The organism is Herbaspirillum huttiense, from assembly GCF_047300815.1.
Taxonomy (GTDB): Bacteria; Pseudomonadota; Gammaproteobacteria; order Burkholderiales; family Burkholderiaceae_D; genus Herbaspirillum; species Herbaspirillum huttiense_A.
Genome location: NZ_CP178608.1, coordinates 965,331 through 1,080,107, shown reverse-complemented (window position 1 = coordinate 1,080,107; position 114,777 = coordinate 965,331). Strand labels below are relative to the sequence as shown.

100 protein-coding genes and 1 pseudogene (2 of these 101 running past the window's edge) are annotated in these 114,777 nt (G+C 63.8%); 35 read left to right on the top strand and 66 right to left on the bottom strand.

Annotated elements, in window-relative coordinates; translation table 11 throughout:
* The 4 genes from pgi to tal all read left to right on the top strand — a co-directional run.
* Positions 1-706, top strand: partial view of a glucose-6-phosphate isomerase gene (gene pgi, locus ACLRDN_RS04965; RefSeq protein WP_413459220.1) — the 3' portion only. Its footprint begins 965 nt before the window's first position; the window shows 706 of its 1,671 coding nt (coding positions 966-1,671); its start codon lies beyond the left edge, outside the window; the stop codon is at positions 704-706.
* 52 nt (positions 707-758) lie between these two features.
* Positions 759-2,225, top strand: a complete 1,467-nt coding sequence (gene zwf, locus ACLRDN_RS04960) for a glucose-6-phosphate dehydrogenase (protein WP_413459219.1) — start codon at positions 759-761, stop codon at positions 2,223-2,225.
* Positions 2,226-2,263: 38 nt separating this feature from the next.
* Complete coding sequence (locus ACLRDN_RS04955; protein ID WP_034310514.1) at positions 2,264-3,118, top strand: SIS domain-containing protein; 855 nt, start codon at positions 2,264-2,266, stop codon at positions 3,116-3,118.
* Between the two features lie 105 nt (positions 3,119-3,223).
* On the top strand, positions 3,224-4,159 hold the full coding sequence (tal, locus tag ACLRDN_RS04950) for a transaldolase (protein WP_413459218.1): 936 nt from the start codon (positions 3,224-3,226) through the stop codon (positions 4,157-4,159).
* Between the two features lie 67 nt (positions 4,160-4,226).
* Here the strand turns inward: tal and ACLRDN_RS04945 are convergent, their stop codons facing one another.
* From ACLRDN_RS04945 to ACLRDN_RS04920, 6 genes are all read right to left on the bottom strand, one after another.
* Positions 4,227-5,780 (bottom strand): methyl-accepting chemotaxis protein, encoded by a 1,554-nt coding sequence (locus ACLRDN_RS04945; RefSeq protein ID WP_413459217.1) that lies wholly within the window; start codon positions 5,778-5,780, stop codon positions 4,227-4,229.
* A 242-nt stretch (positions 5,781-6,022) separates the two neighbouring features.
* Positions 6,023-7,576, bottom strand: coding sequence for a methyl-accepting chemotaxis protein (locus tag ACLRDN_RS04940; RefSeq protein WP_413459216.1), 1,554 nt, complete (start codon positions 7,574-7,576; stop codon positions 6,023-6,025).
* Between the two features lie 229 nt (positions 7,577-7,805).
* Positions 7,806-8,843, bottom strand: coding sequence for an L-idonate 5-dehydrogenase (locus ACLRDN_RS04935; RefSeq protein WP_413459215.1), 1,038 nt, complete (start codon positions 8,841-8,843; stop codon positions 7,806-7,808).
* A gap of 27 nt (positions 8,844-8,870) precedes the next feature.
* Entirely contained in the window at positions 8,871-9,665 is a 795-nt protein-coding gene (locus tag ACLRDN_RS04930; RefSeq protein ID WP_413459214.1) for an SDR family NAD(P)-dependent oxidoreductase, read from the bottom strand.
* 71 nt (positions 9,666-9,736) lie between these two features.
* Complete coding sequence (gene gntK, locus ACLRDN_RS04925) at positions 9,737-11,290, bottom strand: gluconokinase (RefSeq protein ID WP_413459213.1); 1,554 nt, start codon at positions 11,288-11,290, stop codon at positions 9,737-9,739.
* A 60-nt stretch (positions 11,291-11,350) separates the two neighbouring features.
* Complete coding sequence (locus ACLRDN_RS04920) at positions 11,351-12,703, bottom strand: GntP family permease (RefSeq protein ID WP_034334060.1); 1,353 nt, start codon at positions 12,701-12,703, stop codon at positions 11,351-11,353.
* A 448-nt stretch (positions 12,704-13,151) separates the two neighbouring features.
* Here ACLRDN_RS04920 and ACLRDN_RS04915 point away from each other — a divergent pair, with 448 nt between their 5' ends.
* The 3 genes from ACLRDN_RS04915 to ACLRDN_RS04905 all read left to right on the top strand — a co-directional run bounded on the left by ACLRDN_RS04915 (position 13,152) and on the right by ACLRDN_RS04905 (position 18,354).
* Entirely contained in the window at positions 13,152-14,210 is a 1,059-nt protein-coding gene (locus ACLRDN_RS04915) for a LacI family DNA-binding transcriptional regulator (protein WP_121044251.1), read from the top strand.
* Between the two features lie 256 nt (positions 14,211-14,466).
* Entirely contained in the window at positions 14,467-16,227 is a 1,761-nt protein-coding gene (gene ggt, locus ACLRDN_RS04910; protein ID WP_413459212.1) for a gamma-glutamyltransferase, read from the top strand.
* Between the two features lie 639 nt (positions 16,228-16,866).
* Entirely contained in the window at positions 16,867-18,354 is a 1,488-nt protein-coding gene (locus ACLRDN_RS04905) for a helix-turn-helix domain-containing protein (protein ID WP_413459211.1), read from the top strand.
* Positions 18,355-18,496: 142 nt separating this feature from the next.
* On the opposite strand, the gene ACLRDN_RS04900 is transcribed toward ACLRDN_RS04905, so the two are convergent.
* A complete protein-coding gene (locus ACLRDN_RS04900; RefSeq protein WP_413459210.1) occupies positions 18,497-19,819 on the bottom strand; it encodes a hemolysin family protein in 1,323 nt (440 codons plus the stop codon).
* A gap of 164 nt (positions 19,820-19,983) precedes the next feature.
* Complete coding sequence (locus tag ACLRDN_RS04895) at positions 19,984-20,895, bottom strand: LysR family transcriptional regulator (RefSeq protein WP_413459209.1); 912 nt, start codon at positions 20,893-20,895, stop codon at positions 19,984-19,986.
* 134 nt (positions 20,896-21,029) lie between these two features.
* Between ACLRDN_RS04895 and ACLRDN_RS04890 the strand changes: the two genes are divergently transcribed.
* Together ACLRDN_RS04890 and ACLRDN_RS04885 are read left to right on the top strand one after the other, a co-directional pair.
* Positions 21,030-21,710: a type 1 glutamine amidotransferase domain-containing protein gene (locus tag ACLRDN_RS04890; RefSeq protein WP_413459208.1), complete on the top strand. Its 681-nt coding sequence runs from the start codon at positions 21,030-21,032 to the stop codon at positions 21,708-21,710.
* Positions 21,707-22,015, top strand: coding sequence for a putative quinol monooxygenase (locus ACLRDN_RS04885; RefSeq protein ID WP_413459207.1), 309 nt, complete (start codon positions 21,707-21,709; stop codon positions 22,013-22,015). Before ACLRDN_RS04890 ends, ACLRDN_RS04885 begins: the two co-directional genes overlap by 4 nt.
* A 40-nt stretch (positions 22,016-22,055) precedes the next feature.
* Here the strand turns inward: ACLRDN_RS04885 and ACLRDN_RS04880 are convergent, their stop codons facing one another.
* The gene (locus ACLRDN_RS04880; protein WP_413459206.1) at positions 22,056-23,057 is read right to left on the bottom strand and encodes a zinc-binding alcohol dehydrogenase family protein; all 1,002 of its coding nucleotides are present in this window, start codon (positions 23,055-23,057) and stop codon (positions 22,056-22,058) included.
* Positions 23,058-23,194: 137 nt separating this feature from the next.
* Positions 23,195-24,766 (bottom strand): PLP-dependent aminotransferase family protein, encoded by a 1,572-nt coding sequence (locus tag ACLRDN_RS04875; RefSeq protein ID WP_413459205.1) that lies wholly within the window; start codon positions 24,764-24,766, stop codon positions 23,195-23,197.
* A gap of 135 nt (positions 24,767-24,901) precedes the next feature.
* Here ACLRDN_RS04875 and ACLRDN_RS04870 point away from each other — a divergent pair, with 135 nt between their 5' ends.
* The 6 genes from ACLRDN_RS04870 to gabD all read left to right on the top strand — a co-directional run bounded on the left by ACLRDN_RS04870 (position 24,902) and on the right by gabD (position 32,333).
* Positions 24,902-26,182, top strand: a complete 1,281-nt coding sequence (locus tag ACLRDN_RS04870; protein ID WP_413459204.1) for a 4-aminobutyrate--2-oxoglutarate transaminase — start codon at positions 24,902-24,904, stop codon at positions 26,180-26,182.
* A 98-nt stretch (positions 26,183-26,280) separates the two neighbouring features.
* On the top strand, positions 26,281-27,405 hold the full coding sequence (locus ACLRDN_RS04865; RefSeq protein WP_413460345.1) for an ABC transporter ATP-binding protein: 1,125 nt from the start codon (positions 26,281-26,283) through the stop codon (positions 27,403-27,405).
* A 168-nt stretch (positions 27,406-27,573) separates the two neighbouring features.
* Positions 27,574-28,617, top strand: coding sequence for an ABC transporter substrate-binding protein (locus ACLRDN_RS04860; RefSeq protein ID WP_413459203.1), 1,044 nt, complete (start codon positions 27,574-27,576; stop codon positions 28,615-28,617).
* Positions 28,618-28,700: 83 nt separating this feature from the next.
* Entirely contained in the window at positions 28,701-29,984 is a 1,284-nt protein-coding gene (locus ACLRDN_RS04855) for an ABC transporter permease (protein ID WP_413459202.1), read from the top strand.
* 27 nt (positions 29,985-30,011) lie between these two features.
* Positions 30,012-30,845 (top strand): ABC transporter permease, encoded by an 834-nt coding sequence (locus ACLRDN_RS04850; RefSeq protein ID WP_034341087.1) that lies wholly within the window; start codon positions 30,012-30,014, stop codon positions 30,843-30,845.
* A 30-nt stretch (positions 30,846-30,875) separates the two neighbouring features.
* Positions 30,876-32,333 (top strand): NADP-dependent succinate-semialdehyde dehydrogenase, encoded by a 1,458-nt coding sequence (gene gabD, locus ACLRDN_RS04845; RefSeq protein WP_413459201.1) that lies wholly within the window; start codon positions 30,876-30,878, stop codon positions 32,331-32,333.
* A gap of 52 nt (positions 32,334-32,385) precedes the next feature.
* Here the strand turns inward: gabD and ACLRDN_RS04840 are convergent.
* Positions 32,386-32,484: pseudogene (locus tag ACLRDN_RS04840) on the bottom strand (VapC toxin family PIN domain ribonuclease); the annotation flags it as partial.
* Positions 32,485-32,635: 151 nt separating this feature from the next.
* Between ACLRDN_RS04840 and ACLRDN_RS04835 the strand changes: the two are divergent.
* Positions 32,636-33,373, top strand: a complete 738-nt coding sequence (locus tag ACLRDN_RS04835; RefSeq protein ID WP_413459200.1) for a type 1 glutamine amidotransferase — start codon at positions 32,636-32,638, stop codon at positions 33,371-33,373.
* Between the two features lie 12 nt (positions 33,374-33,385).
* Here the strand turns inward: ACLRDN_RS04835 and ACLRDN_RS04830 are convergent, their stop codons facing one another.
* The 4 genes from ACLRDN_RS04830 to ACLRDN_RS04815 form a co-directional block, all read right to left on the bottom strand.
* On the bottom strand, positions 33,386-34,276 hold the full coding sequence (locus ACLRDN_RS04830; protein ID WP_413459199.1) for a LysR family transcriptional regulator: 891 nt from the start codon (positions 34,274-34,276) through the stop codon (positions 33,386-33,388).
* Positions 34,277-34,367: 91 nt separating this feature from the next.
* A complete protein-coding gene (locus tag ACLRDN_RS04825) occupies positions 34,368-36,431 on the bottom strand; it encodes a pyridoxamine 5'-phosphate oxidase family protein (protein ID WP_413459198.1) in 2,064 nt (687 codons plus the stop codon).
* 67 nt (positions 36,432-36,498) lie between these two features.
* Positions 36,499-37,119, bottom strand: a complete 621-nt coding sequence (locus ACLRDN_RS04820; RefSeq protein WP_413459197.1) for a glutathione S-transferase family protein — start codon at positions 37,117-37,119, stop codon at positions 36,499-36,501.
* A 213-nt stretch (positions 37,120-37,332) separates the two neighbouring features.
* A complete protein-coding gene (locus ACLRDN_RS04815; RefSeq protein ID WP_413459196.1) occupies positions 37,333-38,601 on the bottom strand; it encodes an MFS transporter in 1,269 nt (422 codons plus the stop codon).
* A gap of 90 nt (positions 38,602-38,691) precedes the next feature.
* On the opposite strand from ACLRDN_RS04815, the gene ACLRDN_RS04810 reads away from it, so the two are divergent.
* Positions 38,692-39,693: an AraC family transcriptional regulator gene (locus tag ACLRDN_RS04810; protein ID WP_413459195.1), complete on the top strand. Its 1,002-nt coding sequence runs from the start codon at positions 38,692-38,694 to the stop codon at positions 39,691-39,693.
* Positions 39,694-39,865: 172 nt separating this feature from the next.
* Positions 39,866-41,026, top strand: a complete 1,161-nt coding sequence (locus ACLRDN_RS04805; protein ID WP_413459194.1) for a diguanylate cyclase domain-containing protein — start codon at positions 39,866-39,868, stop codon at positions 41,024-41,026.
* A 15-nt stretch (positions 41,027-41,041) separates the two neighbouring features.
* Here the strand turns inward: ACLRDN_RS04805 and ACLRDN_RS04800 are convergent, their stop codons facing one another.
* A complete protein-coding gene (locus tag ACLRDN_RS04800) occupies positions 41,042-41,788 on the bottom strand; it encodes a hypothetical protein (RefSeq protein ID WP_413459193.1) in 747 nt (248 codons plus the stop codon).
* A gap of 14 nt (positions 41,789-41,802) precedes the next feature.
* Positions 41,803-42,882, bottom strand: coding sequence for an alpha/beta fold hydrolase (locus tag ACLRDN_RS04795; protein ID WP_413459192.1), 1,080 nt, complete (start codon positions 42,880-42,882; stop codon positions 41,803-41,805).
* A 249-nt stretch (positions 42,883-43,131) separates the two neighbouring features.
* Here ACLRDN_RS04795 and ACLRDN_RS04790 point away from each other — a divergent pair, with 249 nt between their 5' ends.
* Complete coding sequence (locus ACLRDN_RS04790) at positions 43,132-43,347, top strand: glycine zipper 2TM domain-containing protein (protein ID WP_088755320.1); 216 nt, start codon at positions 43,132-43,134, stop codon at positions 43,345-43,347.
* 108 nt (positions 43,348-43,455) lie between these two features.
* Here ACLRDN_RS04790 and ACLRDN_RS04785 read toward each other — a convergent pair whose 3' ends face one another.
* From ACLRDN_RS04785 to ACLRDN_RS04750, 8 genes are all read right to left on the bottom strand, one after another.
* Entirely contained in the window at positions 43,456-44,181 is a 726-nt protein-coding gene (locus ACLRDN_RS04785) for an SDR family oxidoreductase (RefSeq protein WP_413459191.1), read from the bottom strand.
* A gap of 14 nt (positions 44,182-44,195) precedes the next feature.
* Positions 44,196-45,842, bottom strand: coding sequence for an FGGY-family carbohydrate kinase (locus tag ACLRDN_RS04780; RefSeq protein WP_413459190.1), 1,647 nt, complete (start codon positions 45,840-45,842; stop codon positions 44,196-44,198).
* Positions 45,843-45,888: 46 nt separating this feature from the next.
* Positions 45,889-46,620, bottom strand: coding sequence for an SDR family oxidoreductase (locus tag ACLRDN_RS04775; RefSeq protein ID WP_413459189.1), 732 nt, complete (start codon positions 46,618-46,620; stop codon positions 45,889-45,891).
* Positions 46,621-46,672: 52 nt separating this feature from the next.
* Positions 46,673-47,683, bottom strand: a complete 1,011-nt coding sequence (locus ACLRDN_RS04770) for an ABC transporter permease (RefSeq protein WP_413459188.1) — start codon at positions 47,681-47,683, stop codon at positions 46,673-46,675.
* Complete coding sequence (locus ACLRDN_RS04765) at positions 47,649-49,151, bottom strand: sugar ABC transporter ATP-binding protein (protein WP_413459187.1); 1,503 nt, start codon at positions 49,149-49,151, stop codon at positions 47,649-47,651. Before ACLRDN_RS04765 ends, ACLRDN_RS04770 begins: the two co-directional genes overlap by 35 nt.
* A 58-nt stretch (positions 49,152-49,209) precedes the next feature.
* The gene (locus ACLRDN_RS04760; protein ID WP_413459186.1) at positions 49,210-50,130 is read right to left on the bottom strand and encodes an ABC transporter substrate-binding protein; all 921 of its coding nucleotides are present in this window, start codon (positions 50,128-50,130) and stop codon (positions 49,210-49,212) included.
* 194 nt (positions 50,131-50,324) lie between these two features.
* Positions 50,325-51,209, bottom strand: a complete 885-nt coding sequence (locus ACLRDN_RS04755) for a helix-turn-helix domain-containing protein (RefSeq protein WP_413459185.1) — start codon at positions 51,207-51,209, stop codon at positions 50,325-50,327.
* 228 nt (positions 51,210-51,437) lie between these two features.
* Positions 51,438-52,139: an SDR family oxidoreductase gene (locus ACLRDN_RS04750; RefSeq protein ID WP_413459184.1), complete on the bottom strand. Its 702-nt coding sequence runs from the start codon at positions 52,137-52,139 to the stop codon at positions 51,438-51,440.
* 218 nt (positions 52,140-52,357) lie between these two features.
* Between ACLRDN_RS04750 and ACLRDN_RS04745 the strand changes: the two genes are divergently transcribed.
* Positions 52,358-53,074: an MgtC/SapB family protein gene (locus ACLRDN_RS04745; protein WP_413459183.1), complete on the top strand. Its 717-nt coding sequence runs from the start codon at positions 52,358-52,360 to the stop codon at positions 53,072-53,074.
* An 11-nt stretch (positions 53,075-53,085) separates the two neighbouring features.
* On the opposite strand, the gene ACLRDN_RS04740 is transcribed toward ACLRDN_RS04745, so the two are convergent.
* The 6 genes from ACLRDN_RS04740 to ACLRDN_RS04715 are packed head-to-tail and all read right to left on the bottom strand — an operon-like array spanning position 53,086 to position 58,310.
* A complete protein-coding gene (locus ACLRDN_RS04740) occupies positions 53,086-53,508 on the bottom strand; it encodes a nuclear transport factor 2 family protein (RefSeq protein WP_413459182.1) in 423 nt (140 codons plus the stop codon).
* 2 nt (positions 53,509-53,510) lie between these two features.
* Positions 53,511-54,371: an SDR family NAD(P)-dependent oxidoreductase gene (locus ACLRDN_RS04735; RefSeq protein ID WP_413459181.1), complete on the bottom strand. Its 861-nt coding sequence runs from the start codon at positions 54,369-54,371 to the stop codon at positions 53,511-53,513.
* Positions 54,368-54,937 carry a DUF3833 domain-containing protein gene (locus ACLRDN_RS04730; RefSeq protein ID WP_413459180.1) on the bottom strand — a complete coding sequence of 190 codons (570 nt, stop codon included), beginning with the start codon at positions 54,935-54,937 and terminating at the stop codon, positions 54,368-54,370. Before ACLRDN_RS04730 ends, ACLRDN_RS04735 begins: the two co-directional genes overlap by 4 nt.
* A gap of 3 nt (positions 54,938-54,940) precedes the next feature.
* The gene (locus tag ACLRDN_RS04725) at positions 54,941-56,152 is read right to left on the bottom strand and encodes a class I SAM-dependent methyltransferase (protein ID WP_413459179.1); all 1,212 of its coding nucleotides are present in this window, start codon (positions 56,150-56,152) and stop codon (positions 54,941-54,943) included.
* Positions 56,149-57,003, bottom strand: a complete 855-nt coding sequence (locus ACLRDN_RS04720) for a DUF1365 domain-containing protein (RefSeq protein ID WP_413459178.1) — start codon at positions 57,001-57,003, stop codon at positions 56,149-56,151. The genes ACLRDN_RS04725 and ACLRDN_RS04720 overlap by 4 nt, the downstream gene beginning before the upstream one ends.
* A complete protein-coding gene (locus ACLRDN_RS04715) occupies positions 57,000-58,310 on the bottom strand; it encodes an NAD(P)/FAD-dependent oxidoreductase (protein ID WP_413459177.1) in 1,311 nt (436 codons plus the stop codon). The genes ACLRDN_RS04720 and ACLRDN_RS04715 overlap by 4 nt, the downstream gene beginning before the upstream one ends.
* Positions 58,311-58,534: 224 nt before the next feature.
* Between ACLRDN_RS04715 and ACLRDN_RS04710 the strand changes: the two genes are divergently transcribed.
* Entirely contained in the window at positions 58,535-59,143 is a 609-nt protein-coding gene (locus ACLRDN_RS04710) for a TetR/AcrR family transcriptional regulator (RefSeq protein WP_413459176.1), read from the top strand.
* A 46-nt stretch (positions 59,144-59,189) separates the two neighbouring features.
* Here the strand turns inward: ACLRDN_RS04710 and ACLRDN_RS04705 are convergent, their stop codons facing one another.
* From ACLRDN_RS04705 to ACLRDN_RS04670, 8 genes are all read right to left on the bottom strand, one after another.
* Positions 59,190-60,056 carry an amidohydrolase family protein gene (locus ACLRDN_RS04705; RefSeq protein ID WP_413459175.1) on the bottom strand — a complete coding sequence of 289 codons (867 nt, stop codon included), beginning with the start codon at positions 60,054-60,056 and terminating at the stop codon, positions 59,190-59,192.
* Between the two features lie 142 nt (positions 60,057-60,198).
* Complete coding sequence (locus tag ACLRDN_RS04700) at positions 60,199-61,137, bottom strand: ABC transporter substrate-binding protein (RefSeq protein WP_413459174.1); 939 nt, start codon at positions 61,135-61,137, stop codon at positions 60,199-60,201.
* Positions 61,138-61,219: 82 nt separating this feature from the next.
* On the bottom strand, positions 61,220-62,260 hold the full coding sequence (locus ACLRDN_RS04695) for an ABC transporter permease (protein ID WP_413459173.1): 1,041 nt from the start codon (positions 62,258-62,260) through the stop codon (positions 61,220-61,222).
* 43 nt (positions 62,261-62,303) lie between these two features.
* Positions 62,304-63,860 carry a sugar ABC transporter ATP-binding protein gene (locus tag ACLRDN_RS04690; RefSeq protein ID WP_413459172.1) on the bottom strand — a complete coding sequence of 519 codons (1,557 nt, stop codon included), beginning with the start codon at positions 63,858-63,860 and terminating at the stop codon, positions 62,304-62,306.
* Positions 63,861-64,033: 173 nt separating this feature from the next.
* A complete protein-coding gene (locus tag ACLRDN_RS04685; protein ID WP_413459171.1) occupies positions 64,034-64,378 on the bottom strand; it encodes an L-rhamnose mutarotase in 345 nt (114 codons plus the stop codon).
* Positions 64,379-64,385: 7 nt separating this feature from the next.
* Positions 64,386-65,162: an SDR family oxidoreductase gene (locus ACLRDN_RS04680; protein ID WP_413459170.1), complete on the bottom strand. Its 777-nt coding sequence runs from the start codon at positions 65,160-65,162 to the stop codon at positions 64,386-64,388.
* A gap of 43 nt (positions 65,163-65,205) precedes the next feature.
* A complete protein-coding gene (locus tag ACLRDN_RS04675; protein WP_413459169.1) occupies positions 65,206-66,483 on the bottom strand; it encodes an L-fuconate dehydratase in 1,278 nt (425 codons plus the stop codon).
* A 111-nt stretch (positions 66,484-66,594) separates the two neighbouring features.
* The gene (locus ACLRDN_RS04670) at positions 66,595-66,846 is read right to left on the bottom strand and encodes a hypothetical protein (protein ID WP_413459168.1); all 252 of its coding nucleotides are present in this window, start codon (positions 66,844-66,846) and stop codon (positions 66,595-66,597) included.
* Here ACLRDN_RS04670 and ACLRDN_RS04665 point away from each other — a divergent pair.
* Entirely contained in the window at positions 66,845-67,696 is an 852-nt protein-coding gene (locus tag ACLRDN_RS04665; RefSeq protein ID WP_413459167.1) for an IclR family transcriptional regulator, read from the top strand. The genes ACLRDN_RS04670 and ACLRDN_RS04665 overlap by 2 nt on opposite strands.
* A gap of 68 nt (positions 67,697-67,764) precedes the next feature.
* On the opposite strand, the gene ACLRDN_RS04660 is transcribed toward ACLRDN_RS04665, so the two are convergent.
* Positions 67,765-68,646 carry an SMP-30/gluconolactonase/LRE family protein gene (locus ACLRDN_RS04660; protein ID WP_413459166.1) on the bottom strand — a complete coding sequence of 294 codons (882 nt, stop codon included), beginning with the start codon at positions 68,644-68,646 and terminating at the stop codon, positions 67,765-67,767.
* Positions 68,647-68,808: 162 nt separating this feature from the next.
* Positions 68,809-69,948 (bottom strand): porin, encoded by a 1,140-nt coding sequence (locus ACLRDN_RS04655; protein WP_413459165.1) that lies wholly within the window; start codon positions 69,946-69,948, stop codon positions 68,809-68,811.
* 322 nt (positions 69,949-70,270) lie between these two features.
* Between ACLRDN_RS04655 and ACLRDN_RS04650 the strand changes: the two genes are divergently transcribed.
* Complete coding sequence (locus ACLRDN_RS04650; protein WP_008326088.1) at positions 70,271-71,212, top strand: LysR family transcriptional regulator; 942 nt, start codon at positions 70,271-70,273, stop codon at positions 71,210-71,212.
* Positions 71,213-71,558: 346 nt separating this feature from the next.
* On the opposite strand, the gene ACLRDN_RS04645 is transcribed toward ACLRDN_RS04650, so the two are convergent.
* The 9 genes from ACLRDN_RS04645 to ACLRDN_RS04605 form a co-directional block, all read right to left on the bottom strand.
* Positions 71,559-72,344 carry an SDR family NAD(P)-dependent oxidoreductase gene (locus tag ACLRDN_RS04645; RefSeq protein WP_413459164.1) on the bottom strand — a complete coding sequence of 262 codons (786 nt, stop codon included), beginning with the start codon at positions 72,342-72,344 and terminating at the stop codon, positions 71,559-71,561.
* A 66-nt stretch (positions 72,345-72,410) separates the two neighbouring features.
* Positions 72,411-74,168 carry an IlvD/Edd family dehydratase gene (locus tag ACLRDN_RS04640; RefSeq protein ID WP_413459163.1) on the bottom strand — a complete coding sequence of 586 codons (1,758 nt, stop codon included), beginning with the start codon at positions 74,166-74,168 and terminating at the stop codon, positions 72,411-72,413.
* 96 nt (positions 74,169-74,264) lie between these two features.
* Positions 74,265-75,485 carry a multiple monosaccharide ABC transporter permease gene (gene mmsB, locus ACLRDN_RS04635; protein ID WP_413459162.1) on the bottom strand — a complete coding sequence of 407 codons (1,221 nt, stop codon included), beginning with the start codon at positions 75,483-75,485 and terminating at the stop codon, positions 74,265-74,267.
* An 83-nt stretch (positions 75,486-75,568) separates the two neighbouring features.
* Positions 75,569-77,125 carry a multiple monosaccharide ABC transporter ATP-binding protein gene (gene mmsA / locus ACLRDN_RS04630; RefSeq protein ID WP_413459161.1) on the bottom strand — a complete coding sequence of 519 codons (1,557 nt, stop codon included), beginning with the start codon at positions 77,123-77,125 and terminating at the stop codon, positions 75,569-75,571.
* A 225-nt stretch (positions 77,126-77,350) separates the two neighbouring features.
* On the bottom strand, positions 77,351-78,424 hold the full coding sequence (gene chvE / locus ACLRDN_RS04625) for a multiple monosaccharide ABC transporter substrate-binding protein (RefSeq protein WP_413459160.1): 1,074 nt from the start codon (positions 78,422-78,424) through the stop codon (positions 77,351-77,353).
* A gap of 221 nt (positions 78,425-78,645) precedes the next feature.
* On the bottom strand, positions 78,646-79,668 hold the full coding sequence (gene yjfF / locus ACLRDN_RS04620) for a galactofuranose ABC transporter, permease protein YjfF (RefSeq protein WP_413459159.1): 1,023 nt from the start codon (positions 79,666-79,668) through the stop codon (positions 78,646-78,648).
* Positions 79,665-80,744, bottom strand: coding sequence for an ABC transporter permease (locus ACLRDN_RS04615; RefSeq protein ID WP_039789111.1), 1,080 nt, complete (start codon positions 80,742-80,744; stop codon positions 79,665-79,667). The genes yjfF and ACLRDN_RS04615 overlap by 4 nt, the downstream gene beginning before the upstream one ends.
* Entirely contained in the window at positions 80,741-82,291 is a 1,551-nt protein-coding gene (locus ACLRDN_RS04610) for a sugar ABC transporter ATP-binding protein (protein WP_413459158.1), read from the bottom strand. The genes ACLRDN_RS04615 and ACLRDN_RS04610 overlap by 4 nt, the downstream gene beginning before the upstream one ends.
* A gap of 128 nt (positions 82,292-82,419) precedes the next feature.
* Positions 82,420-83,391, bottom strand: a complete 972-nt coding sequence (locus ACLRDN_RS04605; RefSeq protein ID WP_145605258.1) for an ABC transporter substrate-binding protein — start codon at positions 83,389-83,391, stop codon at positions 82,420-82,422.
* A gap of 531 nt (positions 83,392-83,922) precedes the next feature.
* Between ACLRDN_RS04605 and ACLRDN_RS04600 the strand changes: the two genes are divergently transcribed.
* The 6 genes from ACLRDN_RS04600 to ACLRDN_RS04575 all read left to right on the top strand — a co-directional run bounded on the left by ACLRDN_RS04600 (position 83,923) and on the right by ACLRDN_RS04575 (position 90,654).
* The gene (locus tag ACLRDN_RS04600) at positions 83,923-84,897 is read left to right on the top strand and encodes an aldose 1-epimerase (RefSeq protein WP_413459157.1); all 975 of its coding nucleotides are present in this window, start codon (positions 83,923-83,925) and stop codon (positions 84,895-84,897) included.
* Positions 84,898-84,915: 18 nt separating this feature from the next.
* The gene (locus tag ACLRDN_RS04595) at positions 84,916-85,875 is read left to right on the top strand and encodes a 2-dehydro-3-deoxygalactonokinase (protein ID WP_413460344.1); all 960 of its coding nucleotides are present in this window, start codon (positions 84,916-84,918) and stop codon (positions 85,873-85,875) included.
* Positions 85,876-85,925: 50 nt separating this feature from the next.
* Complete coding sequence (locus tag ACLRDN_RS04590) at positions 85,926-86,564, top strand: 2-dehydro-3-deoxy-6-phosphogalactonate aldolase (RefSeq protein WP_413459156.1); 639 nt, start codon at positions 85,926-85,928, stop codon at positions 86,562-86,564.
* 88 nt (positions 86,565-86,652) lie between these two features.
* Positions 86,653-87,801, top strand: coding sequence for a galactonate dehydratase (dgoD, locus tag ACLRDN_RS04585; RefSeq protein WP_039789119.1), 1,149 nt, complete (start codon positions 86,653-86,655; stop codon positions 87,799-87,801).
* Between the two features lie 319 nt (positions 87,802-88,120).
* A complete protein-coding gene (locus ACLRDN_RS04580) occupies positions 88,121-89,293 on the top strand; it encodes an MFS transporter (RefSeq protein WP_413459155.1) in 1,173 nt (390 codons plus the stop codon).
* 77 nt (positions 89,294-89,370) lie between these two features.
* Complete coding sequence (locus tag ACLRDN_RS04575; protein ID WP_413459154.1) at positions 89,371-90,654, top strand: glycosyltransferase; 1,284 nt, start codon at positions 89,371-89,373, stop codon at positions 90,652-90,654.
* Position 90,655: 1 nt separating this feature from the next.
* On the opposite strand, the gene ACLRDN_RS04570 is transcribed toward ACLRDN_RS04575, so the two are convergent.
* Entirely contained in the window at positions 90,656-91,567 is a 912-nt protein-coding gene (locus tag ACLRDN_RS04570) for a LysR family transcriptional regulator (protein WP_413459153.1), read from the bottom strand.
* A gap of 236 nt (positions 91,568-91,803) precedes the next feature.
* Here ACLRDN_RS04570 and map point away from each other — a divergent pair, with 236 nt between their 5' ends.
* From map to ACLRDN_RS04545, 5 genes are all read left to right on the top strand, one after another.
* Positions 91,804-92,601: a type I methionyl aminopeptidase gene (map, locus tag ACLRDN_RS04565; protein WP_413459152.1), complete on the top strand. Its 798-nt coding sequence runs from the start codon at positions 91,804-91,806 to the stop codon at positions 92,599-92,601.
* Positions 92,602-92,765: 164 nt separating this feature from the next.
* Positions 92,766-93,326, top strand: a complete 561-nt coding sequence (locus ACLRDN_RS04560) for a DUF3455 domain-containing protein (protein WP_413459151.1) — start codon at positions 92,766-92,768, stop codon at positions 93,324-93,326.
* Between the two features lie 89 nt (positions 93,327-93,415).
* Entirely contained in the window at positions 93,416-93,964 is a 549-nt protein-coding gene (locus ACLRDN_RS04555; RefSeq protein WP_413459150.1) for a sigma-70 family RNA polymerase sigma factor, read from the top strand.
* Positions 93,961-94,668: an anti-sigma factor domain-containing protein gene (locus tag ACLRDN_RS04550; RefSeq protein WP_413459149.1), complete on the top strand. Its 708-nt coding sequence runs from the start codon at positions 93,961-93,963 to the stop codon at positions 94,666-94,668. The genes ACLRDN_RS04555 and ACLRDN_RS04550 overlap by 4 nt, the downstream gene beginning before the upstream one ends.
* Before the next feature lie 295 nt (positions 94,669-94,963).
* The gene (locus ACLRDN_RS04545; RefSeq protein ID WP_413459148.1) at positions 94,964-96,457 is read left to right on the top strand and encodes an EAL domain-containing protein; all 1,494 of its coding nucleotides are present in this window, start codon (positions 94,964-94,966) and stop codon (positions 96,455-96,457) included.
* On the opposite strand, the gene ACLRDN_RS04540 is transcribed toward ACLRDN_RS04545, so the two are convergent.
* From ACLRDN_RS04540 to ACLRDN_RS04495, 10 genes are all read right to left on the bottom strand, one after another.
* Complete coding sequence (locus ACLRDN_RS04540; protein ID WP_413459147.1) at positions 96,424-97,422, bottom strand: NAD-dependent epimerase/dehydratase family protein; 999 nt, start codon at positions 97,420-97,422, stop codon at positions 96,424-96,426. The genes ACLRDN_RS04545 and ACLRDN_RS04540 overlap by 34 nt on opposite strands.
* A complete protein-coding gene (locus tag ACLRDN_RS04535) occupies positions 97,419-98,402 on the bottom strand; it encodes a fumarylacetoacetate hydrolase family protein (protein ID WP_413459146.1) in 984 nt (327 codons plus the stop codon). Before ACLRDN_RS04535 ends, ACLRDN_RS04540 begins: the two co-directional genes overlap by 4 nt.
* 3 nt (positions 98,403-98,405) lie before the next feature.
* Positions 98,406-98,987: a cupin domain-containing protein gene (locus tag ACLRDN_RS04530; RefSeq protein ID WP_413460343.1), complete on the bottom strand. Its 582-nt coding sequence runs from the start codon at positions 98,985-98,987 to the stop codon at positions 98,406-98,408.
* A gap of 76 nt (positions 98,988-99,063) precedes the next feature.
* Positions 99,064-99,879 (bottom strand): cyclase family protein, encoded by an 816-nt coding sequence (locus ACLRDN_RS04525; protein ID WP_413459145.1) that lies wholly within the window; start codon positions 99,877-99,879, stop codon positions 99,064-99,066.
* Positions 99,876-101,030 (bottom strand): MFS transporter, encoded by a 1,155-nt coding sequence (locus tag ACLRDN_RS04520; RefSeq protein WP_413459144.1) that lies wholly within the window; start codon positions 101,028-101,030, stop codon positions 99,876-99,878. Before ACLRDN_RS04520 ends, ACLRDN_RS04525 begins: the two co-directional genes overlap by 4 nt.
* A gap of 71 nt (positions 101,031-101,101) precedes the next feature.
* A complete protein-coding gene (locus ACLRDN_RS04515) occupies positions 101,102-102,232 on the bottom strand; it encodes an FAD-dependent oxidoreductase (RefSeq protein ID WP_413459143.1) in 1,131 nt (376 codons plus the stop codon).
* Positions 102,229-102,600: a Rieske (2Fe-2S) protein gene (locus ACLRDN_RS04510; protein WP_413459142.1), complete on the bottom strand. Its 372-nt coding sequence runs from the start codon at positions 102,598-102,600 to the stop codon at positions 102,229-102,231. Before ACLRDN_RS04510 ends, ACLRDN_RS04515 begins: the two co-directional genes overlap by 4 nt.
* A gap of 27 nt (positions 102,601-102,627) precedes the next feature.
* A complete protein-coding gene (locus tag ACLRDN_RS04505) occupies positions 102,628-103,554 on the bottom strand; it encodes a VOC family protein (protein ID WP_413459141.1) in 927 nt (308 codons plus the stop codon).
* A 49-nt stretch (positions 103,555-103,603) separates the two neighbouring features.
* Positions 103,604-104,764, bottom strand: coding sequence for an alpha/beta hydrolase family protein (locus ACLRDN_RS04500; protein ID WP_413459140.1), 1,161 nt, complete (start codon positions 104,762-104,764; stop codon positions 103,604-103,606).
* Between the two features lie 46 nt (positions 104,765-104,810).
* A complete protein-coding gene (locus ACLRDN_RS04495; protein ID WP_413460342.1) occupies positions 104,811-105,665 on the bottom strand; it encodes a transporter in 855 nt (284 codons plus the stop codon).
* A gap of 364 nt (positions 105,666-106,029) precedes the next feature.
* Between ACLRDN_RS04495 and ACLRDN_RS04490 the strand changes: the two genes are divergently transcribed.
* The gene (locus ACLRDN_RS04490; protein WP_413459139.1) at positions 106,030-106,950 is read left to right on the top strand and encodes a LysR family transcriptional regulator; all 921 of its coding nucleotides are present in this window, start codon (positions 106,030-106,032) and stop codon (positions 106,948-106,950) included.
* Positions 106,951-107,100: 150 nt separating this feature from the next.
* Here the strand turns inward: ACLRDN_RS04490 and ACLRDN_RS04485 are convergent, their stop codons facing one another.
* From ACLRDN_RS04485 to ACLRDN_RS04465, 5 genes are all read right to left on the bottom strand, one after another.
* Positions 107,101-109,485: a TonB-dependent siderophore receptor gene (locus ACLRDN_RS04485; protein WP_413459138.1), complete on the bottom strand. Its 2,385-nt coding sequence runs from the start codon at positions 109,483-109,485 to the stop codon at positions 107,101-107,103.
* A gap of 105 nt (positions 109,486-109,590) precedes the next feature.
* Positions 109,591-110,574, bottom strand: a complete 984-nt coding sequence (locus ACLRDN_RS04480; RefSeq protein WP_413459137.1) for a FecR domain-containing protein — start codon at positions 110,572-110,574, stop codon at positions 109,591-109,593.
* A complete protein-coding gene (locus ACLRDN_RS04475) occupies positions 110,564-111,076 on the bottom strand; it encodes a sigma-70 family RNA polymerase sigma factor (RefSeq protein WP_413459136.1) in 513 nt (170 codons plus the stop codon). The genes ACLRDN_RS04480 and ACLRDN_RS04475 overlap by 11 nt, the downstream gene beginning before the upstream one ends.
* A gap of 170 nt (positions 111,077-111,246) precedes the next feature.
* A complete protein-coding gene (locus tag ACLRDN_RS04470; RefSeq protein ID WP_413459135.1) occupies positions 111,247-112,392 on the bottom strand; it encodes a branched-chain amino acid ABC transporter substrate-binding protein in 1,146 nt (381 codons plus the stop codon).
* A gap of 628 nt (positions 112,393-113,020) precedes the next feature.
* On the bottom strand, positions 113,021-114,777 hold the 3' portion of the coding sequence (locus ACLRDN_RS04465; protein WP_413459134.1) for a TonB-dependent receptor family protein. It continues 355 nt past the right edge of the window; only the last 1,757 of its 2,112 coding nucleotides appear in the window; its start codon lies beyond the right edge, outside the window; it ends in the stop codon at positions 113,021-113,023.

Below are 114,777 nucleotides of genomic sequence, written 5' to 3'. Positions count from 1 at the left end.
CTGGAACCGCAACTTCCTCGACAGCGCCTCGCTCACCATCGCGCCCTATCACCAATGGCTGCGCTTCTTCCCGGCCTACCTGCAACAGCTGGACATGGAGAGCAACGGCAAGCGCATCACCCGTGACGGCACACCGGTCTCGGTACAGACCTGCCCGGCCATCTGGGGCGACGTCGGCACCAATGGCCAGCACGCCTATTTCCAGCTGCTGCACCAGGGCACGGACATCACGCCCATCGATTTCATCGCGGTCCTCAAGCCTTCACACGCCATTGCCGAGCATCAGGAAGCGCTGCTGGCCAACTGCTTCGCGCAGTCCGAAGCCTTCATGCGCGGCAAGGATGCCGACGAAGTGCGTGCCGACCTGCAGGCACAGGGCTTGCCCGAAGCGGAACTTGCGGCCCTGATCCCGCACAAAACCTTTGATGGCAATCGTCCCAGCAATACCCTGCTGCTGCCCGAACTGAGCCCGCATGCGCTGGGCGCGATGATTGCGCTCTATGAGCACAAGACCTTCGTGCAGGGCGCGATCTGGGGCATCAACAGCTTCGACCAGTGGGGCGTGGAACTGGGCAAGGTCCTGGCCAAGACCATCCTGGCCGAACTGAAGTCCGACACCGCACCGGATGCAGCGCGGCACGATGCCTCCACCAGCGCCCTGATCGCCCTGGCGCGCGAGGCAGCCCGCACCGGACAGCAAGGCTAGCAACCACGTAGCGCCCACCCGCTACTTCACGCACAAAGAGACAACACACACCATGGCTACTTCTGATTTCGATCTGGTTTTATTCGGCGGCACCGGCGACCTCTCGATGCGCAAGCTGCTGCCGGCGCTGTATGCCCGCGAACGCGCGCGCGACCTGCCGGCCGATGCCCGCATCATCTGCCTGGGCCGCGATGAAAAATCGCGCGAGGATTTCCTCAAGCTGGTGGAAAAGGATTCCAAACCCCACGTGCCGGCCGCCAACCTGGACGCCAGCGTCTGGGACCGCTTCACCAACCGCCTGCAATACGCCTCGGTCAATGCCAAGGAAGCCGACAGCTTCAGCCATCTGAAAGAAGCCCTGCGCGAAGTCGACGGCCTGGCCCGCGTGTTCTACCTGGCCACGCCGCCGAGCCTGTTCGCCTCCATCTGCGAGAACCTCTCCAAGGCTGGCCTGGTCACGCCAACCTCGCGCGTGGTGCTGGAAAAGCCGCTGGGCCGCGACCTCGAAAGCGCCCGCAACATCAACGCCCAAGTGGGCCGCTACTTCCAGGAATCGCAGATCTTCCGTATCGACCACTACCTCGGCAAAGAGGCGGTGCAGAACCTCTTGGCGCTGCGCTTCGGCAACGTGCTGTTCGAGCCGCTGTGGCGCCGTGAATGGATCTCCGACGTGCAAATCACCATCGCCGAAGAACTCGGCGTGGGCGGCCGCTTCGATTACTACGATACCTCCGGTGCGCTGCGCGACATGCTGCAGAACCATCTGCTGCAACTGCTCTGTATCGTGGCCATGGAACCGCCGGTGTCGAACTCGGCCGATGCCGTGCGCGATGAAAAACTGAAGGTGCTGCGCTCGCTCAAGCGCTTTACCCCGACCACGCTGGCCATGAACGTGGTGCGCGGCCAGTACCGCGCCGGTCACGTCGATGGCGTGGCCGTGCCCGGCTACCGCAAGGAAGCCGATGCCAATCCCGATTCGCGTACCGAGACCTATGTGGCGGTGAAGGCCGAGATCGATACCTGGCGCTGGGCTGGCGTCCCCTTCTACCTGCGCACCGGCAAGCGCATGGCCGATTCGCTGGCCGAGATCGTGGTGCGCTTCAAGAGCGTGCCGCACTCCATCTTCGCGCATCAGAACGACACGCCCAACTGCCTGGTCATCCGCCTGCAGCCCGACGAAGGCCTGCACATGAACCTGATGGCCAAGCAGCCCGGCGACGGCATGCGCCTGCGCCCGGTGGAACTGGAGCTGGACTTCCGCGAGAAATTCAAGACCCCGCGCATGGATGCCTACGAGCGCCTGCTGCTGGACGTGCTGCGCGGCCACCTGACACTGTTCATGCGCAGCGACGAACTGGAAGCCGCCTGGGAATGGGTCGAACCCATCCTCACCTACTGGGACCAGCAGGAAGCCGACCCCGTGCCCTACAACGCCGGCACCTGGGGCCCGGCTGCGGCGAGCGCACTGATCGGCCGCGATGGCCTGCAGTGGCGCGAAGAAGCGCTGCCCGAGGTCTGAGGCCACAGGCTTAGCGTCACCAGGCCACTGCCATGTCCATGCTGCTCGATTCCATTCGCACCCACATCAACTCCCTCTCCAAGTCGGAGAAGAAAGTGGCGGCCACCATTCTGGCCAACCCGCAGCTGGCCTTGGCGGAGAACCTGACGGCGCTGGCCAAGAATGCGGAAGTCTCGGAACCGACCGTGATCCGCTTCTGCCGCGCCATCGGTTACGAGGGCTGGCACGACTTCAAGTTGAAGCTGGCGCAGAGCCTGGCACTGGCCCTGCCGGGTGCCGATGAAACGCTGGCGCAGGACGACCTGGCCGCCGACCTGGTCAACAAGATCTGCAGCCGCTCCATCAACACCCTGCTGGACTTGCGCAATCACCTGAACCCGGATGCGATCCAGCTGGCGCTGGACGTGCTGGCACGCGCCAACAAGATCGAGTTCTACGGCCAGGGTACCTCCGGCATCGTGGCCAACGATGCCCAGCACAAGTTCTTCCGCTCGGGCGTGCCCACGGTGGCTTATTCCGACCCGCACATCCACAGCATCGCGGCTTCGCTGCTCAAGGCCGGCGACTGCGTGGTGGCGATCTCGCAGCGCGGCGGCAATGCCGCCCTGCTGCGCTCGATCCAGCTGGCCCGCAAGGGCGGTGCCGACATCATCGTGCTGGGACCGTCCGGCACTCCCCTGGCCGAATTGGCCACAGTGCTGGTGCCCATCGACCTGTCCTTCAACATCGACCCCTATACGCCCATCTCGGCGCGCCTGGCGCACCTGGTGGTGATCGACATCCTCGCCGTGGGCCTGGCCCTGCGGCGCGGACCGGAATTCCGCAAGAAGATGCAGAACGCCCAGAAATCGCTGCAGAAATTCGACATGCAATTCGATTCCTTCTTCCGTTGAGAGGACTGCGACGGATCAAGGATCAGTCATTGACCGACAGACAACGCAGCGCCCATGCGTACAATGCCGTTGTCCCCTTCATTCTCTTTAGCAACAGGACTTTCCATGAGCCAGCTTGACCAGTTGAAGCAGTACACCACCATCGTGGCCGATACCGGCGACTTCCAGGCGATGAAGGCCTTCGCGCCGCAGGACGCCACCACCAATCCCTCGCTGATCCTCAAGGCTGTGCAGAAGGCCGAGTACCAGCCGCTGCTGGAGTCGGTCGTCAAGGCCCACGCCGGCAAGAGCACCGATGAGATCATCGACCGCCTGCTCATCGCCTTCGGCCTGGAAATCCTGAAACTGATCCCCGGCCGCGTCTCCACCGAGACCGATGCGCGCCTGTCCTTCGATACCGAGGGCACGGTGGCCAAGGGCCGCGAACTGATCCGCCTGTACGAAGAGGCTGGCATTGCGCGCGAGCGCGTGTTGATCAAGATCGCCTCCACCTGGGAAGGCATCCGTGCCGCCGAGATCCTGGAGAAGGAGGGCATCCGCTGCAACCTGACGCTGCTGTTCTCGCTGCCGCAAGCCATTGCCTGCGCCGAAGCGCGTGTGCAGCTGATTTCGCCCTTCGTCGGCCGCATCTATGACTGGTACAAGAAGTCCACCGGCCAGGACTACACCGGTAGCGATGATCCGGGCGTGCAGTCGGTCAAGGCGGTCTACAACTACTACCGCAAGTTCGGCTACGCGACCGAAGTGATGGGCGCGAGCTTCCGCAATACCTCGCAGATCGTCGAGCTGGCCGGTTGCGACCTGCTCACCATCAGCCCGGACCTGCTGCAGAAGCTGGCCGAGTCCGACGCACCGGTCGAGCGCAAGCTGAGCAAGGAAGCGGCCGATGCCGCCGATATCGTGCGCATCTCGCTGGACGAAAAGGCCTTCCGCCTGGCCTTGAACGGCGACGCGATGGCCACCGAAAAACTGGCCGAAGGCATTCGCCAGTTCGCAGCCGATGCAGTGAAGCTGGAACAGATCGTGGACGGCCTGCGCTGAAATAACGCACACGCAAAAGCCGGAGCCCATCACAAGGCGAGCACCTCGGTGCTCGCCTTGCTGCACTCTAAGCCAGGCTGGCCCGCATGCCCCGCGCCAGCTGGCACTGGAAGAATCCCACTGACGTGCGCAAGGTAATAGCGCGGCGATTCAGTTCCTCCGAGGTCGCCGCCAGCTCTTCGGAACTGATCGAGTTCTGTTGCACCACATGGGCAAGCTGGCTGGCCGCAGCGCTGATCTGGCTCACCGCAGCCGATTGCTGCTCCGACGATTGCACGATGTCCTGCACCAGTGCAGAGGTGCGGGCAATGCCCGGGACCATGTCGCAGAGCTGCTGCTCAACCCGGCTGGCCAACATCGTATGCTCGCGCGCGACCTGGTCGATCTCTTCTGCCGCAGCCTGGCTGCGTTCGGCCAGGCGCCGCACCTCCCCCGCCACCACCGCAAACCCGGCTCCGAGTGGTCCTGCATGCGCAGCTTCGATGGCGGCGTTGAGTGCAAGCAGATTGGTCTGGTAGGCGATGTCATCGATGATGGCGATTTTTCCCGCGATCAATTGGATGGCAGCCACCATCTTTCCTACCGTATCGGCGCACTGGTGCGCCTGCCCCGCAGCAGCCGAAGCGATCTGGCCGGTCAGGCGTGCGTTGTCAGCCGTACTGTGGATGGCGTCATGCATCTGGACCAGGGCCGTGCTGGTCTGCTCGACACCGCTGGCCTGTTCGGTGGCAGCCGCTGCGAGCAATTGCGCAGTGGCGCTGACTTCGGCAGCGGTATCGGCCATGCCCTCGGCATTGCCACGTACTTCGGTCACCACCCGCGCCAAGCGTTCGACCATCGTGCGGATGGCGTGCATCATGCTATCGCGGCAGCCCGGCTTGAGCCTGACCTGCTGCAACAGGTCCCCGTCGCAGAGACGCTTCATCACCGTGACCACATCGCCTGGTTCGCCTCCCATCTGATTCAACAAGGTGCGCGTGAGCAGCCACCCTGCAGCGACCAGTACCAGCAACACACTACCGGCCACCAGCGCCACCGACTCCAGCGCATGGCTGATGATGTCGCGCGCACTCATGGCCCCCGCCTCGCCCAAGGCCACGTTGTAGGAGCGATGGCGTGCAAAGCTGGCTTGCACACTCTCGATGGCCGCGCGAAACTCCAGGCCGAGGGGAGTATGGCTGTCATGGATCAGGCTCCTGCCGCTCTCGAGCAGCAGGCGGTTCCTGACGTCTTCAAAGGAAGCGAAGCGGGCACGCACCTCGGCCAGCATGGCACCATCGGTCTCGTCGGAAATGTAAGTGTCGCCATAGAGCTTGAGATGCCCGTTCATGCGCACGCGCAGCTGGTCCATCTCCTGCACCATGCGGGCGCGGTCGGCCGGATCGAGGTTGATCAGGTAGAAGTAGACCCGTTCGCGAATTCCGTTGAAGGCCGCCTGCGCATCATCGAGCGTGGTCACGCTGGGGACCGTATTGACCTGCGCGTAGTTGGCGGCCTCATAGACCTTCTCGATCTGGCGCAAGCCGACAGCGGCGGTGGCCACCAGCCCCATCGCTGCCAGCAGGATCAGCACGAACAAGCGCCGACCGACGGTCAGCGAACGAAACCCGGGCCTGGACATGATTCCCTCTCCCCAGAGGCAAGACAGTGGCTGCGTTGATGGCGCGCTCCCCTCGCTGCGGCGCGCTGCAGGGCTGTGAATAAAATTATCGCCGGGAGACTTGGCTTGTCAATCGGGGCTGATCCGCTCTCTCACCCGCTGCAAAAGAAAACGCCGTCTCGCAAATGTACGGGACGGCATTCTCACCAACTCTAATCACCTCTCATCAGCTCTCATCCAAGCTGACCGTCCGCGATCCGATGTCAAGCCAGCCTGGGCTGCAAGCCGCGCACCAGCTGGCATTGGAAGAAGCCCACCGTGCTCTGCAAGTGGATGGCACGGCGATTCAGTTCTTCCGAGGTCACAGCCAGTTCTTCGGAACTGAGCGAATTCTGCTGGATCACCTGGGCCAGCTCGCTGGCGGCGGCGCTGATCTGGCTGACCGCATCCGATTGCTGATTCGCGGTCTGCACGATGTCCTGCACCAGCGCCGAGGTCCGGGCGATGGTCGGCACCATGTCGTCCAGTTGCCGTTCGGCCGCGCAGGCCAGGGCCACATTCTCGCGCGCCACCTCATCGATTTCCTGGGCCGCCGACTGGCTGCGCTCGGCCAGGCGCCGCACTTCGGCCGCCACCACCGCAAAGCCGCTGCCGTGCTCACCCGCATGCGCGGCCTCGATGGTGGCATTCAGAGCCAGCAGGTTGGTCTGGTAGGCGATGTCATCGATGACTTCGATCTTGCCGGCAATCTGCTGGATGGCCGCCACCATCTGCCTGACCGTTTCTGCACATTGGCGTGCTTCCAGCGCTGCGGCTGCTGCGATCTGGTCGGTCAGGCGGGCGTTCTGGGCAGTACTGAGGATGGAGGCGTGGATCCGGGCCAGCGCCTCGCTGGTCTGCTCCACACCGGCAGCCTGCTCGCTGGAGGCGCGCGAGAGCGATTGCGCCGTTGCACTCACCTCCTCGGCCGTGCTGACCAGTCCTTCGGCGTTGTCCCGCACTTCGGTCACTACCTGGGCCAGGCGCGTCATCGTTTTCTGGATCGCATGCATCATGCTGTCGCTGTAGCGGGACTTGAGGCTGACCTTCTGTACCAGGTCACCGTCGGAAAGGCGCTGCATCACCGTCACCACATCCCCCGGCTCGCCCCCCATCTGGCGCAGCAGGGTGCGGGTGAGCAGCCATCCCGCCAGCAGCAGTAGCAGCAGCACGCCGCCGGCTACCTGGAGCACGTTCTCCAGGGCGTCGCGGATGATCTCGCGCGCGCTCAGCGCGCTGGCATCGCCCAAGGCAATGTTGTACGAACGATGTCGCGCAAAAGTCGTCTGGACGCCATCAACGCCCGCCCGGAACTCCAGGATCGCTTGCGGCAGGCTGTCCTCGATGCGGTCGGCATCAGCGGCGGCCAGAAGCCGTCGCACCACTTCCTCGAAGGCGACGATGCGGGCCTGGACATCGGCCAGCATCGCGCCATCGGTCTCATCGGTGATGTAAGCGTCCGCGTAAAGCTTGAGATGCCGGTTCAGCCGCCCGCGCTGCACTTCCATTTCCTGCAGCAAGCGGGCGCGGTCGTACGGATCGTGATTGAACAGGTATTGGTAAATACGTCCCTGGATGGCATTGAAGGCGGCCTGGGCATCATCGAGCGTGGTCACGCTGGGCACCGTATTGACCTGGGCGTAACTGGCCGCCTGGTAGACATTCTCGATCTGGCGCAAGCTGACGGCGGCCGTGGCGACCAGCCCCAGCAAGGCCAGCAGGATCAGCACCGACAGGCGCTGACCCACGGTCAAGGTACGAAGTCCTGGCCTGGACATGATTTCCTCCCCCCAGAGGTGTGGCGATGGCGGTATGCCAGAGCGCGCCCCCTCCGAGCTGCGCCCTGCCGTTTTGGCAACGAACTTATAGCGCGCGGCCTGCCTTGTCAATGAACGCCGGCATCCCCCCTGCAGGACGGGAAAAAAGAAAAATGCCATCGCGCAACACTGCGCGATGGCATTCTCCCTCCCAAGAACGGCAGCCCCGCAGGGAAGCCACCGTGCAGGTTCAGTCAAAACTGATCTGCACCTTCATCATCTTCGATCGGTCACCGGCGATCTCGAAGGCCTCCACCGCCTGGGCGATGGGATAGGTCGCCGTGATCAGGGGCTTCACATCCACCAGCTTGCGGTTCATCAGTTCCACCGCCATGGCGAACTCCTCATGGAAACGGAAGGCGCCGCGCCAGTCCAGCTCCTTGCCCACCAGCAGGTTGGCCGGGAACTGGATGTCGCCCCCCAGGCCGACCTGCACGATGACCGCTTGCGGACGCAGCGCTTCCAGCGCGCCCACCAGCGCACGTTCATTGCCGCTGGCTTCGAAGAGGACGTCGAAGGTCCCCTTGTCGGCCGCAAAGGCCTTCAGTGCATCGGGCGTCTCGGCCATGTTGATGGCGCGGTCGGCGCCCACCTGCAGGGCCGCTTGCAAGGGCATGCTGGCCACATCGGTGACCACCACTTCGAGTGCACCGGCGCGGCGGGCCGCCACCACCACCAGGGCGCCGATGGGACCGCAGCCGGTCACCAGCACGCGCTTGCCCACCAGCGGACCGGCGCGGCGCACCGCATGCAGCGCCACCGACAGCGGCTCGGCCATGGCTGCTTCGCCATCGGTGACATGGTCGGCCACGATGTGGGCCTGCGAACGTTCGATGATGATTTCCTGGCGGAACGCGCCCTGCACGTGCGGGGTGCGCATGGCGCTGCCGTAGAAGCGCATGTCCAGGCAGTGATTCTGCTTGCCTTCCTGGCAGTACTTGCAGAGGCCGCACGGGCGGCTGGGCGAGATGGCGATGCGGGTCCCCGGGGCGATGTCGGTGACGGCCGACCCGACTTCAGCGATCTGGCCCGAGACTTCATGGCCCAGCACCATCGGTTCCTTGATGCGCACCACGCCGAAGCCGCCGTGGTGATAGTAGTGCAGGTCCGAGCCGCAGATGCCGCCGGCCTTGACCTTGACCTTCAGTTGCTGCGGTTGCAGGGGTGCGCACTCCAGCGGCTGAATGCGCAGGTCGTGCGGTGCATGGATGACGAGGCCTTGTTGCATGTTTGTCTCCGAAATGATCTGAATGATTTACAAGGTAGCGGTCACGCCGCCATCCACGTAGAGGATGTGGCCGTTCACGAAGCGGGAGGCGTCGCTGCCCAGGAACACGGCCGCTCCCACAAGGTCTTCCACATCGCCCCAGCGGCGCGAGGGCGTGCGGCCCACCAGCCAGTCGGTGAACTTGGCATCGTTGACCAGGGCCATGTTCATCTCGGTCTTGAAATAGCCAGGGCCCAGGCCGTTGACCTGGATGCCGTACTTGCCCCAGTCGATGGCCATGCCCTTGGTGAACATCTTCACCGCGCCCTTGGTGGCGGTGTAAGGGGCGATGCCGGGACGGCCCAGCTCGCTCTGCACCGAACAGATGTTGATGATCTTGCCCGCGCCGCGCGGGATCATGTGGCGCGCGACCGCCTGGGCAGCATAGAAGACGCTGTTGAGGTTGGTGTTGATGAGGTCGTGCCAGTCCGATTCCTTGAACTCCTCCAGCGGATTGCGGCGCTGGATGCCGGCGTTGTTGACCAGGATGCCGATGGCGCCGATCTCGCTTTCGATCTTCTGCACCGCCGCCTTGACCTCGTCACTGACGGTGGCGTCGAAGCTGGCTTCATGAATGGTGTGGCCCTCGGCACGCAATTGCGCCGCGACAGTGGCGAGCTTGCCGGCATCGCGCCCGTTGAGCACGATGGCCGCGCCCGCCTGGGCCATGCCGCGTGCCAGCGCCAGGCCGATGCCACCGGAGGAACCGGTGATGAGGGCCAGCTTGCCTTCCAGCGAAAAGCCCTGCAAACCTGCGGGCAAGGGAGTGGTCTTGGTGGTCATGTAGTCTCTTTCTTCTTGTCGGAAATTTCAATGTCAAACCCTGCCTTGCCCTTGATGGCGCAAAACAGGACTCAGTGCTGCTTTCCGGTCTCGCGCTGGAAGGCGGCGATGGCGTGATACTCCGCTTCCAGCTTGGCCGGAATGGCGGCAAAGATGGGTTGCAGACGGCCATAGACGGCGACCGCCTCGGCCTCGGGGGCGTGATGGTTGGTGGAGCCGACCATGCCGGAGATCACCGACAGCGATGGCAGCAGGCCCAGCGCCCAGGCACCCAGCACGGCCGCGCCCAGGCAGGACGATTCCACGCTCTCGGGCACCACCACTTCGCGATTGAAGATGTCGGCCATCATCTGTCGCCACAGGGCCGACCGGGCGAAGCCGCCGGTGGCCATCATGCGTTTGGTGGGGCCAACCAGTTCTTCCAGTGCCGGCAGGATGCTATAGAGGTTGAAGATCACCCCTTCGAGCGCCGCGCGGATCATGTGGTGCTTGCCGTGATGCAGGGCCAGGCCGAAGAAGGAGCCGCGCAGGTCGGCATTCCACAGGGGAGCGCGCTCGCCGGCCATGAAGGGATGGAACAGCAGCCCTTCCGCGCCGGGACGCACCTTCTCGGCGATGCGGGTCAGTGCCTCGTAGGGATCGACGCCTTCCTCACGCGCAGCAGCCGCTTCGGCGGTGGCCAGCTCATCGCGCACCCAGCGGAAGATGTTGCCGCCATTGTTGACGGGGCCGCCGACCACCCAGTGCTTTTCGGTCAGTGCATAACAGAACAGGCGGCCATGCGGATCGGTGAGCGGCTCATCGATCACGGTACGCATCGCACCGGACGTACCGATGGTCACGGCCACATGGCCGATCTCGATGGCGTTCACGCCCAGGTTGGAGAGCACGCCGTCATTGGCGCCGATGATGAAGGGTGTGTCGACCGACAGCCCCAGGCGCTGCGCCATCTCGGGCGACAGGGCCGGCAGGCGGTGCGTGGTCGGCACCGGGGTGGGCAATTGTTCGGGACGTACGCCCAGCAATTCCAGCGCGCCCTGGTCCCAGGCCAGCTCGCGCAGGTTGAACATGCCGGTGGCCGAGGCGATGGAGTGATCCACCACCCACTGGCCGAAGAGCTGGTAAAGCAGGTATTCCTTGATGCCGACGAAGCGCGCGGCCTGATGGAAGACCTCCGGCTTTTCATGCCGCATCCACATCAGCTTGCACAGCGGCGACATGGGGTGGATGGGGGTGCCGGTACGGCGATAGATGGCATTGCCGTCGTGCTCGTGCTTGATGCGTTCGGCCCAGACCGAGGCGCGGATATCGCCCCAGGTGATGCTGTTGGAGAGCAGGCCATTGTCGGCATCGATTGCGATGACGCTGTGCATGGCGGCACTGAAAGATAACAGCGCGATCTCCTGCGGTGCAGCCTTGGCGGCCTTGACGGCGCCGGCGATGGAAGCCAGGGCGGCCGCGACGATCTGTTCCGGTTCCTGTTCCGCCATGCCCGGTTCGGTACAGAGGACCGGGTATTCCTCTGCATGCTGGGCAACCACCTTGCCGTCGAGCGTGAAGACCACGGTCTTGGTGCTGGTGGTGCCGATATCGACGCCGAGCATGTAGGGTGCGGAAGAGGACATGTGAATTTTCCTTGAGAAACAAAGCAAGACGCCCGGACCAGCCGGGCGTTGCGATCAGTCTTAGACGACCAGGTTGAGCAACATGATGAAGATGATAGCAACAACCGAGATCAGCGTTTCCATCACCGTCCAGGTCTTGAAGGTCTCACCGACGCTCATGTTGAAGTATTCCTTGACCAGCCAAAAGCCCGCATCGTTGACGTGCGACAGGATCAGCGAACCGGCGCCGGTGGCCAGCACCAGCAGTTCCTTGTTGGTGCCGGGGATCAGGGCCACGAGCGGTGCGACGATGCCGGCACCGGTGATGGTGGCGACGGTGGCCGAGCCGGTAGCCACGCGGATCACGCCGGCCACGAACCAGGCCAAGAGCAGCGGCGATATCTGTGCATGCACGGCCAGCTGGCCGATGGCAGTGCCCACGCCGGAGTTCACCAGCATCTGCTTGAAGCCGCCGCCGGCACCGATGATGAGCACGATGGCCGCAGTCGGGGCCAGGCTCTGGTCCACGAATTTGAGCACTTGCTGGCGGGTGAAGCCACGGGCGATGCCGAAGGTCCAGATCGCCAGCAGGAGTGCGGCCAGCAGGGCCACGATGGGGTTGCCGATGAAGTCCATCAGGTCGCGCACGGCGTGGCCTTCCGGCAGGGTGACGTCGACGAAGGTCTTGAGCAGCATCAGGAACACCGGCAGCAGCACCGTCACCAGCGTGGTGGTGAAGCCCGGCAGGTTGGTGGTCTGCGGCTCGCGCGCCAGTTGCGCCATCAGTTCCTCGGAGGGCTTGATGTCGACGTAGCGCGAGATGAAGGCACCGAACAGGGGGCCGGCGATGATGACGGTCGGCAGGCCCACCAGCAGACCATAGAAGATGGTCTTGCCGATGTCAGCACCGAAGATGCCGATGGCCAGCAGCGGGCCCGGATGCGGCGGCACCAGGCCGTGCATCACCGACAGGCTGGCCAGCATGGGCATGCCGATCTTGAACAGCGGCACGCCGGAACGGCGCGCCACAATGAACACCAGCGGGATCAGCAGCACGAAGCCGATCTCGAAGAACAGGGGGATACCGACCAGGAAGGCCCCCATCATCATGGCCCAGTGCACGCGCTCGCGGCCGAAGGCGCGCACCAGCGTCTGGGAAATCTGGTCAGCGCCGCCGGACTCGGCCATCAGCTTGCCCAGCATGGTGCCCAGGCCCAGCACGATGCCGACGAAACCGAGCACGCCGCCGAAGCCGTCCTGGAAGGACTTGACGATCTTGGGCAGCGGCATGCCGGAGATCAAGCCGAGGAAGCCCGACGTAATGGTCAGGGCGATGAAGGGGTGGATGCGCAGGCGCGTGATCATCAGGATCAGCGCGAGAATTGCAATGACTGCATTGAACAGCAAGGTGGCGTCGTGGCTCATGCCCAGCATGGGATCTCCGATTGCCGATAGCCGATGGCGCACCCTCCCTGGTTCAGCGCAGCAGCGCGGCCCCGCGCATGGCGCCAGGGCGAGCGTCTCCTGCGGCCTCTCCTGGAGAAGGCACGGGCATCTGCACTATCTGCGTAGTGTTTTATAGAGGAACCCACGAGGGATGCACTGAGTTCCGTTCCTGAGTTTGGTATGCCGCCGCCAGCTCCGCCGCCGTGTGCCCGGAGGTTCGGATGTTAGCGTTAACATGGGGCGCGATGATAACGCTAACATTTTGCGCGGGTCAAACACTTGTTGTGTTGCGGTGCGTCAGAAGCGGGAATTGAGCGGGCGCGGGCTCGATATAAATTGTTTTGCGGAAACACCCGAAAGGACTTCCCGCATGCCAAGAGGGCCCCGCAAGCAGGTATCATGTCGCCACCCTGAATGACCGCCCTCCCCTGCATCCATGACCCAGCGCGCAGCACCCAAGTCCAAGCCCAAGTCTCCACCCGCCGTGCGCGGCAGCCGCGCCACCGGACGCGTCACCATCATCGACGTGGCGGCCGAGGCCGGGGTGAGCCCGATGACGGTGTCCCGTGCGCTGAAGAATCCCGGCCTGGTGCAGGAACAGTCGCGCCAGCGCATCCTGGAAGCCATCGATCGCCTGGGCTATGTGCCCAACCAGGCGGCCTCGACGCTGGCTTCGGCGCGCTCGCAGGTGATCGCGGTGCTGGTGCCGTCGCTGACCAATGCGGTCTTCATCGAGACGCTTTCCGGCATTCGTGACTACCTGGCCGGTGCCGGCTACCAGTTCCTGATCGGCGAGACCGGTTACGTGCGGGCCAAGGAAGAACAGCTCATCGCCACCTACCTGGCCCATGCGCCGGCCGGCTTCCTGCTGTCCAGCAGCGAACAGCACGACATCCTGCAGGCCCGTCCCGGCAGCCGGGATATCCCGGCGGTGCGCATGTTCGACCTGGGGCGCAGCCAGCATGATTTTTCGGTGGGGTTCTCGCAGACGCGTGCCGGGCATGCGGTGGCCCGGCATCTGGTCGAACGGGGCTACCGGCGCCCGGCTTTCCTCGCGGCCCAGCTCGACCCGCGCATGATGAAGCGCCGCGAGGGCTTCCGCAAAGGCTTGCTGGAAGCGGGCATCAAGCCGGAGATCGAAGTCTTGCTGCCCGAGCCGACCACCGTCGACATGGGCGCGCAACTGCTGCGGCGGGTGCTGGAACAGCATCCGGAATGCGATTCGGTCTTTTGCTGCAATGATGACCTGGCCCTGGGCGCGCTGTTCGAATGCCAGCGCCAGGGCATCAGCGTGCCGCGCGAGATGGCCATTGCCGGTTTCAACGATCTCTCGTGGGCCGCTTGCGCCACCCCCTCCATCACCACCGTGGTCACGCCGCGCTACGACATCGGCTACAAGTCGGCCGAAATGCTGGTACGCCAGCTCAAGGGCGAAGACATTCCCAAGGGCCGCCTGGACCTGGGCTTCGAGCTGGCGCTGCGCGAGAGTACCTGAGCGGGCGTTTGCGTTTTCGTTCGCACTCGCGCCAGCATCCCGCACATCCGTGGACGAATCGGCGCCAATAATCCATCCATCGGCGGCTCCCGGCTCTGGACAGAAAATCGCCATTCTCTACAATCACCCGGTGTCGTTCTCCTCTGCAAGAATGCAGCAGCACAACAGCTGGCTGATGCAGGGATGCAGCAGCGCGGACGGCATTTCTATAAATAATATGCAGATAACCAAGTCCAGATCACCAGGAGCAACCCTCATGCAGACATTCACCGGTCTTTGCAAACCCGCCGCCATGGCCCTGTTGCCGCTGTGCGGCGCGCTGGCCTTCCTGCCGGCCTCGGCCCAGACGGCAGCGCCCTCGGCCCCGGTCGTCAAGTACGACCTGACCTATGACATCATCAGCCCGGTCCACAGCCAGCACGGCATGGTGGCCACCGAGCAGGCGCTGGCCACCAAGGTCGGCGTGGATATCCTCAAGAAGGGCGGCAATGCCGTCGACGCCGGCGTGGCCGTGGGCTTCGCGCTGGCCGTGGTGCTGCCCAATGCGGGCAACATCGGCGGCGGCGGTTTCATGATGATCCACGACGCCAAGACCGGCAAGAACGTGGCGCTGGACTTCCGCGAGATGGCCCCGCAGCGCGCCACCCGCAACATGTACCTGGACGACAAGGGCAACGTGGTGCCCGGCCGTTCGCTCTATACCCACCTGGCCGTGGGCGTGCCCGGCACCGTCGCGGGCCTGTCGCATGCGCTCTCCAAGTACGGCACGATGAAGCTGTCGCAGGTGATCCAGCCGGCCATCGAACTGGCCGAAAAGGGGTATCCGGTGAGCCGCAGCCTGGCACTGATCCTCTCGGCCGAGCGCGAACACCTGGGCCAGTGGGATTCCTCCAAGGCCATCTTCTTCAAGGAAGGCCGTCCGCTCCAGGAAGGCGAAATGCTGGTCCAGAAGGACCTGGCCAAGTCGCTGCGCCTGATCGCCAAAGAAGGTCCCAAGGCCTTCTATGACGGCGCCATCGCCAAGAAGATCGTGGCCGAGATGGACAAGCACGGCGGCCTCATCACCGCTGACGACCTGAAGAACTACAAGGTCGTGGAACGCGTTCCGGTCTCGGGCAACTATCGCGGCTACCAGGTCATGTCGATGCCGCCGCCGAGCTCGGGCGGTGTGCATATCATCCAGATGATGAACATCCTGGAACGCTATCCCCTGAAGCAGTACGGTGCCGACAGCGCACAGACCATCCACCTGATGGCCGAGACCATGAAGCTGGCCTATGCCGACCGTTCCGAATACCTGGGCGATCCGGATTTCACCAAGGTCCCGGTCAAGGGCCTGACTTCGCGCGCCTATGCCGACGAGCTGGCCAAGAAGATCAACCCGGACCGCGCCACGCCCTCCACCGAAATCAAGCCGGGCCAGCCGCAGCCGTATGAAAGCGACCAGACCACCCACTACTCGGTGGCCGACAAGGACGGCAACCTGGTGGCGACCACCTACACGCTGAACCTGAACTTCGGCAGCGGCATCGTCGCCACCGGTACCGGCATCACCTTGAACAACGAGATGGATGACTTCGCCGCCAAGCCGGGCGTACCCAATGCGTTCGGGCTCATCGGTGGCGACGCCAACGCGGTCGGCCCCTACAAGCGTCCGCTGTCGTCGATGTCGCCGACCTTCGTGCTCAAGGATGGCAAGCCCTTCCTGGTCACCGGCAGCCCGGGGGGCAGCCGCATCATCACCACCACCCTGCAGACCATCCTCAACGTGATCGACCACGACATGAACGTGGCCGAAGCCACCATCACGCCGCGTATCCACCACCAGTGGGCACCGGACCAGCTGCGCGTGGAAAAGGGCTTGTCGGCCGATACGCTCAAGATCCTGCAGGACAAGGGCCAGAAGATCAGCGTGCAGCCTTCCATGGGCCGTACCCAGACCATCCAGATCCGGCAGGATGGTTTCGATGGCTTCTCTGACCCGCGCAATCCGGATGGACGCATGATGGGGTTCTGATGCGCTGATGCGCTCGTTCACCTTGGGTTGAAGATGGCTCCCGGATGCATGTCCGGGGGCCATTTTTTATTGGAACAGGGATGGCGATGGCCATCGACTTGGGATGACGCCCCCGTTCAATTTCATTTCCTCTTCACTTGCTGAGCTGCCGGGATGAAGGTGAGTTCCTTCCATAAAAACTTATTTTCAATACGGCACAATAAATTTCTTCGAGTTCTGCCGGATTTTCTCGTTGCTCGTTGATCTTCAGTCAGATCTTCTCACCCACCACCTGAAAAACCGCGCCCATGGCGGCTTCACGGCGCATCGAATTTGACTTCTGCGCCCGCATTTGAACTTATTCGAGACAACAAAAGAAATTGTTCGAGGCAAATATCGAAATCCGAAGAGAGGCAGTTCGATAATTTTTTGTTTTTCCGTTTTATTCCCTTGATCCCCTTATCAGGACAAATGCGCGCCATCACTATGGCAGGCGTTTGTCACTGAGCACGATTTTCGTCCCGCCAAGTCTCCATGCAATGCGCGCCGGTCAGGCGCCCGATGGTCCGGCACATTTCCTGTCCGGCTGGAGACTTGCGTATTCCGAAAAAACCGTGCGTGACGCAGATTTCGACTTGTCACCTTTTAGGGAGTACCACCATGACCGTTACCGTCCTGAAGCTGTCCGATGCGGACACCTACCTCAAGAACATCTCCATCAAGAACATCAAGGATGTCCGCGCGCTCGACGTCGACCTGATGCTGGTACTGCGCAACGGCGACACCATCATCATCAGCAACGGTGCGGTCAGCGCCATGAGCGCACCGGAGTCCTCGCTGCAGTTCGCCGACGGCACGCTGCCGCTGGCCAGCGTATTCCAGCAGATCGACAAGATCGACGTCTCGCCGGAAGCCAACCTCACGGTGAGTTCCAAGGAAATCACGCGCTACAACCAGAACAACGCAAGGAACAAGAAGGCCCGCAAGGATGACGAGGAAGCCGCAGACAAGCCGGTCGTGATCGACGAAGGCGAGCATGACCCCAAAGCGGCTGCCCAGACCAGCGGCAGCGGCGGCAACACCGAGCAACCCAACTTCACGTCCACCAAATCTCCCGACAACCAGAGCCAGATCGCCGATGCCGAAATCAATTCCCAGCAGGAAAAGAACTGGGGCGTGCAATGGCCCATCGCAGCCGGCGCACTGGCCCTGCTGGCTGCGGCGGGTGGTGGTGGCGGCGGCGGTGGTGGCAGCAACGGCGGCAGTGCTGCTAACGGCAGCAGCGGCGGCACAGGTGCTGGTGGCGGCGCTGCAGCCGCCGCCGGCGGTAGTGGCGCGGGCACGGTCGACCCGTCCCCAGCCGTCATCCGCGGCAACGCCGCGCTGGGCGCCATCAAGAACGCGAACGTTACGGCCTATGACGCAGCGGGCAACGCTATCAGCGATACGGTGGCCGTGGTCGACGGCAAGTACACGCTGACCCTCAAGCGCCCCCTCTACAAGGGCCCGATGATGCTGGTGGTGCGCGACAACACCCCAGGCGTGGCCGACAACTACATCGATGAAGCCACCCTGCAGCAGACCGACCTGGGCAGCATGCCCATACGCAACCTGGTCATGGCCAGCGGCGTGAACCAGAACATCAACGTGACCGCGCTGACCGAGCTGGCCGTGCTCAAGGCCGGCCTGGACCAGGGTGTCTTGCGCGTGGCCGACCATCCTCCCCGCCTCTGCCCACATGACAAACACCCACGCCCACTATGGACCTGCACAAACATGGACTCACACAAAATCGCCATCGGCCAACGCCTGCGCATGATTCGCCTGAAAATGGGCATCAGCCAGAATCTCTTCGCCCGCGCCTTGAACACCGCGCCCAACCACATCTGCCAGATCGAACGCGGCCGCTGCGTCCCCGGGGGCAAGCTGCTGCGCTGCATGCGCGAACAGTTCGGCATCGACATCACGTGGCTTCTCAGCGGCCAGAGCGCGGGCACCACCACCAGTCTGCTCAAGCGCGAAATCGCTGCGCTGGTGGCCGACTATGGCCGCGCCGATGCTAATGGCAAAGCCTTCCTGGTCTATACGGCGAGCTTCCTGGTGGAAGGGCGGGAAAAGAAACAAGAACAACCCGCACAAAAGAAATAGGCAGGTAATGGCCTCGCGCCACCACCTGCCTGTACTGTTGTACTGTTTCACTGACCTTGCAAACGGCTAGCCGGGCAGCAAACCACCTGCCCCGACCGATACTGCTGGCGCACTTGAAGAGACCGCCAGCCCAGCCAACCAATTACTCCCGCACGTCCCCACCCTTCGGATAAACCTTCACCAGCACGATCTTCGGCCCCGACATACGCTTGATGACCACATCAAAGGCCGCGAACTCGATCTTCTGGCCTTCCTTGGGCAAGTCTCCCAGCTTCTCCATCACCAGGCCGCCGACCGAGTCGATGCTGTCGTCATACTCGATGTCGATGCCCAGCATGTGTTCCAGCGTCACGATGGGCAGGCTGCCCTTGCCCAGCAAGGTACCGTCATCCTGACGGCTCCACTCGCCGGTGTTGTGGCGGAATTCATCGCGGATCTCGCCCACCAGGAAGCTCAACATGTTGTCCAGCGTAATGAAACCCTGTGGCGGCTGGCCCTTCTTGCCGATGATGGCAAAGTGCGGCATGCCGGTACGAAAGCGCCGCAACAGGTCCAGTGCCGGCAAGGCCGGCGAGATGAACTGCACCGGGCGCAGATATTCCTTCAGGTTGCCGATGGCGCGGCCATCCTGCTGCGCCAGGAACACATCCTTGAGGTGCACCAGCCCCAGCACCTGCTGGCCTTCCGCATCGAAATAGGGATAACGCGAATAGCGATTGCGATAGATGATGTCGAGGTTCTCTTCCAGGCTCTTGTCATCGCCCAGGGACACGATCTCGCTGGCCGGACGCATGATGTCGGCCACATCGAGCTCGGCAAAGTTCAGGCTCTGCGCCAGCACGTTCCACTCATCGCGGGTGAACTTGCCACTCTTGCCGCTCTTGCTGCCGGCACGCAGGATGAGCTTGAGTTCGTCCGAGGAATAATGCGCATCGTGACCATGCCCGGCACCCAGGCCTGCCACGCGCAGCAGCCAGTTGGAGCTGGCATTGAGCACCCAGATCAGCGGATACATGCCCCAGTAGAAACCGTACAGCGGCACGGCACACCACAGGCCCAGCTTCTCGGGGCTGCGGATGGCCATCGACTTGGGGGCCAGTTCGCCGGCCACGATGTGCAGGAAGGAAATGACGAAGAAGGCGAACACGAAAGAGATGCCGTGAATCAGCTCCTGGTTGGTCACGCCGACCAGCGAGAAGAGCGGCTCCAGCAAACGGGCAAACGCAGGTTCACCGATCCAGCCCAGGCCCAGCGAGGCCAGGGTGATGCCCAATTGGCAGGCGGAGAGGTAGGCGTCCAGCTGGTTGTGGACCACGGCCAGGATGCGGCCGCGCATGCCTTGTGTCTTTGCGATGGCCCGGATGCGCGTTTGACGCAACTTGACCAGACTGAATTCTGCTGCAACGAAAAAACCGTTCAACGCAACCAGGAAGAAGGCTGCGACGATCAGCAATATGTTTTCCAACGAGGGTTCCTATCGGGGTTGTCAAAGGGCCCGGACACCATGAGCCTGTCCGGACCCGGTAATTTAACATGGGTGGCAGGAAGAACCGGATTTAATATCAAACCAATAACATCCCATTGACCATCGCCCCGCCGCAAGCGCGCGCTCCCCGTAGAAGCCCCCGGTCAGCCGGACGCGGAGGCCATCTCGCGCACCTCCTGCAACAGGAAATCACGCAGCAATCGCGCACCAGGCCCCACCCGCTGGGCATGGACCAGGTAGATTTCCAGCGGCGCGGTCTGCACTTGCGGCAGTATTCGCACCAGTTCGCCAGAGGCCAGCAGGGTGGCGGCGTCATAGGCCGGCAGCCTGGCCAGCCCTTCTCCGGCCAGCACGAAGGCCAGGCGCGAGGCGGCACTGTCGGTGACCACATCGCCCCGGATGGGAACCTGCACCTGCCCCTCATCGGCCTGCAGGAGCATGCTTTTCTGGCTGGGCGGATAGACCACCCAGCGATGCTGGGACAACTCCTCCACACTGGCCGGCGCCCGATAGCGGCGCAGGTAGGACGGCGCGGCACACAACATGGTGGGCTCTTTCACCAGCAGCCGTGCCACCAGGTTGGAATCGGCCAGCGGACCGGCCCGTACCGCCAGCTCCATCCCCTTCTGCACAAGATCGACATTGCTGTCGTTCATTGCCACGTGCAAGCGCACCGAGGGATAACGGCGACGAAAATTGAGCAGCGCCGGCAGGATGCGCTTGTTGCCGAAGTGATGCGAACAGGTGATGCGCACCTCGCCGCTGGGCTCGGCACGCAGCAGCTCCATGCCGCGAATGCCATCGTGAGCCTCCTCCAGCAAACGCTCGCAATGCACCCGGAACGCTTCTCCCGCAGGCGTCAGGCTGAAACTGCGCGTACTGCGCTGGGCCAGCGGCATGCCCAACCGGGTCTCCAATGCGCGCACGTGGTGGCTGACGACCGCGCGCGTCAAGCCCAGCGCACGTGCGCCAGCGGCAAAGCTGCCCGCCCGCACCACCGTGGCAAATACCGCCATGGCCCGCAGTTCGTCGAGGATGGGAGCGTTGTCAGGCATGGCAGATTGTATTATTTAGTTTGACATTGCGTCAGCATATCAGACTCTACCGCAGCTTCAGGCTCTTCCCTATAGTTTGATCAACCGCAGCAGTGCGGCAGATCCCCAACCATCCGGCTATAAGGAGCTTTATCATGAGCATGAAGACTGTCCTTTTTATTTTGACAAATAGCGCCAGCATCGGCCCTCACCAGCGCGCCACGGGTTACTTCTTCCCGGAAGTGGCGCACCCCGTCGAGGTATTCGAACAGGCAGGCATCGCGGTGGAGTTCGCCTCGCCCCTGGGCGGCACCCCGCCCGAAGATGGCTATGACGCCAACGACCCGGCGCAACTGGCCTTCCGCAACAGCCTGGCGATACGCCGCATGGCGCGCAGCCGCAAGCTGGCCGAGGTGGACGTGCTGGACTATGACGCCATCTTCTTCCCTGGCGGCTTGGGTCCGATGGTCGATATCGCGGTCGATCCCGAGGTCAAGCGCGCCATCGCCCGCGCCTGGGATGCAGGCAAGATCGTCTCGGCCGTGTGCCATGGTCCGGCGGCATTGCTGGGAGTAACGCTGGGGGATGGAACGCCCTTGTTGCGCGGCCGCAAGCTGACCTCCTTCTCCAATGAAGAAGAGGCCAACTACGCCCAGGCCGATGTTCCGTTCCAGCTGGAAGACGCCCTGCGTGCCGAAGGTGCCGAACACGTTTCGGCGACGCCCTGGCAAGCCCAGGTGGTGGTCGATGGCCGGCTCATCACCGGCCAGAATCCGGCCTCCGGTGCAGGCATGGCCGCCGCCGTGGTGCAGGCACTGAACGCGGAGGCAGCATGAACGCCGCCGACGCCATCACGGTGGTGGCCCGCTGGCAACCGGCCGCCAATGCCATGGCCGAAGTGCTGGCGCTGGCCGAGGAGATGCGCCAGCGTTCGCTGGCCGAGCCGGGCTGCCTGGGCTATGAGATCTACCGCTCGGCGGGCACGCCTGAAACGGTGCTGCTGGTGGAACGCTACCGCGATGCCGAGGCCCTGGAAAAACACAAGCAATCGGCGCACTACCAGTTGCTGGTAACCGGCCAGGTACTGCCCCTGCTGGGCTATCGCAAAGTGGACCTGCTGCGCACCTGCACGCCTGCCTGAGGCCAGGCGGGGGAGGCAATCGCCTTCCCCCGCCGGGGCGTCAGAAGCCTTCCAGCACGATCTTCCCCTTGGCCTTGCCCGACTCCAGCAGCGCATGCGCGCGCCGCAGGTTCTCGGCGCTGATGCGTCCGTAATGCTCGCCCGTAGTGGACCGCAGCAGGCCCTCATCCAACAGCTGCGATACGCGTTGCAGCAGTTCATGCTGGCGGATCATGTCCGCAGTCTGGAACAGCGAGCGCGTAAACATCAATTCCCAATGCAGCGAAATGCTCTTGCGCTTGAGCGGCACCGCATCCAGCGTGGCCGGATCATCGATCAGCGCCAGCTGGCCTTGCGGCGCCAGTGCCTCGATGATCTGCGCATAGTGCTGGTCGGTGTGGGTCAGGCTGATGACGATATCCACTTCAGGCAAACCCAGCTGCTCCAGCTGCGGCTTGAAGGGCTGGCTGTGGTCGATCACGTGATGCGCACCCAGCTCGCTCACCCATTGCGCGGTTTCCTTGCGGGAGGCGGTGCCGATGACGGTCAGTTGCGTCAGCTTGCGTGCCAGCTGGGTCAGGATCGAACCCACGCCGCCGGCCGCGCCGATGATCAACAAGCGCTTGCCCTGGCCTTCACCCTCTTTCACGCCGACGCGGTCGAACAGCAGCTCCCAGGCGGTGATGGCCGTCAGCGGAATGGCGGCTGCATCCGCATGCGCCAGGCTGCCTGGCTTGCGGCCGACGATGCGTTCATCCACCACGTGCAGTTCACTGTTGGCGCCGGGACGATCGATGGCACCGGCGTAGAACACTTCGTCGCCCGGGGCAAAGAGCGTCACGCTTGCGCCGACGGCGCGTACCACGCCGCTCACATCCCAGCCCAGCACGCGGGCTTGGCTGGCGCTGGCGCGGATCTTGGTATCGACCGGATTGACGGAGATGGCTTTGACGTCGACCAGCAGGTCATGCTCGCCGGGAACCGGATCGGGCAAGACGGTCTCGGCCAGGGAGGCGGCATCGTCGATGGCCTGGGCTTGCGGGTTGGTGATGATGGCTTTCATGGCTAAATCCTTCACGGTGAAAATCAATAGGCGAAGAGCATCTTAGGACAGCGCCCGCCCCGCAACCACTCCCGGACCCGCGAAAGAGTTTCTTCATACAAGCGAAAATCCACCCCCATCCACCCCCTGCCGCGCCTTCAGGCCAGATGCGGCTTGATCACGGCAGCCAGCTTGTCGAAGGCACGCGCGATCTCCTCATTGGGCACGCTCGCATAGCCCAGCAGCAAGCCGCGCCGTGCGCCCCGCGCATGCATGTAGTAGCGCGACAGCGGCCGCACCACGATGCCGGCCGCCAGCGCCTCTTCGCAGATGAGCACATCGTCGCACTCCTGCGGCAGGCCCAGCACCAGGTGCAAGCCGGCTTCGCCGCCGGTGATGGTCATCTTCTCGCCGAAGTGGCGGTTGATGGACTGCTGCAGCAATTGCAGCCGCTCGGCGTAGAGCACGCGCATCTTGCGGATGTGCGAGGCGAAATGGCCCTCGGCCATGAAGTCGGCCAGCGTGGCCTGCAGGAACACCTGGCCGTTGCGATAGAGCTCGGCGATGCCGGTCGAAAATGCTTTGGCCAGCGATTCCGGCACCACCAAGAAGCCGATGCGCAAGCCCGGAAACATGATCTTGCTGAAGGTGCCCATGTACAGCACCCGGTCCTGCGTATCCATGCCCTGCAGCGACGCCAGCGGACGGCCGCCGTAGCGGAATTCGCTGTCGTAGTCATCCTCGATGATCCACACCTTGTGGGTGGCCGCATACTCCAGCAGCATGCGCCGCCGCGACAGGCTCATCACCATCCCCAGCGGATACTGGTGCGAGGGCGTGGTACAGATGAAGCGCGGCGGCCGGCGCAGGTTGGCCAGGCGCATGCGCATGCCTTCCTGGTCCACCGCAATGGGCACGGACTGAATGCCCAGCGAATTGAGCACGCTGCGAGTGCCCCAGTAACACGGGTCTTCCACCCAGGCCGTATCGCCATGCTCGCCCAGCAGCTTGACCACGATGTCGATGGACTGGTGGATGCCGGTGGTGATGAGCACCTGCGAGGGCGTGCAATTGACCGAACGCGCCACCCGCAGGTATTCGGCGATCTGCTCGCGCAGGCCGGCATAACCGGCGCCCGGTCCGTAGGTCAGCAGGTCCGAACTGGAACGGCGCCAGTGCTTGTTCTGCAGGCGTCCCCAGATCTTGTGCGGCACGCAGGTCACGTCCGGCACGCCCGGCATGAAAGCCCCCCACTGCCGCTCGCCCACACCGGCCTGGCGCGTGAGCAGCGCACCGCGCGCAGACAGCTCGGATTTGCCGGAAGGATCGGTCAGCGGCTCCTTGCGCTCCACCGCCTCGGGAATCTGGTCCGGCGCCGTGTCGGCCACGAAGGTCCCGGCACCGGTGCGGCTTTCCAGATAGCCCTCGGCCAGCAATTGTTCATAGGCGTAGGTGACCGTATTGCGCGAGGTACCCAGCTCCAGGGCCAGGTCTCGTGAAGACGGCAACTGCATCCCGGCCGGCAGCGTGTGGGCCAGGATGGCTTCGCGGATCAACTGGTAAATCTGCCGGTTGACAGGCATGCGCGTGCTGCCCGGCTTGACGTTTTTGGCGGTCTTCGCTGCGCCGCTTTCGCGGCTGGCCGCCGCCTTGCCCTTGTCCGGCGCGGCCTTGGCGGAGGTGCGATTGATGCGCAGCAGCAGATAGTCGGACAAGGAGGCGAGTTTCAAGTGGCACCATCAAATAATTGAAATTGGCTCTATATTACAGTGCCACTGGGGTTTTATATTGTTTCCCGATTCAGCAATTTCCTGCACATTTCCGCGCCCTGCGGCGCATTCAACGAAGCAAGATCGGAGCAAGCCATGACCAGCAAGGCCACCAACCAAGAGCTGCAACAACGAAAGAACGCCGCCACCCCGCGCGGTGTGGGTGTGATGTGCGACTTCTACGCCGAGCGCGCGTCCAACGCCGAGCTGTGGGATGTGGAAGGCCGCCGCTTCATCGACTTCGCCGCCGGCATTGCGGTCCTCAACACCGGCCACCGCCATCCCAAGCTGCTCGACGCCATGCGCGCCCAGCTGGACAAGTTCACCCACACCGCCTACCAGATCGTGCCCTACGCCAGCTACGTGGAACTGGCCGAGCGCATCAACGCGGTGACCCCCGGCAACTATCCCAAGAAGACCGCATTCTTCTCCACCGGTGCCGAGGCCGTCGAAAACGCCATCAAGATCGCCCGAGCCCACACCGGCCGTCCCGGCGTGATCGCCTTCGGCGGTGCTTTCCATGGCCGGACCATGATGGGCATGGCGCTGACCGGCAAGGTCGCGCCCTACAAGCTGGGCTTCGGTCCCTTCCCCGGCGAAGTGTTCCATGCACCCTTCCCCAGCGCCTTGCACGGCATCAGCACCGAGCAAGCGCTGGACGCCGTCAAAGCCCTGTTCAAGAACGACATCGAAGCCAAGCGCGTGGCCGCCATCATCCTGGAACCGGTGCAGGGCGAAGGCGGTTTCTATGCCGCCCCGGCCGATTTCATGCGCGGCCTGCGCGCCATCTGCGACGAGCACGGCATCCTCCTGATCGCTGACGAAGTGCAGTCCGGCTATGGCCGTACCGGCAAATTGTTTGCGATGGAACATTACGATGTCCTGCCTGACCTCATTACCATGGCCAAGAGCCTGGCCGGTGGCATGCCGCTGTCGGCCGTCAACGGCCGTGCCGAGATCATGGATGCGCCCGCCCCCGGCGGCCTGGGCGGCACCTATGCCGGCAATCCGCTGGCCGTGGCCTCGGCGCTGGCAGTGCTGGATGTAATGGAAGAAGAAAAGCTGGCCGCCCGTGGCCAGCGCCTGGGCGACAAGCTGCAGGAGCACCTGAAGGAATTGCGCTCGGCCGTGCCGCAGATCGCCGAAGTGCGTGGCGTGGGCGCGATGGTGGCAGTGGAGTTTGCTGACCCCGTCACCGGCAAGCCGGATGCGGAGTACACCAAGAAGGTCCAGCAGCATGCCTTGAACAATGGCTTGCTGCTGCTGACCTGCGGCAGCTACGGCAACGTGATCCGCTTCTTGTTCCCGCTGACGATTCCCGATACCGTCATGGATGAGGCGCTGGGCATCCTGTCCAGGGCGATGAAGCTGGCCTGAGTCTTGCATTGCAAGGCAGCTTTCAGAACAGGGAAGACGGGCCGCACCAAGTCTGCGGCCCTGCGGATAAGAGAGGATCGATGATGGCAGCTCATGCGATGAAGCAATCGGCGCAAGCACCCGCGCCAGCCGCCGCCAGCGGCACTGACGTGCTGGTGCAGTTCTGCGGCGTGAAGAAAACCTACGACGGCGAAAACCTGATCGTCAAGAGTCTGGATCTCGACATTCGCCGCGGTGAATTTTTGACCCTGCTGGGTCCTTCCGGCTCCGGCAAGACCACCTGCCTGATGATGCTGGCCGGTTTCGAATTCCCGACCGGCGGCGAGATCCGTCTCGATGGCCAGTTGCTCAATCGCGTGCCGCCCCACAAGCGCAACATCGGCATGGTGTTCCAGAACTATGCGCTGTTCCCGCACATGACCATCGCGCAGAACGTGGCCTATCCGCTGTCGGTGCGCAAGATGGATCGCGCCACCCGCGAAGCCAAGGTCAAGCAGGCGCTGGACATGGTGCAGATGGGCAAATTCGGCGACCGTTATCCGACCCAGCTCTCCGGCGGCCAGCAGCAGCGCGTGGCGCTGGCGCGCACGCTGGTGTTCGACCCGCAACTGGTGCTGATGGATGAACCGCTGGGCGCACTCGACAAGCAACTGCGCGAACACATGCAGCTGGAACTGAAGGCCCTGCACAAGCGCCTGGGCGTGACCTTCGTCTACGTCACCCACGACCAGAGCGAAGCCCTCACCATGTCGGACCGCGTGGCCGTCTTCGACCAGGGCGTGATCCAGCAACTGGCCCCGGTCACCGAGCTCTACGAATATCCCGACAATCAATTCGTCGCCAACTTCATCGGCGACAACAACCGTCTCAAGGGCAGCGTGGAGTCGGTCCAGGGCGAACACTGTACGGTGCGCCTGGCCGATGGCACGGTGGTCACCGGACTGAACGTGCATCGCGCGCATGCCGGGCAAAACGTCACCGCCTGCGTGCGCCCGGAACGCATTCGTCTGGCTGCAGGCGGCAGTGCCGAACCCAACAGCATTCGCGCGACTATCGCCGGGCTGATCTATTTTGGGGATCACGTGCGCGTGCGCTGCACGGTGACGGGGCAGGAAGACTGCTTCGTCAAACTGTCCCTCTCCGACCCGGCACTGGCGGGTCTGAGCGAGGGCAGTAGCGTGGTCTTGCATGTGGCGCAGGATCGTCTGCGCTGCTTTCTCTGATTTTCCGATACGTCCGTTTACTTAGTTTTTTGAGTTATTCCGTTTTTGTTCTTTTGTCGCACCTGATGTTCTGCAGTACCGCTGGATGAGTGAGGCGACTTAGATCGCCGCTCGGCTTTACCTTAGTTCAACACAGTCAACACGCACGATAACCAACGAGGAACAACAATGAAACGCCTGACACCCGCCCTGCTGTCTCCGCTCTTCCTGGGCCTGCTCTTTTCTGGCGCGGCCTCTGCCGCAGAACTGACCCTGGTCAACTTCGGCGGCGCCAACGGCAACGCCCAGAAGGTCGCTTACGTGGAGCCCTTCCAGAAGAGCACCGGCACCAAGGTCGTGACGGCCGAATTCAACGGCGAACTGGCCAAGGTCAAGGCCATGGTCGAGGCCAAGAAGGTCAGCTGGGACGTGGTGGAAATCGACGGCGGCGACCTGACCCGCGCCTGTGATGATGGCCTGATCGAAAAGCTCGACCTGGCCAAGACCATCAAAAAGGATGACTACATCCCCGAAGCCACGGTGAGCGAATGCGGCATGGGTGCCTTCGTCTGGTCCACCGTGCTGGCCTACAACGCTGACAAACTCAAGACCGCACCGACCGGCTGGGCCGATTTCTGGGACACCAAGAAATACCCCGGCAAGCGCGGCATGAAGAAGAGCGCCCAGTACAACCTGGAGTTCGCACTCATGGCCGATGGCGTGCCGACCAAGGATGTATACAAGGTCCTGGCCACCAAGGAAGGCGTGGATCGCGCCTTCAAGAAACTGGATCAATTGAAACCCAACATCCAGTGGTGGGATGCCGGTGCCTTGCCCGCGCAGTTCCTGGCCTCGGGTGACGTGGTCATGGCCAACGCCTACAACGGCCGCATCGATGCCGCCCAGCGCGAAGGCAAGAACCTGAAGGTAGTGTGGACCGGCAGCGTCTACACCCTGGATTACTGGGTGATCCCGAAGGGTTCGCCGAACAAGGCACTGGCCGAGAAGTTCATCAACTTCGTCAGCCAGCCGGAGAACCAGAAGGTCTACGCCAACAACATCGCCTACGGCCCCGTCAACAAGGGTGCCTTGAAGATGCTGGACGCCAAGACCCTGGGCAACCTGCCGACCTCGCCGGCCAATGCCAAGGATGCGGTGCAACTGAGCCTGCAATTCTGGACCGACCACGGTGAAGAGCTGGAACAGCGCTTTGCTGCCTGGATCGCCAAGTAAGCCTGCACGCCGTAGCGACAGCGATCCCGCCCCGACAGGCGGGATCGCTACCTTGAATTCCGCTGCCACCGGACACCCGAGACATGACCACCATCGCCACCCGCTCCGCCGCCGCCATGCCCCTGGCCGAACCTGATCCGCAGCAACTCAAGCGCGAACTGCGCGCCGCCCAGACCCGCAAACGCCTGGGTGCGCTGGCCCTGATCGCGCCGCTGGCGATCTTCCTGCTGCTGACCTTCGTGGCCCCCATCGTGGCCCTCCTGCAGCGCGCCATCGAGAATCCGGAAGTGGCCGCCACCCTGCCGCAGACCGTGGCGGTGCTGTCGAAGTGGGATCGCAAATCGGCCCTGCCCGACCAGGCGTTTTCAGCGCTGGCGGAAGACCTGGCCCGTGCCAAGGAAGACACCACCGCCGGCAACCTGGCGCGCCGTCTCAATATCGAATTGTCCGGTTCGCGCTCGCTGGTGATGGGCACGGCGCGTGCCATGCCGCTGCGCGATGCCGATGGCCGTGCCCTGAGCCCCGCCGCCGCGCGCGAGGCCATCATCGCCCTCAATGCACAATGGGGCCAGCCGGAAGTGTGGCGCGTGATCGCCCAGAACGGCTCGGTCTACTCCCCTTACTATCTCCTGGCCTCGCTGGACCTGCGCCAGAACGTCTTCGGCGACATCGAAGCGGCCGCTCCTGAATCGGCGATCTACCGCACCATCTTCGGCCGCACGCTGTGGATGAGCGCAGTGGTCACCCTCATCACCCTGCTCTTGGCCTATCCGCTGGCCTACTGGCTCTCCACGATGCCGGAGCGCCGTGCCAACCTGTTGATGATCCTGGTGCTGATTCCCTTCTGGACCTCGATCCTTGTGCGCGTGGCCGCATGGATCGTGCTGCTGCAGTCCGAAGGACTGGTCAACAAGGCGCTGATGCTGGCAGGTCTCACCCAGTCGCCGCTGGAGCTGGTCTTCAATCGCGTCGGGGTCTATATCTCGATGACGCACATCCTCCTGCCCTTCATGATCCTGCCGCTCTACAGCGTCATGAAATCGGTGCCGCCCACCTACCTGAAGGCCGCCGTCTCGCTGGGCAGCCATCCCTTCGCCGCCTTCTGGCGCGTGTACGTGCCGCAAACTTATCCGGGCATCGGTGCGGGCGTGCTGCTGGTCTTCATCATGGCCGGTGGCTACTACATCACCCCGGCGCTCTTGGGTGGACCGAACGAACAGATGGTGAGCTACTTCATCGCCTACTTCATCAACACCACCATCAACTGGGGCATGGCCTGCGCGCTGGGTGCCCTGCTGCTGGCGGCAACCCTGGTGCTGTATGGCGTCTATCGCCGCTTTGCCAAGGTCGATGTGGGCATCAGCTGAGCCATTGAAGAATCCAAGGAGTACGCCATGAACAAACCGCCTCTCTTCCCGCCCTACACCTCGCTGGTGGAACGCGCCTGGTTCTTTGCCTCGCGCGGCTTCAACCTGCTGGTGCTGCTGTTCCTGCTCTCGCCCATCCTGGTGATGATCCCGCTGTCGTTCTCCGACAGCAGTTTCCTGATGTATCCGATCAAGGGCTTCTCGCTGCGCTGGTACGAGAACCTGTTCAGCTCCGACGAATGGGTGCGTGCCGCCAAGAACAGTTTCATCGTGGCACCGGCCGCGACCGTCATCGCAACCGTACTGGGCACGCTGGCCGCCGTCGGCCTGAACAAGTCGGACTTTCGCGGCAAGGGCATCCTGATGGCAATCCTGATCTCGCCCATGATCGTGCCGGTGGTGGTGGTGGGCGTGGGTGTCTATCTGTTCTTTGCCCGCATTGGCCTGTCCGACAGCTACCTCGGCCTGATCCTGGCGCATGCCGCGCTGGGTGCGCCCTTCGTGGTCACGACGGTGCTGGCCACGCTGCAGGGCTTCAACCACAACCTGGTGCGCGCCAGCCTGAGCCTGGGGGCCAGTCCGCTGCGCACTTTCTTCCGCATCACCTTGCCGGTGATCGCGCCGGGGCTGATCTCGGGGGCTTTGTTCGCTTTTGCAACTTCTTTCGATGAAGTGGTTCTGACCTTGTTCGTGGCCGGGCCTGAGCAAGCCACCTTGCCGCGCCAGATGTTTGCCGGCATCAAGGACAACATCAGCCCGACCATCGCCGCCCTGGCGACGATCCTGATTCTGTTTTCGACCTGCCTGCTGCTGGCCCTGGAATGGCTGCGCGGGCGCAACAAGGCGGCCGCGCGCTTCTGAGCCGGCCCCCTTATTTTACGGAGAACCAACATGCTGCAACAACTCAAAGATCCTTCCCTGCTGCGCCAGCAGGCCTATCTCAACGGCCAGTGGTGCGACGCCGACCAAGGTGGCAAGCACGAGGTCTACAACCCCGCCAACGGCAGCCTGCTGGGCAGCGTGCCCATGATGGGCGCAGCCGAAACCCGCCGCGCCATCGAAGCGGCCAACGCCGCCTGGCCGGCCTGGAAGAAGAAGACCGCCAAGGAACGCAGCGTCATCCTGCGCCGCTGGTATGAGCTGATGATGGCCAATGCCGACGACCTGGCGCTGATCATGACGGCCGAGCAGGGCAAGCCGCTGGCCGAGGCCAAGGGCGAGATCGGCTATGCCGCTTCCTTCATCGAATGGTTTGCCGAGGAAGGCAAGCGCACCTATGGCGATACCATTCCGTCGCCCTCGCCGTCGAATCGCATCGTGGTCATCAAGGAAGCCATCGGCGTCTGCGCTGCGATCACGCCGTGGAATTTCCCCGCTGCAATGATTACGCGCAAGGCGGGTCCGGCACTGGCCGCCGGCTGCCCGATGGTCTTGAAGCCCGCTGAAGCCACGCCCTTCTCGGCACTGGCGCTGGCCGTGCTGGCCGAGCGCGCCGGCATCCCGGCAGGGGTGTTCAGCGTGGTCACTGGCAGCGCCAAGGACATCGGTGGCGAGATGACCTCCAACCCCATCGTGCGCAAGATCAGCTTCACCGGCTCCACGGGCGTGGGCAAGCTGCTGATGGAGCAAAGCGCATCGAGCATCAAGAAGCTCTCGCTGGAACTGGGCGGCAATGCACCCTTCATCGTCTTTGACGATGCCGACCTGGATGCTGCCGTGGAAGGGGCGATTGCCTCCAAGTACCGCAATGCCGGCCAGACCTGCGTGTGCGCCAACCGGATTTACGTGCAGGATGGGGTGTATGACGCCTTCGCGGCCAAGCTGGTGGAAGCGGTCAAGAAACTGAAGGTCGGCGATGGCATGGAGAACGGCGTGACCCAAGGTCCGCTGATCAACGAGCAGGCCGTCAAGAAGGTCGAGCAGCACATTGCCGATGCCGTGGGCAAGGGTGCACGCGTGCTGCTGGGTGGCAAGCGCCATGCGCTGGGCCACAGCTTCTTCGAGCCCACCGTGCTGGCCGATGTGACACCGGCCATGCAGGTGGCCCGCGAAGAGACTTTTGGTCCGATGGCACCGCTGTTCCGTTTCAAGACCGATGAGGAAGCGGTGGCCCTGGCCAACGATACCGAATTCGGGCTGGCCAGCTATTTCTACTCACGCGACATCGGCCGCATCTGGCGTGTGGCAGAAGGTCTTGAGTCGGGCATGGTGGGGATCAATACCGGGCTGATTTCCAATGAAGTCGCGCCCTTCGGGGGCGTGAAGCAATCAGGACTGGGGCGCGAAGGGTCGCACTTCGGGATTGATGATTATCTGGTGGTGAAGTATTTGTGCATGGGGGGGATCTGAGAGCGTCCGCTGCATGGCACAGATGTCGAAGGCCGCCATCATGGCGGCCTTTTCACGAGATGGTGTTCAAGTGCGGGTGGGCACGAATTTTGTCGTCCTTCGTGACAAGCGGAGCCGAAAACTTTCGCGCCGTTGCCACGATCATCCGATCAGGCAGATGGATGGCCTGTCCGTCCGCGATCACGTCAGTAGCTTTACAGGATGTTTACGCCCCCACTCAAAAATACAACCCGGCGTTTACGTCTCGCGTCCTACATTGACGTCTCCTCCACTACGGACCGGCCCGCGCCGGTCCCTTGTCTATGAGACCGATCGCCATCCTCCAGCATGAAAGCACACAGGGCCCCGGTGTCCTGCTGGATCATCTGGAGCAGCATGCCCTGCCCTATCGCTTGTTTCAACCCGCCGCAGAAGGCGACGCCCCGCGCGATGCCAGCCAGTTTTCCGGCATCGTCACGCTGGGCAGCGACCACAGCGTCAATGACGACCTGCCCTGGATCCACGCCGAACACGCCCTCCTGCAAGATGCCCTGGCCCGCGACGTGCCGGTGCTGGGCCACTGCTTCGGTGCCCAATTGCTGGCCCGTGCCATGGGCGCGCAGGTCAGCCGCAACCTCTGCGCCAACATCGGCTGGAGCCCGGTCTGGGTCACGCCCCCGGCACAGCAGCGCATGGGACTGGCACGCCAGGTGACGATCTTCAACTGGCATTACGACACCTTCGAAATCCCCCCCGGTGCGGTGCGCACCATGTATGGCAGCCATTGCCTGAACAAGGGATTCATGCGCGGCAAGCAATGGGGTTTCCAGGGCCATCTCGAAGTGACCGAAGAGAGCGTGCGCAACTGGTGTGCCGCCGGCCGCGACGAACTGCTCTGTGCACACGGCCCGGCGGCACAAACCCGGGAACAGATCCTGGATCAATTGCCGGAACGCATCGCCGCCCTGCGCCTGGTCGCCGACCAGACCTATGCGGCCTGGACGAGGCAGCTGGACCGTCCCCTGCGTATTTCAGTGCGGGGACTTTCGTATTACCGATGAACCCGGCAGCGCTCAGTGAAACGCCGGATGCGCCCGCAAGCGGCTCACCGCCAGGTCGATGAAGGCGCGCACCTTGGCCGGCGAGCGCCGTCCTTCCGGATAGAGAATATGGATCGGCAGGGGCGGCTCTTCGAACTCGCTCATGACCCGCTGCAGGCGCCCGGCCTGCAAGTCGGCCGCCACCTGATACGCCAGCACGCGCGTCAAGCCCCAGCCCTGGCGGGCGGTGCTGATGGCGGCTTCATTGGTATTGGTCTGCAGGGCCGCGTCGATCACCACGCGCTGGCCATCGGCAAAGCGCCATTCCGGCGAAGCCCAGGCGCTGGTGGACGTGACGATGCGATGCTGCTTCAGATCGCCGGGCGAGGCCGGCGTGCCATGCTGGCGCAGATAGTCGGGCGAGGCACAGATCACGCGGCTGACCGAACCAACCTGGATGGCCGTGAATCCCGAATCAGGCAGATGACCGATGCGCACGGCCACATCCATGCCCTCTTCCACGATGTTGACCGGGCGATCCACGAAGAACGTCCGCGCCCGCATGCCCGGATAAAGATCGAGATATTCGGTAACGATGGGCAGCACATGCAACTGCCCGAACAACAAGGCCGCCGTCACCGACAACGTGCCCGAGGGCTGATCGTAATGGCCGGCCGCAGCCGCTTCGGCTTCAGCGATCTCTCCCAGGATGCGGCGGCAGTCTTCGAGATAGCGGGCCCCGGCTTCGGTGGTCTTGACCGAGCGCGTGGTGCGCACCAGCAGCCGCGCGCCGACCAGTTCTTCCAGTCCCGCCACGGTGCGGGTGACCACCGGCGCACTCAACTGCATCTGCCGCGCCGCCTTGGCAAAACTGGCGGTCTCGGCCACTTGCACGAAGATTCGCATTGCCAGCCATCGGTCCATGTGTCTTCCTTCCCTGCCTGTCGGAGAAGGTCGCATTATGCCCTCTTCAACGGCATCCGGAGAGGGACTTTCCAAGGACTTCATATCGCCCTCACAGGGCCAGCTCCAGGCGCGGGGCCTCCGGTCCGGAGGACTTGGCCGGGCGCGCGCAGCACAGCAGCACCTCGCCTTCGCCCACACTGGCCTGCGGTGGCTTGAGGTAAGTCACTTCGCCCGCCAGCAAACGGGTGCGGCAACTGCCGCAGTGGCCTTCGCGGCAGCTGAACTCGGGCGACAGGCCGCGTGCTTCGGCCAGCTCCAGCAAGCTGCCGGAATCCGGCATCCAGCGGGCTTCCTTGAGGCTTTCCATGAAGATCACCGGAACGGCGGTCTCGGCCACCGGTGCCAGCGGCACTGCCGCCGCGACGGTGTTGCCGGTGCGGGTAAGCGAGGCCGGACCAAAGGCTTCGGCATGGATGCGCTCATCGCTGATGCCGAATCCGCGCAAGCCGTCGTAGAGCCCCTGCATGAAGCCGCCCGGACCGCACAGGTAAAACTCGTAATCGCCAAACGGCAGGCTGCGCGAGAGCAGGTGCATGTCGATCCGGCCGGCGGCATCGAACGCGTCGCCCTCGCGGGCGCCGGTGGTGTCACTGAGCACGCGTACCAGCCTGACCGCACCGCGCGAAGCCGCCACCAGCTCGGCCAGCTCGGCGTCGAAGGCGCGCTCGTCCAGCGTGCGAGCGGCATAAAACAGGATGGCCGGTCGCATGCGCTGGCGGCGCACTCCTTCCTGGACCAGGTGGCGCAGCATGGCCATCATCGGCGTAATGCCCACACCACCGGCCAGCAGCACCACCGGGCGGTCGGTGGCGGTATCGAGCGTGAAGTCTCCCGCCGGGGCGCGCGCCTCGATGCGGTCACCCTCGCGCAACTGTGCATGCAGGTATTGCGACACCACGCCCTCGCGCTTGACGCTGATGCGGTAGTGCCCCTCGTGCGGCGCCGAGGACAAGGTGTAGGTGCGGATCAACGGCGCGGCCCCGGCCTCAGTGCGCACCCGGATCGGCAGGTGCTGGCCCGGCAGCGCCGGCAGCAGCCCGGCGCCATCGTCGGCCACCAGGTGGAAGGAGCGGATGGTCTCGCTTTCCTGCACGATGCGCGCCACCTTCAGGCTGCGCCACTGGCCGGCCAGGGCCTGGGCGCGCACACGCTCGGCGGCTTGCTGCCAGTCCCCCGTCATCAGCGCATAGGGCGAAAAGGCTTGCGCCTGGAAGGCCCAGCGCAAGGCCAGTGCCGCACGGCGGCGCACGATGCGCTGCGGGCGGAAAGTCCACAGGCGCTCGGCGCCCTCGAAGGCGGCGATCTCGGGGGAGTCGAGGATCACCTCGGCCTGCCCGGTCATCTGCAAGACATCGCCCGAGGCGTAGTCCACAAAGAGCAAACCCGCATGGCCATTGAGCACGATGTTGCCCAATGTAGAAAAGAACAGGTTGCCGTTGAAGTCCGGCACGGTCAGCACGCCCTCTGCATCGACCCGCACGAAACCCGGCTTGCCGCCCCGATGGGAGACATCCACCTGGCGCCGCCCTTCCAGGTCGGCATAGGTAGCCACGAAGAAGGCATCGGCGCCGGCAATCAAGGCACGGGCTGCTTCGTCGAGCGTGGACAGCATCTCGACCTGCCCGGTATGCGCCTCGGCCGGCTCACGGGCAAAGGAATAGTCGCGCAGTTGGATGTAGCGCGGGCAATTGCCGAAGCTCTGGTCCACCTGCACGCGCCAGCCGTCGGCCAGCGGTGCGAGCACACCATTCATGCGATTGCGGCGCCGCGTGTGCATCTCGATGCCCAGCAGGCCGACCGGTGCACCTGCGGCCATGCCGGCGGCGGCCGGGTCTTCGGGCGCGGGACGGGCGTGCATGTCCAGCTGGGTCGGCGCCGGCGAGGCCAGGAAGCCGGGATGGCCTTCGAGGAAGGTCGCCCATGCGTCGCCCGAAGGATCGACACTGCCCAGCACGATGAAGGGCAGTTGGCCGTAGAAATCGCGGTGCTGCTCGGGCATGAAGTCGCGCACCACGCGCTGCCCCACGGATTCCATCTTGTCGGCCACGCCGAGTTGCGCTTGCAGTTGTTTCTCACCGGCATGCCAGGTGGGTAGCTTGGGGAAAGTGCTCATGACGGACCTCTCGAAAAGACAGTGCAAGCAATGGGCGTGGCGACGGCCAGCAAATGTGCCCGGACAATCAGGCCTGGGCAGCCCGCAGGCCAGCGGCCGTGCGCGGGAAGGGTACGAAGCCTGGCAGGGCCTCGACCCGCTGCAGCAGGCCCAGCACGGCCGGATAGGCGGCGAGATCGACATTGCCCTCGGGGGCGCCGGCCAGGTAGCTGTAGACGGCTACGTCGGCGATGGTCGGATGATCGGCAGCCAACCACTGGCGCGAGGCCAGATGCTGCTCCATGCGGCCCAGCAGCAGGTGTGCGCGCTGGATCACTTCTTCCGGATTGAAACGGGCGCCGAATACGGTAATGAGGCGTGCAGCAGCCGGACCATAAGCCAGCTCACCGGCAGCCACCGACAGCCAGCGCTGCACGGCGGCGGCACCCTGGGCATCCTCGGGCAGCCAGTCGGTGCGGCCCGCCTTCTTGGCCAGGTAGACCAGGATGGCGTTGGAGTCGGCGATGACGACTTCCCCATCTTCCAGCACCGGCACCTGGCCGAAGGGATTCAGGGCAAGGAAGGCCGGCTGCTTGTTGGCGCCACCGGCCAGGTCCACGTGAATCAGCTCGGCCTCAAGGCCCAGCAGCGAAGCGAACAGGACGGCGCGATGAGCGTGGCCGGAGAGGGAGAAATGATGGATCTTCATGGGAGGGCTCCTGGTGGGTTGGGTCGGTCAGGGAGTTGTTCCTTGACCGTGACGCCAGTGTGGAGCCAAGCGCGGATGAAGAGAATCCGTGCCGTCGGCACTTCTTTATTGCACAGGGAGGAATAATGCGGCGGAAATGAAAACGGCTTCCGGCGAAGGGCCGCAAGCCGTCAGGCACTCACACCGGGTCAGCAGGAGACCCGGCGCCTCCGTTCAGAAATGCGCATTGCCTCCGACCGGCGCACCGCCGCCACGCGGGCCATAGCGCAGCGTCAGCAAGGTACCGAGCGTGATGGCGATGACGGCGAAGATCGGTCCGCCCAGCGCGCCCACATGGTCCACCAGCACGCCGCCGCCAATGGCCCCGCTGGCAATGGCAACCTGGAAGGCGGCCACCAGCAGGCCACCCGCGCCTTCGGCGTGGTCCGGCGCGGCGCGCACGATCCAGGTCTGGAAGCCCACCGGGAAGGCACCGAAGGCAAAGCCCCACAGCGTGATGGCGATGGCCGCTACCACCGGCGAACTGCCCGCCACCCACAGGGAGGCCGCCAACAGGGCGATGAGCGTGCCGCCGCTGACGATGGCATAGCGTTCGCTGCGCTCGGCGATGAAGCCCCCGGCAAAGTTGCCGAAGAAGCCGCCCACCCCATAACCCAGCAGCACGGCCGAGATCGTCGCCACCGACATGTGGGTGATCTGCTCCATCAGCGGGCGGATATAGGTGAATCCGGCAAAGTGGCCGGAGACCACCAGCAGCACCGCCAGCAGCGCGACCCGTACATCCTTGCGGCCCAGCAGTTCAGCCAGCACCTTGAGGCTGGGATGGTCCTTGGGCGGCAGGCGCGGAATGGCGATCCACTGGATCGCAAAGGCCACCAGGCTCACCACGCCGGCGGCCACGAAGGCGCTGCGCCAGCCCCACAGGTTGCCCATGTAGGCCCCGATGGGCGCAGCGCACACGGTGGCTACCGAGACCCCGGTAAGGATCAGCGACATGGCCCGGGCGAAGAGATGGTCCGGCACCAGGCGCATGGCCAGCGCTGCCGCCATCGACCAGAAGCCGCCCAGCGCCACGCCCAGCAACACCCGCGCCACCAGCAGGACCGGCAGGCTGGGCGCGGTCACGGCCAGGACATTGGACACCAGCAGCAGCAGGGTCAGCATGAGCACCACGCGCTTGCGGTCGATGTTGCGGGTCAGCAGCGGGATGCTGGGGGCGGCCACGGCGCCGACGATGGCCGTGGCCGTGACGGCCTGGCCGGCCGCGCCATCGGAGACGTGCAGGTCGGTGGCGATGGCGGTGAGCAGGCTGGCGGGCAGGAATTCAGCGGTGACCAGGCTGAAGACGCCCAGGGCCAGGCTGGCAATGCCGCTCCAGTTGGCCGGGATGTCTTGCGCTGCCTTGTGGGCAGGCGCCGCAGCGCCGCTGGCCGGGGCCGCCGTCTCGGTCAGCGGGGCCTCGATGATGCCGGGGTTGGACATGGGTAAAACCTTTCTTGTGACGTTTCATGACTGGGTAGCGCAGTCTATGGTTAAATGTCTGGACTTTCCATGCCGATATTTCGCAAAGATATGACTATTCGTCCAAATCTCCCCGAAATCACTGAGTGCGCCCCCAAGGACCGTCCCGCCGATGGCGTCGATCCGCTGACCGAGATCCTGCTGGGCCTGCGGCTCGATGGCGTCGAGTACGCCCGCTACGTGCTGCACGAGCCCTGGGCGGTGGCCTTCCCGGCGCGGCGCGAGGCGACCTTCCACTTCATCGCCCAGGGCAGTTGCTGGATACAGGTCGGCCAGGATGACTGGCTGCAGCTCAATGCAGGCGATGCGGTACTGCTGCCACGTGGCTCGGCGCATGCGCTGGCCAGTGCGCGCGCCCTGCCGACGGTGGAGATCGGCAAGCTGGCCCGCAAGGCAGTGGCGGACAATCTCTTCCTGGTCGATGACAGTGCGCATGCCCAATCCGATGCTGCCCCCGTGCCGCCGACGCACGTGGTGTTCTCCGGCACGCTGCGCTTCAACCTGGACCCGCTGCACCCGCTCTTGATGATGATGCCCGAGGCCATGCGCGCCTGTGATCTGGCCCAGCGCGATCCGGCGGTGCTGGCGCTGCTCGATGCGATGGAGCGCGAAGTGGCCCTCAACCGCATCGGCGGCTGCGGCATCCTGGCGCGCCTGGCCGACGTGCTGGCCGCCAGCATCATCCGGGGCTGGGTGGAATGTGCCTGCACCGATGCCAGCGGCTGGATCGCCGCAGTGCGCTGCCCGCTGGTCGGACGGGTGCTGGCCGCGGTGCACCAGCATCCGGAACGCGACTGGTCGGTCAATGAACTCGCGGCCTTGATGGGGGCCTCGCGTTCCAGCTTCATCGAGAAGTTTTCGGCCACGGTGGGCGAGACCCCGGCCAAGTACGTGGCGCGCGTGAAGATGTTCCAGGCGCGCCACTGGATCGCCCGCGACGGCTTGCGGGTGGCGGTGGTGGCCAACCGGCTGGGCTACGATTCGGAAGCGTCCTTCAGTCGCGCATTCAAGCGCATCATCGGACACCCGCCCAGCGCAGCGCGCCTGGGCTGAGCGCCGCACGGGGCCTGCGTTTGCACCCTCATTTTGCGCTTCGGAAATGTTGCTGGAAGGGATGTGTGAAGAAGCCTTCATTTCCGCTGTACGCGCCCATTGCGCTTGGCTATGATCGGTAGCGGGGACTAGCCTGCCGGGACAGGCGGATGGGACAGTGCAAGGGGACGCCATGCATTATGAGATCGTGCACGCTTTCGGGGCCGGAGTGTATTGCGTCTTCATCGCGCTCTTTCTGCTGGCAGCGCGCATTCCGCGTACCAACCCCGGCGCCAACTGGTTTGCGGCTGCCATCAGCTGTGCCTTGCTGGGGCGATTGGCCGTGCTCTATCTCACGCCGCTGGGTGAGCGCGCCTTTGCCAATCCGGTCTATGGCAGCTTCCTGGTCCTGGAAAAAATATTGCTGGTGATGGGTTTCGTGCGCTTCTTCGGTCTGCAGCACCGTACGTTGCTGGTGCGGGCCATCTGCGTGAGCGCCGCCGTAGCCGAACTGTGGATGCTGTGGTCCAACAACCAGCTGGCCCTGCCGCTCATCAAGAGCACCAGCTATGCCCTCTTCAACGTCTTTGCGCTGGCCAGCCTGAGCTGGATGATCCTGCGCGACGACATCGACTGCCCGCGCATCATCCGCCGCTGCATGGCCACCGCCTGCATTGCGCTGACGCTGCACTGGGCCTGCGGCGGCCTGATCGGACACTTCTATCCGCCCTGGCTGCGCTACGGCTTCCTGCTGGGCACGGCGCTGGTGGCGCTGCTGTACATGAGCCTGCTGACAGCCATCCTGGCGCTGTTCCATCGGCGCTTGGTCCAGGCCGAGGCCAAGGCCCTCAAAATGGCTTTCAAGGATCCGCTCACGGGCCTCTACAACAAGCATTTCATGAACAACCTGTTCGACCAGGCGCTGCTGCTGGCCACGCGTCCGCATCACCTGGTGGCGGTGTATTACATCGACCTGGACAACTTCAAACCCGTCAATGACCAGGCTGGCCATGCGGTGGGCGACAAGGTACTCATGTGCGTGGCGCAGCGCCTGAAGGAAGCCGTGCGCAGCACCGACATCTGCGCGCGCCTGGGCGGGGACGAATTCACCGTGATCGCCACCCAGCTGGAACGCCAGGACCAGGCCCCGGAAATCGCCAAGAAGCTGCTGGCCAAACTGGCCGCCCCCATCGAGGTCGGACACCAGCAATTCGTCCTGGGCGCCAGCATCGGCATCAGCCTTTATCCCAGCCACGGACAAGACCTGTCGCGGCTGCTGGAGCAGGCCGACGCCGCCATGTATCACGTCAAGCACCGGGGCAAGAGCGGTTATGAACTCTACACCGCGGGATAAGGTGCACAGCGCCTGTCAGAAGCCCACTTGCAGCCGCATGGTGAAGGTGCGCGCACTGAGGGTGGCATTGCTGCCGAACAGGTAGGCGGCTTCGTATTTCACGAACTGCTGTCCCATGCGCAGGGTGCCGAAGAGGGCCGGGCCAGCACGATGCGACTGCTGGTCACGTGCGGCCCAGTGATCCCATCGTCCCAGTTCGCCAAAGCCCTGCAGCCCGAAGTTGAACCAGGGCCGCCAGTGCTGCCGCACCTGCCATTGATAGGCCAGCTGGGTCGGCCCGCCCTGGCGGGTACGGTAATCGCGCTGGAAGAACAGGTTGGCGTTGAACTGCGTGCGCCACCATTCGGTTTGCAGCGCCGGCCCCCACTCCAGTGAATAGCCATCGCGCTGGCTGTTGCGATACTGGCCCACATCGGTATGGATGGCCAGGTCGACGGGATACTCCCCTTGCGTGAGCAGGACGTCGTTCTGCCAGTTCATGCTCAGCAGCTGCGTGCCCTGTACCGCATCCTGCAGGGTCACCCCATAGAGCTCGGTGTACCAGCGCGAATTGACGCCAACACCGATCCCCAGCTCAGGCGAACCGATCGGGGGACCGACGCTGGTCTTGGCGTTCCAGTACTTGTAGTCCAGCGTCCATTGCCCCGGATCGGAATAGACATTGACCAGGTAGTAGCCCGTGGCCGCCTCCGACGGGCGGCCCGATGCCGCCAGCAGGATCGCGGCCAGGACCGGCAGGCAACGCCCGATGCGCTTGTGCATCATCAGTTCCGGACTCAGCGGGCGGGCAGGCCCTGGAGGAACTGCCCAAGTTCGCGCACGTAGAAGCGCGCCATGCCGGTGGTGCCATGGCCACGCGTGTCGGCACTGGCCGGGATCAGCAGCAGCCGGGCGCCCGGCACTTCCTTCAGGGCGGCCTGCATGATGCCGGTCTCGGGCGGGTTGCGTTCGTCGTCGGCGGAATTGATGGCCAGCACCGGCACCTTGATCTTGGACAGACCCGGCGCGGCGTTGTAGTCGGCCGAGGAACCCCACTGGTAGATGAAATCATTGGCGTCCGCCGTCACCGGCGCGGCCAGGCGCTCATCGACCAGCTTGTCGGCCTGGGCATGGGTACCGGCCATGGCCTGGTAGGCCAGCGTGCCGCCATTGGTGGCGAAGACGAACATGTTGTTGGCCAGGCGCAGCGACGGCGGCTGGGTGGTGTAGTTGCCGTTGTTCCAGGCCGGGTCCTGCTTGATCGATTCGACCAGCATGCGCCGCATCATCCAGTTGCGGCTGGCCATTTCGGTGGGCTGCGAAGCCATCGGTACCAGGCCATCGGCAAAGCCGGGATAGGTGCCGCCCCAGATCCAGGTCTGCATGCCGCCCATGGAATTGCCGATGATCAGGCGCAGGTGCGAAATGCCCATGCCTTCGGTCAGCATGCGGTATTGCGCCAGCACCATGTCGTCATAGTTGTATTGCGGGAAGCCCGCACGCAGGCCGTCGGAGGGCTTGGTGGACTTGCCCACGCCGATGCCGTCCGGAATGATGATGAAATATTTGCTGGCATCGAGCGGCTGGCCGGGACCAAAGAGCTGGCCGCCGAAGTCCTTGGACAGCATCGCCCCGGCGCTCTGGTAGGTGCCGTGCAGCACCAGCACCGCCGGATTGCTGCGCTCGCCCAGGGTGACGTAGTGCAGGCGCAGGTTCTCCAGGGTCTGGCCGGTATGGAACTGGAACCGCGGCGCCACCCAGCTGCCTTCCACCGGCTTGGCCGGTTCGGCAGCGTAGAGCGGCGCAGCCGCCAGCAGCAGGCTGGCTGAGGTGAGCAACAGGCGGGCTGCCCGGCGCAGGCTTGAGGTCAGGGTCATGAGGTCTCTCTGGTCTGTTTATTGTAAAAAACACGCCTGAACACCCTCTTCCCAAGGGCTGGTACGGCGCAGGCCAGAGTATGTAACAACTGTAAGAGAACGTGTTGCAACTCGAATCTTTTCGAGATCAAGCTGGTCTATTGCCATACCCGCTCCCGCATGAAGACCTCCTTGGGGCAGCATGCGCGAGCCGGACCCTCATTCAAAAAACTTCGGGAACCAGCCCAACTTTCGATCAGGAAAAAGATCATGAAAACACTGCACAAGATCGCTGCCATTTCCATCACTGCCATCGCGCTGACCGCCATGACCGGCTGCAGCAACATGAGCACCCGCGACAAGAACACCGCCATCGGCGCCACCGTGGGTGCCGTGGGCGGCGCCATCCTCACCGGTGGCAGCGGCATCGGCACCGCCGGCGGTGCGGCCGTGGGCGGCGTGATCGGTCACCAGATCGGCCGCTGAACCAGGTCAAGTTTCGTCAAGTTTGCGCGGCGAGAGCCGCGTGCAGCTTTGCCAGGGCGGCCTTCGGGCCGCCCTTGTTGCGTGTGAAGCGCGCAAGGGCGGGCACCGCTAGACGGCCAGGAAGCCGCCATCCACCGGCACCACCGCCCCCGTGAGCATGGCTGCATCCGGTGAAAGCAGCATGGCGATGCTGCGCGCCACGTCCTCGGCGGAGGCGAAACGCTGCAAGGGATGGCGCACCATCATCGGTGCCGACTTGGCCGGATCGCTCCAGGCGGCCTCGGCCAGTTCGGTCAGGGTGATGGTCGGCGCCACCGCATTGACGCGGATGCCATGCGCCCCCAGCTCCTTGGCCAATACCCGCGTCGCGCCTTCCAGGCCGGCCTTGGAGGCGGCATAGCACAGATGTTCGGCAAAACCGCGATGGCCCGCAATGGAGGTGATGTTGACGATGGCACCGCCGCCACCGGCCGCAATGCGCGCCCGGGCGAAGGCCTGGCAGGTGATGAGGGCCGCGCGCAGGTTCACGCCCAGCACCGCCTCATAGCCTTCATCGGTCATTTCCGTGCTTGACTGCAGCACGTTGATGCCGGCGCTGTTGATGAGGAAGTCCGCAGTACCGGCCTCCTCCATGGCGCGCCGGGCGGCGGCCGGATCGGACAGGTCGACCTGCACCGAACGGCCGCCGATTTCTTCGCGCAGGCTGGCCAGGTCGCTGGCAGTGCGCGACAGGGCGATCACCTCGGCACCACGCTGTGCCATCAACCGTGCGCAGGCGCGGCCTATGCCTTTGCCGGCCCCGGTGATGATGACCGATGTTCCTGAAAATTCCATCTGCTTTTCCTCGTTCAATGGGAAGCTGCGGCCTGTGCGGCCAGCAGCGGGGCCAGGCTGTCGCGAATCTCCCGCGCCAGTTGCTGACTCTTGAGAAAGGCCTGGTAACGCGCCTCGTGCAGGCGGCCGATGGCCTCCCCCGCCGGCGTATTGCGCCCGGCCACGCTGGACATGGCCGCCATGGCGCTCTGCAGGTCGGCATGCGTGCCCGCAGCAACCGCTGCCAGCATGGCCGATCCCAGCAGCACTGGCTCCGGGCAGGCGGTGATTTCCACCGGCAGGCCGGTGGCATCGGCCAGCAACTGGCGCGTCAGCGGATGCGTGCCGGCACCGCCCGAGACCGACATGCTGGCGATGCGCACCCCGCATGCCGCCTGCGCCTCGATGATCTGGCGCAGGCCGTAACCCAGGCTGCACAGTCCTGCCACGTAGAGCGCCACCAGGCTGTCGATGTCGTGTTCCATGCCCAGCCCGAGCAGCACCGCACGCGCCTGCGGATCGGCCAGCGGTGACCGGTTGCCGAGGAATTCCGGCACCACGTTGATCTGTCCGGCCAGCCAGACTGCCTGCGCCGGCTGGGCCACCGAGGCCAGCGCGCGCGTGGCCAGCCATTGCGGCAATTCCATCCCCTCGGCAGTGGCCATCTCGCGCGCTTGCGGCGTGGCCGGATGCAGCGTCAACAGATGATCGATGGCCGCACCCGCTGCCGACTGTCCGCCTTCGTTGAGCCACATGCCGGGGGCCATGGCGTTGTAATACGGGCCCCACACACCGGGCACGAAGACCGCCTCGGCATTGCTGGTCATGGTGCAGGAAGAGGTACCGAACACATAGGCCATGCAAGCCGCTGCATCCTCCGCACCACCGCGTGCGGCGACCGTGCCGACGCCACCCGCATGGGCATCGATCAGTCCGGCCGCCACCGCGATGCCGGGCCGCAACTGCAGTTCCTGCGCAGCCTGTGGAGACAAACCACCGTTCAATGCCGTGCCGGGCCAGACCACCTCCTGGCCGATGCGCGCAAAACCTTCGTCGGCCAGGTCGCCCAGGCCGATGCGATGGAAGTAGTCGGCATCCCACCGCCCTTCATGGGCCAGATAGGTCCACTTGCAGGTCACGGTGCAGGACGAGCGCTGCAGCGACCCCGTCGCCTTCCAGGTCAGGAAGTCGGTGAGATCGAAGAACTGCGCAGCGCCGTCATACACCTCCGGCAGATGTTCCTTCAACCACAGCAGCTTGGGCGTTTCCATCTCCGGCGAGATCACGCCGCCCACATAGGACAGCACCGCATGCCCACCCGCATTGATGCGCCGGGCCTGCTCCAGCGCGCGGTGATCCATCCACACGATGACATCGCGCTCGGGATGGCCGGCATCACCCACGCCGGCCGGCGCGCCTTGCACCACCAGCGAACAGGTCGCATCCACGCCGATGCCGGTGACGCTTTCCGGATCGATGCCGGCCTTGGCGACGGCACCCCGCACCGCGCGGCATACGGCGTGCCAGATCTGGGCGCTGGATTGTTCGACACGTGCGCGGCGCTCGTCGCGGAAGAGATCGATGTCGTGTTTCGCGCTGCCACACAGCTTGCCGCTGCGATCGAATACACCGGCCCGGGCCGAGCCGGTGCCGACATCGATGCCGATCAGATAGGTCTCCATCTTTCCTCGCTGGTTTGGACAAGGGCCACCTGCCGCGTTGTCTTGCTCACACGCGATCGAAATTGGTGGGGAGCACGAGCATATCGCGGATGGTCACATTGCGGTTGCGGGTCAGCATGTACTCGACCGCATCGGCCACCTCCGAGGGCTCGATCAGGCTGCCCGATTCCTTGGCCTTGCGCAGGTTCTCTTCCGGCCAGTCGGCCAGCAGCGCCGAGATCACCGGGCCGGGCGAGACCTGACCGACGCGCACGCCATGCGGGATCATCTGGCGCCGCATGGTCTGCACGAAGCAGGTGATGGCCCATTTGGAACCGGCATAGACCGGCTCCCAGTACGTCGGGAAGTGCCCGGCCACCGAGCAGGTGACGATGATGTCGCCGGTCTTGCGCGCGATCATGTGCGGCGCCACGGCATGCACGTTTTTCATCACGGCATTGACGTTGAGGTTGAGCATCTTGTCGATGGCCTCGGGCGTGGTATCGACCAGCTCGCCGCCGATGTAGGTGCCGGCATTGCAGTAGAGGATGTCGATGTGATCGACCTTGGCCAGGATCTCCGGCACCATTGCCGCGCAGCTGTCGGCGTCCAGCAGGTTGGTGACCTGCGGGATGGCCTGCGGGCCGAGGCGCGCGGCCAGTTCGTCCAGGGCCTTGGCATTCCAGTCCACCATCACCACGGTCACGCCATTGGCCAGCAGCTTTTCGGTGGTGGCCAGGCCGATGCCGGAGGCGGCACCGGTGATGACGGCGATCTTGCCAGCGAGAGATTGAGTCATGTTCTGTCTCCTTGTGAATGAAATTGAGTATGAAAAAAAGGAATGGAAATGCTCAGCGCCATTCCCTGGCGATATAGATCGCCAGCAGGATGATCACGCCGCGAATGATGTCCTGCAGGTAGGGATTGATGCCCATCAGGTTCAGGCCATTGTTGAGGATGCCCAGCAGCACCGCGCCGATGAGCGTGCCCACCACCAGCCCGCGCCCACCGGCGATGGCAGTGCCGCCCAGCACCACGGCGGCAATCGCATCGAGCTCGAAGCCCACGCCCGCATTGGGCTGGCCCGACATCAGGCGGCCGGTCAGGATGATCGCGGCCAGGCCCGAGGTGAAACCGGAAATCGCATACACCGCCAGCTTGATGCGCGCAGTCTTCACGCCTGACAAACGCGCCGCCATCTCATTGCCGCCGATGGCATAGACATGGCGGCCGAAGGGCGTGCGTTGCAGCAGCACCCAGGCCAGTGCATAGACCACCAGCATCAGGATCACCGGCACCGGGATCATGCCGATGCGGCCCACGCCGAACCACGAGATCCAGCCCGGCAGACCGGAGATCGGATAGCCGCCCGAGTAGATCAGCCCCACCCCGCGCGCCACGCCCATGGTGGCCAGCGTGACGATGATGGCTGGCATGCGGCCCCAGGCCACCAGTGCGCCGTTGAGCAGGCCGATGCCTGCGGCCAGAGCGATGCCGGCCAGCAGTGCCACAGGTGCGGGCAGGCCGCTGTTGACGATCAGCCCGGCCGACAAGGTACCGGCCAGCGCCATGGCCGCACCGACCGACAGATCGATGCCGCCGGTAAGGATGACGAAGGTCATGCCCACGGCGAGGATGCCGACGATGGACACCTGGCGCAGCACGTTGAGCCAGTTGGAGACGGTGAAGAAATTGTCCGAGGCCAGCCCCATCAGGAGCGAGACCACGACCAGCCCGGCCAGGGGCAACGCCAGCGGTGAATGGATCAGGGCGCGCCAGCGCGCCTGCGATGAGGCGCGCACGGGGGCGCTGCCCAGGGTATTGGCTTCATGCTGCATGGTGGAGTCTCCCGGTGGTGGCATGGGTCATGATTTCTTCGGCGGTCACGGCATCGCCTTCGACGGTGGCCACGATGCCGCCGCCCTTGAAGACGCAGACCCGGTCGGACATGCCGACCACCTCCGGCAACTCGGAAGAAATCATGATGATGGAATAGCCCTGCGCGGTGAATTCGCGCATGAGCTGATAAATCTCGGCCTTGGCACCTACATCAATGCCGCGTGTGGGTTCATCGAAAATGAGCACCTGCATGTTGTGATTGATCCAGCGCGCGATCACTACTTTCTGCTGGTTGCCGCCGGACAGCGTATCGACCCGCGCATGCGCATCCGGCGCTTTCACGCGCACGCGCTGCATGGCGATGCGGGTCGCTTCGGCTTCGCGGCGGCGATCCAGGAACAGGCCACCCGCGCGATACTTGCCGTAATTGTTCAGCGAGATGTTGTGCAGGATGGGGAAGCTGGTGATGAGTCCCTGCTCCTTGCGGCTTTCCGGCAGCAGGCCGATGCCTGCCTGCAGGGCTTGCGCCGGATCGGCAAAGCGCAGCGGCACACCGTGCATGGACAGCTTGCATTGCACCGCCGGATGCGCGCCCAGCATGGCCAGCACGGTCTCGGTGCGGCCCGAGCCGACCAGGCCGGCAAAGCCCAGGATCTCGCCGCGCCGCAACTGGAAACGCGACACCGGGCCATTGCGCTTGAGCTGCAAGGCCTGCACCTCCAGCACTACGTCGCCCTCGGGCGAGGCGGACGGCTTGGGCGGGAAGCAGTTTTCGATGCGCCGCCCCACCATCATCTCCACCAGGCGCGCCTGGTCCACTTCGCTCACGGCACAGGTGCCGATGTACGCGCCATCACGCAGCACGGTGATGCGGTCACAGATCTCGAAGATTTCTTCCAGATGGTGCGAGATGAAGATGATCGCCACGCCCTGCTCGCGCAGGCCGCGCATCACCTTGAAGAGGTGCTCGACCTCGCCGGGCGTGAGGGTCGCGGTTGGTTCATCCAGCACCAGGAGACGCGCATCGAGCGCCAGCGCCTTGGCGATTTCGACGAACTGCTGTTGCGCCACCGAGAGCTTGCACACCGGCACCTCCAGCGGAATTTCCACGCCCAGCTGCGCGATGATCTGCGCCGCGCGGCGCTTCATGGCGGCACGCTGCAGCAGGCCGAAGGAGCTGCGTAGCTCGCGTGCGAGGAACATGTTGTCCACCGCATCCAGATAAGGGATCAGCGAGAATTCCTGAAACACCACCCCGACACCAGCGGCGATGGCTTCGTGATAGCTGGCAAAACGGCAGGCCTGTCCATCGATGCGGATCTCGCCCGCATCGGGTGTGACGATGCCGCACAGGATCTTCATCAGCGTGGACTTGCCCGCGCCGTTCTCGCCCAGCAGCGCGTGCACTTCACCGGCGCGCACCTGCAGGTCGACGCCGCGCAGCACCGTCACCGGGCCGAAGTTTTTCTTGATACCAGTCAGTTGGAGCATGGCTGCCTCCATCAAGGGAAAGGAAGGCGCGGCAACACATGGCTGCCGCGCCAGCGGCTTACCAGCTGAAGCCGGCCGCGTTCTTCTTGGTCACCGGCATGACGTCGATGGGTACTTCCTTGGGCACCACGCGTGCGCCCCACTTCTTGGCCAGCGCCATGGCCAGGCCCACGCGCACCTGGTCGCGCGGGAACTGCGCGGTGGTCTCGATGAAGGGACCGCCATCGCCAATGGCCTTGACGGCTTCCGGCGCACCGTCCACCGAGGTCAGCTTGATGTCCTTGCCGCTGCCCTGGATGGCGGCCAGCGCGCCCATCGCACCGCCGTCATTGACGGAGAAGATGCCCTTGAGGTTGGGGCGCGACTGGATCATGTTCTCCACCACGCCCAGCGCCACCGAGCGGTCCTGGCGGCCGTTCTGGGTGGCCACCAGCTTGATGTCCTTGTATTCGCCCAGGGCCTGCTTGCAGCCTTCCACGCGCTGCAGGATGGGCACCACGGGGATGCCGTCGAGGATCGCCACTTCGCCCTTGCCGCCGATGGCATCGGCCAGCGCGCGGCAGGACTGGTAGCCGGCGTCCTTGTTCTTGGAACCGACGAACATGTCCACCGGACCGGAAGCATTGGCATCGACCGCCACCACGATCACGTTGCGCGCCTTGGCCGCCTTCACCGCCGCTTCCACCCCGGCGGAGTCGGTCGGGTTGATGAGCAGGATGTCGATGTTCTGCTGCAGCATGTCTTCGATGTCGGCGATCTGCTTGGCCACGTTGTGGGCGGCATCGGTGACGATGACCTTGGCACCGAAGGACTTGGCTGCATCATCGAGGGCCTTTTTCATCGAGACGAAATACGGATTGTTCATTTCCTGGAAGCTCATGCCGATCTTGAGCTTGGATAGTTCCTGGGCGCTCGCCGGTGCGGTGAACGCCACCAGCGTGGCGGTGGACAAGGCCAGTGCGGTCAGTGCTTTCTTCATTGCAGTCTCCATTGTTGTTGGTCGTGTGCTTGATGACGGGATTGCCCGGCATGCTCGTTGCGAAGTGACAGGCAAAACCTGTCCTGTTCCGGAAAGCGGGGGCTTTCCTGAATGTGGTTTTCCCTGGCGAGGAAAGTATTTAAATGATTTGAATGATTTGAATGATTTAAATGATTTGCGAGATGCAGCCTGCACTATCCGGTCGCGGCAAAGAGGCCATTGCTGGCAAAGGTATTGCGGAATTCCGAAGGCGACATGCCCTTGATCTTCTGGAAGTGCCGGTTGAAGTTGGAGAGATTGGAAAACCCGGTCTCGTAGCAGATGTCGGTGATGCGCGCTTCCGGGTTGTTGAGCAGGGCCAGGCAGGCCAGGTCCACGCGCAACTGGTTCTTGTAGCGCACCATGGTGGTCCCGGTGTGGCGCTTGAAGGCGCGCGAGAAGGTGCTCAGGTTCTGCCCCACCATGTCGGCCAGGTCCTGTTCGCCGATGTCATCGGTGAGGTGTTCGCGCAGGTAGGCAATGGCGCGGTTGAGGCCGCTGCTGTTCACGCCCGACAGGTCGAGCTTGTAGGAGAGGCTGGCCAGCACTTCCGGCTCGGGCGAGTTGGCCAGCACGTCGAGGATTTCCCAGAACAGGGCCAGGCGCTTCAGGCCGCGTTGATCGATCAGGCGCTGCATCAGCGGGCGCACCGTGTCGCTGGTGGCGGCATCGAACAGCAGGCCGCGATGGCTACGTTCGAGCAGCGGCATGATGGCTTCCATCTCGGGGATGCTGGCGGCGCATTGATCCACCAGCTGCTCGGGGAACTGGATCACCAGCGAGCGCACGGGGACCACCTCATCGCGGCCGATGTCGGAAATCCAGTTCTGCGGAAGATTGGGGCCGGTCATCACCAGCTGGCCCGGGGCGAAATCGCCGATGTGGTCACCGACGTAGAAACGTCCCGAGGTTGCCACCACGAGGTGGATCTCGTACTCCGGATGGTAGTGCCAGCGCACGGTACGGAAGGGGTAGCCGTGCATCCATGCCGCAAAGGATTCGCCCTTGCGGATATGGACCAGTTCCAGGTCGGGCTGCATCGTGTCTCCTCTCGGTCGAGAGCATTTTGCTTATTGAAACTGACAAATCGCTGTTGGCAGTTTTCATCATGTGCTGCATCTTAGTGCCCCTCTGGCTGCGGCTTCTACATCACCAGCGAAGAAGGACTGATACTTTTTTGCGCACGAAGGGCCGGAGAATGAAATACGCTGCACGGCAGCAAAACGGCCCTGCAAAGCAGGGCCGTCGTGTCGTTCGGGTCGGCTGTATTACACCGAACGCATCAGTCCGCCATCGACCTTGATGTTCTGGCCGGTGATGTAGCCGGCCCCGGTGGAGGCCAGGAAGGCGACGGTCGCGGCCACTTCCTCGCTGGTGCCATAGCGCTGCATGGGCACGCCGGCGCGGCGTTCCTCACGTTGCGGCAGGCTGTCGATCCAGCCCGGCAGGACGTTGTTGATGCGGATGTTTTCCGGCGCGTACTTGTCGGCGAAGAGCTTGGTGAAGGCGGCCAGCCCGGCACGAAATACGGCTGAGGTCGGGAACATGTCGGAGGGTTCGAAGGCCCAGGCCGAGGAGATGTTGATGATGGCGCCGCCCCCTTGCGCCTGCATCAGCGGCGTCACCAGGCGCGTGGGACGGATGACGTTGAGCAGGTAGGTATCCATGCCGCGATGCCAGTCTTCATCGCTGATGTCGAGAATGGGCGCGCGCGGACCATGGCCGGCGCTGTTGACCAGCACATCCACGCGGCCCCAGCGGGCCACGGCCTGGTCGACCAGTTTCTGCAGGTCCTCCACTGACTGGTTCGAGCCGGTCACGCCGAGACCGCCCAGCTCGGCGGCCAGCGCCTCGCCACGTCCGGAGGAAGACAGGATGCCGACCTGGAAACCGTCAGCGGCCAGGCGGCGCGCGGCGGCGGCCCCCATGCCGCTGCCGGCGGCGGTGATCAGGGCTACTTTGCTGCTCATGGAAACTCCTTGTGGATAAATGATCTTGCCTTGCGGGAATAGACGACCCACCCGCACGGGATTGGCGATTGTAGTGTGTGTGGCCAGGGCGTGCAGGGGACGGGACGCGCAAAGTCTCATCCGGAATTTGTCATGTCCCTGTTGCATTTCTGGGGCATCATCGCGCACCATTGCGCAGCCCGGTCCTCGTGCGGCCTCATGAACGTAGCGGAAGTCCCATGCAAATCATCGCCAACATCAATCTCGAATCCCTGCTCGACACCTCCATCAGCCTGACCGCCGCCTTCATCCTGGGCGGCCTGATCGGGCTGGAGCGCCAGTACCGGCAACGTACCGCCGGCCTGCGTACCAACGTACTGGTGGCCCTGGGCGCGGCGGTCTTCGTCGACATGGCCAATCGCATGGGCGGTCACGAAGGGGCGGTGCATGTGGTGGCTTATGTGGTGTCGGGGGTGGGCTTCCTGGGAGCGGGCGCGATCATGCGCGAAGAAGGCAATGTGCGCGGCATCAATACTGCGGCCACCTTGTGGGGCTCGGCCGCTGTGGGCGCGGCGGCGGGGGCGGACCTGATCCTGGAAGCGATCCTGGCCACCCTCTTCGTGCTGGCCGCCAATACCCTGCTGCGCCCGGTAGTCAACACCATCAACCGCAAGCCGCTGGATGTGCCTTCGGTGGAAGTGACCAACACCCTCCACCTGATCGTGGAGAGCGCGCACCAGAAGCGCGTACTGAGCGCGGTCACGGACATGCTGGAGCAGAGCCGGCATCCCATGCAGGATCTGGATGTGCGGCCCTTTACGGACGATGAAGTCGAAATCGAGGCCACCCTGGCGGCGACCTCCGTGGATGGCGACGAACTCGATGCGCTGGTGGAACGCCTGCTGGCCTTGCCTGCGGTGAAGCAGGCGTTCTGGACGCCAAGTACGACGGATTGATTGCGGCCGCTTCAGTAGGCCGTGGCCCTGAACTTTCCGCGCAACCACTTTACCGGTCCGCCAATGACCGGCAATTTCTGCCACAGCTCTTCCGCCGCATCCCAGTAATCGCGATGCTCGGTGACCAGCCCCGCTGCATCGAAGCGGAAATGCGTGGCTCCCAGCACCGTATAGAAGCGGCCCTTGAGCCGAAACTCGAAACGCCAGGTGGCAAAGGCCTGCTGCCCCTGCCCCATGCGTTCCAGGATCACGAAGCGCGGATCCTCCGTGGTCTCGAACATGTGCGCAAAGATGGCGCGGATGGAACGCAGCCCCTTGATGTCGTTGAAGGGATCCTTGAACAGCGCCTCTTGTGAATAAAATTCACCAATCCGGTCCAGGCTGACAGGGTCCAGCGCGCCATACCAGTCCAGCAAGCGGTCAAGATGCTGCATGGTCAGCTCAGCATGAAGCGCTGGAACAGCATGAAGCGCAGCCGGAACGGCAGCAGCCGCAGGATCTTCAGCCAGGCCGTGAAGCGCCGCGGGAAGTGGATCTCGAAGCGGCCTTCGGAGATCCCGCGCCAGATGGCAGTGGCCGCCTGCTGCGGGGTCTGGATGGCCGGCATGGGGAAATCATTCTTGTCGGTCAGGTCGGTCTTCACGAAGCCCGGATTGATCAGATACACGTTCAATCCCTTGGGCCGTAAATCGCTATAAAGAATTTCCGCGAGATTGATCAGTGCCGCCTTGCCCGGACCATACACGGTCGCCCCCGGCAGCCCCACATAACCCGCCACGCTGGCCACCAGCGCGATGCCGCCGCTGCCACGCGCCAGCATGTCCGGCAGTGCCGCGCCCAGTGCCGAATAGACGCTGGCGACGTTGGTGCGCAAGGTGTGTTCGGCTTCGTCCTCCTGGACTTCCCAGGTGCGCTCGGGCCGATACTTGGCCGCGCAGAACACCAGCAGGTCGATGCCGCCGAAAGCTTCCACGATGCGCGCATGCTGGTCGCGCCAGGCATCGTGGCAGAGCACATCCAGCGGTGCGATGAAGGCATTCTTGTGGGCCGCTGCGACCTCTTGCAGCACGTCTGCGCGGCGCGCCGACAAGGCCACGCGGGCACCGGCCTGCAGCGCCTGGCGCGCCAGCTCGGCACCGATGCCGCTGGAGGCGCCGACCAGCCAGATGCGCAGGCCACGCAGGTCACTGACCGGTTGATTCATCGGGCCAAACAGCACGGCCGGGCGCGAGATCGGGGCGCGCTCAGCGGCGGCGCCAGCGGCCTCCTTGGCCAGAGGCTTGGACTGGGTGTTCATACGCCCTCCTTGCGGAAGAACAGCGTGACCTGGCCCACTTCCACACCGAACTTGCTCATGCTGGTGCGGTTGATGAGGGTGCGTTCGTCCATCTGGTACATCCAGTCATCCATCTGGACTTCGTATTGCTTGTCGTTGACCGGCAGCAGCAAGGTGTAATTCCAGTGCAGCGCATTGCCGGCGGTCTGGCCGATGGCCTCGCCGATGACGTCACCGGCACGGCCGCGCCAGCTGTTGTCGCTCTGGCGCACCAGGGTCCAGACACGCGTCTGGGTCTCGCCGTCGTCATAGCGGAAGCGCTCATCCAGGGTCAGCGTGTTGCCCTCCACGGTACCGGTCACGACCACATGGAAACGCCGCGCCACTTCGCCGCCGCGCTTCTGGAACATGCCCCAGGCTTCGGTGCGGCCCTTGAAGAACACTGCCGGATCAAACACCGGCGTCTTGCCGGCGTAGTCCGATAGTTGCTGCGAGGCGCAGCCGCCCAGCACCAACGCCAGCAGCGCCAGTGCGGTTCCCTTCCACAGGCGCGCGAGCAAGCCCGTGCGCATCAGTTTGGCATCCATGACTCACTCCTTGTGCAAGAGGAATTGCACGACATCGGTCTGGCCTTCATCGAAACCCACTTCGCAGAACACGTAATACAGCTGCCACAGGCGGCGGAAGCGCTCATCGAAACCTTGCGCGGCGATGGTCTCGCGCTGGGCCAGGAAGGCATCGTTCCAGCGGCGCAGGGTTTCGGCGTAGTCGCGGCCGAAGTGGAAACGGTCGCGCGTGGCCAGCCCGGCACGCTGGGCGCAGCGCGAGAAACGCTCATGGCTGGGCAGCATGCCGCCCGGGAAAATGAATTCACGAATGAAGTCGGCACTGTCGCGGTAACGCTCGAACACGGCTTCATCGATGGTGATCGACTGGATCAGGGCATGGCCACCGGGTTTCAGGCGTGCCGAGACGGTGTCGAAATAGGTTTGCCAGAAGCGCTCGCCGACGGCCTCGAACATCTCGATGGACACGATGGCATCGTATTGCCCGTCCAGATCGCGGTAGTCGCACAGTTCCAGATGCGCCAGATGATCGAGCTGCTGGTGGCGCAGGCGCTCCTGGCCGAAGGCCAATTGCGCGGGCGAGATCGTCACGCCATGCACGCGGATGCCCAGGCGCGCCGCATGTTCGGCAAAGCCGCCCCAGCCGCAGCCGATCTCCAGCACGCGGTCGCCGGCCTGCAAGCCGAGCTGGTCAACGATGCGCTGGTACTTGGCGGCCTGCGCCGAGGCCAGGCTCTGGCAGGGCTTGGTGAAGATGGCCGAGGAATAGGTCATGGTCGGGTCCAGCCACAGGCGATAGAAATCATTGCCCAGGTCGTAGTGCGCGTGGATGTTGCGGCGGCTGCCGCTGCGCGTGTTGGAGCGCAGCAGGTGGCGCAGGCGGTACCACAGCGAAGCCAGGCGTCCGCCTTCGACCGCGCTGGAGAGCATCGCGCGGTTGCGCATGGCCAGGCGCAGCAGCGCGGCCAGGTCGGGCGTTTCCACCCAGCCATTGCCGTAGGCTTCGCCAAAACCGATGTCGCCGGCGCGCAGGATGGCACCGCAGGCACGCCAGTCGAGAATGCGCAGTTGCGCGCTGGGCGGCTGGCGCAGGTCGCCGAAGGTCAGCGTGGTGCCGTGCGGGGTGATCAGTTCCAGATGGCCGTGATTGAGACGTTCCAGCATCGCCAGGAACAGGCGGGCCGAAATGGGGCCGGCACGGCGGCCGGTAGTCTGCAGTGCGGGGCTGTTGTTCACGATAGGGTTTCCTTTCCAGAAGAAGTTCCTGCGGTGGCGACGCGCTCGGGCTTGCTGAACCAGGGCACGCGCTTGCGCCACAACAGCAAGGCCTGCCAGTGGATACGCGCGACCACGCCCAGCGTGAGCAGCGGCTGTGCACACAGCGCGCCGAAGGCCGTGGCCGCGCTCAGGGGATGCAGGTGGCCGCCGACCGAGGTGCGCATCAGGGGTTGCAAACCCTGCGCCACTTCCGACGGATGGCCGTGGTCGTAATAATCGATGCCGACGAAGGCGGTATGGCCTCCCGCCTGCGCAGGCCGTGCCTGGTCGCGGAAGCGGAAGCGATAGAAACCGCGCACTTCGCAGAACGGCGAGACATGCATCAGCTTGTTGCAGGCCAGGCGCGTGTGCTCGTCGATTGCGCCCTGGTCCGGTGCCGAGAGCAGGTAGTGCTGGGTCTCGCCAAAGGTGTTGTTGACCTCGGCCAGGACCGCACGCAATTTCCCGTCTGCGTCGTGGCACAGGAAAAAGCTCACCGGATTGAAGACGAAACCGAACAGGCGCGGAAAGGTCTGCAGCCAGATCGCGCCGTCATGCGGCAGCCCCGCCTCTTGCAAATGTGCGCGCACCCAGCGCGCCAGGTCGCTGCCATCACGCGGACCATAGTCGCGTGTACGCACGCACATCAGGCGGCGCCGGTCCACGCCGAACCAGGCATTGCCCGCTTCGCTGAGGCGCGCCAGATCGAGGCGCACGCAGAACACCGGATAGACGAACTTGTGCAGCACCGGGCGCAGGCGCTGGTGCATCACCTGCCCGCTCAACAACAGCGCGGGCGCGTCGGTGCGGGAGCTCGGAGAGGTGTTCATAGGGTGGCCCAATGCGGCGTCACGCCGAAGTCGCCAATCACGCGCAGGGCCGATTTCAGGCCATCTTCATGGAAGCCGTAACCGGTCCACGCACCGGCGAACCAGGCGCGGTGCTTGCCTTGGATCTCCGGCAGGCGGCGCTGGGCGTCGATGGCGGGCTGGTCGAAGACCGGGTGTTCGTAATCGAAACGGCCCATCACGGTGGCCGGGTCGGGCGGCTGGGGCGGATTCAAGGTCAGGACGATGTCGGTCTGGCAGGGCAGGTCCTGCAGGCGATTGAGCCAATAGCTCACGCACACGGCGCGGCTGCCATCGCTGTGGCGCGAACCGAGGTAATTCCAGGCCGACCAGACCTTGTCCAGCTGCGGCATGAGCGAGACGTCGCTGTGCAGCCAGGCGGTATTGGCCTGGTAGCGCACGGCCGAGAGAATCTGGTGTTCTTCGATGGTGGCGTCCTGCAGCAGGGCCAGGGTCTGGGGTGCGTGGGTGGCGAAGACCACGGCATCGAATTGTTCTTCACGCGGCTCGGCGCCGCCGCTGCGCACCAGCACCCCCTGCTCGTTGCGGGTCACGCTGGTGAGGCGGCTGCCCAGGCGCACATCGTCGAGGGTGGCGGCAATGCGGCGCACGTATTCGCGCGAGCCGCCGCGCACGGTGCGCCAGCGCGGACGGTTGTTGACCTGCAGCAGGCCGTGATTGATGCAAAAACGCAGGAAGGTCGCCGCCGGGAAATCGAGGATGTCCGAGGGCGAACTGGACCAGATCGCCGCCGCCATCGGTATCAGGTAGGCATCACCGAACAGGACGCCATAGCCACCCTGCTCCAGCAAATGGCGCAAGCTGATCGGACGCCCCTCGCAGGCGGCCAGGTTGGCGTGGGCCGCGCGATTGAAACGCAGGATGTCGCGCAGCATGCCCAGGAAGGACGGCTGCAGCAGGCGCTTGCGCTGGGCGAAGACGGTGTCCAGGTTGGTGCCGGCCCATTCGAAGCTGCCTTCATCCATCGAGACCCCGAAAGACATGTCGGTATCGTAGGTCTCGACCTTCAGTTCCTCGAACAGCGCAATCAGGTTGGGATAGGTCCAGTCATTGAAGACCAGGAAGCCGGTATCGACCGGAAAAGGCACACCCTCCGGCGCAATCTCCACCGTATTGGCATGCCCGCCCAGCGTGGGCGCGGACTCGAACAGCACCACCTGGTGCTTGCGTGCCAGCAAATAGGCGCTGGCCAGGCCGGAAATGCCGGCGCCGATGACGGCGATGCGCTGTCCCGTGCCCTGCCCGATGGCTGCTGCGTGTGGATTCATGAAAACTTGCCCGCCTTTGTCTTTGTTATTGAAGTTCTGCCGTTGCCAGTCCATGGGAATGTTTCCCTGCCCTGCTGGCCCGTGCTGCCTTGGTGACCGGGGCGGCGCTTGCTGTGGGCCTTTTTGGCCGCTGGCGCCGCTTATTTACTTCTGATCCTTGATTTAGGTGCTAAGATTACTACCAAAGAAAAATAAAATCTACTAATTAGTAACTTAAACTACCAATGAGTATTTTCGGCAAACTGAGCTTCAAGGACCAAGCCTTCAAATTACGGGAGAACGCCATCCTGGATGCCGCCACGACCGTCTTGGGCAGCAAGGGCTATGACCTGATGACCATGGACGACGTGGCCGGTGCGGTGGGCATCTCCAAGCCCAGCCTGTACAAGCATTTCAAGTCCAAGGAAGAGCTGATCGGCGAGACGATGCTGCGTCTCATCGATGGCGCCATCGACCAGCTGGCGCAGCTGGAGCACATCGCCAGCCCGCGCGGCAAGCTCGAAGCGATGCTGGAATGGGCGCTGCGGGTGCGCCTGGAAGGCGGGCTACCTTTCCTGCCCTCCACCAGCGCACATGTACGCGACATGCTCATGCGCAACGTGAAATACGTCATGCGCGTGCTCAAGCTCAACGGGCAACTGGAAAAGCTGGTGAAGGAAGCGCAGAAAAATGGCGAGCTCGATGCCGCCCTGCCCAGTGATGTGGTGTTGTACAGCTACTACGCACGCACCTGTGACCCGGCGGTGGATTACCTGCAGAAGTTCAGCAAGATGAGCAATGAAGAAATCGTGAAACACATGCTGCACGTAGCCTTCAACGGCTTCACGAAGTAAGGCAGGGCACCGCGCCGCTCAACGGCAGCGCCTGCCCCCGCATGACTTACAGGCCGTAGCAGCGCACCGCCGTCGCGCCCCACAGCTGCTCCTGCTCGGCCGCCGACAGCCGCGTGGCCGCCCACTCGCGGACCACGCCCGCCACCTTGGCATAGGAGGCGGCCAGCAGGCACACCGGCCAGTCCGATCCGAACATCAGGCGCTGTGGCCCGAAGGCTTCCAGCGCCGTATCCAGGCACAGGGCGATATTGTCGTAATCCTTCTGGCGCAAGCCGCGCAGCCAGTCCGCCTCGGTGACCAGTCCCGACAACTTGCAGGCTACATGCGGCAGGGCGGCCAGGGCGCGCAACTGGCGTTTCCACTCATTGAAGCAAGCTTCACTGCGCCCGACATCGGCCAGGGCCGGCTTGCCCAGGTGATCCAGCACCAGCCAGTGGCGGTCGTGGCGCGCGCAGAAAGCCTGCACTTCGGGCATCTGATGGGCGTAGATCAGCACGTCATAGACCAGCCCCTGCTGCTGCAGCCACTTGATGCCGGCATTGAAGGCCGGCGCCTCCACGAAGGCAGTGACATCGGCTTCATCCTGGATTTGATGACGGAAGCCCACCAGCTTGTCGCGCCCCCACTGCGCCACGTTGGCCGCCAGGTGCGGCGAGGACAGGTCTTCCCAGCCCACCACGCCGGCAATGCGCCGGTCAGCCCTTGCCAGGTCCAGCAGGAAACCGGTCTCCTCGCGTCCGGCGCGGGCCTGCACGGCAATGGACGCATGCAGCCCTTCGGCATCGAGCACCGGATGCAGCTGCCCCGGCAGACGGTCACAGGCCAGTAGCTCCATGCCCTTGCCGATCCAGGGATAATCGTCGGCGCGATAGCGCCAGAAGTGCTGATGGGCGTCGATACGGAGGGGTTTCATGGCGCAGTCTCGGGAGGGAGGAGGAGAATGTAGCGTTGCCACATCTCTTAGTTTTTTCTGGATGAAAACTTAGAAACGGGAAACGAAAAACTTAGGGATTTCCCCGGACCGTGCCGGGGAAACCGCGCAACGCAAGACCGGATCAGTCGTACAGCACTTCCTTGATCTTGGGATCGTCAATGTTGCTCTTGTCGTACCAGTAGAAGCCGGTATCGATGATCTTGGGCAACTTCTCGCCCTTGATCGCCTTGACCGCCGCTTCCACGGTCTTGTAGCCGATGCCCACCGGGTTCTGGGTGATGGCGCCGGACATCACGCCGTCACGGATCGCATCCTTCTGCTGCTTGCCGGAGTCGTAGCCGATGATGATGATCTTGCGCTTCATTTCCTTGACGCCATTGACCACACCGATGGCCGAGCCTTCGTTGGTGCCGAAGATACCCTTGATCTTGGGATAGGCCTGCAGGATGGACTTGGTGACCTCGGTCGACTTCAGCTGGTCGCCCGCGCCGTATTGCACGCTGACCACCTTGATCTTGGGATAGTTGGCCTTGATGCGTTCCAGGAAGCCATCGCGGCGGTCCACGCCGGTGCGGCTGGTCTGGTCGTGCGCGACCACGGCGACTTCGCCTTCCTTGCCGATCAGCTCGGCCATCTTGTCGGCCGCCAGTGCGGCTGCGGCACGGTTGTCGGTGGTGGCGGTGGTGACGGGGATGTCGCTGTCCACGCCCGAGTCAAAGGCGACCACCGGGATCTTGGCGGCCTGCGCCTTTTTCAGCAGCGGGATGGCAGCCTTGCTGTCCAGCGCCGCAAAGCCAATGGCTTGCGGTTTCTTGGCCAGGGCCGCGGAGAGCATGTCGATCTGCTTGTCGACCATGGCTTCGGTCTCGGGACCTTCGAAGGTGACCTTCACCTTCAAATCTTTACCGGCCTGGTCGGCACCGGCTTTCACGGCCTGCCAGAACTGGTGCTGGAAGCCCTTGGAAATGAGCGGCACATACACTTCCTGCGCGAGCGCGGCCGAAGTGCCGACAGCGAAGGCCAGGCCCAGGGCAGTGGCCAGTAACTTGTTCTTGAACACGGTACGTCTCCTTTTGTTATCGATGATGGAGTGCCGGAAATGGCGCTTCCGGCGGGGCTTGCATTGCTACGGTGAAATCGTTTCAGGCACGGCGGCGGCGGCGCAGGATGTCAAGATACACGGCCAGGATGATGATGACGCCCGTCACCACCGTCTGCCACTCCTGCGCCACCGACATGATGCGCAGGCCATTGACCAGTACGCTCATGATGAAGGCGCCGATGATGGTGCCCAGGATGGTGCCAGTCCCGCCCGAGAGCGAGGTCCCGCCGATCACCACGGCAGCAATCGCATCGAGCTCGTAGCCCTGCCCCAGCGCGGGTTGGGCCGAATTGAGGCGGGAGGCGATGATGAGGCCGGCGATGCCGCAGATGGCGCCCGAGAAGGTATAGACCGCCACCTTCCAGAAGTCCACCTTCACGCCCGACAGGCGCAGCGCTTCCTCATTGCTGCCCAGGGCAAAGGTATAGCGGCCGAACACGGTCTTGTTGAGGATGACCGAGGCCGCGATGGCAACGATGAAGAGAATCAGCACCGCATTGGGAATGGGCAGCGAGGGAATCAGGTCACCGATCAGCGAATCCTGGGCGATGGCCGAGAAGCCCTCGGTGTCGTTGAAGTAGATCGGACGCGTGCCGGAGATCACCAGCGAGAGGCCCTTCAGCAGCATCATCATGCCCAGCGTGGCGATGAAGGGCGGCACCTTGAGCTTGGCGATCACCATGCCGGAGATCCAGCCCGAGAACGCGCCGAAGAAGATCGCCGCCGCGATGCCCAGCGGCAGCGGCATGCCCCAGTTGGTCAACACCACCCCGGCCATGACGGCACAGAAGGTCATCATGGTGCCCACCGAGAGGTCGATGCCGGAGGTGATGATGACGTAGGTGCAGGCGATGGCCAGCACGCCGTTGACGGCCGTGGACTGCAGGATGCTGACCAGGTTGTCCACCTCCATGAAGTTGGGCGAGGCGAAGCTGAAGAACAGGATCATCAGCAAGAGGCTGGCAAAGGCCAGCAGCTTCTGGCGCGCGGCCGGATTGAACAGGCGGGCGCGCAAGCCCGAGGGGGAAGCGGTGTTGGCCATGGTGGATGCGGAAGGGGCGGAGTGGAGTTGGTTTGCCATGATCGGTCTGTCTCTCTTGTCAGTTCTGGAGGCCCGGTAGCGCTTATTGCGTCACGGCCGATTCGCGCTGCGTGGCCAGTTGCATGATGTTTTCCTGGGTGGCATCGGCCCGCGCCAGTTCACCCGTGACGCGGCCCTCGCACATGACCAGGATGCGGTGGCTCATGCGCAGCACCTCGGGCAGCTCGGAGGAAATCATCACGATGGCCTTGCCCTGTTCGGCCAGGGCATCGAGCAGCTTGTAGATCTCGCTCTTGGCGCCGATGTCGATGCCGCGCGTGGGCTCATCGAAGAAGAGGATGTCGCAGTCGCGCAGCAGCCACTTGGCAATCACGATCTTCTGCTGGTTGCCGCCGGAGAGCAGGCGCACCTGTTGTTCCACCGAGGGCGTCTTGATGGCCAGCTGGCGCACATAGCCCTGCGCCACTTCGCGCATGGCGCGCTGGTCCATGAAACCGGCCTTGGTGAACCGGCCCATGCTGGAGAGCGCAATGTTGGCCTGCACGTCCATGCCCACGGCCAGTCCGAAATGCTTGCGGTCTTCCGACAGGTAGCCGATGCCATGCGCCACGGCATCGGCCGGCTGGCCGATCACGGCCTTGCCGCCATGGATGATGATCTCGCCCGACTCCAGCGGATCGGCACCGAAGATGGCGCGCGCCACCTCCGTGCGGCCGGCGCCCATGAGGCCGGCAAAACCCAGGATCTCGCCACGGCGCAACTTGAAACTGACATCGCGGATGGCACGGCCGCGATTGAGGCCGCGCACTTCCAGTACCACCTCGTTGCCGGACGTATCGGGCGGCAGGCGTTGCTCGCCATCGAGCGCGCGACCCACCATCATGGAAATGATGGTGTCCATGGAGGTGCCCTGCATCGGCACGGTGGCGATGTACTTGCCATCGCGCATGACGCTGACGCGATCGGCGATCTGGCGCAGTTCGTCCATCTTGTGCGAGATGTAGACGATGCCCACGCCTTCGGCCTGCAGGTCGCGGATGATGCGGAAGAGCTCGGCGATTTCGGCGTTGTTCAGGGCCGCCGTCGGTTCATCCATGATGAGTACGCGCGAATCGAAGGACAGGGCCTTGGCGATCTCCACCATCTGCTGGCGCGCCACGGTGAGGTCGCCAACCGGGGTGCGCGGATCCATGTCCAGCCGCATGCGGGCGAAGAGGGCTGCGGCCTGGCGGTTCAGTTGCTCTTCGTCGATGATGAGGCCGAAGCCCTTGCGCGGCTCGCGGCCGATGAAGATGTTCTGGGCCGCCGACAGATGGTTCATCAGGTTCAGTTCCTGATGGATGATGCCGATGCCCAGCGCCTGCGCCTGGCGCGGCTCGGTGATCTCCACCGGCTTGCCGTCGAGCAGGATGTCGCCGCTGTCGCGCTGGTAGACGCCGGAGAGGATCTTCATCAGCGTGGATTTGCCGGCGCCGTTCTCGCCCATCAGGGCATGGACTTCGCCGGCCACCAGTTCGAACTGGCAATTGTCCAGCGCCAGCACGCCGGGAAAGCGCTTGCTGACGTTGCGCAGGACGATCAGCGGTGTGGCCGCTACCGTCGCCCCTGCGCGGGCTGTTGTCTCGTGTTCTTGTTGCATGCTCACCTCGGATGCGGATGCATTGCCGGCCTGGGCTGGGCCATGGCCATGGTCAGCGCGACTCTGCGTTCGCTGCTGTTGGGGACTGCGTGAACTGCGTGCTGCCTACTGTACCGTCTTGCGAAAAACTTAGAAAGGGATTTGCAAAGACTAAACTTTGCTGCAATGAAAACTTAATCTTGCTGCGCGTCCAGATCGAAGATGCGCGTCATCGGCACCCACTTCTGTCCGGCCGGCGTCCACGGCGTGGGCGCCTGGAATCGCCACATCAGTTCTTCCCAGGCCCGCACCTTGGGGTCGCTGTCGGTGGCGGCCGCCATGGCAGCGGCGTCGAAGATGCTGTCATCGGTGTCCATCACCATCATCATGCGCGTGCCCAGGCGGTAGATCTCCATGCCGGTCACGCCGTGCCGACGCAGGTGGGCGGCAATCTCGGGCCAGATGCGCTGGTGATGCTGCTCATACTCGGCGATGAGGGCCGGATCATCCTTGAGGTCGAGGGCCAGTACGGTACGCATGGCAGCCTCAGGTCAAGGCGCGGTCGAGATGGGTATAGCCGCCATCGACGAAAACCCATTGCCCGGTGGTATGCGAAGAGCGGCCCGAGAGCAGGAACACCGCCATGTCCGCCATTTCTTCGGAGGTGGTGAAGCGCTTGCCCAGCGGGATCTTGCTGGTGATGGCGTCCAGCTTCTCTTGCGGATTCTCGAAGGTGGCGATCCATTTCTCGTAGAGCGGGGTCATCACCTCGGCCGGGATCAAGGCGTTGACGCGCACGCCATCCTCGCGCAAGGACGCAGCCCATTCGCGCGTGAGCGACAGTTGCGCACCCTTGGAGGCGCAATAGCCGCTGGTATTGCCTTGCCCTGTCAGGGCGGTCTTGGAAGAGACATTGAGGATGGAGCCGCGCGTGGCCTTCAGATGCGGCACGCAGTAATGCGCCATCACGTAGTAATGGATGAGATTGCGTTCCAGCGAGGCCACAAAGGCATCGCGCCCGGCCTCCAGCCCCACACTGTCATTGACGCCGGCATTGTTGACCAGGCCGTCCAGGCGGCCGAAGCGGCGCACCGTCTCGGCCACGGCTTCGCCACAACGCGCCTCGTCCTGCAATTCCAGCTGGAACAGGGCGGCGTGCGGCTGCAGGCCGGTCAGGCGGGTCCAGAACTGCGGGTCCGGCTCGCTGCGCGCGAAGATCACCGGAATGGCCCCTTCGGCCGCCAGCTGCAGGCTGATCGCGCCACCGATGCCGGAGGCGCCGCCGGTCACGATGACTACCTTCTCTTGCAGGTTCAAGTCCACATCAGTCTCCGTTTTCGTTCATCTTGTCGTGGGGGAGGCAGCCTCAGCCCCGGAAACGGTATTGCTCCAGGGAAGCGGGCTTCATTTCGATCGAAAAACCCGGCAAGGCGGGTGGCATGTAGGCCGCATTGCGGATCACGCAGGGGTCCACGAAGTGTTCGTGCAGGTGGTCCACGTATTCGGTCACGCGCCCTTCCTTGCTGCCGGAAATGCACAGGTAGTCGATCATCGACAGGTGCTGCACGTATTCACACAGGCCCACGCCGCCCGCGTGCGGGCAGACCACCTTGCCGTATTTGGCCGCCATGAGCATGACGGCCAGGATTTCATTGACGCCGCCCAGGCGGCAGGAATCGATCTGCACCACGTCGATGGCGTCGCGCATGATGAACTGCTTGAACAGCACCCGGTTCTGGCACATCTCGCCGGTGGCGACCTTGACCGCGCCAATGCCTGCGCGGATCTTGCGGTGCCCTTCCACGTCATCCGGGCTGGTCGGCTCCTCGATGAACCACGGTTGCGCGAAGGCCAGCTCGTTGACCCAGTCGATGGCCTGGTCCACTTCCCATACCTGGTTGGCATCGATCATCAGATTGCGGTCCGGCCCCAGCACCTCGCGGGCGATGCGCACGCGGCGCTTGTCGTCTTCCAGGTCGCGGCCGACCTTGAGCTTGACGTAGTTGAAGCCCTGGTCGATGGCTTCCTGGCACAGGCGGCGCAGCTTGGCATCGTCATAGCCCAGCCAGCCGGCCGAGGTGGTGTAGCAGGGATAGCCTTCCTGTTCCAGGATGCGCAGGCGTTCGGCCTTGCCGGCTTCCTTGTCGCGCAACAGGGCCAGCGCTTCGTCGGGGGTGATGCAATCGGTGATGTAGCGAAAATCGATGGTGCGTACCAGTTCCTCGGGCGACATCTCGGCCACCAGTTTCCAGACCGGCTTGCCCGCTGCCTTGGCCCACAGGTCCCAGGCGGCGTTGACCACCGCGCCGGTGGCCAGGTGGATGGCGCCCTTGTCCGGGCCGATCCAGCGCAGCTGGCTGTCGGAGGTGACGTGGCGCCAGAAGCGGCCCATGTCGGCGGCGATCCAGTCCAGGTCCAGGCCCACCACCAGGTGTTCCATGGCACGGATGGCCGCGCAGCAGATCTCGTTGCCACGGCCGATGGTGAAGGTCAGGCCGTGGCCTTTCAGTTGTTCATTGTCGGTATCGAGGATGACGTAGGCGGCGGAGTAATCCGGGTCCGGATTCATGGCATCGGAACCATCGAGCGACAGCGAAGTGGGGAAGCGTACGTCCAGCACGCGCAGGGCAGTAATCTTGGTCATCGGTCTCTAGCGTGGATGCCGCTGCGGTGGCGTGCCGCGGCCGGCGGGGGCCGTCCGTCACGGAAGGCCGGGGTGATCGTCTCCGGGGCCGGGCCCCTCTTTTGTTTTTACTCACAAATAAAATATGATTTCATCTGTGAGTGCCAGAGCATAACCTTGATTATCCTCCCATTGCAGCGCCAGCCCGATGAAGTTTCCGACCTGAGCGATATCGATTTCGGAATGAGGACTTGGGCTTCCCAGGTCATTCATGAAAAAATATTTCATGAATAAAATGGATTTTTCATCAAAATCCCCTACAATCCGGCCCCAGAAACCCTCCGCTTTTGCGATCCCGCTCCTTATTGCGCCCTCAAACGCCATGCCCAGAACCCGCAAAATCAATCCCGCCGAGGTCCCTGCCGTGCAGACGGCCGCCGACCATGAAGAGGAAAACGCCAGCGGCAAGACGCGCTATGCCGCGCCGGCGCTGGACAAGGGGCTCGATATCCTGGAGTTGCTGAGCCGCTCGGAACAGATGCTGACCCTGAACCAGATCTCGCGGCAGCTGGGGCGCAGCGTCAATGAAATCTTTCGCATGGTGGTCACGCTGGAGCAGCGCGGCTACCTGGTGGCCGACAACGATCACTACCGCCTGTCGCTGAAGCTCTTCGAGCTGGCGCATCATCACCAGCCGATCCGTTCCTTGGTCAGCACCGCCCTGCCCCATATGCGCGAGCTGGCCAACCGCGCCATGCAGTCCACGCACCTGACGGTCTATGAGGCGGGACGGGTGATCGTGGTGGCGCAAGTGGACAGCCCCGAACGCTGGGCCTTCGGCCTGAAGGTCGGTGCGCTGGTGAGCCTGACCGATACTGCCTCGGGCCATGTGCTGCTGGCTTTTCGCGATGAGGCCGAGCGCGCCGGCATGCTGGCCGCGCACGTGCGCATGGATGGCGAACAGGAAATCGAGACGGCGCAACTGATGCGCCAGATCGAGGACACGCGCAAACGCGGCCACTCGCGCATGGAGAGCCGGCAGATCCGTGGCGTCATCAACCTGTCCTACCCGGTGATGGGGGCCAACAACCGCATGCTGGCAGCCTTGAACGTGCCCTATATCGAACGCATCGACAAGAAGGTCAATCCCAGCCTGGACGAGGTGCAAGGCATCGTCCAGGAAGTCTCGGCGCGGCTGTCGCGGCTGATGGGGGATTCGAGTTTCGGGTCCTGAATCCGGACCCGCTGCAAGTGCGACGTGCGGGACGAATGCCGCACGGCAATGGAGACATCAGTGAGACATCAGCCGGCGAAACGCACTTCGGGCAGACCGCGCACATCCAGGCCCGGCACGCTGAAGAGCGCACCGGCCAGCGCATCCTCGGCACGCTGTTCGGCGCTCATGCCTTCGTGGGCTGTGGTCACGAACAAGGTATCGAAGGCAGCGCCCCCGAAGGCCACGCAGGAAGGCTGCGCCGTGGGCATGTCGATGATGCGGTCAACGCAGCCATCGGGTGCGAAACGCACCACGCGCGCACCGCCCCACTGGGCATTCCAGAGGTAGCCGTCAGCGTCGACGGTCGAGCCATCGGGGCCGCCCGGCTGTTGCGCCAGGTCGGCAAAGAGGCGTTGATGGGTGACCGCGCCGCTGGCGGTGTCGTAATCGCACACCATGATCTTGCCGGCCATGGAGTCGCAGTGATACATCAGCTTGCCATCGAGGCTGAAGCAGATGCTGTTGGAAATGGCGATGCCCGGCAGCGCCAGGCGCTCCAGGCTCAGGTCGGCATTGAGGCGATAGAAGCTGGCGATGGGCGCGCGGCCCGCGTCCTCATTGAGCGTGCCGAAGACGAAGCGGCCCTGGCGGTCGCAGCGGCCATCGTTCAGGCGTGTGGTCGGCAAGTCGCCTTCGATGCGGCAGATCGGGGTCATGCTGCCGGTGTCCAGGTCGAAGAAGGCCAGGCGCGAGGCCAGTCCGATCAGCAGCCGCTTTGGATCGGCCGTGAAGGCAAAGCAGCACAGGCGTTCCGGCATGGCCCAGCTGCGGGTGGCGCCGCTGGCGGGGTCGTGATTCCACAGGCGGGAAGCATGGATATCGGTCCAGAAGACCGTCTGCGAGCGCTCGCACCACAGCACGCCTTCGCCCAGTTCATGATGTCCGTCAACCAGCAATTGCGCATTCATCAGGGTTCCGCCTACCAATCAAGTCAATGAAACAAACGATATAAATGATTTGAAGAACGTCGTAAAACGTCCCTCGCAACGACAAAAAAGGGTGGGCTTGCGCCCACCCTCAACTACATCAAGACCACCTCAGGAAGGATTACGTTACTGCTATTCGTTACATCAGAACGAGTGGGCGATACCGAAGTAACCGCCGGTCTGCTTCAGGCCGGAAACGCCGCTTTCAGCACCGTTTTCCAGGATGTGACCAGCGCCGGTGCCGTTACGCACGGTGCCCACGTCGACGTACAGCAGGGTACGCTTGGACAGGAAGTAGTTCACGCCAGCCATGTACAGGTTGGCCGTACCACCGCCGTTGGCGACGCCAGCCGAACTGACCGAAGCGTTGTTGGCGTTGACGTGGAACCACGAGGCGACCAGTTGCAGTTGCGAGGTCACGTCATAGTTGGCACCCAGCCAGTAGTGGTTGGCGCGGTTCGGAGCGCCTGCGGGAGCGTTGGAGGCACGCAGGTTTTCGTAACCGACGAACATCTTGAGCTTGTCGAACTTGTAGGTACCACCCAGGATCAGCTCCTTGGAGTGACCCCACAGGTCGCTGTAGTTGCCGTTGGCATCACGCACGACGTCATAGATGGCGCGCAGTTCCAGGCCGTTCTTCTGGTAGGCCAGCGAGATGCCGTCCTTGCGGCCGTCACTGGAACCGGCGTTGGTCACGCCACCGTTGAACGAACCCGGCTTTTCGCCCAGGCTGGTCTGCAGGTTGACGGTGAAACCGGCCATGTCAGGGCTGTTGTACTCGATCACGTTGGACGCGCCCGGCCAGTTGCGGCCGTTGACCAGGACCGAGGTGCCGATGGCCTGCTGGCCGGTCGGATCGAGGTACCAGACGTCGTTGTTGATGAACAGGTTCTTGCCGAACTTGATGGAGCCGGCGCTGGCCGACGACAGGCCGACGTAGGAACGACGGTTGAACAGTGCGTTACCGTTGCTGGTATCGGAACCGTTGAAGCTGCCCTTGGTCGAGTTGAAACCGGATTCCAGCAGGAAGAAGGCATTGGTACCACCGCCCAGGTCTTCCGTGCCCTTGAAGCCGATCATGCTGGTGCCCCATTGGTTGTTGGCAGCGCTCCACTTGGTGCCCTTGCCGTTGGGACCGGCGTTGGTCTGGAAGTCGATACCGGCGACCACGCGGCCGTAGATGGTGACACTGCTTTGCGCCTGCGCCTGTGCCGAGAACGCACCCATCAGCGCGAGCGCGCACAGGGTCTTTGCTCCAATAAAGGATGGCTTCACTTGCTTCATGAATAGTCTCCGTGGATATTGCCGTTTAAAATTTTTTTCGTCGGTGGGCTTGGCCGTGCAGCGTTGCACTTCAGACCCCTGGATCCTGACGGACTCCTGACAGTCTCCCAACTTGTTGTTTTTGATGCTGCCCGACCTTCTCTTCTTTCATTCCGCTGCTGCGTGGGTTGTCTCCTGTACAGCCCGGAATGTGGCTAGATACTAAGTATTCGGTTCATGTCTTTCCAATGAAATCTTTAGCAATTCCGATATGCGATTTGATATCATCAATTCCTAATAAAAAAACGATTGAAAAAATTTAGAAAACCGTCCCCGGAGACTTATGAAAAACAGTGACCCGAACTGGTTTCTGCGGGCGCGATTGAAGACCCGTCAGCTCCTTCTGCTGATCGCTCTCGACGACACCCGCAACATCCACCGCGCTGCCAGCGAGCTCAACATGACGCAGCCGGCTGCTTCCAAGCAACTCAAGGACCTCGAAGACATGCTGGGCGTGTCGCTGTTCGAGCGCCTGCCGCGCGGCATGCGGCCCACCATCTATGGCGAGGCCATGATCCGCCATGCGCGCATGGCCCTGACCAGCCTGTCCAAGGCCCACGAGGACATCGTGGCCCTGAAATCGGGCCTCTCCGGCCAGGTCGACGTGGGCGTGATCCTCTCGCCCGGCATGGCCCTGTTGCCGCCAGCCATCGCGCGGGTCAAGGAACAGGCCCCGATGCTGCGCATCGGCGTGGAGGTCGAGAGCAGCAACATCCTGCTCTCGCGCCTGCTGCATGGCGAGCTGGACTTCATCATCGGCCGCATCCTGGATGAGGAAGCGCGGGGCGGGCTGCTCTATGAAGAGCTGGCCGACGAGCCGGTGTGCGCCGTGGCGCGCGTGGGCCATCCGTTCCACACCCGCACCGACCTGAGCCTGGCCGACCTGGCCAGCGAGGCCTGGATCATGGCCCCCAAGGGCAGCATCCTGCGCGCCCGCTGCGACCAGATGTTCCGCGAGCAGGGCCTGGCGCCGCCCTCCAACGTGGTCGACACCACCGCCATCCTGTTCATCACGAGCCTGTTGCAGCAGACCGATTTCATCTACGCCATGCCCACCGAAGTAGCGCGCTACTACACCCAGGCCCGCCTGATGGATATCCTGCCCATCGAGCTGCCCTGCCGCATGGCCGGCTTCGGCATCATCACGCGCCAGGACAACCTGCTCTCGCCAGGGGCCAACCTGGTCCTGCAAGCCATCCGCGAAGTGGCGAAGATGATCTACTGATCCACTCCGGCTGCCCGGCCATCTGCTTGCCGGGGTCGGTTGGCTGCGTCGAGTTTTATTAAGAAATGTAAGGTAACGTAAGACTCTCTGAATTCGGCCGCCCGCACGGCATCAAAACAGAATTCACGCACGCCGAAACTTTAAAAAAACGCGACTAAAAAACAACACTTCAAACGCGTAAAAAACTAAGTTTTTCCAAGCTGTCATACAGCTTTTTTCTGAAACCGGCTCACTTTCCGTCCCGCCTCCAAACCCTTTTGGCGTTTGCGCAAAATTTGCGCAAAAAAAAGAGTCGCCATTTGGCGACTCTTTTTAGTCCGATGCGCAGATGCGCCTCAGCAACCTGTCACACCCAGCTGGCGTCGACGATGAATTCCTGCGCGGTACACATTGCGCTGTCGTCGGCGGCCAGGAACAGCACCATGCGCGCCAGGTGCCACGGCAGCAGGTCGCCCTGCAGGCACTGGTTGCGGGCAATCGCCTTCTTGCCTTCTTCATCCAGCCACAGCTGGATCTGGCGCTCGGTCATGACCCAGCCCGGTGTCACGGTATTGACGCGGATCTTGTGCGGACCGAGGTCGCGTGCCAAGCCGCGGGTCAAGCCCAGGGTCGAGGCCTTGGCCGTGGTGTAGACCGGGAAGCCGCCGCTGGACTGGTGCCAGCTGATCGAGCTGAAGTTGATGATGGACCCGCCACCCCGGCGCTTCATGCCTTCCACCACCGCCTGCACGGCGAAGAAGGACGGACGCTGGTTGATGGCGATGCGGTCATTCCAGTACTCCAGCGTCACTTCTTCTAGCTTGTGACGCTGGTCGTTGGCGGCATTGTTGACCAGCACGTCGAAGTCGCCCAAGAGGCCTTGCAGCTCGGCGATGGTGGCCTGGAAGGCCGGGATGTCGCGCAGGTCGCAATGGCGGAACAGCGGCTTGGGGTGACCCGCGGCGGCCACTTCATTGCACAGCGCCTCGCTGGCTTCGGTGGCGATATCGACGAAGGCGACCTGTGCACCTTGTTGCGCAAAGGCTTCGACGATGGCCGCACCGATGCCGGTGCCACCGCCGGTGATGAAGACGCGCTTGCCCTTGAGGCTGGGGAAGTTCGCCAGTTGCACGTTCTGGGGGGTATTGCTCATGAGGTTTCCTTGCAGGCCGGTGCGCGCGCCAGGCGCGGCACCGGCATCATGATGACGGGAAGAAGATCAGTGCGAGTGCTTGGGCACGGCCGCGCCACGGCAACCGACCAGGAAGTCGAAGTCGCAGCCCTGGTCAGCCTGCAGCACGCGGTCCACATACAGGGACTGGTAGCCGCCGACCATCTCGGGCTTGCGCTCGGCCAGCACCTTGGCGCGTTCGGCCAGGCGGCGCTGCATCTCTTCTTCGCTGATATCGAGCTGCAGCTTGCCGGCATAGGCGTCGAGCTCGATGAAGTCGCCATCCTGGACGATGCCCAGCGGACCGCCGGCAGCCGCTTCCGGCGCCACGTGCAGGATCACGGTGCCATAGGCGGTGCCGCTCATGCGTGCATCCGAGATGCGGACCATGTCCTTCACACCGGTGGCCAGCACCTTGGGCGGCAAGCCCATGTTGCCCACTTCGGCCATGCCCGGATAACCCTTGGGACCGACGTTCTTCATCACCAGCACGCAGCTGGCATCCACATCCAGGTCAGGATCGTTGATGCGTTCCTTGTAGTGGTTGAAGTCCTCGAAGACCACGGCGCGGCCGCGATGCTTCATCAGTTCCGGCGTGGCGGCCGAGGGTTTCAACACGGCGCCGCGCGGCGCCAGGTTGCCGCGCAGGATGCAGATGCCGCCATCTTCGATGAGCGGCTTGGCCAGCGGGCGCACCACTTCATCGTTGTAGATCGGCGCATCCTTGACGTTGTCCCACATGGTCTGGCCGTTGACGGTCAGGGCATCCTTGTGCGGCAGCAGGTCGGCTTCGCCCAGGCGGCGCAGCACGGCAGGCAGGCCGCCGGCATAGTAGAACTCTTCCATCAGGTAGCGGCCCGAGGGCTGCAGGTCAACGATGGTCGGGGTGCCACGGCCGATGCGGGTCCAGTCTTCCAGTTCCAGGTCCACGCCGATGCGGCCGGCGATGGCCTTGAGGTGGATCACGGCATTGGTGGAACCGCCGATGGCGGCGTTGGTGCGGATCGCATTCTCGAAGGCCTTGCGGGTCAGGATCTTCGACAAGGTCAGGCCTTCCCAGACCATGTCGACGATACGCATGCCGGACAAGTGCGCGAGAACATAACGGCGCGCATCCACGGCGGGAATCGCTGCATTGTGCGGCAACGACACGCCCAGCGACTCGGCCATGCAGGCCATGGTGGAGGCGGTGCCCATGGTGTTGCAGGTACCGGCCGAACGCGACATGCCGGCTTCGGCCGCCATGAAGTCGTGGATGGTGATTTCACCGGCCTTGACCTGTTCCGACAATTGCCACACCACGGTACCGGAACCGATGTCGCGGCCCTGATGCTTGCCGTTCAACATCGGGCCGCCGGTCACGACGATGGCCGGCACGTCGCAGCTGGCCGCGCCCATCAGCAGGGCCGGAGTGGTCTTGTCGCAGCCGGTCAGCAGCACCACGCCATCGATGGGATTGCCGCGGATCGACTCTTCCACGTCCATGCTGGCCAGGTTGCGGGTCAGCATGGCGGTCGGGCGCAGGTTCGATTCACCGTTGGAGAACACCGGGAATTCCACCGGGAAGCCACCGGCTTCGATGATGCCGCGACGCACGTGTTCGGCGATCTTGCGGAAGTGGGCGTTGCAGGGCGTCAGTTCCGACCAGGTATTGCAGATGCCGATGACCGGCTTGCCCTGGAACTCGTGGTCGGGGATGCCCTGGTTCTTCATCCAGCTGCGGTACATGAAACCGTTCTTGTCGGCGGTACCGAACCAGCCGGCCGAGCGCAGGGTCCGGCTCTTGTCTTTTTTGTCGCTACTCATTGTTGAATTCCCGAATGACAGAAAACGAAGGATCTTGAAAAACGCTTGCACCCGAATGCAAAAGGCGGGCGCCAGGCCCGCCTTGCTTGATCCGGATTACTTGTTCTTGTTGTAGACGTCGAAGCAGACGGCCATCAGCAGGACCAGGCCCTTGATCATCTGCTGGTAGTCGATGCCGATGCCCATGATGGACATGCCGTTGTTCATCACGCCCATGATGAAGGCGCCGATGACCGCACCCATGACCTTGCCCACGCCGCCGGAGGCCGATGCGCCGCCGATGAAGCAGGCTGCAATCACGTCCAGCTCGAAGCCCAGGCCAGCCTTGGGGGTGGCGGTGTTCAGGCGCGCTGCGAAGATCAGGCCGGCCAGTGCCGCCAGCACGCCCATGTTGACGAAGGTGAAGAAGGACACGCGCTCGGTCTTGATGCCCGACAGCTTGGCCGCCTTCTCGTTGCCGCCCACGGCGTAGACGCGGCGGCCCAGGGTGGTGCGGCTGGTGATGAAGGTGTAGAGCACCATCAGGCCGAACATGATGATGAGCACGTTGGGCATGCCGCGATAGGTCGACAGCAGGTAGCTGAAGGCGATGATGGCGATGGCAAAGACACCGTTCTTGAGCAGGAAGAACATGGCCGGTTCATCTTCCATGCCATGCTTGGTCTGCTTGCGGCGGCCATGCAGCTTGACCAGGATCAGCACCACGGCGGCGATGATGCCCACGACCAGCGAGGTGGTACGGAAAGTGGTGTTGTCGGTCAGCTCAGGAATGAAGCCCGAGGACAGCATCTGGAAGGTCTGTGGGAAGGGGCCCAGCGACTGGCCTTGCAGCAGCGCCAGCGCCATGCCCTTGAAGACCAGCATGCCGGCCAGGGTGACGATGAAGGACGGGATCTTGAAGTAGGCGATCCAGTAGCCCTGCGCCGCACCGATCAAGGCACCGGCGATCAGGCAGACGATGGAGGCCGGCACGAAGCCCCAGCCGTAGTCCACCATCAGCACGGCGGCCAGTGCGCCGATGAGGCCCACCACCGAACCCACCGACAGGTCGATGTGGCCGGCCACGATCACCATCAGCATGCCCAGCGCCATGATGACGATGTAGCTGTTCTGCAGGACCAGGTTGGTCAGGTTCAGCGGACGCATCAGCGTGCCGTCGGTCATGATCTGGAAGAAGGCCATGATGGCCACCAGCGACATCAGCATGCCGTATTCGCGCATGTTGTTCTTCAGGAAGCTGCCGTAGTCCTTCTTCTCGACGGCGCCGCTGGCGACGGCCGCAGCGGTCGGTTTCTTGCTCATGTCAATGCTCTCCATTGTCTTGCTCCTCGGGTGCTCTCTGGTCTTGATGGACTTTATGGGTGATGCTGCCGGTTTGGCTCCGGCTTGGTAATGGGGTGTCAGGCGGCTTGCGACAGGCCCGGATCATCGATGCGCTTGTTGCGCATGATGGCGCGCATGATGCTTTCCTGGGTCGCCTCGGCCTTGGGCAGGTGGCCCACGAACTGGCCTTCGTTCATCACGTAGATGCGGTCGCACATGCCCAGCAGTTCCGGCATTTCCGAAGAGATCATGATGATGCACTTGCCCTCGGCCGCCAGCTTGCTGATGATGTTGTAGATCTCGAACTTGGCGCCGACGTCGATGCCGCGCGTGGGTTCATCCAGGATCAGCACTTCCGGCTGGGAGAACAGCCACTTCGACAGCACCACCTTTTGCTGATTGCCGCCGGAGAGGTTGACCACCTTCTGCAGCACGCTGGAACAGCGGATGCGCATCTGCTGCTTGAAATCCGCAGCAATCTTGTACTCGCGCGCCTCGTCGATGACGGTGCGCTCGGAGACGCCGCCCAGGTTGGCCAGCGATATGTTCTTCTTGATGTCTTCTTCCAGTACCAGGCCATCGCCCTTGCGGTCTTCGGTGACGTAGGCGATGCCCTTGTCGATGGCCTTCTCGATGGTGGACAGGTCCACTTCCTTGCCGTGCAGGAAGGCCTGGCCGGTAATCTTCTTGCCGTAGGCGCGGCCGAAGATGCTCTTGGCCAGCTCGGTACGGCCCGCACCCATGAGGCCGGCGATGCCGACGATCTCGCCGGCGCGCACGGTCATGTTGACGTCCTTGATGGCCAGGCGGTCCGAGTGCAGCGGGTGGTGTACGCGCCAGTCGCGCACTTCGAAAATCACGTCGCCGATCTGCGGATCACGCTGCGGATAACGGTCGGCCATTTCGCGGCCCACCATGTGCTGGATGATGCGGTCTTCGCTGATCGGTTCAGCGCGGCAGTCGAAGGTATCGACCGTGGTGCCGTCGCGCAGCACGGTGATCGAATCGGCCACCTTGGAAATTTCGTTGAGCTTGTGCGAGATCAGGATCGAGGCGATGCCCTGGCGCTTCAGTTCCAGCAGCAGCTCCAGGAGCGCATCGGAGTCGCTTTCATTGAGGCTGGCGGTCGGCTCGTCCAGGATCAGCAGCTTGACTTCCTTGGAGAGCGCCTTGGCGATCTCGATCAACTGCTGCTTGCCCACGCCCAGGTCACCGACCTTGGTCAGCGGGGATTCCTTCAGGCCGACCTTGGCCAGCAGTTCCTTGGCGCGCACGTAGGAGTGTTCCCAGTCGATCACGCCGCCACGGGCTTGTTCGTTGCCCAGGAACAGGTTTTCCATCACGGAGAGCAGCGGCACCAGGGCCAGCTCCTGGTGGATGATGATGATGCCCAGGTGTTCGCTGTCGCGGATATCCTTGAAGGCACGTACCTCACCCTTGTAGACGATGTCGCCGGAATAGCTGCCGTGCGGGTAGACGCCCGAGAGCACCTTCATCAGCGTGGATTTGCCGGCGCCGTTTTCGCCGACGATCGCATGGATCTCGCCTTCGCGCACTGCCAGGTTGACGTTGTTCAACGCCTTCACACCCGGGAAGCTCTTCTCGATGCCGCGCATTTCCAGAATGTTGCTCATGATGCTGACCTCTCTTTTGCCGGTCTTGCGTCGAGGACGTAGCCGGACTTGTTTGTCTCTTGCGCGTTGCAGTGGGGCAAGCGCGACTTCCTGAAAGAATTAGTCCCGCACAGAGCGGGACCATGCTGTTCTTCGTACGGTGATTCTTGTTCTTGTTGGGTACTGCGATCTTGCTGCGGGCAGCAGCACCGGAGATGCCGGCCGCCCGCGTATTACATCAAAGGATTACTTCACTTGCGCTTCGGTGTAGTAGCCGCTGCCGATCAGGATTTCCTTCCAGTTCGACTTGTCGACCACGACCGGCTTCAACAGGTAGGAAGGCACAACCTTCACGCCGTTGTTGTAGGTCTTGGTATCGTTGATCTGGGGCTGCTTGCCACCCAGGACGGCATCCACCATGCCGACGGTAACCTTGGCCAGTTCGCGGGTGTCCTTGAAGATGGTGGAGTACTGCTCGCCACGGATGATGGACTTGACCGAAGGCACTTCCGCATCCTGGCCCGAGACGAACGGGAACGGCTGTTGCGGGGTGCCGTAGCCGACGCCGCGCAGCGAGGACAGGATACCGATGGACAGGCCGTCATACGGGGACAGCACGGCGTTGACCTTGGCGTTGGTGTAGAAGGCCGACAGCAGGTTATCCATACGGGCTTGTGCGGTAGCCGGATCCCAGCGCAGGGTCGCGACCTTGTCCATGCCCATCTGCTTGGAACGCACCACCAGCTTGCCGCTGTCGATGTAGGGCTTCAGCACCGACATGGCGCCGTTGTAGAAGAAGAAGGCGTTGTTGTCGTCCGAAGAACCGCCGAACAGTTCGATGTTGAACGGACCCTTGCCTTCCTTCAGGCCCAGGGCCTTTTCCAGCGATTGTGCCTGCAGCACGCCGACCTGGAAGTTGTCGAAGGTGGCGTAGTAGTCGACGTTCTTGGAGCCACGGATCAAGCGGTCATACGCGATGACCTTGACGCCCTTGTCGGCGGCCTTCTGCAGCACGTCGGTCAGGGTGGTGCCGTCGATGGCGGCGATCACCAGCACCTTGGCGCCCTTGGTCAGCATGTTCTCGATCTGGGACAGCTGGTTGGGAATGTCGTCTTCCGCGTATTGCAGGTCGGTCTGGTAGCCCTTTTCCTTCAAGACCTTGACCATGTTGTTGCCGTCGGCGATCCAGCGGGCCGAGGACTTGGTGGGCATGGCCACGCCGACCAGCTGCTTGCTCTGCGCGCTCACTTGGGCGCTGATGGACATCAGGGTCACGCCCAGGCCGAGGGCAATACCGCTCAATACGGATTTGATTTTCATGCTTCGAGTCTCCAGTCTCTATTTATGGAATGGCGTGTTGTAGTTATTTCTAAAACAGCGCCTCTAGTTCTGATGAATGTCATGCAGAGCAACTGTTTTGCGGGCTCTACATTAATTGCTTTACCAATACATTTCTAATGATTTTTTGAGCGTAATGGATATGTTTTTCGGTATAACTCCCTCTATGTAAAGTTATCTTAATTAAGCTTAAAAAATCCCGCCTAAGCCACGGCTGGCGCGGCTTTCGCCGATCCGGCCGATTTGCCGCGCAGGGCTCCCAGGGAAATGACACGCTGCGCGACGCAAAAGACGAACAGCAGCGCACCAATGAAGATCTTGGTCCACCAGGAACTGAGGCTGCCATCGAAGGCAATGAGGGTCTGGATCACGCCAAGGATGAGCACGCCCGTGAGTGTTCCGGCCACGTAACCATAGCCGCCGGTCAGCAAGGTGCCGCCGATGACCACGGCCGCAATCGCATCCAGCTCCACACCCTGGGCATGCAATCCGTACCCGGAGAGCATGTAGAAGGAAAACAGCACGCCGCCCACCGATGCACAGAAACCGCTGAAGGCATACACCAGGACCTTGGTGCGCCCGACCGGCAAGCCCATCAGCAGCGCCGAACTCTCGCTGCCGCCGATGGCGTAGACGGCGCGTCCAAAGCGGGTGCCGTGCGCCATCCAGATCGCTACGGCCAGCACGATCAGGGCAATCACCACGCTGGGGGAGATGAACAGCCCGCCAAACTCCAGCCGCGTCTGCGACAGTTCCACGAACAGCGGCTCATCGATGGTGATGGAATTGATGCTGATGAGGTAGCACAGCCCGCGCGCCAGGAACATCCCGGCCAGCGTGACGATGAAGGCCTGCAGTTTGAAGTAATGGATCATCGCGCCCATCGCCGCACCAAAGCCTGCGCCCATCAGCAGGACGGTGGCAATCACCAGCAGCGGCGGCCAGTGCCAGTTCTGCAGCAGGAAGGCCGCCACCATCGTGGTCAGCGCCAGCACCGAACCGACCGAGAGGTCGATGCCGCCGGAGAGGATGACGAAAGTCATGCCGATGGCCACTACCAGCAGGAAGGCATTGTCGATCAGCAGGTTCAGCATCACCTGCGGCGACAGGAAGCCATCGTAGCCAAACGCCCCGATGACCAGCATCAGCACCAGCAGCGCCACCGTGACCATGGAGGTAAACCACGGCGCGTGCGAAGCGCGCCGCAAGGAAGAAGCAAGCATCATGATTTGGACATCCTCAACATGCGGCGGAACTCCGGCGACTGCGACAGGCAGACCAGGAACACCACGATGGACTTGACCACCATATTGACTTCCGGCGGCACCCCCAGCGAATAGATCGTATAAGTCAGCGTCTGGATGATGAGCGCGCCGATGACGCTGCCCACCAGGCTGAACTTTCCGCCGGCAAGCGACGTGCCGCCCAGGGTCACGGCCAGGATCGCATCCAGTTCCAGCAACAGGCCGGCGTTGTTGGCGTCGGCGCTCTTGATGTTGGAGGCGATCATCAGCCCCGCCAGGCCAGCGCAGGCACTGCAGAACATGTAGACGAAGAAGATCAGCGCGGCAGTACGGATGCCGGCCAGGCGCGAGGCCACCGGATTGATGCCGACCGACTGGATGAACAGGCCCAGCGCGGTCTTCTTCATCAGCAACGCCAGCAGCAGGAACATGGCCCCGGCGATGTAGAGCGAGAAGGGCAAGCCGAACAGGTAGCCCCCGCCTAGGAAGAAGAAGGGCTTGTAATACACCGTCACGATCTGGCCATCGGTGAGCAGCTGCGCCAGCCCGCGCCCGGCCACCATCAGGATCAGCGTGGCGATGATGGGCTGCAGCCCGAGACCGGCCACCAGCAAGCCGTTCCAGGCACCGCACAGCAGCGCCGCTCCCATCGCCGCGCACAGTGCCCACACCATCGGTACGTTGCTGACGTATTCAGAGACACCATTGACCACCACCATCTTGCCGCCGATGAGAACGGCCGCAACAGCACCCGAGATGGCCACCACCGCGCCCACCGAAATGTCCACCCCGCGCGTGGCGATCACCAGCGTCATGCCGAGCGCTGCCAGCATCAGCGGTGCCGCACGGTTGATGATGTCGATCAGTGCGCCATAGAGGTGGCCGTCCTTGATCTCCAGCTTGAAGAAGCCCGGCACCAGCAGGAAATCGATCAGCAGCAGCAAGGCCAGCGCTGCCAGGGGACGCACCAGCGGGTGACGCAGCAGCGCTGCAAAGGCCGGCGCGCTGCCGCTGGCGGCGCTGTCGGGAATCAGTTTGGAATCCATGGATGCACTCATGCGGCCTCTCCCGCGATCACCTGCAAAACCGATTGCTCATCGAGTTCGCCGCGACGGTACTGGCCGCAGGCACGGCGGTCGCGCAGCACCAGCATGCGGTCACTGCAGCGCAGGACCTCGGGAATCTCCGAGGAAATGAAAAGAATGGACATGCCCTTGCGGCACATGGCGATGACGAAATCCATGATCTCCTGCTTGGCCCGCACGTCGATGCCGCGCGTGGGCTCATCCAGGATCAGCATGCCCGGATCGGTGGCCAGCCAGCGCGCCAGCAAGGCCTTCTGCTGGTTGCCGCCGGAGAGCAGGCCGATGGGCGTTTCCAGGTCGGCGGTCTTGATGCCGAGCCACTTGACGTAATCGGCAGCGATCTGGTTCTGGCGCTTGCGCGGGAGCACACGGAACAACCCTTGGCGCGCCTGCAGCGCCAGGATGATGTTTTCGCGCACGGAGAGTTCAAGGATGGCACCTTCCTTCTTGCGATCCTCCGAACAGAATCCGATGCCCGCCGCAATCGCATCGCGCGGATTATCGAGCTTCACGCTGCGGCCTTCGATGCGCAATTGTCCGCAATCGGCGCGGTCGGCACCGAACAGCAGGCGCGCCATTTCGGTCCGTCCGGAACCGAGCAAGCCGCACAGGCCGAAGACTTCACCGCGCCGCAATTCCAGGTCCTGCGGAGACAGCACGCCACGCCGGCCGAAACCATCGGCCTGCAGGAAGACCTCGCCCTTGCCGGATTCATCGGCCGACAGACCTGCAGCCAGTGCTTCGGCACCCGCTTCCACCTTGCGGTGATCGACGGCGGTCACGCCCACCATCTTGTTGACCAGATCCAGGCGCGACAAATCGCCGACCAGGTATTCGCCCTCGCGCACGCCATTGCGCAGCACGGTAATGCGATCCGAGATGTCGTAGGTCTGGTCCAGGAAGTGGGTCACGAAAAGAATCGCCATGCCCTGCTCGCGCAGGCGGCGCAGCACCTTGAAGAGTTGCTGGACCTCGGCTTCGTCCAGGCTGGAGGTCGGCTCATCGAGAATGAGCACCTTGGCCGAGACAGAGAGCGCGCGCGAGATCGCCACCATCTGCTGGATCGCCAGCGGATAGGACGACAGCAGCGCGCCGACATCGATGTCGATCTGCAGCTGCTGCAGCAATTGCCTGGATTGCGCGTGCACGCTCTTCCAGTCGATGCGGCCAAAGCGGCGCGGATAGCGGCCCACGAAGATGTTCTCGGCCACGGAGAGATTGGGACACAGGTTGACCTCCTGGTAGACCGTGCTGATGCCCAGCGACTGCGCCTCCAGGGTGGAGGCCGGCGAAATGGCGCGGCCATCCAGTTCGATCTTGCCTGCATCGGGTTCATGCACGCCGGTCAAGACCTTGATCAGCGTGGATTTGCCTGCGCCATTCTGTCCCATCAGGGTATGCACTTCCCCCGGGAACAGCCGCAGGCCGACATCAGTGAGCGCCTTCACGCCCGCGAATGCCTTGTGGATACCGCTCAATTCCAGCATGGGACGCGCCTGCGTCCCGACAGACATCGTCATCGCAACTCCATCAGAAGCATCGGAATCCTGACGGGCGTGCGCCGTCTGGCGCGCGTCCCCATCAAGCCACACAAGCACCGCGCACGCCCTGGGCAATCCAGCGCGTGCGCAGTACCGTCATGCCGGACTCAATACTTGCGGTTCGGGAATTCCTTGGCCGCCACTTCAGCCGGGAAGATGCCTTCCTCGGTGGTGATGCGCTTGGGGACTTCCTTGCCAGCCTTGATGTCCTTGGCGATCTGCATCAGTTGCGGACCCAGCAGCGGGCTGCATTCGACGGTGACATTGAGCTTGCCGGCCATCATGGCTTCGAAGGCACCCTTGACGCCATCGATGGAGATGATGGTGATGTCCTTGCCAGGCTTCAGGCCCGCTTCTTCGATGGCCTGGATGGCGCCAATGGCCATGTCGTCATTGTGGGCGTAGAGCACGTTGATCTTCTTGCCCTCGGCCTTGAGGAAGGCTTCCATCACTTCCTTGCCCTTGGCGCGGGTGAAGTCGCCGGTCTGCGAGCGGATGATCTTCAGGCGCGGCTCGCTCTTGATGACTTCCTCGAAACCAGCCTTGCGGTCGATGGCCGGCGCCGAGCCCACGGTGCCTTGCAGTTCGACGATGTTGATGTCGCCAGCGGGCAGGGACTTGGCCTTGTCCAGCAGCCAGCGGCCGGCGCGGCGGCCTTCTTCCACGAAGTCCGAACCGATGAAGGTGACGTAGAGCGACTTGTCAGTGACGTTGACGGCGCGGTCGGTGAGGATGACCGGGATCTTGGCGGCCTTGGCTTCACGCAGCACGGTTTCCCAGCCGGACTCCACCACCGGCGAGAAGGCGATCACGTCGACCTTCTGGGCGATGAAGGAGCGGATCGCCTTGACCTGGTTTTCCTGCTTCTGCTGGGCGTCGGCGAATTTCAGGTTGACGCCGGCCTGCTTGGCGGCATCCTTGATCGATACGGTATTGGCGGTGCGCCATTCACTTTCGGCACCCACCTGGGAGAAGCCCATGGTCAGTGGTTTGTCGGCGGCAAAGGCGGGGAAGCTCACGGCGCTGCCCAGGCTCATGCAAATGGCTGCGCCCAGAAGCGCTCTTCTCTTCGAATTCATTGTCAGTCTCCGTTGGCAGGGAATTGTGGACTTCCCTTTGTTCTATGCGTGGGGTGCGCTGCGCCGGAATGCGTTTGATTTTTAGGGTTGAATGGGAAGCGGCGCGGTGCGGTTGGAATCGCGGACAGCCCTGATCGTCCTTGATTCGCGCTCCATATTAGGCAAGCGACCAATTCGCATCCAATGAATTTTTAATGTTTCTCGATATCGTTTCGCGCATCGTTGGGACCGGGCTGTCCGTTCGTGCAGCGTGATGCGGCACACCGGCCTGCCGTTTTGCTTGCCGGCATGCGGCGCGCATTTTTGATATCGTTTGCGATGATTTTTTCATTATTCCCTATCGGAGTGCGGTGATAGGATCAGCCAGATTTTTTTTGAAGCGCACTGCATGAAGACCGGGCGCGACCCCACGTGAGCCAACTCCTTCTTCCTGCCGACGCCTTCAGAGAGCCCCATAGGGGACGACGCGATGGACAACGCGTTCCTGTGCCGACGATGCACGCAGCACTCCATAACAAGACACGAGACAACATGCCATCCCGAGCAAGCGATGCCCGACCCGCAGGCGCCCAGGGGCTGCCGGAAATCCATACCCTGCAATCAGGGCGCCAGCGCCTGCACGTGCTGCCGGCACTGGGCGGCGCATTGGCCGGCTGGGAATGGCAGCGTGAGCGCAAGTGGCTGCCGCTGCTGCGCCCCTGGAGTGCCGACCCGGAAAAGCTGTACGCGACCGCGTGCTTCCCGCTGCTGCCCTGGTCCAATCGCATCACCGGCGGCGGCTTCGATTTCAATGGCAAGCATTACCCGCTGGTGCCCAACCGTGCCGGCGAGCCCTACCCCATCCACGGCGACAGCTGGCGCCAGGCCTGGTCCATCGTGTCCCAGGCCGAGGACCGCATGGCCCTGGAACTGGACTCGGTGCGCTGCGACGGCAACCCGTACGTCTATCGTGCGCGGCAAGTGCTGACCCTGCGCGAGAACGCGCTGGAGATCGAGCTGCGCGTGACCAACACGGGCGACGAAACCTTACCCTACGGCCTGGGCCTGCATCCGTATTTCCTGCATGACGCGCAAACCCGCCTGCAATTCCGCTCGCGCGGCGTGTGGCTGTCCGGACCGGACCGCATCCCCACCGGTTTTTCGCGTGAACTGCCGGCCGGCTGGGATTACAACCGTGCCGCCCCGCTGCAGGGCGGCCTGATCGACAACTGTTTCGAAGGCTGGGATGGCCTGGCCATGATCGAAGATCCCACGCGCGGCCTGCGGCTGCAGATGCACACCACGGATCGCAGCGGCTACGTGCTGATGTACCGCCACAATGGCCTGCCGTTTTTCTGCCTGGAGCCGGTCACGCATCCCATCGATGCCTTCCACCAGCCCAAGCTGCCCGGCCTGATCGCCCTGGCGCCGGGCGAGGACATGGTGCTGCTGACCCGCTTCACGGTCTGCGAGATCGCCCAGGAACCGGTGCGGGCCACCCCCCAACAGACAAGCCTGGCGCGTTGACGCCGGCCACCCATGACGATGACTCAAGAACAGAATCAAGACTGCGCCCTGATCGCCCTCGACTGGGGGACCTCCTCGCTGCGCTGCTATCGCTTCGATGGCCGCGGCCAGGTGGTGGAGCGCCGCGCCCATCCCTGGGGCATCATGAACCTGCCGGCCGTGGGCCATGGCGAGGATGCCCACGCCCCCTACCGCGCTGCACTGGAAGCGGCCTGCGGCGACTGGCTCAAGGCCGCACCGGCCGCGCCCCTGATCGCAGCCGGCATGGTCGGCAGCAAGCAGGGCTGGCGTGAAGCCGCCTACCTCAACGTGCCGCTGGCCCCCGCCCTGATCGGCAGCCAGCTGACCGAAGTCGATACCGGCCTGGGCCGTGCGCTGTGGATCGTGCCCGGCCTGCTGGAAGCCGGTGCCCTGCCCAATGTGATGCGCGGCGAAGAGACCCAGGTCATCGGCGCCCTGCAGACCCGCAGCGAGCGCGAGCTGCTGATCGGCCTGCCGGGTACGCATTCCAAGTGGGTGCGCGTGGTCGAAGGACGCATCGAACATTTCGATACCTTCATGACCGGTGAAGTCTATGGCGCCCTGTGCGGCCACACCATCCTGGGCCGCACCATGCAAAAACCGGAGGTGGCCGATGACGCCGCCTTCCTGCGCGGCGCGGGCGTGGCAAAGAGTGCGCAGGGCCAGACCGGCGTGCTCTCCAACATCTTCAGCAGCCGCACCCTGGGCCTGACCGGCGAACTGGCCGCTGACGCCCAGCCGGACTATCTCTCGGGCCTGTTGATCGGGCACGAGATCGCCGCCCTGAAGAAACTCTATCCCACCACGCCCGGCATCGTCCTCATCGGCGACGCCGGCCTGTGCCGCCGCTACCGGCTGGCGCTGGACCTGTACGGACTGGGCCCGGCCGCCGAGGCCGAGGGCGCCACCGAGGCGGGCTTGTGGATCCTGGCGCAGCACGCTGGCCTGCTGGCCTGATCCACCCCAACGAACAAACGCAATACGCAACACGCACCACGGAAAATACCATGACCACCCAAGCCCAACGATTCCACGACGCCCTGCGCAGCACCGGCATGATCGCCATCCTGCGCGGCGTGCGCAACGACGAGGCCCAAGCCATCGGCGCGGCCCTCTATGAAAGCGGCTTTCGCATCATCGAAGTCCCCCTCAATTCGCCCGAACCGCTGGCCAGCATCAGCATCCTGCGCAAGAGCCTGCCGGCGGACTGCATCGTCGGTGCCGGCACGGTCCTGAAGCCTGCCCTGGTGCAAGACGTCAAGAATGCCGGTGGCGAACTGATCGTCATGCCCCACAGCGATGGCGCCGTGATTCGTGCCGCGCGCGATGCGGGCCTCTACAGCGCACCGGGCGTGGCCACCGTGACCGAAGCCTTTGCGGCGCTGGAGAACGGCGCCGACGTACTCAAAATGTTCCCGGCCGAACAGCTGGGCCCGCAGGTGGTCAAGGCCTGGCGTGCCGTGATCGCCCGCGACATCGCCCTGCTGCCGGTCGGCGGTATCACGCCGGAAGGCATGGCCGTCTTCCGTGCAGCCGGTGCCTCCGGCTTCGGCCTGGGGTCGGCGCTGTACGCGCCGGGCCTGTCGGCCGATGCGGTGCGCCAGCGTGCAGACGCCTTCGTGGCGGCCTGGAAGGCGCTGGGCTGATTTCCCGCACACCCGATTCATCGTTGTCACCGATCGCATAGCGATCATTCATCTACAGAACAGATTAAACGCATAACCGGACCGAACAATGAAAATCACCAAGATCTCCACCTTCATCGTGCCCCCGCGCTGGTGCTTCCTCAAGATCGAGACCGACGAAGGCATCGTCGGCTGGGGTGAGCCCATCGTGGAAGGCCGCGCGCATACCGTCGCGGCGGCCGTGGACGAGCTGGCCGACTATCTGGTCGGCAAGGATCCGCGCAACATCGAAGATCACTGGACCGTGCTCTATCGCGGCGGCTTCTACCGTGGCGGCGCCATCCACATGAGCGCCCTGGCCGGCATCGACCAGGCCCTGTGGGACATCAAGGGCAAGGCCCTGGGCGTGCCGGTGCACCAGCTGCTCGGTGGCGCGGTGCGCAACTCGATTCGCGTCTATTCGTGGATCGGCGGCGACCGTCCGGCCGACACCGCAGCGGCGGCCAAGAATGCCGTGGCCCGTGGCTTTACTGCCGTGAAGATGAACGGCACCGAAGAACTGCAATTCATCGACAGCCACGACAAGATCGAACTGACCCTGGCCAACGTGCAAGCCGTGCGTGAAGCCGTGGGCCCGAACGTGGGCATCGGCGTGGACTTCCACGGCCGCGTGCACAAGCCCATGGCCAAGGTCCTGATCAAGGAACTGGAGCCGTACAAGCTGATGTTCATCGAAGAGCCGGTGCTGTCGGAAAACTCGGAAGCCCTCAAGGAAATCGCCCACCTGACCTCGACCCCGATCGCCCTGGGCGAGCGCCTGTATTCGCGCTGGGACTTCAAGCGCATCCTCTCCGAGGGCTATGTGGACATCATCCAGCCGGACGTCTCGCACGCCGGCGGCATCACCGAGACCCGCAAGATCGCCATGATGGCCGAAGCCTACGACGTGGCGCTGGCGCTGCACTGCCCGCTGGGCCCGATCGCGCTGGCCTCCTGCCTGCAGGTCGATGCCGGCAGCTACAACGCCTTCATCCAGGAGCAGAGCCTGGGCATTCATTACAACGAAAGCAATGACCTGCTGGACTACATCCGCGACAAGAACGTGTTCGCGTATGAAGACGGCTACGTCAAGATCCCGCAAGGCCCTGGCCTGGGCGTCGAGATCAACGAAGAGTATGTCCGTCAGCGCGCCGAAGTCGGCCACCGCTGGCGCAACCCGATCTGGCGCCACAAGGATGGCAGCTTTGCCGAATGGTAAAGCGATAAGCCGAAACCTCCTCCTCGGTAGTCCCTCAACCCGGTCCGGCGCAAGCTGGCCGGGTTTTTTTCATGGTTAACGGCCGGAACACGGCTTGTTTCCGACAAGAATGCGGGACGACATTTCACCAAAATGAGGGGTTTCAGCAAACGCTGAGAATGCCCTTTTCAGTGAAATCCAGAGTGGTACGCCCCACTGCCCTGCGGCGAGAGCAGCCACATTCATCTGTTGAATCGATCAAGCTGATCTGAATAATCCATTTAACGAATGAATCAAAAACTGGCAAAGTGACGATCTTTGACTTTCGCCCGGCCTCTCCATGCATTCAGGCAGCTCATCCGTCACCGCTTCCCACCCGCACCGCATCCGCAACGCCACCCGTGCCACCATGGCGCAGTTCTTCGTCAACGGGGCCACCTTCGCCACCTGGGGCATCCTGATTCCCTCGGTGAAGGATCGCTTCGCCCTGTCCGATGCGGTGCTGTCGCTGGCCATGCTGGCCGTGGCCGGCGGCGCCCTGCTGACCATGGGACAGTCCGGCAAATGGATCGCGCGCGTGGGCAGCGCGCGCGCCTTGCGCCAGGCCGGCATGCTCTATGAGGCCACGCTGCTGCTGATCCCGCTGGCACCGCAGTTCTGGATGCTGGTAGCGCTGCTGCTGGTGTTCGGCAGCGCCATGGCCGCCTTCGACGTGGCCATGTCGGTCCAGGCCGCGCTGGTGGAAAACGGCCGCAGCCGGCCCATCATGTCCACCCTGCATGCCATGTTCAGCATCGGCGGCATTGCCGGCTCGGCGCTGGGCGCCCTGCCCGGCCTGTCGCCCCTGGCGCACGCCGCGCTGGTGGCGGTGGTGACGCTGTCGGTGGCCTTGTCCATCGGCCCCTTCGCCTTGCCCGACGATGCCCATGATGACGCTGCCAGCACACCCGGCGCTGGCAAATCCGCCCGCCGCATGGTGCTGATGCTGGGCGTGATCTCCTTCCTGGCGCTCATGTGCGAAGGCGGCATGTATGACTGGGCCGCGGTGTACATGCGCGACATCGCCCAGTCGCCCGCCGCCTGGGTCAGCTACAGCTACGCCGCGTTTTCTACCGGCATGGCGGCCGGGCGACTGACGGGCGACCGCATCCGTGCACACATCGGTGGCCTGCGCACGCTGCTCTGGAGCGGGGTGGCGGGGGCGGCCGGCATCGCCTTGGCGGCGGCCTTGCCCACACCCCTGGCGACCATGGCCGGCCTGCTGCTGGCCGGGCTGGGCATTGCCAACCTGATGCCGATCTTTTTCCTGGCCGCCGCGCGCGTGCCGGGCATGCCGGCCGCCGAGAGCATCGCCGCCGTGGCACGCTTCGCCTATGTCGGCATGCTGCTGGGGCCGGTGTGCATCGGGGGTGTGGCCGAGCACCTGGGGCTGCGGGTGAGCTTCGTGGGGGTGGCGCTGGTGATGATGGTGGTGGCGCTGTTCGGGCCACGGGCGGTCAAACGCTTCATCTGACCACGGCGAGGGCGACCGAAATCGGCTACAGTGGCGCGCACCCTGCAGCCTTCTTCATTTCGCCCCCAAACCACCCCATGCCAGCAGCTGCCCGCCGTGCTCCCCTGTTGATCCTCGCCACCACCGGCACCACTGGCGACATGCTGCCCTTCCTCGCGCTGGGCCAGGGGCTGCAGGCGCGCGGGCATCGTGTGCTGATGGTGGTGCCGCGATTTCATGCGGGCTTGTTCGAGAACGCGGGACTGTCCTGCCATCCCTTGGGCAGCGTGGAAGAATTCCAGGCCGTGCTGGCCAATCCGGACCTGTGGGATGAGCGCCAGGGCTGGCAGGTCATCTGCCGCGCCGCCGCCCCTTATATCGATTGCCTGCACCAGCTGGTCGCTCAATTGCCCACCGATGAAGAGTGCGTCATCCTCAGCCATCCCTTGCTGGTGCCGGCGGCTGACATCGCGCGTGCCGCGCGCCCCGGACTGCGCATCGTCGCCACCTATCTCGCCCCTTCCAACCTGTGCAGCAGCCACGACCTGCTGGCCATGGGATCGCTGCGCATCCCTGGCTGGGTGCCGCTGTCCTGGCGCAAGACCTTGTGGTCACTGGCACACCGCTGGATGATCGATCCGCCCAGCCTGCCGGCGCTCAATGCCGCACGGGCCAACAAGGCACTGCCGCCGGTGGCGCATTTCTTTGCGCACGTGATGCAGGCACCGGATGCGTCGTTGGGACTGTTTCCGGACTGGTTCGGCGCGGTCCAGCCGGACTGGCCACAGCCTTTCCTGAGCGGACAATTTCCGCCGCCTCCGATGACCTCGCCCTCGGACTGGACACCCGCCCTGCGGCAGTTTCTCGACGCTGGCGCGGCACCCATCGTCTTTACGCCAGGCTCCGGCCATCAGCATGCAGCGCAGTTTTTTGCCGGCGCCGTAGAGGCCGCACAAGCACTGGGCCGCCGCACACTGCTGGTGACCCGGCATCGTGAACAAGTGCCGGCCGTGTTGCCCGAGGGCGTGCTGTGGCAGTCCTATGTGAGCTTCGATGCCCTGTTGCCGGAGGTGGCCGCCATCGTCCATCACGGCGGCATCGGCACCACCGCTGCTGCCTTGCGGGCAGGCGTGCCGCAATTGGTGGTGCCGTTTGCCTACGATCAGTTCGACAATGGATATCGGGTACAGCGGCTGGGAACGGGTGATGTCCTGCCTGCCCGGGAGATGACGGCCAGACGCTTGCAGCACAAGCTCAAGCCGCTGCTGCAGGCGCCGGAAGTGGCGCAGGCCTGCCAGCGCATCGCCCGCTCAATGCAGGCCAATTCGCCGGAAGATAATGTAGTTGCGCTGGCGGAGCAGGCGCTCCTGCCCGGTGGCTGATTCAGGCCGATTCCTGCGCCCGCGCCTGCTCCATCAACAACTCCAGAAACGCCGCCGGCGCCGCATCGAGCACCAGCACGCCATTGCGGGCCGCGGCCTTGTGCGTGACCACCAGCTCCCAGCACAGCTCCACCCCGCGCAGCTTGACGCTGGCCAGCTTGCCACGCCGTGCATGGACCAGGTCGCGCGGCAACAGCGCCACGCCCAGTCCATGCCCGACCAGGTCCAGCAAGGTCACCAGGTCACTGACCTCGAAGGCCACACGACGCCGCAAGCCGGCTTCTGCAAAGCCGCGGTCCACCAGGGCACGCGTACCCAGACCGGTTTCGAAATCGACGAAGCCCTCGCCGGCCAGTTGCTCCAGCGTCACCGAGCGCGCCTTGCCCAGGCGATGGCTGGGGTGGCAGGCCAGCACCAGTTCGTCGCAGGCGATGATGTGTTGCTGCAAACCCTCCCCGCTTTCTTCGATGGGCAGGATGGCCAGGTCCAGCTGGCGGGCATCGATCTTTTCGTTCAGCTCGCCCGCCGCCCCCTGGCACAGCCGCACCTCCACCGCCGGATGGCGGCGGTGGAACCGCGCCAGCAGCGCCGGCAAATCAACGAAGGAGGGCAGGCTCTGCACCGTGCCGATGGACAGCCGGCCGCGCCGCATGGCATTGACGTCGGCCACGTCGGTGGCCCCCTGCTCCAGCGCCGCCAGTGATCGGCGGGCACTCTCCAGGAACGCCTCGCCGGCCGCCGTGAGCTCCACCCGGCGCGTGGTGCGCACGAACAAGGGGGCTGCCAGTTCTTCTTCCAGCAGGCGGATCGAGGAGGACAGTGCCGATTGCACCACATGGCAGCGCGTGGCGGCCCGGGTAAAACTTTTTTCTTCTGCCAGCGCGATGAATTGGCGCAATTGCCTCAGTTCCATAGGGTCCGTGTGGGGTGGGTGATGCGCTAGGATTGATCGATGCCATGAATGAATCATGCCGTTGGCATCAATTTTACTGACAAGTGCGCGCCCGCACGGCTGTGGAAAAAAGTCTGCGGCCTTCCTCGAAAAATCGCCATTACCGGGCAACGATGCGGCATCCGCCTGCCAGCCCGGCTAAAATAGTCGCCCGAACGACCGCTGCGCACCGCGCGGCACCCACCGAACAGACAAGCATGAGAAAAGTGAAGCTGCGCAACGCCGCAGAAATCGCCCAGGCCCGCGTGGCCGGGCAACTGGCGGCCGAAGTGCTGCACATCGTGGCCGAGCACGTCAAGGCTGGCGTCACCACCGACGAACTGGACCGCATCTGCCATGACCACATCGTCAAGGTACAGCAGGCCACCCCGGCCAACATCGGGTACCACGGCTTCCCCAAGACCATCTGCAGTTCCGTCAACGACGTGATCTGCCACGGCATCCCTGGCGGCCAGGTGCTCAAGGATGGCGACATCATCAACATCGACGTGGCCGTCATCAAGGATGGCTGGTACGGCGACTGCAGCCGCATGTACTTCGTGGGCTCCCCCAATGCCACCGCGCGCAAGCTGGTCAACACCACCTACGAGGCCATGTGCGCGGGCATCCGCGCGGTGCGCCCGGGCGCGACCCTGGGCGACGTCGGCCACGCCATCCAGAGCGTGGCCCAGCGCGACGGCTTCTCGGTGGTGCGTGAATACTGCGGCCACGGCATCGGCACCATCTATCACGATGAACCGCAGGTGCTGCACTACGGCCAGCGCAACAGCGGCCTGCCGCTCAAGGAAGGCATGATCTTCACCATCGAACCGATGTTGAACGCCGGCAAGCGCCACACCCGCCAGCTCGACGACGGCTGGACCGTGCTGACCGCCGACGGCTCGCTGTCGGCCCAGTGGGAACACATGGTGGTGGTCACCGCCAAGGGCTATGAAATCCTCACGCCCTGGCCGGAAGGCTTTGGCGACTATCCTTCCATCGCCACCCGCAACTGAAACACTGCCGGCCCGATGCGCGTTTGCGGGCCGGAAAAAAAATTTTCAGATCACTGCATCCAGATCGGCTCCTCGCGGGTAGTACCTCATGTCAGCCCCGTTGTCGCACATGCGGCGGCGGGCTGCACGAGACACCATCCCTTTCAAGAAACAAGGAGCCCATCATGCAAACTGCCATCCTGTCTTCCCGTTCCCTCCGTATCGCCCTGCCCCTGGCCGCGGCCCTCACGCTGGCGGCCTGCGCGCCCATGTCGGCCATGTATTCGCAGGACAGCCTGCCGGACGCCGTCAAGGTCCCGGCCGGCAACAAGGTCGTGCTGCAGACCGTGGGCGTGGGCGAGATCCTCTATGAATGCCGCGCCAAGAAGGACATGCCGGGCCAGTTCGAGTGGACCTTCGTCGGCCCGGATGCCGTGCTCAAGGACCGCAGCGGCATGCAGGTCGGCCGCTACTACGGCCCGCCGGCCACCTGGGAGAGCAGCGACGGCTCCAAGGTGACCGGTGCCCAGCTCGCCGTGGCACCGGCCGGCACCGGCAACATCCCGCATCAGCTGGTCAAGGCCAATCCGGCCACCGGCATGGGCGCCATGACGCAGACGACCTATATCCAGCGCGTGGCCACCAAGGGCGGCGTGGCCCCGGCGGATCGCTGCGACATGGGCACCGCAGGCGCCAAGCAGAAGGTGGGCTACCAGGCCGACTATATTTTCTGGAAAGCGTCCTGATGGGGGGCCATCCCTCGCTATAATCCAGGGCCTGTACACCCCGGCCGGACGTTCCGGCCGGGCAATCCTCGCCCGGAGCCTGCTTTCGCGTGACTGACGTCCCCGCCTCCTTCGATCATGAAGCTGCCTTGCTCGCCTGCGCGCGCGGCGAGCGCCGTGCATTGCAGGCGCTCTACGAGCACGAGGGGCGCTATCTGCTGGGAGTGGCCTTGCGCATCGTGCGTGATCGCGCGCTGGCCGAGGACGTCCTGCATGACGCCTTCCTCAACCTCTGGAACCGCGCCGCCAGCTTTGACCCGGCGCGCGGTGCCGCACGCGGGTGGATCTATACGATAGTGCGCCACACGGCCCTCAATCGCATCCGCGCCATGCAGCACGAAGTCGCCGCCGGCGACGACCTGGAAGAACTGGCCGATCGCGCCGAGCCCGCCGTTGAAGCGCCCGAGTGGCAGGCCGACCTCGGCCGGCTGGACGAGTGCCTGGGCCAGTTGAGCGATGCCAAGCGCGCCAGCATCGTCTACGCCTATGTCGATGGCTGTACCCATGGCGAAATCGCCGAACGCCTCAAGGCCCCGCTGGGATCGGTGAAGGCATGGATCAAGCGCGGCCTCGCCGCGCTGCGGGAGTGTATCGGATGAACGCATCACAGGATGAACTGCAATGGCTGGCCGCCCAGTATGTGCTGGGTACCTTGCCGCACGCGCAGCGCCAGGAGGTGGAGCGGCGCCTGCCCACGGACGCTGCCCTGCGCGCCGCCGTCGATGAATGGGAAGCCAAGCTGCATCCCCTGACCGCGCTGGCCGAACCGGTGCAGCCGTCGGCCAGCCTGTGGCAACGCATCGAACGCAGCCTGCCCATGCCGGCCCCGGTACGTCAGCGTGGCGGCTGGCGTGCGTGGTGGGAGAGCGTGCAATTCTGGCGCTGGAGTACCGGCGCGGCGCTGGCCTGCTCGGTGCTGCTGGCCGTGCTCATGCTGCGCGCCGAGCCGCCGGCCCGCGCGCCGGCCTACATGGTGGTGCTGGTCGCCCCGCAGGACAAGGCGCCCGGCTGGGTGGTGCAGACCGGTGGCAGCGGCCGCCTCAACCTGATTCCGCTGGGCGTGGCCACCGTGCCGCAGGAGAAGGCGCTGCAATTCTGGACCAAGGGCGCCAACTGGAGCGGCCCGGTCTCGCTGGGCATCGTCAAGCCCGGCAAGTCCCAGGAAGTGGCGCTGGACAAGCTGCCGCCGCTGCAGCCGGACCAGCTCTTCGAAATCACGCTGGAACCGGGCACGGGCTCGCCCACGGGCCGTCCGACCGGCCCCATCCTCTACATCGGACGCGCGGTCAAGGTCACGTCCTGATCCCGGCGCAATGGCGCATGCCATGCGCCATTGCGGGCGAAAGAGAGGACACGGGAGGACCGGCGAGGACTGGCGAGATTCGTGGATGGCGCGCATCACTGGCCTGGAGTGGTTCTATCGCGCGCTGGGAAATCGCCGCAAAACACGACGCAAAACAACCGGCAACGAAAAAAACCAAATAAGGAAACTCGGTTTTAAATTAAGCTTGCTCGAAATAATTTCTTTTTGAGCAATGAACCGCAAAGTCTTCCGGCGCGTTTCCTCCTGGAAAATCTTTCTCTGGGCCTGCAGCAGCATGGCGGGAGGAGTCATCCTGGCCCAGCTCGCGCTGAGCGTGGCGGAGATTCGTCACATCGACGCCTCGTCGATGCAGGCGCTGCAGCGCGCGGAAGATGCCGGCCGTGCGACCGCCGATGCGCTGCGCCGGGCCGAAGCCAGTCCCTTCGAGGCCTGCTCCGAGGGCGATCTCACCCTCTTGCGCAACATCACCTATGCCAACAGCTATGTGGCCGACCTGGGCCGCATCGACCAAGGCGTGGTGCGCTGTACGGCGCTGTGGGGCAAACTGGAGAAGGTGACCCGCCTGCCTGAACCGCATTACCGGCCGCGCGGCGGATTCAGCGTGTGGAGCCACCAGGAAGTCTTCCAGACGCATTACCAGAGCAACCTGGTTTCGCTCAATCACAGCCTGGCCATTGCCTCGCCATCGACCTTCGATCTCAACCGGTTCTACCAGGATGTGTCTTTGCGCATCACCAACGGCACCGGCACGCATACCTATGCCGAGCGCGCTGGCCTGCGCTACAACCCCTCGGGCGCCATCGAACTGCTGCCCGGCATCGACATCACCGAATGCAGCCGCGACATGGGGCTTTGCGCGCATGCCACGGCGCGCCTGCACTGGTTTGCGCTGGCCCATCCCTTGAGTTTCCTGGCGCTGCTGGCGGGCAGCTCTTTACTGGGAGTGCTGGCTTACCTGCTGTATCTGCGCCTGCGCCGCAACCAGGGTGTGCTGGAGAAGCTGCGCGAGGGGATTGCCAATGACGAGATCGTGCTGCTGTACCAGCCCATCGTCTGCGTGCGCGACCTGAGCCTGAAGGGTTACGAAGCGCTGGCGCGCTGGCGCCCGGCCGACGAGCCCGAGATCGGCCCGGACATCTTCGTGCCGCTGGCCGCGCAGAACCGGCTCAGCACCGCGCTGGCCAAGGTGGTGCTGGCGCGGGCGCTACGCGAGATGCAGGATCTGCTGCAGGCTGATCCGGCGTTGATGCTGGCGGTCAATACCGAGGTGGCCGACATCGAGGATGCGGACTTCATCGAGTTCGCGCTCGAACTGACGGCGACCACGCCGGGCCTGCGTCCGCAATTGCATCTGGAAGTCACCGAGCGTGCTGACATCCGTTCGGCCACCTTCACGCAGAACATCGAGCTGTTGCGCCAGGCGGGCTTTGCGATCTGGATCGATGACTTCGGCACCGGCAGTGCCAATCTGTCGCATCTGTCCTATGCGCAGTTCGACGGCATCAAGATCGACCGGCTCTTTACCAATGCCCTGAGCACCGGCTCACCGCTGCGCTCGGTGGTCCCCAACCTGCTGCGCCTGGCCGCTGAACTGGAGCTGAAGGTGGTCATCGAGGGCATCGAGACGGAAGAGCAATTGCAGCTCATTCGCAGCATTGCGCCGCAGATTCATGCGCAGGGCTGGCTGTTCAGCAAGGCGATGGAATTGAGCGAGGTGCTGCAGCAGCGACAGCCTTATACGCTGGAGGAGTTCGGGTTGGCGGCCTGAATGGCATAGGGTGCCAACGCCCTCTGCACCAACTCCGCCGCCGTACCATCATCACGCAAGCCAAGCCGGCGCGCGATCTGGTCATCGAGCACAGGATAGCGGCCAAACACCGCCTCCACCGGCTCCTGCGGGGCATAGCGCACCAGCGCATGTCCATCCACGCCAACCACGGCCGAAAGCGTTTCGACCACTTCCTGCATGGACAGCCGCAACACCGGCAAGGCCCAGGTGCGTTCCATGTGGCCCTCCGTATCCAGAATCGGATCCATGGTCGCCGCATGCAGCAGGTTCTGCGCACAGCGTTGTGCCGACATCCACCATGCAGTGGCCTGTGGCCCCACCGGCAGCGTCACGGGCTCGCCCGCCGCCAGCGCATGCAACAGCTCGCTCATGAAGGCCGAGACCAAGCCCGAGACAGCACGCGGACGCGCCACGATGCCCGGCAGCCGCAGCGAACGACCATCCAGCACACCACGGCGTGTGGCATCGGCCAGCAGGATTTCGCAAGCCCGCTTGTGTGCGCCATAGATCAGCGCCGGCCGCGTGGGCGTGCCCGGGGTGACCGGGTCCGGCAGGGGCGTGCCATATACCGCGATGGTGCTGGCATACACCACCACCGGCGGCGCACTGCCCGTTGCCCTGCCTTGAGCCAGCAAGTTGAACAGATCCAGCGTGGCGTCCAGATTGACACGGCGGCTCAAGGCCGGATCGGCTTCGGCCGCACCGCCCGGCACCGCTGCCAGGTGAAAGCACAGGTCGGCACCGAACTGCGCCAGCCGCGACTGCACCTGCGCATCCTGCAATTCGCCCTCGATGCATTCGACGGACGCGGGTAGCGAGGGCAACTTGCGGTCCATCGCCGCCAGCCGCGTAATACGCTGTTGGCCGACCTGCCCCGCTTGCTGCAGCAACTGCAGCAGAGTCGCGCCGATGAAGCCGCCCGCGCCGGTGACCAGGACCTTCATGCTGCTCGCACCACGCGCTGCTGCACGATGCCGAAGGGACCGGCACTGCCATCCTCGTAATGTGCCTGCATGCGCACCTCGTCACCAAAATGCATGAAGCCTGTACGGATCTCGCCGTGATCGATCTTCTCGATCACGCGCCGCTCGGCGATGCAGGCCGAACCTGCCGCGCGCGCCACATTGGAGACCGTGCCCGAGCCAATGATGCAACCCGCCGTGAGACGGCGGCTATGCGCGGCATGGGCGATCAACTGGCCGAAGGAAAAATTCATTTCGCCACCGTGCGGTTCGCCAAAGCGCGCGCCGTTCCATTGCACATGCAGGTGCATGTTCACACGGCCATCGCGCCAGGCCTTGCCCAATTCATCGGGCGTGACCGCAATCGGGGCAAAAGCCGTCGAGGGCTTGGCCTGCAGGAAGCCGAAACCGGTCTTCATCTCATGCGGGCCCAGTGCGCGCAGGCTCCAGTCATTGAGCTGCACCACCAGGCGCACGGCCTGCAGGGCTTCGTCCGGTGTCGCGCCCATGGCGACCGGCCCGACCACCACACCGAACTCGCCTTCGAAGTCGATGCCTTCGGCTTCCGACCGCAGCGGCACGTCCTGCTGCGGCCCGAGGAAATCATCGCTGGCCCCCTGGTACATCACGGGCACGGTATCGAAATACGGAATCGGCGGTGTCTTGAAGGCTTCTTCCATCAGGCGCCCGTGATTGAGGAAGGCCGACGCGTCCAGCCATTGCGGTGCGCGCGGCAGCGGTGCCATGCACAGCCGCGCATCGAAGGCGATGGCGCCATCGGCCCGACCTTCATTGAGGGCCTGGTAACGCTCGGCCAGGGCGGGCTGGACCTCGTCCCAGCACGCCAGCGCATCGATCAGGGTGGGCGCGATCTGCGGCACCGGCAAGGCGGTCGCGGCATCGCGCGCGACCAGCACCAGCGCGCCATCAGGCGTGCCGTCGCGCAGGGTGGCGAACTTCATGGCTTAAGCTCCCTTGGCCAGTTGGGCGGCAATGGCCGGGTCGACCTCGCCATCGACCAGGATGAACAGCATGCGGCAGGGCTTGCCCGAACGATTGGCCCAGGCGTGGTTGGTGCCGCGCTGCACGACCACGCTGCCGGGCTTCAGGGCAACTTCGCCACGGTCCAGTACCAGCGTCATCTCGCCTTCGATGACGATGCCGTAGTCCACCGATTGAGTGCGATGCATCAGCGGATGGGGCGAATCGGTCTGCACGGTGGAGGCGGCGGCTTCGCCGATCTGGCTGAAGGCCTCGTGCATCTTGCTGCTGGCGCTGGCGAGGAATTCCTCGGTATCGGGCGGGATGTCGACGAAGCGCATGCGCGTACCGCGCTCCGGGGGCGACAGCACCAATGCGCCCAGGCTGGGATCCGGGCCATTGTCCACGCGCGCGGGCGTGGCGCTGGTGCTCCAGACTTCATGGAAGAGCGTACCGGGAATGGCGGCCACCTCCACCACGGTCGGCAGCGGACCGTCACTGCTGATGATGGATCGGCCTTGCGCATCGTGGCCGGTGACGACGCGGTGAATCGGGGGGAAGGACATCATGGGCTCCATTGAATCGCTTGAATCGCTTGCATTGCTTGAATCTGTTGATGGCGGCCTGGGCGGCAGCGGGGCATCAGGTTTCGTCGAAGATCGCCACCGCCCGCGTCCAGCCGGCACTGGCGCCACGGATCTTGTGCGGGAAGCAGCTGATGGTGAAGCCATGCGCCGGCAGGGCTTCGAGGTTGTGCAGTTTCTCCAGGTGGCAGTAGCCGATGTCGCGGCCGGCCTTGTGGCCTTCCCAGATCAGGGACTTGTCGCCGGTCTCGGCTACCCGTTGCGCGGTATAGGAGAACGGTGCGTCCCAGCTCCAGGCATCGGTGCCGGTCAGGCGCACGCCGCGTTCGAGCAGGTACATGGTGGCTTCGTAACCCATGCCGCAGCCAGCACCGAGATAGTCACGATGACCATAGCGCGAACCGGCGCGGGTGTTGACCACGACGATATCGAGGGGCTGCAGATTGTGGCCGATGCGCTTGAGTTCGGCTTCCACATCGACGGCGGTGGCCACATAGCCATCCGGGAAGTGACGGAAATCCAGTTTCACGCCCGCCTGGAAGCACCATTCCAATGGCACTTCGTCGATGGTGATGGAGGGCCGCGCCCCGCCGTTCTTGGCATCCTGCGTGGAATGGAAATGCCACGGTGCATCCAGATGCGTGCCGTTGTGCGTGGTCAGCGTGACCCACTCGGCCGCTGCGGCTTCGCCATCGGGATAATCCTCGGGCTGGGTGCCGGGCAGCATGGCCATGAATTCGGGCAGGGTGTCGGCATGCTTCTGGTAAGTGATCTTCGGGGCCAGCGGGGGCGGGTCGGAGAGCACGTCGTTTTCAAGATAGATGGACAGGTCGACGAAACGATGACGGCGACGCGTCTGCAGGGATGCGGTCATGCCAGAGCCTCTTGAGGTTGAACGGCGACTGCACGCGGCAGCCGCGAGAAACAGATCGATGCGCCAACGCCCAGCACCACCGCCACCGGACCCAGGCTGCCATAGCCCCAGCCCTGCACCAGCGTGCCCCCGAGGATGGGCCCGATGGCCGCCCCCGTCATCAGCATGGCGGGCGTGGCAGCCATGGCGCGGCCGCTGCGGTCCAGACGCGCCATGAGACCGAAGGCGAAGGTGTGCGTGAAAATCATCACGGCAGCAAAGACGGAGGCCGCCGCCGCATAAGGTGCAAAACGCAACGAACTCATGATCACCACCACCAGCAGCGCCTGCACCAGCGGGCCGGCCATCAGCACGCTGCGGGCGGGCAGCCGTTTCTCCAGCAGAGCGGCCAGCGGTGCGGGCAGCAGGTTGACGAAGCCCAGCGCGATGAGCACACCGGTGACCGCTTCCAGCCCGAAGCCGCGATCACTGCCCACGCGCTCCAGAAAACTGAAGGTCATCGATTGCACCAGCCCCATGCAGGCGATGCCGGCAATGCCGTACCAAACCTGGCGCGGCACCGGTTCACGCGGTGCCGCCACTCGCGGCAGGCCATCAGTCTCTGCACGCGGAAACGCCAGGGCACAAGCCAGCGCCCCCATGGCCATCACCCCCGCGAAGAGATAGAACAATGCCGGACCACCCGCGCTGGCAATGATCGGCGGCGCACTGCCCAGGAACAGGATGGCGAACACGCCCAGCGCGATACCCACCAGCGCAAAGCCCCGATGCGGATTGCTGCCGCGCGCGATGGTGCCATGCGTGACACTGAGCGAGAGCCCGGTGGTGATGCCGCAGGCCGCATGCAGCAAGGCCAGCAGCAGGTAGTGCTGGGTCTGCGCCGCCACGGCGAACAACAGGGCCGAGAGGCCGAAGCCGATGGCGGCCTTCCAGCGTGCCGTCTCGGGATCGAAACGGGGTGCCAGCACGGCACTGGCCAGCACCGCGCCGCCCAGGAAGAGCGAGGCCAGCAGGCCCGCCTGGCGCGCATCGAAATGGTAATGCGCCACCAGCGTGCCGACCCAGACCGGCAGCGCCACCAGGTCGATCATGCCGGCGCAGTGCGCCAGCATCAGCGCAGCCAGGGCGCGCTTGGAATAGGTCGTGATCATCTTGTCTCCTCGCGTCGTACGCAGGTTGCAGAAGCGTTAGTCGTTTATATTTTTTATATTGTTTAGAAAACTCAGATCGGCTGGACCAGCGCCGCGTGCGATTCGCGCATGATGCGCGAGTGCTCTTCCTTGTCGCCGCCCCCGACCTCGATCTCGCCCAGCCGGGCCGAGTTCTCCACCACCATGCGGCAACGTTCCCAGCGGCGCTCCTCAAAGGCCGACAAGGCCAGCGCTACGTTGCCGTTGCGCGCCAGTTCGTCGGCCAGCACCAGCGCATCTTCGATGCCGATGCAGGCGCCGGAAGCCAGGTGCGGCGTGGTGGCATGCACTGCATCACCGATGAGCACGACGCGGCCCTGATACCACGGACGTGGCAGCAGCAGACCTTCCAGCGGGCGGAAGATGATGCGGGCGTTGTCGTCGAGCTGGTCGCGGATGGTCTTCAACACAGGAGCGCTGAAGTCTTCCAGCAGGCCGCGCAGGCGCGCCACAAAGGTGGCCGGATCGACGTGGTCGTTGACCGGGCGCGGCTCGGTGACGAAGAGGTACATCTCGTCTTTGGACACCGGATTGACGCCGGGCTTGATTTGCGGCCCCATCCACATGGTGCAGGTGGTGATCTCCGCCGGACGCGGCAGGATGGCGCGCCACACGGCCTGGCCGCTGTAGCGCGGCTTGGGTGCGCTGGGGAAAAGATGGGCCCGCAGTTTGGAATAGAGGCCATCGGCACCGATCACCAGGTCGTAGCGGCGGGTCTGGCCATCGGTGAAGTCAACCTCGACCTCGTCGCCGATCTCGCGCAGCGCCGTGAAAGTGCAACCCAGGCGCACGTCGGTGCCCGAGGCGCGGGCGGCATCGGCCAGGATGCGCGCCAGTACCGGACGCAGGATGGCACCGCCGCCGGGCACATCCGGCGAGGCCAGGCGCGGGGTGGGCAGCTCGGCGATCTGCGGGCCGTGCGGCAGGCACAGGCGCACCCCGTCACCGGCCGCGCCTTCGCGCAGGAAGGCATCGAGCACCCCGAGTTGCTTGAGCGCACGCAGCGTGGCCGGGCCGAGGCTGATGCCGGCACCGTAGTTGCGCCACTGGGGATCGAGTTCCACCAGGTCGACCTGGGCGCCACGGCGGCGCAGGTCGATGGCGGCCGATGCGCCGGAAAAACCGCCGCCGATGATGAGGATGCGTTGGGCTGCGAGTGTCATGGTGTCTCCTGAATCTTTTTCTTGATGAGTGGATCGTCTTCGCCGGTGGCCAGGTGCAGGCCGCCGTCGTCATCGATGCGCAGCGCCACCGGCGTGAGCGAGTCGCCCAGGCAAGGGCCTAGCGTGCACACGCCGGTGAGCGGATCGAACAATGCGCCATGGGCGGCACAGACCACGTGCTGCCCGCTGGCATCGAGATAGGCATCGCGCCGCCATGGCAGCGGTGTGCCGTGGTGCGGGCAGCTGTCTTGCCAGGCTCGCACCTGGTCGCCCCGGCGCAGCAGGAAGAGGGTGGCCTGCCCTGCCCCGCGGGTATCGAAACCGCGTGCGCCGTCCTCGGGCAATTGCGTGACATGGCACAGGTACATGGCTGTCTCTCCCGCTATGCCCGGCAATCAGTGTGCAGCGCCTGGGGGCGGCGGGCCGCCCGGCGCCCACTTCTCGCGGTACTGGAAGAGGAACAATTGCGAGGCATCGGCACCCATCGGTGCTTCGCGCGCGGCCCATTGATCGTCGTGCAGGTCCATGTCGGCGTCATATTCGACGTGGCAGCCCAGCGGCGAATTGAAATACCAGAACCAGTTGCTGCCGAAGCGATGGCGGCCCGGCCCCCAGAAGCTCTGGTAACCCTTTTCGACGAAACGGGTGCCGGCCAGCAGCACCTCGGTCGGGCCGCCCATGTGGAAGGTGAAGTGTTCGCAGCCCTTCATGAAGGGCGGGGTCTGGATCATGAACAGCGTATGGTGATCCAGGGTCCCGGCCGGACGCAGGAACGGGCCCACGCCGGTGAAGCGGTCGGTGCAGACGAAACCCAGGCGCTGATAGAAGGCCTCGGCCTTGGCCGCATCGGGCACGAAATACACCACATGCGACAGCGTGCGTGGCAGGGCTTCGCCCTCGGCGGGCAGGCCCAGCTGGTTCGGTGCGCGCTGGGCATCGCCGGGGCCGTTGACGCGTTCCGACTTGATGTCGAGCGCACGGCGCACGGTGACCTGGAAGGCCAGCGCAAAGCCCATGTCGTCCACGCTGCGCACCACGCCATCGCGGCGGCTGACTTCGCGGTCGCGGCGCAGTTCGGTTTCGATGGCATCCAGGGTGGCGACGTCGGCCACGCCATAGACGGTTTCGCGCAGCAGGCTGGCAGTGTCCATGGGCGGCGGCAGGGTGGCGTCGTCCTTGGCACTCAGCACGATGGCGGTACCGTCGAGGGCTTCGTAACGGTCGTTACCACTCTCCTTGAGGCCATAGTCGAGCAGGTACTGGCGGCAGGCGGGCAGATCGTCCACGCCAAAGACCAGGGCATCGGGTCCAATGATGTTCATGCGGATTTCCTTGTGATTGACTCGGTGTTTCGTAGCTGCACGGGACGCATCAGCGCTTGGTGCGGCCGCCCAGGGTCTCGGCCACCCAGTCGGCGATGACGTGGCCGGCGTTGATGGAATTGTCGAAGCTGGCGTGCTGCGCGCCGCCTTCGCGGTCGGTGAAGATCTTCAATTCACGCTTGGGGCTGTTGACCAGTTGTTCGTAGGTGCGGTGCGCCCACTTCAGGGGAATCTGCGTGTCCTTCTCGCCGTGGGTGACCAGGAAAGGCACGCGGATTTTCTCGACCACGCCATCCAGATGCACGTCTTCGGCGATGCGCATGAAGTCGTCGATGTCCTTGGCGCCCCACACCCAGCAGACGTGCTGCCAGTAATGCGGCACGGGGAAATCGCCCTCTTTTTCCAGGCGCTTTTTCTGTACGTCGCGCCAGTCGTGATTGGCCCCCCACACCACGCCACAGGCAAAGCGCGGCTCCATGGCCACCACGCGCGGGCAGTAGTAGCCGCCCAGGGAGACACCTTCACAGCCGATGCGGCTGACATCGACATCGTCGCGCTGTTCCAGCCAATCCACTACGTGTCGCGCCCAGTGCTCGGCATCGAAGCGCGCGGTCATGCCGTGCAGGCGCAGGGCTTCGCCGGTGCCGGGCTGGTCGATCACCAGCGACGAGACCCCGCGTTCGGCCAGCCAACCGGGCAGGCCGACCAGGTATTTCATTTCCTTGGTCGAATCCAGGCCATTGAGCTGGACCAGAATCGGGGCAGGACCCTGCACATTGTTTGCGCGGGTATAAAGGCCGGAGATGACCTTGCCTTCGTAAGGAATCTCGACGCGCTCGCAGTTGTCGCCGGCCAGCGTGAGGCCGCGCTGGAACACTTCCAGGAAGCGGCGATACAACTCAAGCCGGCCCGGTGCGCCGTGACCCTGCAGGCGCTCGCAGGTCAGCAGGTAGCTGGCCGCGCGCTTGTACTTGGCACCGGCCGAAAGCAGCCGGCCGCGCGCTTCATCCTCGGCGGCCAGGCTGCAGAGCTTTTCTGCCATGTCCGCCCAGGTGGCGCGGAAGGCGGCGGTGCCTTCGGCGTCAGGCTGTTTGGCCGCCTCCTGCAGGGGCGCACACATGGCTTCGATCTCGCCGATGCGCGCGCCCATCTCGATGGCGAGATCGACGGAAAGATTCCAGACATAGTTCGTCGGGAAGTAACGGAACATGGTGTAACTCCTTTGATGATGAGTGATACGGATGGAGCGGCTGCGCTCAGTGCGGGCCGCCCATCCACAGCGGCATGGCGAAGTTGATCCAGATGGCATCGCTCTTGGCCGTGTTGGCGGCGTACAGGCCGCGCTGCACGTTCATGTTGATGCTGTAGGTGCCGGCGTTGTAGGCCACGGTCGGTCCCATGGCGAAGCTGCGCGTGCGGTTGCCGGTGATGTCGGTGCCGTTCTGGCGGTCATCGGTGAACTGGTTCAGGTAGGAACCGGTGACGCCGACTTTCCACTTGCCGAAGTTCCAGCCGCCGATGAAGTCCGCCACGTAGGCGGTGCCGGAGCGGTAATTGGTATCGCTGTTCTTGTCGTTGATGAGCAGGCGGTTGGAGATGCCCAGGTCCAGCCCGTTCGGATCGTTGTGGCGGATCGCCAGCACCGGCTGGTAGGAGGTGTAGCCCACCGCCACGCTGGTGCGCTTGGGATCGTAGGAACCGGTCTTGAGGGCGAAGTCGAAGCCGAAGGTGACATTGGTATGCGCGGCCACATCCCAGCGCAGCAGCAGCGGCGTGACGGTGATGTTGGAGAGGCCGTTGTGGTTCTCGCCGTGGCCCATCACTTCGCTGTGCAGCGAGACCACCGGCAACACCAGTTGCGAATAGACCTTGGCACCCATCCATTCGACGCCATAGGAAGCCAGCAGGCGTGTGGTGGCCGAGAACACATCGGTCTTGAAGGGAATGGGGCGCTTGTTGCCCTTGTTGTCGTACAGGCCGTCGGCACTGCTGTAGTTGAACTGCTCCACCGCGAACAGGCCCGGGATGGGCGGCAGCGCGGCGATGTATTCACTGGTGGACCCGGTGGGGAATGGCGAAACGCCACCTTCGAAGGCTTGCGCGGACTGCATGCTGGCACTCCCGATCATGGCCAGGGCGGCCAGGACGGCACGATTGCCCAGCCGCCGGGCTGGTACGGTTCCTCTCTTCACTTCTGTCTCCTTGTCTCCTACCTGCCTGGCTTGTTGTGTCGCCGTCACGGCGTCTTCTCGGGGCCAGGCCGATCAATGGCGCAGGGCGCCACCGGCTTGCCGCGCCGGCCTTTTCTTGGATGCTTCTGCGAGGCCGTACAGCGGATGGATGAAGGTTAAGGTCGAGGTTGATATTGATCAAATGGATTGTTTTGATTCATGATATGGACGGGATCAATACATGACCGGCCCTGCAACCCTTGCACAAAAGAAAGGCCGGCACCCGACAACGGAGACTTATCCAATGCGCTTCAACAAGCTCGACCTCAATCTGCTGGTCGCGCTCGACGCGCTGCTGACCGAACTCAACATCAGCCGCGCCGCCGAGAAGATCCACCTGAGCCAGTCGGCCATGAGCAATGCCCTGGCCCGTCTGCGCGAATATTTCGATGACGAATTGCTGATCCAGGTCGGCCGCCGCATGGAAGCCACGCCGCGCGCCGAAGTACTGCGCGATGCGGTCAATGACGTATTGCGGCGTATCGAAGGATCGATCGCGGCCAAGCCGGCTTTCCTGCCTGCAGAGTCGCATCGGGAATTCCGCATCTCGGTGTCCGACTTCAGCCTCAACGTGCTGATCCCGCGCGTGATCGCGCGGGCGCATGCCGAAGGGCCGCACATTCGCTTTGCGCTGATGCCGCAGGTGCAGGACCCGACCCGTTCGCTGGATCGCGCGGAAGTGGACTTGCTGGTGCTGCCGCAGGAATTCTGCACGCCCGATCATCCGGCGGAGGAGGTGTTTCGCGAACGGCACGTCTGCGTGGTGTGGCGCGACAGTCCATTGGCCAAGGGCAAGCTGACGCTGGAGCGCTACATGGAGGCCGGTCATGTGGTGATGGTGCCGCCCGGCGCCAATGCCTCCTCGGTGGAGGCGTGGATGGCCAGCAAGCTGGGCTTTGCGCGGCGGGTGGAGATCACCAGCTTCAGCTTTGCCTCCTGTGTGGCGCTGGTGCAAGGGACCGACCGCATCGCCACCGTGCATGGCCGTCTGGCGCGCAGGCTGGCCACGCAATTGCCGGTGGTGCTCAAGGAAAGTCCGCTGCCGCTGGCGGAGATGCATCAGATGATGCAGTGGCATCGCTATCGCACCAATGATCCGGGCATCGAATGGTTGCGGCAGGTGTTTCTGGAAAGTGCGCGGGAGATGGATAAAAAGGTGGCTTGATCAAAACCTGATGGATTCATCATGTTTTTATCGACCCGACTTTTTAAAATTCATAAATCATTTATATCTTTTAAGCGTTTCTTTAAAAAAAATGCCCTGCCGCATTTCAGCAGCAGGGCATGGCTCACGCGCGTGAGCTACGCACTCAGATCAGAAATCAACCTGCGCCGACAGTACCAGCGTGCGGCCCGATGATGTGCCCACATAACCGTTCTGCATCAGCCAGTAATTCTTGTCGAACAGGTTCTCGATGTTGGCGCGATAGGTCACGACCTGCCCTGCCGCCCGGGTGATGTAGCGCGCACCGATATCGACGCGGGTCCATCCCGGCACCTTGAGCTTGTTCTCGTTGCTGTACCACATCGAGCCCGTGCGGGTGACACGCGTATTCAGCGCCAGGCCCTGCAGCCAGGGCGCATCCCAATCCAGTCCCAGGTTGAAATTGCTGTTGGGGATGGCACCGACATCCTTGCCGTCATTGCTGCCGTTGTCGGTGTGGTACTGCTTGGCATCGAAGAAGGTGCCGCTGGCATTGAAGCGCAGGCCGCGCTGCAGTTCGCCATAGGCCGCCAGTTCCAGGCCGCGCACGCGATTGCGGCCATCCTGGGTGGTGGTGCTCACGCCATTGACCAGCGTGGTGCTGGAATTGGCCTGTTCGATCTGGAATACGGCCGCCGTGGTCGTGATGCGGCCCCAGTCGATCTTTGCCCCCGTCTCCACCTGCTTGGACTTGTAGGGCGGGAAGAGCTGGTTGGGATTGCCGTCGCTGGCAGATGTAAAACCACCGGCGCTCAGGGCCGCCGTGTAGTTGGCATACAGCGAAACGTTCTGCACCGGCTTGACGACCACACCCAGCACCGGCGAGATGGCGGTCTTGTTGGAGGTCTGCGTGGCATCGGCCAGGCTGTGCGAATAGACCTGCTGGCGGCGCAGCCCGGCGGTGATGCGCAGGCGGTCATCCATCATCGACAGGGTATCGGTCAGCGCCACGCTGGTCAGGCGGATCTGGCTTTGCGGCGTGGGCGCACCGCGTGCGCCGGTGACGGTGGGTAGCGCCACCGGGCGATACAGATTGGAGGTGACGCTGCTGCTCTCGGAGAGGAAGAAGTAATCGGTCTGCTGATCCAGCATGTTCACACCCAGCATCACCGTGTGCTTGATGCCGGCGGTGTTGAAGCGTGCACGCATGCCCACATCGGCCGAAGTGGAGACCACCTTCTGGTCGTAGTAGCCATTGGAGAGCGCCGCCGTGTCGCCGGCGGCGTTGAGGATGGTGGCGCCCGGCCAGCTCTGGGCGGAACTGGCCACGTGATAGCCCACGGCACCGTAGGCGGTCAGCTGGTCGTTGATGTCGTATTCCAGGCGGGTGGCCACGGCCTTGTCGTCGGACTGCAGCGTGGTGCCAGGATAGAGGTTGGTCTTGCCCGAGGGCGCATCGGGCATCACCAGGCTGCTGATGCTGAATTGCGGACGGAAATTGCGCGCGTCTTCATGCTGGGTGTAGGCGTCCAGGCTCCAGCGCACGCGGCCGCCGTTGTAGTCGAGTCCGACCGAGCCCATGCTCTGCTGCTGATTGCTGCCGGACAGGCCCGTGTTGCCATCGGCATAGAGTGCGTTGACGCGAATGCCCCACTCCTGCTGCTCACCGAAACGGCGGCCGAGGTCGGCCTTCAATCCGTATTGTGAGTTGGAGAGATAGGTGGCCGTGACGCTGGAGATCGGATCTTCATGCGCGCGCTTGGGAATCAGGTTGACCGCCCCGCCCACGCCACCGGCCGGCCCCATGCCATACATCAGCGTGCCCGGTCCCTTGAGCACCTCGATGCGCTCGACCATGGAGATGGGCATGCGCGTGAGCGGCACCATGCCATACAGGCCATTGAAGGCCACATCATTGGCCGACATGGTGAAGCCGCGAATCTGGTAGCTGTCGCCGAAACCGCCATTGCCATTGGTGTTGCGCACCGAGGCATCGTTGGCGATGACGTCGCCGATGGCGCGCGCCTGTACATCCTCGATGCCTTGCGAGGTGTAGTTGGTGGTGCTGAAGGGCGTGTCCATGACGCTGGCCGTGCCCAGCACGCCCAAGCTGCCGCCGCGCGCGACCAGTCCGCCTGCATAGGGGGCGGTCGGGTCGGCGCTTTCGGTGATGGTGACGGTGGGCAGGACGGCATTGGCATTGCTGCCGGTGGTGGCGGCCGGTGCGGCCACCGTGTAGCCGCCGTCGCCATTGCGGATGGCTTGCAGCGGTGTGCCGTTGAGCAGCGCGGCAAACCCTTCGGCTACCGTATGACGGCCGGAGAGGCCTGCGCTCTGGCGATCGCGCGTGATGGCCGGATCGAAGGAGAGCAGCACGCCGGCACGGCGGGCGAAGCTGTTGAGGCTTTGGTCGAGAGGACCAGCGGCAATGTCGTAGGCCTGGCGCTGGGCATCGGTGGCCTGCGCCTGCACACCGGCCACGGGGCTGGCGAAGGCGGCCAGGATGGCCAGTCGGGATAAGGTCGGGCGCGAGGGGAAGCGGGTTCGGGTGGTCATGGATGTCGTTCGATGGTGAGCTTCAGAGGGCTTGCTATCTGGTAGACCGAACGAGATCCAACAACCTGCAGAAAAATTTTAAAAATTTTTTATACCCGTGTCGGCTCAGGTGGATGCGCGTGGCCGCAAGGTGATCCAGTAATCTGTCAAGGTATCCACCCGCACCGGCAAGGTCCGCGCAATGGCCGCCAGGATGCGCGCCGGCTGGTCGAGCGGAAACACGCCCGAGATGGGCAACCCGGCCACCGCCGGGTCACAGCGCAGCTTGCCGGGGAGATAGCGATCCAGCTCGGCCACCAATTGGCCCAGCGGCATGCGGTCGGCCACGATGACGCCGTCGGTCCAGGCGATGGCCTGTTCATTGGCGGCAGAGAGGCGTCCCACCAGCCCTTGCGTATCGAACAGCCCCTGGCGCCCGGCCTCCACGCGCACAGGTACATTCTCATTTTGCGAACGGAATTCCACTGCACCCTCATAAACGGCAAGGCGCATGCCCTCCTCCGCATCGCGCAGCTGGAAGCGTGTGCCCAGTGCGCGTGCCTGTCCCAGCCGGGTCTGCACGAGGAAGGGACGATAGGAACGCCGCTCTTCATGCCCAGTGGTGATGAGCACTTCGCCGCGATGCAGGCGGATCAGGCGCTGCTGCTCGTCGAAGCTGACGTCCACGGCAGTGGCGCTGTTGAGTTGGAGCACGGTGCCCTCGGCCAGCACCACACGGCGGCGCTCGCCGGTGCGGGTGGTGTAGCCGGCCATCCAGGCCTGCCACGGCGTCCATCGTGCCGCGCTGGCCGCCAGCAGCCCCGCGCCCATCGTCACGCACAAGGTCTTGAGGGCAAAGCGGCGGTTGTTGCGCGTGCGGGCCGGGCTGGCGCCGATGCTGCCATGCGCCAGGGCGCGCGGCAAGGTGGCCACGCGTTCGCTGAGCGACTGCAGCCGCTGCCAGGCCAGCTCGTGCTGCGGCTGTGCGGCGCGCCAGCGACGGCAGGCCTCATGGTCATGATCGGTGGCGCTGCCCGATTGCAGCCGCACCATCCAGTCGATGGCGGCCATGACCACGTCATCGCCCGGGACAGCGGTGTCAGAGGCCATATTGCAGCCGGTAGCAGGCGGTGAAGGCGCGCTTCATGTACTGCTGCACCGAACTCAGGGACACCTCCAGCCGCGCCGCGATCTCGGCATAGGCCAGGCCATCGAGCTGCGACAGCAGGAAGGCGCTGCGCACCTTGGGCGGCAAGCCGGCCAGCATGGCGTCGACTTCGTTGAGGGTTTCCAGTACCAGCAATTGCGCTTCGGGCGAAGGCAGGTGTTCGGGCGGCATCTGCGCGAGCATTTCCAGGAAGGCGGCTTCCAGTGCGCAGCGGCGGAAATGGTCGATCATCAGGCCGCGCGCGATGGTGGCCAGCAGCGTGCGCACTTCGTCGAGATAGAAATCGCGGCGCGAGACCATCATGCGCACGAAGGTATCCTGCGCCAGGTCGGCCGCCAGCTCGGCGTTGTCGGTACGGCGGCGCAGCCAGCCCAGCAGCCACCGGTGATGCCCGGTGTAGAGGCCAGCAATGTCGTGAGCACGGGAAGGAGCGAGGTCGGCCATGACCGCAAGATGTAATGAGAACGTGTCTCATTATAATCTGTAAATGCGGCGGCGGGTCGATGCGCTTTTTGGTCGATATGAAAGAAAAAGCCCCGGCACGAAGGCCGGGGCTTGTCACTGCTGCTCCCGCCGGAACCGTGACGATCCCGGAGGTGAAGCTTGATGCAAAATTACTTGACCACGCTCAGCAGGGTACGCTTGCCGCCCTTGTAGGTGTACAGGGTCAGGGTGCCGTTCAGGATGTCGCCCTTGGCGTCGAAGGCGATTTCACCGGTGACGCCCTTGTGCTTGATCTTGGCCAGGACCGGCAGGTAGACCTTGGGGTCGGACGAGCCGGCCTGCTTCATGGCGTCAGCCAGGGTCATCAGCGCATCGTAGGTGTACGGTGCGTAGATCACGACGTCCTGGTTGAACTTCTTCTTGTAGGCAGCCTTGAAGTCTTCCAGCGGCTTCTTGCCTGCTTCGGTCACGCCACCGGCTTCGGCGCAGACCACTTCGCTGTCCTTCAGGCCAGCACCGGCCAGGCTCGGCAGTTCGGTGGTGCAGATACCGTCACCGCCCATGAACTTGGCAGCCACACCCAGCTGATCCATCTGGCGCAGCATCGGGCCGGCCACGGCATCCATGCCGCCGAAGAAGACCAGGTCAGGCTTCTTGGACTTGACCGAGGTCAGGATGGCGTTGAAGTCGGTCGCCTTGTCGGTGGTGTACTGGGTGGCCACGATGGTGGCACCGGCAGCCAGGGCGCTCTTGCGGAATTCTTCAGCCACGCCTTGACCGTAGGCAGTGCGGTCGTCGATGACGGCCACGCTCTTGCCCTTGAGTTCATTGACGGCATAGCGGCCCAGGACGCCACCGAGCTGGCCATCGTTGGCCACCACGCGGAAGGCGGTGTTGAAGCCTTGCTGGGTGTACTTGGGGTTGGTGGCCGAGGGCGAGATTTGCGGGATGCCGGCGTCGAAGTAGATCTTGGAGGCCGGGATGGTGGTACCGGAGTTCATGTGGCCGACCACGCCCTTGACCTTGGCATCAACCAGGGCCTGGGCCACGGTGGTGGCTTGCTTCGGATCGGAAGCGTCATCCTGCGGGACCAGCTGGAAGGTGACCTTCTTGCCGCCGATCTCGAAGCCCTTGGCGTTGAGTTCGTCCACGGCCATGCGGGCGCCGTTTTCATTGTCCTTGCCGATGTGTGCGTTGGGACCGGTCAGAGGAGCGACGTGACCGATCTTGATGACTTCTTGTGCCTGGGCTGCCCCTGCGAACGAGAACGCTGCCACCAGTGCCGTAGCGACAGGAATCATTTTGATTTTTTGCATGAATTGCTCCTATTACTTCCAATGAAAGATTGAAAACGCAGTTCGTTGTGCCATTTGTTATGTGTGCTGACCGAAGCTGACCGCCGTGTGAACGGCAAACCTGATCGGAAAGCACCGCAGCGCCTCCCAGTCGCTGACCGGTTCTTGCTTGCGGACTCTGCTACAGCAAAAAACGAGCCATGCCTGTGGGCATCCCGACTCGGGCGCTTTCCCGCCGGCCATCCCCGCTAAAAAAGGGACGGAGCCACAGCAGGCAAGCGGCCCGGCCAAAGCCCCAGGCCAGGCGGGGCCGTTCCTCCAATGCACTGCCCCGCCGGGCAGAATACACCGTAATGGTGCGGCTGGGAGAGCGAGTTCCGTGCCAACGCGGCGCTTCATTCATATCGCACGTTTTATGCACTTTTTTGAATCAGGATGCGAAGGAACGCACCAATAAGGGAGGGGAAACAAAAGAAAACTGCAGTTGCAACGAGGCTGGCTCGGGAAGCCAGCCTCAGTTTCATGGATCAATTCCCGCCAGGCGGGAATTTTTCTTCATGTCGCCCCGGATGCGGGGCGAGGCTTGGGGAAGGGGAAGGTGAACGACGGTGGCGGTGGACCATGCGCGATTTCGTTCACCGCAGGTCGGTCAGAATGCGTAACGTCCTTGCACATAGACGGTCCGCGGCGCGCCGACCAGTTTGCCCAGATTGCCATCCACGGTACGGGTGAAGTAGCGACGGTCCAGCAGGTTGTTGACGCCCGCCGTGAGGTCGAATCCCTTCTTGCCCGGCACTTTCCAGCTCGCCTGCGCATTCCAGAGACGCACGCCCGGGATTTCCCCGATGCTGCCATCCGCGCTTTCGGCCAGGGTGTTGGCTTCATCGGCAAACTGCCGGCCCTGGTGCGTCGTCGACAGGTTCACGGTCCAAGGGCCGGTTTGCAGGCGCACCCCGAGCGTGTCGGTCGTGCGCGCATAGAAGGGCAAGTCCTTGCCCGGGTTGCTGCCCGACTTCTGCAGGGCCCGGGTGTAGGTGTAGTTGGCGAAGACCGACCAGCCTTCCAGGGGGCTGTCCTGGTCGAAGGCATAGTCCATCGCCAGCTCGACGCCATCATGCTGGGTCCTGCCGATGTTGCGGAAGACATTGGGCATCGTTCCCTGCACCGACACGATCTGGTTGTCAAAATTGATGTTGAACAGGGTCGCCTCGGCGGAAGCCTGCGCACTCTTCCATCGCACACCGCCTTCCACCGTCCGGGCCAGCTCGGGCGACAGGGGATTGGCGGAGGACATGGTGTTGAGTTGCGAATTCTGCACCACACCGAAGGAGGTGTTGTAGTTGCTGAACAAGGTCAGTTGCTCGGTGAGGAGGTAGGCGAGGTTGACCGAGGGCAGCAGCTTGTCGTTGGCCACCTCATAAGGCGCGTTCTTGCCCGATTCGTAGCGGCTTGAGCGCACCTGTTCGAAACGCAGGCCCGGCGTGATACGCCATTTGCCGACAGCGATCTTGTCGTCGATGTAGCCGGCGTGGGCGTCGGTACTGTTCTGGAACTGGGTGAATCCGCTCAACACACCGGTGCGGACCGCTTCGTTGTAGATGTTGTCATCCCCGCGCTCGCGGATGATGCGGTAGCCGACGGTGACATCATGCGTGGTGCTGCCCCAGGCAAAGCGCTGCGTGTAGCGGGGCTCGATGCCAAGCGTTTCGTAGTTGCGCGGCTGATGCGACAGGCGCACGCCGGTCGTATTGATCAAGGTGCTCTGGCGGGTCGCCTGGTTGAAGTAGGTCCGGATCTCCAGCTCCTGATGGTCCGACAGGGTATTGAGGTAGCCCACGTCGAAGCCTTTGCGGGTGCCGCTCCAGTTGTCGCGGCGACGGGTGTTCTGGAACGGATCGGCGGCGTACTGCGCGGTGCTCAGGCCGCCCGGGGTGCGGCTCATCACGTCGTAGTAATTGACTTTGGCGTAAAGCTCGGAGGCCGGTGAAATTTCGTAGCGCATCTTCAGCGCAAAATCATTGAGGTGTTCATTGCTCTTGTCGCGCCATCCGCTGCCGTCCTGGCCTGAGTACAGGAAGGCCATGCCCAGGCCAGTATCGCTCTGGCCGCCGGCGAAGGCGGTGTACTGCGCATTGCCGCCGCCCTTGCCGTAGCTGTTGTAGCGCACCGAAGCATCACCCGAAATGCCCTGGCTTGCCGGAATGGAGCGCGTCTTGAAATTGATGATGCCGCCCACGTTCTGCGGGCCGAAGCGCACTGCACCGCCGCCACGGACGACGTCGATCGATTCGATGTTGTTCAGGCTCACGGGCGCAAACGAAAGCTGGGGCTGGCCGTAGGGGGCCACCGACAAGGGGATGCCATCGAGCAGGACGGTGGAGCGCGGCGAAAAGCGTCCGGTCAGCC

Bases quoted from the DNA above. Each gene is read 5' to 3' on its own strand.
- ACLRDN_RS04525 (WP_413459145.1), bottom strand. From the start codon at position 99,879: ATGACCGCATCCCTGCAGACGCGTCGCCGTCATCGTTTCGTCGACCTG.
- mmsA (WP_413459161.1), bottom strand. From the start codon at position 77,125: ATGAGCAACATTCTGGAAATGCGCGGCATCGAGAAGAGCTTCCCGGGT.
- ACLRDN_RS04850 (WP_034341087.1), top strand. From the start codon at position 30,012: ATGAACAAACCGCCTCTCTTCCCGCCCTACACCTCGCTGGTGGAACGC.
- ACLRDN_RS04805 (WP_413459194.1), top strand. From the start codon at position 39,866: ATGCATTATGAGATCGTGCACGCTTTCGGGGCCGGAGTGTATTGCGTC.
- ACLRDN_RS04615 (WP_039789111.1), bottom strand. From the start codon at position 80,744: ATGAGTGCATCCATGGATTCCAAACTGATTCCCGACAGCGCCGCCAGC.
- ACLRDN_RS04580 (WP_413459155.1), top strand. From the start codon at position 88,121: ATGCATTCAGGCAGCTCATCCGTCACCGCTTCCCACCCGCACCGCATC.
- ACLRDN_RS04605 (WP_145605258.1), bottom strand. From the start codon at position 83,391: ATGAATTCGAAGAGAAGAGCGCTTCTGGGCGCAGCCATTTGCATGAGC.
- ACLRDN_RS04550 (WP_413459149.1), top strand. From the start codon at position 93,961: ATGAACGCATCACAGGATGAACTGCAATGGCTGGCCGCCCAGTATGTG.
- ACLRDN_RS04640 (WP_413459163.1), bottom strand. From the start codon at position 74,168: ATGAGTAGCGACAAAAAAGACAAGAGCCGGACCCTGCGCTCGGCCGGC.
- ACLRDN_RS04495 (WP_413460342.1), bottom strand. From the start codon at position 105,665: ATGCAGTCCGCGCAAGCCTTCGAAGGTGGCGTTTCGCCATTCCCCACC.
- ACLRDN_RS04665 (WP_413459167.1), top strand. From the start codon at position 66,845: ATGCCCAGAACCCGCAAAATCAATCCCGCCGAGGTCCCTGCCGTGCAG.
- ACLRDN_RS04865 (WP_413460345.1), top strand. From the start codon at position 26,281: ATGAAGCAATCGGCGCAAGCACCCGCGCCAGCCGCCGCCAGCGGCACT.
- ACLRDN_RS04735 (WP_413459181.1), bottom strand. From the start codon at position 54,371: ATGAACACCCAGTCCAAGCCTCTGGCCAAGGAGGCCGCTGGCGCCGCC.
- ACLRDN_RS04860 (WP_413459203.1), top strand. From the start codon at position 27,574: ATGAAACGCCTGACACCCGCCCTGCTGTCTCCGCTCTTCCTGGGCCTG.
- ACLRDN_RS04670 (WP_413459168.1), bottom strand. From the start codon at position 66,846: ATGGCGTTTGAGGGCGCAATAAGGAGCGGGATCGCAAAAGCGGAGGGT.
- ACLRDN_RS04690 (WP_413459172.1), bottom strand. From the start codon at position 63,860: ATGCAACAAGAACACGAGACAACAGCCCGCGCAGGGGCGACGGTAGCG.
- ACLRDN_RS04660 (WP_413459166.1), bottom strand. From the start codon at position 68,646: ATGAATGCGCAATTGCTGGTTGACGGACATCATGAACTGGGCGAAGGC.
- ACLRDN_RS04890 (WP_413459208.1), top strand. From the start codon at position 21,030: ATGAGCATGAAGACTGTCCTTTTTATTTTGACAAATAGCGCCAGCATC.
- ACLRDN_RS04765 (WP_413459187.1), bottom strand. From the start codon at position 49,151: ATGCTCCAACTGACTGGTATCAAGAAAAACTTCGGCCCGGTGACGGTG.
- ACLRDN_RS04470 (WP_413459135.1), bottom strand. From the start codon at position 112,392: ATGCAAAAAATCAAAATGATTCCTGTCGCTACGGCACTGGTGGCAGCG.
- ACLRDN_RS04710 (WP_413459176.1), top strand. From the start codon at position 58,535: ATGAGTATTTTCGGCAAACTGAGCTTCAAGGACCAAGCCTTCAAATTA.
- ACLRDN_RS04545 (WP_413459148.1), top strand. From the start codon at position 94,964: ATGGCGGGAGGAGTCATCCTGGCCCAGCTCGCGCTGAGCGTGGCGGAG.
- ACLRDN_RS04895 (WP_413459209.1), bottom strand. From the start codon at position 20,895: ATGCCTGACAACGCTCCCATCCTCGACGAACTGCGGGCCATGGCGGTA.
- ACLRDN_RS04940 (WP_413459216.1), bottom strand. From the start codon at position 7,576: ATGTCCAGGCCAGGACTTCGTACCTTGACCGTGGGTCAGCGCCTGTCG.
- ACLRDN_RS04880 (WP_413459206.1), bottom strand. From the start codon at position 23,057: ATGAAAGCCATCATCACCAACCCGCAAGCCCAGGCCATCGACGATGCC.
- ACLRDN_RS04855 (WP_413459202.1), top strand. From the start codon at position 28,701: ATGACCACCATCGCCACCCGCTCCGCCGCCGCCATGCCCCTGGCCGAA.
- ACLRDN_RS04920 (WP_034334060.1), bottom strand. From the start codon at position 12,703: ATGCTGGGCATGAGCCACGACGCCACCTTGCTGTTCAATGCAGTCATT.
- ACLRDN_RS04800 (WP_413459193.1), bottom strand. From the start codon at position 41,788: ATGCACAAGCGCATCGGGCGTTGCCTGCCGGTCCTGGCCGCGATCCTG.
- ACLRDN_RS04650 (WP_008326088.1), top strand. From the start codon at position 70,271: ATGAAAAACAGTGACCCGAACTGGTTTCTGCGGGCGCGATTGAAGACC.
- ACLRDN_RS04930 (WP_413459214.1), bottom strand. From the start codon at position 9,665: ATGACCACCAAGACCACTCCCTTGCCCGCAGGTTTGCAGGGCTTTTCG.
- ACLRDN_RS04505 (WP_413459141.1), bottom strand. From the start codon at position 103,554: ATGAACATCATTGGACCCGATGCCCTGGTCTTTGGCGTGGACGATCTG.
- dgoD (WP_039789119.1), top strand. From the start codon at position 86,653: ATGAAAATCACCAAGATCTCCACCTTCATCGTGCCCCCGCGCTGGTGC.
- ACLRDN_RS04535 (WP_413459146.1), bottom strand. From the start codon at position 98,402: ATGAAGTTCGCCACCCTGCGCGACGGCACGCCTGATGGCGCGCTGGTG.
- ACLRDN_RS04785 (WP_413459191.1), bottom strand. From the start codon at position 44,181: ATGGAATTTTCAGGAACATCGGTCATCATCACCGGGGCCGGCAAAGGC.
- ACLRDN_RS04595 (WP_413460344.1), top strand. From the start codon at position 84,916: ATGACTCAAGAACAGAATCAAGACTGCGCCCTGATCGCCCTCGACTGG.
- zwf (WP_413459219.1), top strand. From the start codon at position 759: ATGGCTACTTCTGATTTCGATCTGGTTTTATTCGGCGGCACCGGCGAC.
- ACLRDN_RS04825 (WP_413459198.1), bottom strand. From the start codon at position 36,431: ATGAGCACTTTCCCCAAGCTACCCACCTGGCATGCCGGTGAGAAACAA.
- ACLRDN_RS04740 (WP_413459182.1), bottom strand. From the start codon at position 53,508: ATGCAGCATCTTGACCGCTTGCTGGACTGGTATGGCGCGCTGGACCCT.
- ACLRDN_RS04530 (WP_413460343.1), bottom strand. From the start codon at position 98,987: ATGTCCTTCCCCCCGATTCACCGCGTCGTCACCGGCCACGATGCGCAA.
- tal (WP_413459218.1), top strand. From the start codon at position 3,224: ATGAGCCAGCTTGACCAGTTGAAGCAGTACACCACCATCGTGGCCGAT.
- ACLRDN_RS04485 (WP_413459138.1), bottom strand. From the start codon at position 109,485: ATGACCACCCGAACCCGCTTCCCCTCGCGCCCGACCTTATCCCGACTG.
- ACLRDN_RS04750 (WP_413459184.1), bottom strand. From the start codon at position 52,139: ATGAGCAGCAAAGTAGCCCTGATCACCGCCGCCGGCAGCGGCATGGGG.
- ACLRDN_RS04755 (WP_413459185.1), bottom strand. From the start codon at position 51,209: ATGCAGCCCGACCTGGAACTGGTCCATATCCGCAAGGGCGAATCCTTT.
- ggt (WP_413459212.1), top strand. From the start codon at position 14,467: ATGCAGACATTCACCGGTCTTTGCAAACCCGCCGCCATGGCCCTGTTG.
- gabD (WP_413459201.1), top strand. From the start codon at position 30,876: ATGCTGCAACAACTCAAAGATCCTTCCCTGCTGCGCCAGCAGGCCTAT.
- ACLRDN_RS04955 (WP_034310514.1), top strand. From the start codon at position 2,264: ATGCTGCTCGATTCCATTCGCACCCACATCAACTCCCTCTCCAAGTCG.
- ACLRDN_RS04685 (WP_413459171.1), bottom strand. From the start codon at position 64,378: ATGCGTACCGTACTGGCCCTCGACCTCAAGGATGATCCGGCCCTCATC.
- ACLRDN_RS04480 (WP_413459137.1), bottom strand. From the start codon at position 110,574: ATGGCCTCTGACACCGCTGTCCCGGGCGATGACGTGGTCATGGCCGCC.
- ACLRDN_RS04830 (WP_413459199.1), bottom strand. From the start codon at position 34,276: ATGGACCGATGGCTGGCAATGCGAATCTTCGTGCAAGTGGCCGAGACC.
- ACLRDN_RS04600 (WP_413459157.1), top strand. From the start codon at position 83,923: ATGCCATCCCGAGCAAGCGATGCCCGACCCGCAGGCGCCCAGGGGCTG.
- yjfF (WP_413459159.1), bottom strand. From the start codon at position 79,668: ATGATGCTTGCTTCTTCCTTGCGGCGCGCTTCGCACGCGCCGTGGTTT.
- ACLRDN_RS04510 (WP_413459142.1), bottom strand. From the start codon at position 102,600: ATGTACCTGTGCCATGTCACGCAATTGCCCGAGGACGGCGCACGCGGT.
- ACLRDN_RS04815 (WP_413459196.1), bottom strand. From the start codon at position 38,601: ATGTCCAACCCCGGCATCATCGAGGCCCCGCTGACCGAGACGGCGGCC.
- gntK (WP_413459213.1), bottom strand. From the start codon at position 11,290: ATGTCCTCTTCCGCACCCTACATGCTCGGCGTCGATATCGGCACCACC.
- ACLRDN_RS04760 (WP_413459186.1), bottom strand. From the start codon at position 50,130: ATGAAGAAAGCACTGACCGCACTGGCCTTGTCCACCGCCACGCTGGTG.
- chvE (WP_413459160.1), bottom strand. From the start codon at position 78,424: ATGAAAATCAAATCCGTATTGAGCGGTATTGCCCTCGGCCTGGGCGTG.
- ACLRDN_RS04795 (WP_413459192.1), bottom strand. From the start codon at position 42,882: ATGACCCTGACCTCAAGCCTGCGCCGGGCAGCCCGCCTGTTGCTCACC.
- ACLRDN_RS04770 (WP_413459188.1), bottom strand. From the start codon at position 47,683: ATGCCACCACCGGGAGACTCCACCATGCAGCATGAAGCCAATACCCTG.
- ACLRDN_RS04745 (WP_413459183.1), top strand. From the start codon at position 52,358: ATGCAAATCATCGCCAACATCAATCTCGAATCCCTGCTCGACACCTCC.
- ACLRDN_RS04720 (WP_413459178.1), bottom strand. From the start codon at position 57,003: ATGAACACCTCTCCGAGCTCCCGCACCGACGCGCCCGCGCTGTTGTTG.
- ACLRDN_RS04540 (WP_413459147.1), bottom strand. From the start codon at position 97,422: ATGAAGGTCCTGGTCACCGGCGCGGGCGGCTTCATCGGCGCGACTCTG.
- ACLRDN_RS04560 (WP_413459151.1), top strand. From the start codon at position 92,766: ATGCAAACTGCCATCCTGTCTTCCCGTTCCCTCCGTATCGCCCTGCCC.
- ACLRDN_RS04935 (WP_413459215.1), bottom strand. From the start codon at position 8,843: ATGCAACAAGGCCTCGTCATCCATGCACCGCACGACCTGCGCATTCAG.
- ACLRDN_RS04810 (WP_413459195.1), top strand. From the start codon at position 38,692: ATGACTATTCGTCCAAATCTCCCCGAAATCACTGAGTGCGCCCCCAAG.
- ACLRDN_RS04490 (WP_413459139.1), top strand. From the start codon at position 106,030: ATGCGCTTCAACAAGCTCGACCTCAATCTGCTGGTCGCGCTCGACGCG.
- ACLRDN_RS04610 (WP_413459158.1), bottom strand. From the start codon at position 82,291: ATGACGATGTCTGTCGGGACGCAGGCGCGTCCCATGCTGGAATTGAGC.
- ACLRDN_RS04675 (WP_413459169.1), bottom strand. From the start codon at position 66,483: ATGACCAAGATTACTGCCCTGCGCGTGCTGGACGTACGCTTCCCCACT.
- ACLRDN_RS04500 (WP_413459140.1), bottom strand. From the start codon at position 104,764: ATGTTCCGTTACTTCCCGACGAACTATGTCTGGAATCTTTCCGTCGAT.
- ACLRDN_RS04780 (WP_413459190.1), bottom strand. From the start codon at position 45,842: ATGGAGACCTATCTGATCGGCATCGATGTCGGCACCGGCTCGGCCCGG.
- ACLRDN_RS04790 (WP_088755320.1), top strand. From the start codon at position 43,132: ATGAAAACACTGCACAAGATCGCTGCCATTTCCATCACTGCCATCGCG.
- ACLRDN_RS04705 (WP_413459175.1), bottom strand. From the start codon at position 60,056: ATGAAACCCCTCCGTATCGACGCCCATCAGCACTTCTGGCGCTATCGC.
- ACLRDN_RS04870 (WP_413459204.1), top strand. From the start codon at position 24,902: ATGACCAGCAAGGCCACCAACCAAGAGCTGCAACAACGAAAGAACGCC.
- ACLRDN_RS04715 (WP_413459177.1), bottom strand. From the start codon at position 58,310: ATGAATCCACACGCAGCAGCCATCGGGCAGGGCACGGGACAGCGCATC.
- ACLRDN_RS04885 (WP_413459207.1), top strand. From the start codon at position 21,707: ATGAACGCCGCCGACGCCATCACGGTGGTGGCCCGCTGGCAACCGGCC.
- ACLRDN_RS04575 (WP_413459154.1), top strand. From the start codon at position 89,371: ATGCCAGCAGCTGCCCGCCGTGCTCCCCTGTTGATCCTCGCCACCACC.
- ACLRDN_RS04570 (WP_413459153.1), bottom strand. From the start codon at position 91,567: ATGGAACTGAGGCAATTGCGCCAATTCATCGCGCTGGCAGAAGAAAAA.
- mmsB (WP_413459162.1), bottom strand. From the start codon at position 75,485: ATGGAGAGCATTGACATGAGCAAGAAACCGACCGCTGCGGCCGTCGCC.
- map (WP_413459152.1), top strand. From the start codon at position 91,804: ATGAGAAAAGTGAAGCTGCGCAACGCCGCAGAAATCGCCCAGGCCCGC.
- ACLRDN_RS04905 (WP_413459211.1), top strand. From the start codon at position 16,867: ATGACCGTTACCGTCCTGAAGCTGTCCGATGCGGACACCTACCTCAAG.
- ACLRDN_RS04915 (WP_121044251.1), top strand. From the start codon at position 13,152: ATGACCCAGCGCGCAGCACCCAAGTCCAAGCCCAAGTCTCCACCCGCC.
- ACLRDN_RS04515 (WP_413459143.1), bottom strand. From the start codon at position 102,232: ATGACACTCGCAGCCCAACGCATCCTCATCATCGGCGGCGGTTTTTCC.
- ACLRDN_RS04835 (WP_413459200.1), top strand. From the start codon at position 32,636: ATGAGACCGATCGCCATCCTCCAGCATGAAAGCACACAGGGCCCCGGT.
- ACLRDN_RS04645 (WP_413459164.1), bottom strand. From the start codon at position 72,344: ATGAGCAATACCCCCCAGAACGTGCAACTGGCGAACTTCCCCAGCCTC.
- ACLRDN_RS04590 (WP_413459156.1), top strand. From the start codon at position 85,926: ATGACCACCCAAGCCCAACGATTCCACGACGCCCTGCGCAGCACCGGC.
- ACLRDN_RS04695 (WP_413459173.1), bottom strand. From the start codon at position 62,260: ATGGCAAACCAACTCCACTCCGCCCCTTCCGCATCCACCATGGCCAAC.
- ACLRDN_RS04820 (WP_413459197.1), bottom strand. From the start codon at position 37,119: ATGAAGATCCATCATTTCTCCCTCTCCGGCCACGCTCATCGCGCCGTC.
- ACLRDN_RS04520 (WP_413459144.1), bottom strand. From the start codon at position 101,030: ATGATCACGACCTATTCCAAGCGCGCCCTGGCTGCGCTGATGCTGGCG.
- ACLRDN_RS04730 (WP_413459180.1), bottom strand. From the start codon at position 54,937: ATGGATGCCAAACTGATGCGCACGGGCTTGCTCGCGCGCCTGTGGAAG.
- ACLRDN_RS04775 (WP_413459189.1), bottom strand. From the start codon at position 46,620: ATGACTCAATCTCTCGCTGGCAAGATCGCCGTCATCACCGGTGCCGCC.
- ACLRDN_RS04655 (WP_413459165.1), bottom strand. From the start codon at position 69,948: ATGAAGCAAGTGAAGCCATCCTTTATTGGAGCAAAGACCCTGTGCGCG.
- ACLRDN_RS04475 (WP_413459136.1), bottom strand. From the start codon at position 111,076: ATGGCCGACCTCGCTCCTTCCCGTGCTCACGACATTGCTGGCCTCTAC.
- ACLRDN_RS04945 (WP_413459217.1), bottom strand. From the start codon at position 5,780: ATGTCCAGGCCCGGGTTTCGTTCGCTGACCGTCGGTCGGCGCTTGTTC.